119 protein-coding genes, 1 other RNA gene, 1 pseudogene and 3 other annotated features (2 of these 124 running past the window's edge) are annotated in these 113,829 nt (G+C 48.7%); of the genes and pseudogenes, 16 read left to right on the forward strand and 105 right to left on the reverse strand.

What is annotated here, in order from left to right:
* Both NST70_RS09605 and NST70_RS09610 read right to left on the reverse strand, forming a co-directional pair.
* Positions 1 to 526 carry the 5' portion of a ComE operon protein 2 gene (locus tag NST70_RS09605; protein WP_342474907.1) on the reverse strand. Its footprint begins 77 nt before the window's first position, so the window shows 526 of its 603 coding nt (coding positions 1-526); the start codon lies at positions 524 to 526; the stop codon falls past the left edge of the window.
* A gap of 26 nt (positions 527 to 552) precedes the next feature.
* Positions 553 to 1,269 carry a helix-hairpin-helix domain-containing protein gene (locus NST70_RS09610; protein ID WP_014097958.1) on the reverse strand — a complete coding sequence of 239 codons (717 nt, stop codon included), beginning with the start codon at positions 1,267 to 1,269 and terminating at the stop codon, positions 553 to 555.
* Between the two features lie 111 nt (positions 1,270 to 1,380).
* Between NST70_RS09610 and comER the strand changes: the two genes are divergently transcribed.
* Positions 1,381 to 2,202: a late competence protein ComER gene (gene comER / locus NST70_RS09615; protein ID WP_341289089.1), complete on the forward strand. Its 822-nt coding sequence runs from the start codon at positions 1,381 to 1,383 to the stop codon at positions 2,200 to 2,202.
* Positions 2,203 to 2,282: 80 nt separating this feature from the next.
* Here comER and NST70_RS09620 read toward each other — a convergent pair whose 3' ends face one another.
* From NST70_RS09620 to glcD, 10 genes are all read right to left on the reverse strand, one after another.
* Positions 2,283 to 3,029 carry a class I SAM-dependent methyltransferase gene (locus tag NST70_RS09620; RefSeq protein ID WP_014097956.1) on the reverse strand — a complete coding sequence of 249 codons (747 nt, stop codon included), beginning with the start codon at positions 3,027 to 3,029 and terminating at the stop codon, positions 2,283 to 2,285.
* Positions 3,026 to 3,379 (reverse strand): ribosome silencing factor, encoded by a 354-nt coding sequence (rsfS, locus tag NST70_RS09625; protein WP_014097955.1) that lies wholly within the window; start codon positions 3,377 to 3,379, stop codon positions 3,026 to 3,028. The genes NST70_RS09620 and rsfS overlap by 4 nt, the downstream gene beginning before the upstream one ends.
* Positions 3,380 to 3,949, reverse strand: a complete 570-nt coding sequence (gene yqeK, locus NST70_RS09630; RefSeq protein WP_035187915.1) for a bis(5'-nucleosyl)-tetraphosphatase (symmetrical) YqeK — start codon at positions 3,947 to 3,949, stop codon at positions 3,380 to 3,382.
* A complete protein-coding gene (locus tag NST70_RS09635) occupies positions 3,939 to 4,508 on the reverse strand; it encodes a nicotinate-nucleotide adenylyltransferase (protein WP_017550570.1) in 570 nt (189 codons plus the stop codon). Before NST70_RS09635 ends, yqeK begins: the two co-directional genes overlap by 11 nt.
* A gap of 11 nt (positions 4,509 to 4,519) precedes the next feature.
* Positions 4,520 to 4,810 (reverse strand): ribosome assembly RNA-binding protein YhbY, encoded by a 291-nt coding sequence (gene yhbY, locus NST70_RS09640; protein WP_017550571.1) that lies wholly within the window; start codon positions 4,808 to 4,810, stop codon positions 4,520 to 4,522.
* Positions 4,804 to 5,646 (reverse strand): shikimate dehydrogenase, encoded by an 843-nt coding sequence (aroE, locus tag NST70_RS09645; RefSeq protein ID WP_017550572.1) that lies wholly within the window; start codon positions 5,644 to 5,646, stop codon positions 4,804 to 4,806. The genes yhbY and aroE overlap by 7 nt, the downstream gene beginning before the upstream one ends.
* 33 nt (positions 5,647 to 5,679) lie before the next feature.
* Complete coding sequence (gene yqeH, locus NST70_RS09650) at positions 5,680 to 6,786, reverse strand: ribosome biogenesis GTPase YqeH (protein WP_342474911.1); 1,107 nt, start codon at positions 6,784 to 6,786, stop codon at positions 5,680 to 5,682.
* Between the two features lie 2 nt (positions 6,787 to 6,788).
* Positions 6,789 to 7,307 (reverse strand): YqeG family HAD IIIA-type phosphatase, encoded by a 519-nt coding sequence (locus tag NST70_RS09655; protein ID WP_017550574.1) that lies wholly within the window; start codon positions 7,305 to 7,307, stop codon positions 6,789 to 6,791.
* A 287-nt stretch (positions 7,308 to 7,594) separates the two neighbouring features.
* Positions 7,595 to 8,935, reverse strand: a complete 1,341-nt coding sequence (locus NST70_RS09660; RefSeq protein ID WP_342474912.1) for a (Fe-S)-binding protein — start codon at positions 8,933 to 8,935, stop codon at positions 7,595 to 7,597.
* Entirely contained in the window at positions 8,932 to 10,341 is a 1,410-nt protein-coding gene (gene glcD / locus NST70_RS09665; protein WP_035184558.1) for a glycolate oxidase subunit GlcD, read from the reverse strand. The genes NST70_RS09660 and glcD overlap by 4 nt, the downstream gene beginning before the upstream one ends.
* Before the next feature lie 162 nt (positions 10,342 to 10,503).
* Between glcD and NST70_RS09670 the strand changes: the two genes are divergently transcribed.
* Positions 10,504 to 11,613, forward strand: coding sequence for a sugar diacid recognition domain-containing protein (locus NST70_RS09670; protein WP_035187909.1), 1,110 nt, complete (start codon positions 10,504 to 10,506; stop codon positions 11,611 to 11,613).
* A 267-nt stretch (positions 11,614 to 11,880) separates the two neighbouring features.
* Here NST70_RS09670 and NST70_RS09675 read toward each other — a convergent pair whose 3' ends face one another.
* Positions 11,881 to 13,305 carry a multicopper oxidase domain-containing protein gene (locus tag NST70_RS09675; protein WP_342474913.1) on the reverse strand — a complete coding sequence of 475 codons (1,425 nt, stop codon included), beginning with the start codon at positions 13,303 to 13,305 and terminating at the stop codon, positions 11,881 to 11,883.
* Between the two features lie 168 nt (positions 13,306 to 13,473).
* Between NST70_RS09675 and NST70_RS09680 the strand changes: the two genes are divergently transcribed.
* Positions 13,474 to 13,911 carry an Hsp20/alpha crystallin family protein gene (locus NST70_RS09680; RefSeq protein ID WP_168986051.1) on the forward strand — a complete coding sequence of 146 codons (438 nt, stop codon included), beginning with the start codon at positions 13,474 to 13,476 and terminating at the stop codon, positions 13,909 to 13,911.
* 65 nt (positions 13,912 to 13,976) lie between these two features.
* Here NST70_RS09680 and NST70_RS09685 read toward each other — a convergent pair whose 3' ends face one another.
* The 7 genes from NST70_RS09685 to NST70_RS09715 all read right to left on the reverse strand — a co-directional run bounded on the left by NST70_RS09685 (position 13,977) and on the right by NST70_RS09715 (position 18,383).
* Positions 13,977 to 14,213: an SHOCT domain-containing protein gene (locus NST70_RS09685; RefSeq protein ID WP_211161978.1), complete on the reverse strand. Its 237-nt coding sequence runs from the start codon at positions 14,211 to 14,213 to the stop codon at positions 13,977 to 13,979.
* 70 nt (positions 14,214 to 14,283) lie between these two features.
* The gene (locus NST70_RS09690) at positions 14,284 to 14,883 is read right to left on the reverse strand and encodes a TlpA disulfide reductase family protein (protein WP_342474915.1); all 600 of its coding nucleotides are present in this window, start codon (positions 14,881 to 14,883) and stop codon (positions 14,284 to 14,286) included.
* A gap of 418 nt (positions 14,884 to 15,301) precedes the next feature.
* Complete coding sequence (locus tag NST70_RS09695; RefSeq protein ID WP_168986053.1) at positions 15,302 to 16,084, reverse strand: TPM domain-containing protein; 783 nt, start codon at positions 16,082 to 16,084, stop codon at positions 15,302 to 15,304.
* A complete protein-coding gene (locus NST70_RS09700; protein WP_168986054.1) occupies positions 16,084 to 16,662 on the reverse strand; it encodes a LemA family protein in 579 nt (192 codons plus the stop codon). Before NST70_RS09700 ends, NST70_RS09695 begins: the two co-directional genes overlap by 1 nt.
* A gap of 138 nt (positions 16,663 to 16,800) precedes the next feature.
* Positions 16,801 to 17,166: a fluoride efflux transporter CrcB gene (gene crcB, locus NST70_RS09705; protein WP_328228081.1), complete on the reverse strand. Its 366-nt coding sequence runs from the start codon at positions 17,164 to 17,166 to the stop codon at positions 16,801 to 16,803.
* 17 nt (positions 17,167 to 17,183) lie between these two features.
* Positions 17,184 to 17,594 (reverse strand): fluoride efflux transporter CrcB, encoded by a 411-nt coding sequence (gene crcB / locus NST70_RS09710; RefSeq protein WP_328228082.1) that lies wholly within the window; start codon positions 17,592 to 17,594, stop codon positions 17,184 to 17,186.
* A gap of 90 nt (positions 17,595 to 17,684) precedes the next feature.
* Positions 17,685 to 18,383: a VIT1/CCC1 transporter family protein gene (locus NST70_RS09715; RefSeq protein ID WP_014097934.1), complete on the reverse strand. Its 699-nt coding sequence runs from the start codon at positions 18,381 to 18,383 to the stop codon at positions 17,685 to 17,687.
* A gap of 202 nt (positions 18,384 to 18,585) precedes the next feature.
* Here NST70_RS09715 and NST70_RS09720 point away from each other — a divergent pair, with 202 nt between their 5' ends.
* The 3 genes from NST70_RS09720 to pssA all read left to right on the forward strand — a co-directional run bounded on the left by NST70_RS09720 (position 18,586) and on the right by pssA (position 20,709).
* Entirely contained in the window at positions 18,586 to 19,497 is a 912-nt protein-coding gene (locus NST70_RS09720) for a cation diffusion facilitator family transporter (protein ID WP_035187893.1), read from the forward strand.
* A 438-nt stretch (positions 19,498 to 19,935) separates the two neighbouring features.
* Entirely contained in the window at positions 19,936 to 20,076 is a 141-nt protein-coding gene (locus NST70_RS09725) for a sporulation histidine kinase inhibitor Sda (RefSeq protein ID WP_013859738.1), read from the forward strand.
* A gap of 93 nt (positions 20,077 to 20,169) precedes the next feature.
* Positions 20,170 to 20,709, forward strand: coding sequence for a CDP-diacylglycerol--serine O-phosphatidyltransferase (gene pssA, locus NST70_RS09730; protein ID WP_035187891.1), 540 nt, complete (start codon positions 20,170 to 20,172; stop codon positions 20,707 to 20,709).
* Between the two features lie 38 nt (positions 20,710 to 20,747).
* Here pssA and sigK read toward each other — a convergent pair whose 3' ends face one another.
* Complete coding sequence (gene sigK / locus NST70_RS09735; RefSeq protein ID WP_013859739.1) at positions 20,748 to 21,473, reverse strand: RNA polymerase sporulation sigma factor SigK; 726 nt, start codon at positions 21,471 to 21,473, stop codon at positions 20,748 to 20,750.
* A gap of 62 nt (positions 21,474 to 21,535) precedes the next feature.
* On the opposite strand from sigK, the gene NST70_RS09740 reads away from it, so the two are divergent.
* Positions 21,536 to 21,736, forward strand: a complete 201-nt coding sequence (locus tag NST70_RS09740; protein ID WP_035188180.1) for a hypothetical protein — start codon at positions 21,536 to 21,538, stop codon at positions 21,734 to 21,736.
* A 58-nt stretch (positions 21,737 to 21,794) separates the two neighbouring features.
* Here NST70_RS09740 and ahpF read toward each other — a convergent pair whose 3' ends face one another.
* From ahpF to mtnN, 5 genes are all read right to left on the reverse strand, one after another.
* Positions 21,795 to 23,351 (reverse strand): alkyl hydroperoxide reductase subunit F, encoded by a 1,557-nt coding sequence (ahpF, locus tag NST70_RS09745; RefSeq protein WP_026683582.1) that lies wholly within the window; start codon positions 23,349 to 23,351, stop codon positions 21,795 to 21,797.
* 14 nt (positions 23,352 to 23,365) lie between these two features.
* Positions 23,366 to 23,929: an alkyl hydroperoxide reductase subunit C gene (ahpC, locus tag NST70_RS09750; RefSeq protein ID WP_014097930.1), complete on the reverse strand. Its 564-nt coding sequence runs from the start codon at positions 23,927 to 23,929 to the stop codon at positions 23,366 to 23,368.
* Between the two features lie 526 nt (positions 23,930 to 24,455).
* The gene (locus NST70_RS09755; RefSeq protein ID WP_014097929.1) at positions 24,456 to 24,599 is read right to left on the reverse strand and encodes a YrzI family small protein; all 144 of its coding nucleotides are present in this window, start codon (positions 24,597 to 24,599) and stop codon (positions 24,456 to 24,458) included.
* Between the two features lie 374 nt (positions 24,600 to 24,973).
* Positions 24,974 to 25,243, reverse strand: a complete 270-nt coding sequence (locus NST70_RS09760) for a YrhC family protein (RefSeq protein ID WP_017550585.1) — start codon at positions 25,241 to 25,243, stop codon at positions 24,974 to 24,976.
* 97 nt (positions 25,244 to 25,340) lie between these two features.
* On the reverse strand, positions 25,341 to 26,033 hold the full coding sequence (mtnN, locus tag NST70_RS09765; protein WP_014097927.1) for a 5'-methylthioadenosine/S-adenosylhomocysteine nucleosidase: 693 nt from the start codon (positions 26,031 to 26,033) through the stop codon (positions 25,341 to 25,343).
* A 116-nt stretch (positions 26,034 to 26,149) separates the two neighbouring features.
* Between mtnN and NST70_RS09770 the strand changes: the two genes are divergently transcribed.
* On the forward strand, positions 26,150 to 26,356 hold the full coding sequence (locus tag NST70_RS09770; protein WP_014097926.1) for a YrzA family protein: 207 nt from the start codon (positions 26,150 to 26,152) through the stop codon (positions 26,354 to 26,356).
* Between the two features lie 17 nt (positions 26,357 to 26,373).
* Here the strand turns inward: NST70_RS09770 and NST70_RS09775 are convergent, their stop codons facing one another.
* The 12 genes from NST70_RS09775 to NST70_RS09830 all read right to left on the reverse strand — a co-directional run bounded on the left by NST70_RS09775 (position 26,374) and on the right by NST70_RS09830 (position 36,383).
* Positions 26,374 to 26,988 carry a DUF1510 family protein gene (locus NST70_RS09775; RefSeq protein WP_014097925.1) on the reverse strand — a complete coding sequence of 205 codons (615 nt, stop codon included), beginning with the start codon at positions 26,986 to 26,988 and terminating at the stop codon, positions 26,374 to 26,376.
* A 171-nt stretch (positions 26,989 to 27,159) separates the two neighbouring features.
* On the reverse strand, positions 27,160 to 27,630 hold the full coding sequence (gene greA / locus NST70_RS09780; protein WP_013859748.1) for a transcription elongation factor GreA: 471 nt from the start codon (positions 27,628 to 27,630) through the stop codon (positions 27,160 to 27,162).
* A gap of 153 nt (positions 27,631 to 27,783) precedes the next feature.
* Positions 27,784 to 28,419, reverse strand: coding sequence for a uridine kinase (gene udk, locus NST70_RS09785; RefSeq protein WP_013859749.1), 636 nt, complete (start codon positions 28,417 to 28,419; stop codon positions 27,784 to 27,786).
* A gap of 5 nt (positions 28,420 to 28,424) precedes the next feature.
* Entirely contained in the window at positions 28,425 to 29,066 is a 642-nt protein-coding gene (locus NST70_RS09790; RefSeq protein WP_014097924.1) for an O-methyltransferase, read from the reverse strand.
* A 101-nt stretch (positions 29,067 to 29,167) separates the two neighbouring features.
* Entirely contained in the window at positions 29,168 to 30,268 is a 1,101-nt protein-coding gene (gene mltG / locus NST70_RS09795) for an endolytic transglycosylase MltG (RefSeq protein ID WP_342474922.1), read from the reverse strand.
* A 189-nt stretch (positions 30,269 to 30,457) separates the two neighbouring features.
* On the reverse strand, positions 30,458 to 30,763 hold the full coding sequence (locus NST70_RS09800) for a DUF1292 domain-containing protein (RefSeq protein WP_013859752.1): 306 nt from the start codon (positions 30,761 to 30,763) through the stop codon (positions 30,458 to 30,460).
* A gap of 12 nt (positions 30,764 to 30,775) precedes the next feature.
* Positions 30,776 to 31,192 carry a Holliday junction resolvase RuvX gene (ruvX, locus tag NST70_RS09805; RefSeq protein ID WP_014097922.1) on the reverse strand — a complete coding sequence of 139 codons (417 nt, stop codon included), beginning with the start codon at positions 31,190 to 31,192 and terminating at the stop codon, positions 30,776 to 30,778.
* Complete coding sequence (locus NST70_RS09810) at positions 31,189 to 31,461, reverse strand: IreB family regulatory phosphoprotein (protein ID WP_013859754.1); 273 nt, start codon at positions 31,459 to 31,461, stop codon at positions 31,189 to 31,191. Before NST70_RS09810 ends, ruvX begins: the two co-directional genes overlap by 4 nt.
* Before the next feature lie 144 nt (positions 31,462 to 31,605).
* Entirely contained in the window at positions 31,606 to 34,251 is a 2,646-nt protein-coding gene (gene alaS, locus NST70_RS09815) for an alanine--tRNA ligase (RefSeq protein WP_342474924.1), read from the reverse strand.
* Between the two features lie 417 nt (positions 34,252 to 34,668).
* Positions 34,669 to 35,760, reverse strand: a complete 1,092-nt coding sequence (locus NST70_RS09820) for an AI-2E family transporter (protein WP_014097920.1) — start codon at positions 35,758 to 35,760, stop codon at positions 34,669 to 34,671.
* Between the two features lie 261 nt (positions 35,761 to 36,021).
* Positions 36,022 to 36,153: a DUF3918 family protein gene (locus tag NST70_RS09825; RefSeq protein WP_014097919.1), complete on the reverse strand. Its 132-nt coding sequence runs from the start codon at positions 36,151 to 36,153 to the stop codon at positions 36,022 to 36,024.
* 17 nt (positions 36,154 to 36,170) lie between these two features.
* Positions 36,171 to 36,383, reverse strand: coding sequence for a hypothetical protein (locus NST70_RS09830; RefSeq protein WP_026104525.1), 213 nt, complete (start codon positions 36,381 to 36,383; stop codon positions 36,171 to 36,173).
* Between the two features lie 158 nt (positions 36,384 to 36,541).
* On the opposite strand from NST70_RS09830, the gene NST70_RS09835 reads away from it, so the two are divergent.
* A complete protein-coding gene (locus NST70_RS09835) occupies positions 36,542 to 36,982 on the forward strand; it encodes a YndM family protein (RefSeq protein ID WP_026104526.1) in 441 nt (146 codons plus the stop codon).
* 38 nt (positions 36,983 to 37,020) lie between these two features.
* On the opposite strand, the gene NST70_RS09840 is transcribed toward NST70_RS09835, so the two are convergent.
* Together NST70_RS09840 and NST70_RS09845 are read right to left on the reverse strand one after the other, a co-directional pair.
* Positions 37,021 to 37,371, reverse strand: coding sequence for an Lrp/AsnC family transcriptional regulator (locus NST70_RS09840; protein ID WP_017550592.1), 351 nt, complete (start codon positions 37,369 to 37,371; stop codon positions 37,021 to 37,023).
* Between the two features lie 6 nt (positions 37,372 to 37,377).
* Positions 37,378 to 37,482, reverse strand: coding sequence for an AsnC family transcriptional regulator (locus NST70_RS09845; RefSeq protein ID WP_014097915.1), 105 nt, complete (start codon positions 37,480 to 37,482; stop codon positions 37,378 to 37,380).
* 331 nt (positions 37,483 to 37,813) lie between these two features.
* Here NST70_RS09845 and NST70_RS09850 point away from each other — a divergent pair.
* Positions 37,814 to 38,158, forward strand: a pseudogene (locus NST70_RS09850) (Glu/Leu/Phe/Val dehydrogenase dimerization domain-containing protein); the annotation flags it as partial.
* Between the two features lie 166 nt (positions 38,159 to 38,324).
* On the opposite strand, the gene NST70_RS09855 reads toward NST70_RS09850, so the two are convergent.
* The 7 genes from NST70_RS09855 to NST70_RS09885 form a co-directional block, all read right to left on the reverse strand.
* Positions 38,325 to 40,748, reverse strand: coding sequence for an ATP-dependent RecD-like DNA helicase (locus tag NST70_RS09855; protein WP_342474927.1), 2,424 nt, complete (start codon positions 40,746 to 40,748; stop codon positions 38,325 to 38,327).
* 10 nt (positions 40,749 to 40,758) lie between these two features.
* A complete protein-coding gene (locus NST70_RS09860) occupies positions 40,759 to 41,427 on the reverse strand; it encodes a tetratricopeptide repeat protein (RefSeq protein WP_342474928.1) in 669 nt (222 codons plus the stop codon).
* 384 nt (positions 41,428 to 41,811) lie between these two features.
* The gene (mnmA, locus tag NST70_RS09865; RefSeq protein ID WP_061086590.1) at positions 41,812 to 42,927 is read right to left on the reverse strand and encodes a tRNA 2-thiouridine(34) synthase MnmA; all 1,116 of its coding nucleotides are present in this window, start codon (positions 42,925 to 42,927) and stop codon (positions 41,812 to 41,814) included.
* 15 nt (positions 42,928 to 42,942) lie between these two features.
* Positions 42,943 to 44,088, reverse strand: a complete 1,146-nt coding sequence (locus NST70_RS09870; RefSeq protein ID WP_035184531.1) for a cysteine desulfurase family protein — start codon at positions 44,086 to 44,088, stop codon at positions 42,943 to 42,945.
* A 20-nt stretch (positions 44,089 to 44,108) separates the two neighbouring features.
* A complete protein-coding gene (locus NST70_RS09875) occupies positions 44,109 to 44,528 on the reverse strand; it encodes an Rrf2 family transcriptional regulator (protein WP_014097908.1) in 420 nt (139 codons plus the stop codon).
* Positions 44,529 to 44,840: 312 nt separating this feature from the next.
* A complete protein-coding gene (locus NST70_RS09880; protein WP_342474930.1) occupies positions 44,841 to 45,509 on the reverse strand; it encodes a cell surface protein in 669 nt (222 codons plus the stop codon).
* Between the two features lie 293 nt (positions 45,510 to 45,802).
* Positions 45,803 to 46,546 carry an SDR family oxidoreductase gene (locus NST70_RS09885; RefSeq protein WP_014097906.1) on the reverse strand — a complete coding sequence of 248 codons (744 nt, stop codon included), beginning with the start codon at positions 46,544 to 46,546 and terminating at the stop codon, positions 45,803 to 45,805.
* 307 nt (positions 46,547 to 46,853) lie between these two features.
* Between NST70_RS09885 and NST70_RS09890 the strand changes: the two genes are divergently transcribed.
* Both NST70_RS09890 and NST70_RS09895 read left to right on the forward strand, forming a co-directional pair.
* On the forward strand, positions 46,854 to 48,263 hold the full coding sequence (locus NST70_RS09890) for an ISLre2 family transposase (protein ID WP_342474934.1): 1,410 nt from the start codon (positions 46,854 to 46,856) through the stop codon (positions 48,261 to 48,263).
* A gap of 224 nt (positions 48,264 to 48,487) precedes the next feature.
* Positions 48,488 to 49,765 (forward strand): replication-associated recombination protein A, encoded by a 1,278-nt coding sequence (locus NST70_RS09895; protein ID WP_061565556.1) that lies wholly within the window; start codon positions 48,488 to 48,490, stop codon positions 49,763 to 49,765.
* A 32-nt stretch (positions 49,766 to 49,797) separates the two neighbouring features.
* On the opposite strand, the gene NST70_RS09900 is transcribed toward NST70_RS09895, so the two are convergent.
* The 6 genes from NST70_RS09900 to NST70_RS09925 form a co-directional block, all read right to left on the reverse strand.
* Positions 49,798 to 50,565 carry a tRNA threonylcarbamoyladenosine dehydratase gene (locus NST70_RS09900; protein ID WP_014097904.1) on the reverse strand — a complete coding sequence of 256 codons (768 nt, stop codon included), beginning with the start codon at positions 50,563 to 50,565 and terminating at the stop codon, positions 49,798 to 49,800.
* 73 nt (positions 50,566 to 50,638) lie between these two features.
* The gene (locus tag NST70_RS09905; protein WP_043052560.1) at positions 50,639 to 51,574 is read right to left on the reverse strand and encodes a bile acid:sodium symporter family protein; all 936 of its coding nucleotides are present in this window, start codon (positions 51,572 to 51,574) and stop codon (positions 50,639 to 50,641) included.
* Positions 51,575 to 51,680: 106 nt separating this feature from the next.
* A non-coding RNA gene (gene ssrS, locus NST70_RS09910) (6S RNA) lies at positions 51,681 to 51,865 on the reverse strand.
* A gap of 164 nt (positions 51,866 to 52,029) precedes the next feature.
* On the reverse strand, positions 52,030 to 53,802 hold the full coding sequence (aspS, locus tag NST70_RS09915) for an aspartate--tRNA ligase (RefSeq protein WP_342474936.1): 1,773 nt from the start codon (positions 53,800 to 53,802) through the stop codon (positions 52,030 to 52,032).
* Positions 53,799 to 55,082: a histidine--tRNA ligase gene (gene hisS / locus NST70_RS09920; RefSeq protein WP_342474938.1), complete on the reverse strand. Its 1,284-nt coding sequence runs from the start codon at positions 55,080 to 55,082 to the stop codon at positions 53,799 to 53,801. Before hisS ends, aspS begins: the two co-directional genes overlap by 4 nt.
* A gap of 144 nt (positions 55,083 to 55,226) precedes the next feature.
* Positions 55,227 to 55,449: a binding site (T-box leader), on the reverse strand.
* Positions 55,450 to 55,576: 127 nt separating this feature from the next.
* A complete protein-coding gene (locus tag NST70_RS09925) occupies positions 55,577 to 55,753 on the reverse strand; it encodes a hypothetical protein (protein WP_014097899.1) in 177 nt (58 codons plus the stop codon).
* Between the two features lie 137 nt (positions 55,754 to 55,890).
* Between NST70_RS09925 and NST70_RS09930 the strand changes: the two genes are divergently transcribed.
* Positions 55,891 to 57,354: an N-acetylmuramoyl-L-alanine amidase gene (locus tag NST70_RS09930; RefSeq protein WP_342474940.1), complete on the forward strand. Its 1,464-nt coding sequence runs from the start codon at positions 55,891 to 55,893 to the stop codon at positions 57,352 to 57,354.
* A 29-nt stretch (positions 57,355 to 57,383) separates the two neighbouring features.
* Here NST70_RS09930 and NST70_RS09935 read toward each other — a convergent pair whose 3' ends face one another.
* The 9 genes from NST70_RS09935 to NST70_RS09975 all read right to left on the reverse strand — a co-directional run bounded on the left by NST70_RS09935 (position 57,384) and on the right by NST70_RS09975 (position 69,060).
* Positions 57,384 to 59,210 (reverse strand): DHA2 family efflux MFS transporter permease subunit, encoded by a 1,827-nt coding sequence (locus tag NST70_RS09935; RefSeq protein WP_026683587.1) that lies wholly within the window; start codon positions 59,208 to 59,210, stop codon positions 57,384 to 57,386.
* A gap of 9 nt (positions 59,211 to 59,219) precedes the next feature.
* Positions 59,220 to 59,870 carry an HlyD family efflux transporter periplasmic adaptor subunit gene (locus NST70_RS09940; protein ID WP_014097896.1) on the reverse strand — a complete coding sequence of 217 codons (651 nt, stop codon included), beginning with the start codon at positions 59,868 to 59,870 and terminating at the stop codon, positions 59,220 to 59,222.
* 7 nt (positions 59,871 to 59,877) lie between these two features.
* Positions 59,878 to 60,318 (reverse strand): MarR family transcriptional regulator, encoded by a 441-nt coding sequence (locus NST70_RS09945; protein WP_035188223.1) that lies wholly within the window; start codon positions 60,316 to 60,318, stop codon positions 59,878 to 59,880.
* 182 nt (positions 60,319 to 60,500) lie between these two features.
* Entirely contained in the window at positions 60,501 to 60,941 is a 441-nt protein-coding gene (gene dtd / locus NST70_RS09950) for a D-aminoacyl-tRNA deacylase (RefSeq protein WP_035188226.1), read from the reverse strand.
* A gap of 13 nt (positions 60,942 to 60,954) precedes the next feature.
* Positions 60,955 to 63,144, reverse strand: coding sequence for a bifunctional (p)ppGpp synthetase/guanosine-3',5'-bis(diphosphate) 3'-pyrophosphohydrolase (locus NST70_RS09955; protein ID WP_341289131.1), 2,190 nt, complete (start codon positions 63,142 to 63,144; stop codon positions 60,955 to 60,957).
* Positions 63,145 to 63,365: 221 nt separating this feature from the next.
* A complete protein-coding gene (locus NST70_RS09960) occupies positions 63,366 to 63,887 on the reverse strand; it encodes an adenine phosphoribosyltransferase (protein ID WP_014097892.1) in 522 nt (173 codons plus the stop codon).
* Positions 63,878 to 66,241 carry a single-stranded-DNA-specific exonuclease RecJ gene (gene recJ, locus NST70_RS09965; protein ID WP_035188232.1) on the reverse strand — a complete coding sequence of 788 codons (2,364 nt, stop codon included), beginning with the start codon at positions 66,239 to 66,241 and terminating at the stop codon, positions 63,878 to 63,880. The genes NST70_RS09960 and recJ overlap by 10 nt, the downstream gene beginning before the upstream one ends.
* Positions 66,242 to 66,329: 88 nt before the next feature.
* A complete protein-coding gene (gene secDF, locus NST70_RS09970; protein ID WP_035188234.1) occupies positions 66,330 to 68,594 on the reverse strand; it encodes a protein translocase subunit SecDF in 2,265 nt (754 codons plus the stop codon).
* Between the two features lie 145 nt (positions 68,595 to 68,739).
* The gene (locus NST70_RS09975; RefSeq protein WP_017551048.1) at positions 68,740 to 69,060 is read right to left on the reverse strand and encodes a post-transcriptional regulator; all 321 of its coding nucleotides are present in this window, start codon (positions 69,058 to 69,060) and stop codon (positions 68,740 to 68,742) included.
* Between the two features lie 103 nt (positions 69,061 to 69,163).
* Here NST70_RS09975 and spoVB point away from each other — a divergent pair, with 103 nt between their 5' ends.
* Positions 69,164 to 70,708, forward strand: coding sequence for a stage V sporulation protein B (gene spoVB / locus NST70_RS09980; protein WP_017551049.1), 1,545 nt, complete (start codon positions 69,164 to 69,166; stop codon positions 70,706 to 70,708).
* A 33-nt stretch (positions 70,709 to 70,741) separates the two neighbouring features.
* Here the strand turns inward: spoVB and NST70_RS09985 are convergent, their stop codons facing one another.
* Complete coding sequence (locus NST70_RS09985; RefSeq protein ID WP_014097886.1) at positions 70,742 to 71,395, reverse strand: DUF421 domain-containing protein; 654 nt, start codon at positions 71,393 to 71,395, stop codon at positions 70,742 to 70,744.
* Between the two features lie 146 nt (positions 71,396 to 71,541).
* Between NST70_RS09985 and NST70_RS09990 the strand changes: the two genes are divergently transcribed.
* Positions 71,542 to 71,937 carry a TIGR04086 family membrane protein gene (locus tag NST70_RS09990; RefSeq protein WP_014097885.1) on the forward strand — a complete coding sequence of 132 codons (396 nt, stop codon included), beginning with the start codon at positions 71,542 to 71,544 and terminating at the stop codon, positions 71,935 to 71,937.
* 30 nt (positions 71,938 to 71,967) lie between these two features.
* Here NST70_RS09990 and yajC read toward each other — a convergent pair whose 3' ends face one another.
* The 9 genes from yajC to safA form a co-directional block, all read right to left on the reverse strand.
* Positions 71,968 to 72,303: a preprotein translocase subunit YajC gene (yajC, locus tag NST70_RS09995; RefSeq protein ID WP_342474947.1), complete on the reverse strand. Its 336-nt coding sequence runs from the start codon at positions 72,301 to 72,303 to the stop codon at positions 71,968 to 71,970.
* A gap of 29 nt (positions 72,304 to 72,332) precedes the next feature.
* Positions 72,333 to 73,472 (reverse strand): tRNA guanosine(34) transglycosylase Tgt, encoded by a 1,140-nt coding sequence (gene tgt / locus NST70_RS10000; protein WP_013859788.1) that lies wholly within the window; start codon positions 73,470 to 73,472, stop codon positions 72,333 to 72,335.
* A 17-nt stretch (positions 73,473 to 73,489) separates the two neighbouring features.
* On the reverse strand, positions 73,490 to 74,518 hold the full coding sequence (queA, locus tag NST70_RS10005) for a tRNA preQ1(34) S-adenosylmethionine ribosyltransferase-isomerase QueA (protein ID WP_342474949.1): 1,029 nt from the start codon (positions 74,516 to 74,518) through the stop codon (positions 73,490 to 73,492).
* A gap of 35 nt (positions 74,519 to 74,553) precedes the next feature.
* Positions 74,554 to 74,760 (reverse strand): DUF2905 domain-containing protein, encoded by a 207-nt coding sequence (locus NST70_RS10010; RefSeq protein WP_013859790.1) that lies wholly within the window; start codon positions 74,758 to 74,760, stop codon positions 74,554 to 74,556.
* Positions 74,757 to 75,755, reverse strand: coding sequence for a Holliday junction branch migration DNA helicase RuvB (gene ruvB, locus NST70_RS10015; RefSeq protein WP_017552653.1), 999 nt, complete (start codon positions 75,753 to 75,755; stop codon positions 74,757 to 74,759). The genes NST70_RS10010 and ruvB overlap by 4 nt, the downstream gene beginning before the upstream one ends.
* Before the next feature lie 16 nt (positions 75,756 to 75,771).
* On the reverse strand, positions 75,772 to 76,374 hold the full coding sequence (gene ruvA / locus NST70_RS10020) for a Holliday junction branch migration protein RuvA (RefSeq protein ID WP_342474952.1): 603 nt from the start codon (positions 76,372 to 76,374) through the stop codon (positions 75,772 to 75,774).
* Positions 76,375 to 76,774: 400 nt separating this feature from the next.
* Complete coding sequence (locus NST70_RS10025; RefSeq protein ID WP_342474953.1) at positions 76,775 to 77,497, reverse strand: YebC/PmpR family DNA-binding transcriptional regulator; 723 nt, start codon at positions 77,495 to 77,497, stop codon at positions 76,775 to 76,777.
* A gap of 111 nt (positions 77,498 to 77,608) precedes the next feature.
* Entirely contained in the window at positions 77,609 to 78,577 is a 969-nt protein-coding gene (locus tag NST70_RS10030; protein ID WP_342474955.1) for an aminoglycoside phosphotransferase family protein, read from the reverse strand.
* Complete coding sequence (safA, locus tag NST70_RS10035; RefSeq protein ID WP_342474957.1) at positions 78,577 to 79,809, reverse strand: SafA/ExsA family spore coat assembly protein; 1,233 nt, start codon at positions 79,807 to 79,809, stop codon at positions 78,577 to 78,579. Before safA ends, NST70_RS10030 begins: the two co-directional genes overlap by 1 nt.
* A 156-nt stretch (positions 79,810 to 79,965) precedes the next feature.
* Between safA and NST70_RS10040 the strand changes: the two genes are divergently transcribed.
* Positions 79,966 to 80,553, forward strand: coding sequence for a transcription repressor NadR (locus NST70_RS10040; RefSeq protein WP_235801670.1), 588 nt, complete (start codon positions 79,966 to 79,968; stop codon positions 80,551 to 80,553).
* A 126-nt stretch (positions 80,554 to 80,679) separates the two neighbouring features.
* Here NST70_RS10040 and pheA read toward each other — a convergent pair whose 3' ends face one another.
* The 33 genes from pheA to NST70_RS10205 all read right to left on the reverse strand — a co-directional run bounded on the left by pheA (position 80,680) and on the right by NST70_RS10205 (position 113,633).
* A complete protein-coding gene (pheA, locus tag NST70_RS10045) occupies positions 80,680 to 81,525 on the reverse strand; it encodes a prephenate dehydratase (RefSeq protein ID WP_014097874.1) in 846 nt (281 codons plus the stop codon).
* Positions 81,526 to 81,550: 25 nt separating this feature from the next.
* On the reverse strand, positions 81,551 to 82,003 hold the full coding sequence (locus NST70_RS10050; RefSeq protein ID WP_014097873.1) for an ACT domain-containing protein: 453 nt from the start codon (positions 82,001 to 82,003) through the stop codon (positions 81,551 to 81,553).
* Between the two features lie 48 nt (positions 82,004 to 82,051).
* A complete protein-coding gene (gene obgE / locus NST70_RS10055; protein ID WP_104851465.1) occupies positions 82,052 to 83,344 on the reverse strand; it encodes a GTPase ObgE in 1,293 nt (430 codons plus the stop codon).
* Positions 83,345 to 83,378: 34 nt separating this feature from the next.
* Complete coding sequence (locus tag NST70_RS10060) at positions 83,379 to 83,915, reverse strand: Spo0B C-terminal domain-containing protein (RefSeq protein WP_179234480.1); 537 nt, start codon at positions 83,913 to 83,915, stop codon at positions 83,379 to 83,381.
* 205 nt (positions 83,916 to 84,120) lie between these two features.
* Positions 84,121 to 84,411 carry a 50S ribosomal protein L27 gene (gene rpmA / locus NST70_RS10065; protein ID WP_013859801.1) on the reverse strand — a complete coding sequence of 97 codons (291 nt, stop codon included), beginning with the start codon at positions 84,409 to 84,411 and terminating at the stop codon, positions 84,121 to 84,123.
* Positions 84,412 to 84,423: 12 nt separating this feature from the next.
* A complete protein-coding gene (locus NST70_RS10070; protein WP_035188245.1) occupies positions 84,424 to 84,753 on the reverse strand; it encodes a ribosomal-processing cysteine protease Prp in 330 nt (109 codons plus the stop codon).
* A 12-nt stretch (positions 84,754 to 84,765) separates the two neighbouring features.
* Positions 84,766 to 85,074 carry a 50S ribosomal protein L21 gene (rplU, locus tag NST70_RS10075; protein ID WP_013859803.1) on the reverse strand — a complete coding sequence of 103 codons (309 nt, stop codon included), beginning with the start codon at positions 85,072 to 85,074 and terminating at the stop codon, positions 84,766 to 84,768.
* Positions 85,075 to 85,085: 11 nt separating this feature from the next.
* Positions 85,086 to 85,169: a sequence feature (ribosomal protein L21 leader region), on the reverse strand.
* Between the two features lie 47 nt (positions 85,170 to 85,216).
* Positions 85,217 to 86,695, reverse strand: coding sequence for an Rne/Rng family ribonuclease (locus NST70_RS10080; protein ID WP_017551056.1), 1,479 nt, complete (start codon positions 86,693 to 86,695; stop codon positions 85,217 to 85,219).
* A gap of 51 nt (positions 86,696 to 86,746) precedes the next feature.
* A complete protein-coding gene (locus tag NST70_RS10085) occupies positions 86,747 to 87,613 on the reverse strand; it encodes a M50 family metallopeptidase (RefSeq protein ID WP_014097868.1) in 867 nt (288 codons plus the stop codon).
* Positions 87,606 to 88,358 (reverse strand): M23 family metallopeptidase, encoded by a 753-nt coding sequence (locus NST70_RS10090; protein ID WP_017551058.1) that lies wholly within the window; start codon positions 88,356 to 88,358, stop codon positions 87,606 to 87,608. Before NST70_RS10090 ends, NST70_RS10085 begins: the two co-directional genes overlap by 8 nt.
* 126 nt (positions 88,359 to 88,484) lie before the next feature.
* Entirely contained in the window at positions 88,485 to 89,294 is an 810-nt protein-coding gene (minD, locus tag NST70_RS10095; RefSeq protein WP_013859807.1) for a septum site-determining protein MinD, read from the reverse strand.
* The gene (gene minC / locus NST70_RS10100; RefSeq protein WP_035184496.1) at positions 89,287 to 89,979 is read right to left on the reverse strand and encodes a septum site-determining protein MinC; all 693 of its coding nucleotides are present in this window, start codon (positions 89,977 to 89,979) and stop codon (positions 89,287 to 89,289) included. The genes minD and minC overlap by 8 nt, the downstream gene beginning before the upstream one ends.
* A gap of 224 nt (positions 89,980 to 90,203) precedes the next feature.
* Complete coding sequence (gene mreD, locus NST70_RS10105; RefSeq protein ID WP_017551061.1) at positions 90,204 to 90,722, reverse strand: rod shape-determining protein MreD; 519 nt, start codon at positions 90,720 to 90,722, stop codon at positions 90,204 to 90,206.
* Positions 90,722 to 91,588, reverse strand: a complete 867-nt coding sequence (gene mreC / locus NST70_RS10110; protein ID WP_017551062.1) for a rod shape-determining protein MreC — start codon at positions 91,586 to 91,588, stop codon at positions 90,722 to 90,724. The genes mreD and mreC overlap by 1 nt, the downstream gene beginning before the upstream one ends.
* Positions 91,589 to 91,694: 106 nt before the next feature.
* The gene (locus tag NST70_RS10115) at positions 91,695 to 92,711 is read right to left on the reverse strand and encodes a rod shape-determining protein (protein ID WP_017551063.1); all 1,017 of its coding nucleotides are present in this window, start codon (positions 92,709 to 92,711) and stop codon (positions 91,695 to 91,697) included.
* A 173-nt stretch (positions 92,712 to 92,884) separates the two neighbouring features.
* Complete coding sequence (gene radC / locus NST70_RS10120; protein WP_017551064.1) at positions 92,885 to 93,568, reverse strand: DNA repair protein RadC; 684 nt, start codon at positions 93,566 to 93,568, stop codon at positions 92,885 to 92,887.
* A gap of 199 nt (positions 93,569 to 93,767) precedes the next feature.
* A complete protein-coding gene (locus NST70_RS10125; RefSeq protein WP_235601106.1) occupies positions 93,768 to 94,760 on the reverse strand; it encodes a hypothetical protein in 993 nt (330 codons plus the stop codon).
* Between the two features lie 109 nt (positions 94,761 to 94,869).
* Positions 94,870 to 95,631 carry an A24 family peptidase gene (locus NST70_RS10130; protein ID WP_014097862.1) on the reverse strand — a complete coding sequence of 254 codons (762 nt, stop codon included), beginning with the start codon at positions 95,629 to 95,631 and terminating at the stop codon, positions 94,870 to 94,872.
* A gap of 107 nt (positions 95,632 to 95,738) precedes the next feature.
* On the reverse strand, positions 95,739 to 96,443 hold the full coding sequence (gene pilO, locus NST70_RS10135; RefSeq protein WP_342474966.1) for a type 4a pilus biogenesis protein PilO: 705 nt from the start codon (positions 96,441 to 96,443) through the stop codon (positions 95,739 to 95,741).
* Positions 96,440 to 97,315: a PilN domain-containing protein gene (locus tag NST70_RS10140; protein ID WP_260831991.1), complete on the reverse strand. Its 876-nt coding sequence runs from the start codon at positions 97,313 to 97,315 to the stop codon at positions 96,440 to 96,442. Before NST70_RS10140 ends, pilO begins: the two co-directional genes overlap by 4 nt.
* The gene (pilM, locus tag NST70_RS10145) at positions 97,316 to 98,314 is read right to left on the reverse strand and encodes a pilus assembly protein PilM (protein WP_061565544.1); all 999 of its coding nucleotides are present in this window, start codon (positions 98,312 to 98,314) and stop codon (positions 97,316 to 97,318) included.
* 100 nt (positions 98,315 to 98,414) lie between these two features.
* The gene (locus tag NST70_RS10150) at positions 98,415 to 98,846 is read right to left on the reverse strand and encodes a prepilin-type N-terminal cleavage/methylation domain-containing protein (RefSeq protein WP_061565543.1); all 432 of its coding nucleotides are present in this window, start codon (positions 98,844 to 98,846) and stop codon (positions 98,415 to 98,417) included.
* A gap of 81 nt (positions 98,847 to 98,927) precedes the next feature.
* The gene (locus tag NST70_RS10155) at positions 98,928 to 100,133 is read right to left on the reverse strand and encodes a type II secretion system F family protein (protein WP_061565542.1); all 1,206 of its coding nucleotides are present in this window, start codon (positions 100,131 to 100,133) and stop codon (positions 98,928 to 98,930) included.
* Positions 100,120 to 101,172, reverse strand: coding sequence for a type IV pilus twitching motility protein PilT (locus NST70_RS10160; RefSeq protein ID WP_026683605.1), 1,053 nt, complete (start codon positions 101,170 to 101,172; stop codon positions 100,120 to 100,122). Before NST70_RS10160 ends, NST70_RS10155 begins: the two co-directional genes overlap by 14 nt.
* A gap of 9 nt (positions 101,173 to 101,181) precedes the next feature.
* Positions 101,182 to 102,843 (reverse strand): ATPase, T2SS/T4P/T4SS family, encoded by a 1,662-nt coding sequence (locus NST70_RS10165; RefSeq protein WP_014097855.1) that lies wholly within the window; start codon positions 102,841 to 102,843, stop codon positions 101,182 to 101,184.
* A gap of 45 nt (positions 102,844 to 102,888) precedes the next feature.
* The gene (locus NST70_RS10170; RefSeq protein ID WP_118497808.1) at positions 102,889 to 104,343 is read right to left on the reverse strand and encodes a VanW family protein; all 1,455 of its coding nucleotides are present in this window, start codon (positions 104,341 to 104,343) and stop codon (positions 102,889 to 102,891) included.
* Positions 104,344 to 104,359: 16 nt separating this feature from the next.
* A complete protein-coding gene (locus NST70_RS10175) occupies positions 104,360 to 105,088 on the reverse strand; it encodes a PRC-barrel domain-containing protein (RefSeq protein ID WP_013859823.1) in 729 nt (242 codons plus the stop codon).
* 26 nt (positions 105,089 to 105,114) lie between these two features.
* Complete coding sequence (locus NST70_RS10180) at positions 105,115 to 106,818, reverse strand: hypothetical protein (RefSeq protein WP_260831992.1); 1,704 nt, start codon at positions 106,816 to 106,818, stop codon at positions 105,115 to 105,117.
* 127 nt (positions 106,819 to 106,945) lie between these two features.
* A complete protein-coding gene (locus NST70_RS10185; protein ID WP_260831993.1) occupies positions 106,946 to 108,562 on the reverse strand; it encodes a hypothetical protein in 1,617 nt (538 codons plus the stop codon).
* Positions 108,559 to 109,068: a prepilin-type N-terminal cleavage/methylation domain-containing protein gene (locus tag NST70_RS10190; RefSeq protein WP_013859826.1), complete on the reverse strand. Its 510-nt coding sequence runs from the start codon at positions 109,066 to 109,068 to the stop codon at positions 108,559 to 108,561. Before NST70_RS10190 ends, NST70_RS10185 begins: the two co-directional genes overlap by 4 nt.
* On the reverse strand, positions 109,065 to 109,484 hold the full coding sequence (locus NST70_RS10195; protein ID WP_013859827.1) for a prepilin-type N-terminal cleavage/methylation domain-containing protein: 420 nt from the start codon (positions 109,482 to 109,484) through the stop codon (positions 109,065 to 109,067). Before NST70_RS10195 ends, NST70_RS10190 begins: the two co-directional genes overlap by 4 nt.
* 118 nt (positions 109,485 to 109,602) lie before the next feature.
* Entirely contained in the window at positions 109,603 to 110,925 is a 1,323-nt protein-coding gene (locus NST70_RS10200) for a folylpolyglutamate synthase/dihydrofolate synthase family protein (protein ID WP_342474971.1), read from the reverse strand.
* Between the two features lie 62 nt (positions 110,926 to 110,987).
* Positions 110,988 to 113,633 carry a valine--tRNA ligase gene (locus NST70_RS10205; RefSeq protein ID WP_341289139.1) on the reverse strand — a complete coding sequence of 882 codons (2,646 nt, stop codon included), beginning with the start codon at positions 113,631 to 113,633 and terminating at the stop codon, positions 110,988 to 110,990.
* Positions 113,634 to 113,688: 55 nt separating this feature from the next.
* Positions 113,689 to 113,829 (reverse strand) — a binding site (T-box leader); it runs 88 nt beyond the window's last position.

Consider the following 113,829-nt stretch of genomic DNA (forward strand, 5'->3'; position numbering starts at 1 on the left):
CCTCCAGTTCTGCCGCTTCCGCCCCGTGGTCCTTTGCAATCATGAATAATTTCTCCACCAGTTTGGCTTTTTCGTTCGCCCGGATATCGAGCGTTTCCGGATGGAACGGGACATGTTCGACATGCACCCCCGCTTTTTCAAAAAGCTCCTTTGCATACGGATGTACCCGGTAATCTTGGGCATAGTACACGTTTTGAATCCCTGCCTGAATAATTGCTTTCGTACAGTGCAGGCACGGGTAATGAGTCACATAAAGATCCGCGCCGTTTGTTGCCACCCCGAATTTTGCACATTGCAAAATCGCATTCATTTCAGCATGGATGGTCCGCACGCAATGTCCATCAATCACGTAGCAGCCTTTGTCAATACAGTGTTCGTCCCCCGCGATCGATCCGTTGTAGCCGCCTGCGATAATTCTTTTATCCCTGACGATTGTCGCCCCAACCGCAAGCCTTGAACAAGTGCTCCGCCAGGATAATAAATGGCTTTGCGCCAAAAAATACTGGTTCCAGGAAATCCGGTCCATTTTTCTCTTCCTTTCTGCTCATGTGATTACTGTAAAGTGATGGAATTTTCGATTTTCGCAAAAGTCTGGTCCCCAATCCCCGACACATTTTTCAAATCTTCCGGTTTTTGAAAAGGGCCGTTTTTCTCCCGGTATTCGATAATGGCCGCAGCTTTTGACGGCCCGATGCCCGGAAGCGTTTCAAGCTGGGTCTGGTCGGCCGTATTGATATTGACCTGTGCGGCCGCTTCACCGCTTGCCGCCGTCCCGGAAGAAGAGGAAGCGGGCGCAGAAATTCCGGCAGCCGCCGTGGCAGTTTGGGCAGAAGCCGCTTTTTCGCCTTTTTTCGGCACCTCAATCACCATTTCATCTTTTACTTTCTGCGCGAGATTGACCTGATTCCGGTCGGCGTTTTCATTAAAGCCCCCTGCTTCCTGAATGAGGTCATAGACCCGGTCATCCGCTTCTGCTTTGTAGATGCCGGGATGCTTCACCGCGCCTTTTACATCCACGTAAACTTCGGCAGCGTTCTGCGTTTGGGCCGGGGCTTGCGTTTGTGCGGTATTTTGGGTCCCGTTTTGATTTTGCACATCTGTCCCGCCCTCCGCAGGCTGTCCGGACTGCACGGCCGTTTCGGGTTGCTGGTAAGCCCCGGAAGCAGTGTCCATACCTCCATTTTGGCTAAAATAGTAAAAGATTGCAATCGTAATGGCTGCCACAGCCGCAGCTGCATGCCAGCGGTATTTGAGAAACAACGTTTTCAAAGACCTTCACCTCTTTTTTTCCATTTTGTTTTTGGATACATAATCGCCTGAATTTGTACATATATTGTACCGGGCGCTGAAAGATCGGCGGCTTGAGGAGGGGAAGCCAGCATGAACATTGGCGTGATCGGAACGGGAAATATGGGTAGCATGTTAATTGAAGCTTTGATAGAAACAAAAGCCGTTACGCCTGCACAATTCCGGATCACAAATCGCACACCTGAAAAAGCCGCAAAACTTGCAAACAAGTATCCCGGGATGCAGGTTAAAAATATAGAAAATACTATTTTGGAGAGCGACTTAATTTTGCTGTGTGTAAAACCGCTTGAGATTCACGGCATTCTAGAGAAGGCTGGGGGCGCCTTCCGGAATGATCAGTGCCTTGTCAGCATTACAAGCCCGGTTACAGTCGGGCAGCTCGCCACAATGGTTCCCTGCTCGTGCGCAAGAGCCATCCCGAGCATTACAAACAGGGCAGCTGCCGGTGCGGTGTTGCTGACATTTGGCAGCCAGTGCACAAGCGAGTGGCAGGGAAAATTAAAAACATTGTTCTCCAAAATATCCACCCCGGTTGAAGTTGACCAGCAAATCACGAGAGTGGCATCGGATTTGGTCAGCTGCGGTCCTGCTTTTTTCAGTTTTTTGGCACAAAAAATGATAGAAGGAGCCGTCAACAAAACAAAGATTGACAGCGACACCGCTTGCATATTAACGGCTGAGATGTTGATCGGCCTGGGGGAACTGCTGAAGCAGCAAATTTATACGCTACCTGCCCTGCAGGAAAAAGTGACGGTAAAAGGCGGTATCACCGGCGAAGGATTAAAGGTGCTTGAAAAAGGGACGGATGGCTTATTCGAAAAACTGTTTGAAGCGACGCATGAGAAATTTAAGGAGGATACGGACGCGGTGGCCGGGCAATTCGGCACACCATGATATTTCGACATCTTTCTGTTTATTCCTGCTTCTTTTTTAAATTTTTTTCAAAAAAAGCATTCTGCGTAGGCAGAATGCTTTTATCGTTTGATGCACGTAAAAAATATCCTTTCACTTTTTGGGCCGGGCGCTTCTTCTGTAAAATCAGCAGCGGGCGGCATAACATGGAAGCCCGATTCCGTAAGCCAGTTTTCATAATCAGCAACCGGAAACGTCCGCTGTTTATGTAATTCATCAAAACGTTCATACAAGCCGGATTTCTCATCATATACGAAAAAACTGAGATCATGTTCAACGGCATGCGGGCGCTCACCCGGAAAGCAGTTCCAGATATAGGAAACCTCATCCCCGTTATCGGCAAAAGTGTGATGAGGGAATAACACATCTGTTTTATAAACGGAATGCACGTCAAACAAAAACATTCCCCCGGCCTTCAGGGCTGCATGCACATGCCGGAACGTTTCTTTGACCTCTGTTTCCGTTTCCAAATAGTTCAGAGAATCACAAAAAATCGTGACCATATCAAAATCATGCAGGCCGCAAAGCGCGCGCATATCCTGCTGCAGGAAAGTGAGGTGTGCCCCTTCAGCCAGTGCTTTTCCGCTCGCGACTGTAAGCATGTCTTCCGATAAATCAACGCCCGTTACTTCAAAACCTTCCCGTGCAAGCAGCAGTGACAGTTCACCGGTACCGCAGGCAAGATCGAGCATGCGCCTTCCTTTGACACCATGCCGCTCCCTTTGCTGCTTCACCCACTGCAGCCATTGCGGATAGGGGGCATCTTCCATCAACGCATCATATACGTAGGCGAAATTTTCGTAGCTCATTGCAAGACGCTCTCCGCACTAACAGTCGGTGCGTCTCCCCAAAGCCTTTCCAAATTATAGTAATTCCGTTCATCACGGTTAAAAATATGGGCGACAATATCCCCAAGGTCAATCAGCACCCATTTTCCCTCTTCAAACCCTTCCATGCGCCTGACCGCAGTTCCTGCTTCTTCCGCTTTTTCTTTCACTTCACGGGCGATCGCCTGAATTTGTTTATCGGAATTCCCATTGCAGATCAGGAAATAATCCGCAATCAATGAAATCCCGCGCATATCGAGGACCACGATGTCTTCCGCACGTTTATCATCGCAAGCTTTTACGACTGTTTTTAATAACGTCTGATTGTCCATTTACTCCCCTTCTTTCTTCATCACTAAATCATTGTATAACGCAATCGTATCCGGAAAAACGGGCTGATTCCGGCCAATTAAAAATGTAATGGTATGCCCGGCTGCATACAATACTGCTTCATCGAGATCTTTGGCCGCAAGCCGCCTTGCTTCTTCGACACCCGGAAAATTCCGGCCGGGTTCAATATAATCAGCCAGATATACAATTTTTTCAAGCAACGCCATTCCAGCCCTGCCTGATGTATGGTACTTGATGGCATCGAGCACTTCCCGGTCCGTGACGCCGGCTTCTTTTTCCACCAAATAAGCGCCAACAGGGGCATGCCATAATTCATGATGAAAAGAAAGCAGCCGTTCGTCCATTTTCTGGTCGAGGATGATTTGTTTCATTTCCTCTTTCGGGCGGAATTTTGCATAATCATGAAAAATCGCCGCAAGTTCGGCTTTTTTCTGATCAGCATGATATTTTTTCGCCAGCCGGACGGCGCTTTCAGCAACACCGAGCGTATGGATGTAACGGCGCTCCGTCAGCTGTGCTTTGACAAGTTCCAATGCTTTCTCACGTTCCATATAAATGATGCTCCTTTATATATTCCCACACTGCATCCGGAATTAAATATTTTACCGACCGATTTTTTTGCAGACGTTCACGGATCAGTGACGAGGAAATATGAATTTCCGGAATTTCAACAAATTGGACAGGATACTTGGTCTGGTGCGAATATGCCGGCCGGTTGACGCCGACAAAGCGGACGAGCCGAACGAGTTGGTCGATATTCCGCCATTTCGGCAAGTATTCGATCATATCCGCGCCAATGATAAAATAAAAGTCCGTATCAGGTTCCCGCTTTTTAAGCAGCACCATTGTGTCATAGGTGTAGGAGCGGCCGGGCCTCTCCATCTCTATTCCCTCAATCGAAAATGCCGGCTGCCCCGAAATGGCAAGCGTGAGCATTTTGATTCGGTCATGGCCAGTGATGCCGGCCGTTTTTTCTTTATGGGGCGGGTCCTGGTTTGGCATAAAACGGACTTCGTCAAGTTTCAGATCCTGCAAAATTTCGTTCGCGATAATCAAATGACCAATATGCGGAGGGTCGAACGTCCCCCCTAAAATACCCACTCTTTTCATGCCGCCCACCCTTAAGGCAAAACAATCTCTTTATGGTTTTTCGATTCTTTATAAAGGACAATCGTATTGCCGATGATTTGCACGAGTTCCGCACGCGCCCCTTCTGCAAGCGCTGCGGCAACAGTATCTTTATCTTCATCGCAGTTTTGCAGGACACTGATTTTGATCAGTTCCCGCGCTTCAAGCGCCTCCTGCACCTGTTTGACCATATTTTCATTGACCCCGCCTTTTCCGACCTGAAAAATCGGGCTCAAATGGTGGGCTTTTGCCCTCAAAAAACGTTTTTGTTTACCTGTTAACATGAGTTTCCTCCTAGAATGCTTTCAACGACGTTTTTCATTTTCCTGGTATCCGGCTTCACACCGGTCCATTTTTCAAACGCAATAGCCCCCTGGTAAATAAACATGCCGAGGCCGTTTTGCACCCGGGCGCCGCGTTTTTTTGCTTCGTTTAAAAATTTCGTTTCAAACGGATTGTATATAATATCAGATACAAACGCATCTGGATTTAAATTGCGGACGGAAAGCGGCTGTGCGTCTGTATTTGGATGCATGCCGATCGATGTCGTCTGCACAATCAGCGTATATTCTCCCAGCTGTTCTTCCGCTTCTTTAAGCGTAAGCACCTTTGACGGGCACGGAAAAGGGCTTTCGTCCCGCATTTCTTCCGCTTTTTTTACCGTGCGGTTGCACAGATCAACGGTTACTGCCCCTTCCCGGCATAGCGTATAATAAATCGCTCTTGCCGCACCGCCCGCGCCGATGACAAGCACTTTTTCCCCGGAAATCACCCGACCGCTTTCTTCTTTCAGCGCCTGCATAAACCCCGGGCCGTCTGTATTATACCCGGCCCATCCGTGTGGAGTGCGGACAACGGTATTCACCGCACCGATCGTTTCCGCAAGCAAGTCAATCTCATCCAAATAGGGCATGATCGCCTGCTTATGCGGAATGGTCACATTAAATCCGGCCACGCCGATTGCTTTCATGCCGTTTACGGCGGCTTCCAGATTTTCCGGCGTGACATGGAAAGCATGATAGTCTGCATCAATCCCGAGTGCCCGGAATGCTTCATTGTGCATCGCAGGCGACAGCGAATGGGCAATCGGGTCACCGATCACCCCATATAAATCGCGCACATTTCTCACTCCCCGTTAAAAACAGAACCTTTTTCAGATCAACGACTGGCGCAGCATGACCTGAACACCCTTTGGCACATAGGCCGCGACAACGGCGCCCGGTTCGTTGACCGTCACCCAGCCAAGCCCGGAAAAAACAATATCCGTCTTTCCTTCTTTAATGGAAAATTCATGGCGAACGAGCGCCGGGAAATCCGCGGCTTCCGCTTTTCCCGGCGGCTGGAGCAGTTCCCCGAGCTGGCGCGCATACAAATCATCCGCATTTTCAAGTTTTGTACGGTGAATCTTTAAAGCATTTGAAACATAGCAGACAAATGAACGTCTGCCGCCCTTTATATAATCAAGCCGTGCAAGACCGCCGAAAAACAGCGTCTGCTGCTCGTTCAGCTGGAATACGGTCGGCTTGATTTCTTTTTTCGGCGTAATCACCTTTAATTCGTTTTTCCCGACGAAATGCGCCATCTGGTGGTGGTTGATGATCCCCGGCGTGTCATAAAGAGAGGTCCCGTCATCAAGCGGGATGCCGATCATATCCAGCGTCGTCCCCGGAAAATAAGATGTAGTGATGACATCTTTTTCCCCTGTTGCCTGCCGTATAATGCGATTGATAAAAGTGGATTTCCCAACATTCGTACAGCCGGCAACATACACATCTTTCCCGTTCCGGTACTGTTCGATGGCAGCCATCGCTTCATCCATGCCGTGCCCCTTTGCTGCGCTCACAAGCAGCACATCAACCGGACGGAGCCCGAGTTCTTTCGCCTGCTGCTTCATCCAGTTGGCCATTTTCGCTCTTTTCACCGATTTTGGCAGGAGATCCTCTTTATTGCCGATTAAAAGAACCGGGTTTTTGCCCGCGAAACGGTGAAATCCCGGCAGCCAGGACCCGTTGAAATCAAAAATATCGACAATTTTTACAACAAGCGCATCCACTTGCCCGAGCCGGTTTAAAATTTTTAAAAAATCATCGTCTGTAAGCGGCACGTCCTGCACTTCATTGTAATGTTTCAATCTGAAACAGCGCTGGCAAATGACCTGCTCTTTTTCCAGCGCAGATTTTGGCGCGTAACCTGCCTCATCCGGATCTTCCGTCTGGATGAGTGCCCCGCAGCCGATACAATGGACAGCTTGTTTTTCCAAATTCAATCCTCCCAAGTCAAATAACCTTTTTTCCTGAACCAACCCATAATCCGGCGTTCAATCATCCGGTTGAGTTTTGTCGCAAAGCCGTCTGATTGCGCAACCGGAACGACGAGAATCGTATAAAAACCGCTTCTATTGCCACCGAGCACATCGGTCAAAAGCTGGTCGCCGATCACGACGGTTTCTTCCTTTTTCACGTTCATGATGGCAAGCGCCTTACGAAACGCTTTGCCAAGCGGTTTTCTCGCTCTGAAAAGAAACGGGATGCCAAGCGGGTCCGCGAATGTTTTGACCCGCATTTCATTATTATTGGAAACAATCGTGATTTTGATATGATGTTCCTGCATATCTTGGAACCATTGGACCAGTTTTGGCGGCGCACTCGGCCTGTCCCATTCGACCAATGTATTGTCCAAATCGGTGATGATGGCTCTAATGCCATGCTTTTTTAATTCTTCCGGCCTGATTGACAACACCGATTTCACTTGCCGATCCGGCAAAAAATTTTTCAAGATCAATCCGTGACACTCCATTCATTTTACCGTTCTGTCCACAAGATGCAAGCTTATCCGCCCGTTTATGCGTATATTGTCCCGAATATGCTTCATTCAAGTTTCTTTTATCATAACAATTTTTGCAAAAGATTCAACTGATAGCAATACCCAGTTCCCCGAAAGCCGGAAAAACAGGAAAAACCGCCGGGCAGGGTACGCTCAGCGGTTTTGATTGCTTTCTAACAGTTCGGTTCGACTCCATGGGTAAATCGCAAGGTCGCTATGCCCGGTCCGCTAAAAAACTTTGCGCTTTATACCGGCACTTTTTCCCCAATCGCTTCGATCAGCAAGTCGGCGATATGGACAGCGCGGACTTTTCCGCTTAAACCAGCCCGTTCGATCCCGAGTTTCATTTGCAGCAGGCAGCCCGGATTGGCGGTCACAATGGTTGTGGCATGTGTTGCTTTTGCGTTTTCCATTTTATGATCCAAAATTTGCATGGACATCTCCGACTCGACAATATTGTAAATGCCGGCCGACCCGCAGCAATGGTCCGCTTCCTTCATTTCCCGGAATTCCACATTTTCGATCGCGTCAAGGAGCAGGCGCGGGGCAGAAAAGGTCTTCATCACATTGCGCAAATGGCATGAATCCTGGTACGTCACCACTTGTTCCGGGAGGCTGAGTTTCCGTTTATGGAAGCCCAGTTCTACGAGGATAGCAGAGATATCTTTTATTTTGCTTGAAAATGCCGCGGCCCGTTCCGCCCATTCCGGATCGTCTTTTAACAAATGGCCATAATCGATTAAATAGGCGCCGCAACCACCGGCATTCGTAATAATATAATCGGCGTGCAAATCTTCAAAAGCCTTGATATTGCGGCGGGCAAGGTCTTTTGCCATCTCTTTTTCGCCGCCGTGGCCGTGCAGCGCCCCGCAGCATACCTGGTCCTGCGGAATGACAACCTCACAGCCGGCAAGCTGCAATAGTTTCATTGTCGCATCATTGGTCTCCATGAACATCGTATCCATCAGGCAGCCGGTAAAAAAGGCAACGCGTTTTTTTACTTCTGCTTTTGGCATCAGATGTTCCGGGCGCTGTTTCATTTCCTTCCATTTTGGGATGTTTGGCAGCACTTTTTCCATAGACGATAGATTTTTTGGCAAAAGTTTTAAAGCGCCTGTCGCATGCGCCGCTTTTTGCAAGCCGCTTCGCTGGTAAAAGCCGATCAGGCCTGTTAAAGCACGCATCCGGTTCTGGTGCGGAAACAATTCTTCAAAGACCGCTTTTCGGATCACTTTTACCGGCAGAGACTGCTTCTTTTTCTTCGATTGCTGGATAATATCGCGCGCTTCTTCCAAAAGATGCCCGTATTGGACGCCGGGCGGGCATACCGCTTCGCAAGCCCGGCAACCGAGGCACAGGTCCAAAGAGCGCTCCACATCTTCATCCGGTTCGATAACGCCGTCCACAACGGCTTTCATCAATGCAATCCGGCCGCGCGGCGAGTGCGATTCTTTGAACCCCGATTCAATATAGGTCGGGCAAGACGGTAAGCAAAAGCCGCAGCGCATGCAGTTTAAAAGCTGGTCTTCGTCCATTCTATCCCTGAATTTCTGCTGGATTTCTTTTTGCTGTTCTTGTGTTATCATTTTTCCATCACCACTCGATCCGTTTCTTTGGCAAAGACTTTGCCGGGATTTAAAATATGGTTCGGGTCCAGCGCATTTTTGATCGCATTCATGACGCTAATGCCCGGTTTCCCGAGTTTCCATTCAAGGTACGGCGCTTTAGCCATCCCGACGCCATGTTCGCCGGTAATCGTGCCGCCCAGTTCAATCGCTTTTTGAAAAATTTCCGCAAACGCTTTTTCAACCCGCTCCATTTCGTCCTGATCGCGGATATCAGCAAGACAGGTCGGGTGCAGATTCCCGTCCCCCGCATGGCCGAATGTTCCGATATGAAGCCCGTATTTTTCAGCGATTTCATTGATCGCCACTACCATCTTTGCGACTTCAGAACGCGGCACGGTCGCATCTTCCAAAATTGTTGTCGGCTTCAGACGGGCGAGTGCGCTTAATGCGCTCCGTCTTGCCGTCATGAGCGCTTCCGCATGCTCCGGGGAAGCTGCCACCTTTACATCGACTGCATGCTGCTTGCGGCAAATGTCCGCAATCTTTTCAATGTCGCGTTCCACCACTTCCTGCGGGCCGTCCTGCTCGATCAAAAGCACTGCCTTGACATTAGTCGGCAGCCCGATATGCGCAAAAGCTTCGACTGCCTGCAGTGTCGGCTGGTCCAAAAATTCAAGCGTTGCCGGGATGATCCGGTTCGCAATAATATCGGAGACCGTTTGTGCGCACGCTTCAATATCCTGGTAAAGCGCAAGCATCGTCTTTTTCGCTTCCGGCATCGGCACAAGTTTCAATGTCGCTTCCGTAATGACAGCGAGCGTCCCTTCCGAACCGACCAAAAGCCGCGTCAAATCGTAGCCGGCTACATCTTTTGCCAGTTTTCCGCCGGTGCGGATGACCTCGCCATTTGCAAGCACGGCTTCAAGCGCCAGCACATAATCGCGGGTCACCCCGTATTTCAATCCGCGCAACCCACCGGAATTTTCGTTGATATTGCCACCAATGGTCGAAATCTTCATCGAACTCGGGTCCGGCGGGTAAAACAGCCCCTTTGCTTCCACCGCTTTGATCATATCGAGCGTGATCACACCGGGCTCAACCGTCACCGTCAGATTCTCTTCGTCAATCTCGAGGATGCGGTTCATATGCTTGAAAAGGAGCACAATCCCCCCTTCCACCGGGCATGTGCCGGCGCAAAGGTTGGAGCCGGATCCGCGCGGGACGACCGGAATCCGGTATTCATTGCAAAGCTTCACAACCGCCTGCACTTCTGCTTTATTGCGCGGCGCGACAACCGCATCCGGCATCACCTGGAATTGCGGGCTGGCGTCATATGAATATACAAGCCGGCCCGCCTGCGTGTCGTCGTAATTTTCCCGGCCGACGACTTGAATCAGTTTTTCTTTGGCCCCGGTTTCGATCATGAAACATTCCCCCGTTCTTTTTGATCATTGATACCGTCAATAGATTGTTTTCTGTTTCTTTTTATGATAAATCTAAATCATGGAGAATGATATAGAGAAAGATACAAAGTTTACCGGTTTCTTTTGCTTGTTTTTTAGATTTTTATACAAAGGTGGGTCAAAATGCTTTTATACCCAAAACTTGCTGAAAATATCGTAAACGAAGTGCAGTCGGTCATGGATGAGGATATCATCGTTGTAGATGAAAGCGGGGTGATCATTGCCTCGACGCAAAAAGAACGGATCGGGCATGTCCATAGGGGGGCGCGCAAAGTTTTTCAAACGAGCCGGAAGCTGTACATTGATGAAAAAATGGTGGCGCAGATGAAAGGCGTGCGGACGGGGATCAACATGCCGATCCGGTTTGAAGGCCGGACCATCGGAGTGATCGGGGTGACGGGAAACCCGGAAAAAGTCGAACATTATGCGGAATTGATCCGGCGACTGACGGAACTTATCATCCAGGAAACCGTCCGGACAGAACAAATTCAGTCGAAAACAAGGGGGCTTGAGGCTTACTTTTACGAATGGGTGAATCTTGAAGCCTATGACCAGCATTTTGCCGAACGCGGAATGATGCTCGGGATTCCAGTGCAGAATCCGCATATTTGCTGCTTATTAAAAGCGGAAATCCCGCAAGCGGTGGAAACAGATGCTTTTCGCTTGCTCCAGTCCGAATTTGAAAACAACCGGGATGTGATTGTCCGCTGGGGACCCGGGCTTTTTCTGCTGCTGATTAGTGCAGAAACACCGTTTAGCGGCTGCGGTCTCCGGAGCCGTTTCGAAGCCGTCCAGCATGAATTTGTGCGGAAATACGGCACCCCGTGTGCGGTTGGTGCCGGGAAAACAGCCGGCACGTCAGTCATCCGCCAATCATTTAAAGAAGCGCAAAAAGCCTTGGCATCCGCTGAGAAAACGGGCAGCATCGTCTTTTACGAAGACTTGCTGCTTGATCTTTTGGTCCAGGAAGTGCAGGACGATACACGGAATGCGTTTGTACAAAGAACGATCGGAAAACTGTATAGCCATGCTTGCCTGCTTGAAACATTGCAGGCCTTTCTCGCTCATGACCTGTCCCTGAAAAAAACGGCCGCTGCCCTGCATGTGCATATCAATACGCTCCATTACAGGCTGAAACAGATCCGCGATGTAACCGGCATTGACCCGAAAAAAGCGGACGGCATTGCATTGTTTTCCCTCGCCCTTCACTTGGCAGGACAGGAAAACGAGTAACCTGTTCGAGCGAGATGGGGAGATGTAAAAGGCAGGAATGCTGTTTTCAATAAAAATCAAACCCGCACAGAAAGCATCCACGGGTTTCCCCACTGTACAGGCGCTCCAGCATATATGTTTCTTGCAGAGATGCGGATTCCTAATCAAATAATCGAATATCGCTTGTCCGCCTTTCTTTCTTACGTTTTTCCAACCTGTTTGTGCAGTTTTCCTGCGTCTTCTCATCATATCAAAAAAGAGAGGGACACATTTCCCGCCCTTTTTCGGTTATTTCACTTCATACTGCCCCATCATGCCCAAGTCTTCATGTTCGAGGATATGGCAGTGGTACATGTAAATCCCTTTAAACGGAAACCGCATGATGACTTTCACGGTATCGCCCGGATTGACAAGCACGGTATCTTTCCAGCCCTGTTCATTGGCAGGCGGCGTTTTGCCGTTGATGCTCAAAATTTGAAACTGGACACCGTGAATATGGAACGGATGCACCATTTTTTTCGTGCCCATGGAAGTCGATTGATTCTGGATCTCCCATATTTCAACCGTGTTTAAGTGAACGGTCTCATCGATCCGGTCCATTTTCATTTGCTTGCCGTTAATGCGGACGTTTGGGCCCATTCCGGACATGACAAATTTCCGCGTTTTCACCGCTTCCTGCACCGGTATTTTTTCAATCACAGCCAGGTTTTGCGGAACTTTGTACGTCTTTTTAGCCTTTCCTTTTGCTTTAAAATACATGAGCGTTTCTTTCCCGTTTTGGAGCCGGAGCGTACTGCCGTTTTTCATCTTTGAAAAATCAACCAGAATTTCCGCACGTTCCCCGGGGGAAAGCGTTAGTTTTTTCATTTGCACAGGCGTCTTGAGGAATCCCCCGTCGGATGCAATTTGCGCAAATGTCTTGTTGCCGCTCAGATGAAGATTGTACGTCCTGCCGTTTGCCCCGTTTAAAATCCGGAAACGGACGAGGCCGCGCCTGACCGTTAACTGCGGCTTAACCGCGCCGTTTACCAGTTCGGTTGTGCCCTGGAAGCCGTACATTTCATCAGTCATATTTAATTTGTACACGAGCTGGCCGTTTTTGTTAAAGCGGCGGTCCTGCAGCACAAGTGGAAAATCATTTTTGCCGTAGTCTTTCGGAATATCGAGGCTTTCCGCATGTTTGTCATCGACATAAATGAGACCGGCCAGACCTTTGTATACCTGTTCGCCCGTTTTTCCCATCGGATGGGGATGGTACCAGAGCGTGGCAGCCTCTTGGCTCACCGTAAACTTTGCTTTCCATGTTTTGCCCGGCTGGATGGCAGCATGCGGGCCGCCGTCAGCCGAACCGGGGACAAGGAGGCCGTGCCAATGGACCGTCGTTGCTTCCGGCAATGTATTTTTTACGGTGATATTTACTTTTTCGCCCGTTTTCAACCGGATGACCGGCCCCAAATAGTTGCCGTTATACCCGTACGTTGCCGTTGTTTTCCCGGAAATAAACGCCTTTTTCCCCTGCTGTGCGGTTAAAGTAAAATCTGCCGCGTTGGGATCCGGGTTCGTATCTTTTAAAACGGCCGGAATGGGTAGATCCGGATGCTGTGCCGCTTTATGATTTGTGCTTTTTTTCACATAACCATTATAAAAGAAAACACCGCCAATCCCTATAATGGCCACGATTAAAATCAAAGCCCATAACTTTGTCTTGTTCATCTTACCCCTACTTTTTCTTTTTATGTTCAGTACCATTGTAATGTTTTTTAACACCGGAAATCCATTGTTATGGATTGACGATTTTGTGAACATCTTTTGTGCATTGGCATCTTTGTTTTCATCTTTTTCGCAGTGGGGTATAATAATAGTGTAAAGGAGGGATTGAATATGTTTGATTTAATGCCGTTTAGAAGAAACGACGATGTTTTCGAACGTATGATGAAGACCTTCAACGAGATGTTTGATGCGAATGCGTTGGCGCCTTTTGCGAACGCAAACTCGTTCCGTACTGACATTACGGAAAAAGAAGATGCTTATCTTGTGGAGGCCGAACTGCCGGGCTTCTCAAAAGAGGACATTACCATTGATGTCCACAATAATGAGCTGACCATCCGTGCAAAACGCGACCAAACGGAAGAAAGCAAAGATGAAAAACACAAATTTATCCGGCAGGAACGCCGCTATGGCGAATTCGTCCGGAAGTTTTATGTAGATAATATTAAAGAAGACGAAATCAGTGCCACCCTTGATAACGGCGTCCTGAAAATTCATATCCCGAAGAAAACAAAAGAAGGTCCGTCCGGAAAACGGATTCAAATCCAGTAATATAAAACGGAGGCTTGGAATACAAGCCCCCGCTTTTTTGTATAAAAAAGAAGCCGGATACTCCCTTAATCCATTAAATCTTTCTTCATTTTTTTAAATTCTTCTTCTGTGATTTCCCCTTTTGCATACCGTTCCCGCAATATGTCGAGGCTTCTGTCCTCCCTTTGATGCGGCTGGAATTCACTTACTTTTTTGATGCCCGCTACAATCAAAAAAATCACGAGCACAAAGATGACGAGCTGGGCAATCATGCCAATTAAGCCGAATACGCTCATCATGCCATAGCCACCGTACATCATCATAGTCAGCACCTTTCCTTTTTACATTCCCTTACTTGTAACTGTACCACTTTTTTCTTAAAAAATCTTTGCTCTATTCCGGCTTCCTTTTTCCCCCTTTTTGCACCTCTGCCACAAATCCGGCCATCGTTTTCTCATCCATCGGGCCAATGAATTTACGGGTGATGGTCCCTTCTGCATTAATGAAGTAAGTCGTCGGAATGGTAACCGTTCTGTAAAGGGTGCCGACGGAGCCGTCCATGTCAAACAGAATTTGAAAGGTGAGGCCGTTTTTCTTCACAAAGTCAAGCGGCGCATTCTCGTTCGTTTCTGTATTCGTTAAATTCACAGCAAGCACCGCGACATTCGGGTTTTTTTCATAAAAACGCTGCATATCCGGCATCTCCGCTTTACACGGCGGGCACCAGGAAGCCCAAAAATTCAAGATTACCGTTCTCCCTTTAAAATCAGACAGTTTGATCGTTTTCCCCGATAGATTTGTCAGTGCAAAATCCGGCGCATTTTCCCCTTCTTTTGCTTCTGCGCTGCCGGATAGCGGTTGTGCTTTCACGGCGGTTTGCCGATCCTCCCCTGTTGTTTTATTTTTATCGGGATCGTCCGGTTTTTTTAAGGCCGTAAGCAAAATGGCTGCGGCCAGAAGCACGGTGGCAGCCAGGAACACGATTTTCTTCACCCACTTCAGCTCCTTTTCGGGTATTAAAGTGCTTTTCTATCATTTCTATTCTTTTTTTCGATGAAATAGAAGCAAACGCTAGAACACCATTAATTGAAAAGAGGACAGAAGACGTTTTATAAAACGAGGTGGAACCCGGCCGGTATTGCAAATGCAAAGAACCGTTGCCGCAAACCAGTATGTGACTGATATCGGCAGAGCATACTGATAAGCTGTGCAGCCTGTTCGATTGCGGCCGGAACAAACTGGACATCCCGAAATTTCAACAGCCATGCAAAGAAAGCAGCAGGGTGCTTTATCCTGCTGCTTTTACCGTTTTTATTTTTACAAGGGCTGGGCGGGGCTTTTGCCAATGCGGGGAGCAGTTTAAAGCGGGCATCCCGGCCATTAAAAAGGGGACCTTGCACCGTGTTTGGCGTTACCATCCCCGGCTTGCGCCGCCGCCTCCGGAAGAACCGCCGCCGCCTTTGCTGCCGCCCCCACCGCTTCCGCCGCCACCGCCGCCGCGAAAGAACATCATCAGGATATTCAGCAGAAAATACGTCATGGTTCCGCCGAGAAACTTGAAATCAATGAAAATCAGGATAAGGATCCCAAGCCCGATTAAAATCTGTTTCCAGAACGATAAGGGGGAAGCCTGGCTGGAAGAGGGCTGCTCATACGCCTTTGGATGGGCCTGAAGATTCACATTGTACTCTTTCGCCGTTTCGGTGGCAAGTGCCTTATACGTATTGGTCACCGCCGCATCGGGCTTGTTTTCTTTCAAATACGGTATGGCATACTGATCAAGGATCCGCCCTACTTTTCCGTCCGGAAGCGCTCCCTCCAGGCCGTACCCGACTTCAATTCTGATTTTCCTGTCTTTTACTGCCAGTACGAGCAATACCCCGTTGTTCATGGATTTATTGCCGAGCCCGTACTGGCGGAAAGCTTTATTGGCGTACGCTTCAATGGTTGTGTCTTTCCCGATCGTGTTCACAGTTAAAACCGCGACTTGCGCTTTTGTTTGCTCATTCAGCTGCTTGCCGAGTGAAACGAGCTCCTGTTTCTGGCTGTCTGTCAGCACACCGGCAAAATCCTGCACATAGATGTCCCCAACCGGTTCCGGAATGTCCGTCGCAGCGCGCACACCAGAAACGGCCGAGCACACGGCAAAAAGAAAGGTGAGAAAAACGGCTGTAATAAGCGCGGCCTTTTTCATCACTGATCACTGCTGTTCCCAAAATCAACTTTCGGGGTTTTCTTTGCACTTTCATCCGCTTTAAAATATTCCTTTTCCTCAAAACCGAACAGGCCGGCAATCAGTGCGCCAGGCATTCTTTTTATCTTTTTGTTATACGTGGCAACGGCGCTATTGTAATCCTGGCGCGCTACAGCAAGGCGGTTTTCCGTGCCGGCAAGTTCATCCATCAGCTGCGTGTAATGTTGGTTTGCTTTTAAATCCGGATATTTTTCAACCACCACCAACAGCCGGCTCAACGCGCTGTCCAGACGGTCGTTTGCCGCTGCCTGGTCTCCGGGTGTTTTCGCCCCGGCCAATTGTGCGCGGGCTTTCGAGACGTCATCTATCACCGCTTTTTCGTGGGAAGCATAGCCCTTGACGGTGTTCACAAGGTTCGGGATCAGATCCGTCCGCCTTTGCAGCTGGTTTTGAATTTGCGAATAAGATTGATTTACATTTTCTTCCGCATTCACCAAGCTGTTATAACTTGTAAAAACGCTGACGATCAGAACCACCAATATAGCGGCCACAATCAGCCACGGCATCCACTTCTTCATATACAATCCTCCTCATTTATGCTTATAAATCCAATACCCTGTCAAGAGCATTGAAATACCAGGCTCGGCAAAAAAAAGAAAACATGTACCGGCCGTCTATCATTAAGATACGGAGTGCCTGCCCAAAAGTTTCATGCTTCATGTAAAATATTTCCCGAGCAGGATGCCTGAAAATGCCAGGGCAATGCCGAACAGATAGCTTAACACAAGGTACGGGACAAGAATATGATATTTTTTGTCTGCCTGCAGCTGAATATTCTCAAGTTTAAAAGTGGAGAAAGTTGTAAAGGCACCCAAAAAGCCGGTCCCAAGAAGCAGGCGCCACGAACTCCCGGCACGGGCGCCAAACAGAAGGCCGAGCATAAATGAGCCGGAAAGATTAATGAAAAATGTGGCCAGCGGAAATTTTGCCGGAAAGAGCCGGTTAATCCACTGCGAAAGAGAAAACCGGGAAACCGCCCCAAAAAAGGCGCCGATTGCGATAAAGATGCCATTTAAAACCATGAATCCCTCTCCTCTACTTACGCTGTATCTGAACCGACGCTGCCTTTAGTCCGCGAATGCAGCATCCCGCCAAGTTTAAAGCCGGCCCATGACATGAACAAGCCGCCAAATAAACTGCAGAAAACATACAACATCGCGGCAAACGCATGCGATTGCCGGATCAGCTGCACCGTTTCCACACTGAAAGTCGAAAATGTGGTGAAGGAACCGATAAACCCGGTGCCAAGTGCGGTTGCAACATACGGATGAATCTTTTTAGACTGAAATATATGCATCGTAAACCAGCCAAGCAGAAAACAGCCGGCCAGATTGATCGCAAGTGTCGGGTATGGAAAAACGGCATGCGTGTACATGCCGATCCATATGCCGAAATAATAGCGTACCAAGGCACCGAAAATACCGGCAACCCCGACCCAAATATATAACATACAGCTCCCTCCAGTCCATTGCGGCATGGGCTCCTTCCCCCGCACTGTTTTTTCGTAAAAAGAGTTCCCGTGCCGTTCTTAAAGTGCGTTTTATTTTGTCAAAAGCCTTGCCAGCCCAAACGCAGCGGCAGCGGCCAAACCACCAATCACAACAGTTTCAAGCCCGCTCTTCCATACATTGGAACCGGTAAACCGTCCTTTCACTGCCCCGAAAATAAACAGAACAACGAGCGTCACCAGGACGGAAACAAGCAAGGCCTGTGATGCCCGGGTGACAAAAAAGTAAGGGGAAAGCGGGATCAGCCCGCCCACAATATAAGACAAGGCAATCGTTAACGCACTTTTTAAGCTCCGCCCTTTTTCCGGCTTCTCAAGCCCCAGCTCGAATTTCATCATAAAATCCACCCATTTATCAGGGTTTTCCGCCATTTTATCGACGATTGCTTCGATTTGTTCCGGTTTCAGCTCATATGCCTTAAATACATCCCGGACTTCGTCTTTTTCCCGTTCCGGTACCTCTTCTACTTCCCGGTATTCCCTTTTTAATTCGCTATAATAATGCTCGGCATCCGATTTTGCTGCCAGATATCCGCCAAGCCCCATGGCAATGGAACCGGCCGCAATTTCCGCCGCGCCGGCCGCGAGAACGAGCACCGGCGAATCCACTGCACCGGATAATCCTGCTGCGAGTGCAAACGGCACAGTCAGCCCGTCCGACATGCCAATCACAATATCACGGACGGTGTCAGATGCCTGGAAATGTTCCTCAACATGTTCATATTCCGGCATTCCTTCTCTTCCTTTCTGTCTTTATAGGTCTTATTGTAGCATTTCAAGCCGGAAATGGGCGAAAATGAACATAAAGTTTACTTTCTTGTAAAAGTTTCTTTGCAAACTTTAGAGATACGCATATAATGAACTTAACAACTGACGTCCGTCCAAAAGCCTGTTTCCCGGCTTTTGGACAGCATGTGTAAAAGGAGCCAATAAAATGTCACACGGCCATGGACACCAACACCATCACCATGAACCGGCACAATACGGAAAAGCTTTCGCCGCCGGCATCGGGCTGAATATTCTTTTTGTTGCGGTTGAAGCCATTTACGGTTTCTTTTCCGATTCCCTTTCGCTGTTGGCGGATGCAGGCCATAATCTGAGCGATGTGCTCGGGCTCATCATTGCCTGGGCCGCTGTCTGGCTCGGCAAAAAATTGCCAACAAAAAAGCGCACATACGGCTATAAAAAATCATCCGTGATGGCTGCGCTTTTAAATGCGATTATTTTGCTGATTGCGATCGGCGCGATTTTTCTCGGGGCAATCCAGCGTTTTGCCCATCCGGAACCTGTCGCAGGCAAAACGGTCATGATCGTTGCCGTGATCGGAATCGTTATTAATACCATCACCGCTTTACTGTTTATGTCAGGAAGAAAAACGGACCTCAACATCCGCGGCGCTTTTCTGCATATGGCTGCCGATGCGCTTGTCTCTCTCGGCGTTGTCATCGCAGGTGCGATTATCCTGTTTACAGGTTGGGAGTGGGTCGACCCGGTTACAAGCATCATTATTGCGGTTGTGATTTTTGCGGGGACATGGGGCCTGTTGCGGGAAGCAGCTGACCTTTCGCTTGATGCGGTGCCTGCAGGCGTTGATGCTGATGCGATTAAAACCTATTTAGAACAAATTCCGACCGTGCTCAACGTCCATGATTTGCATATCTGGGGAATGAGCACGACAGAAACGATATTGACGGTCCATATTGTCCGCTCGCAAATTGAAGACAACGACCAGCTACTGGAAAAACTGGAAAAAGAACTGCATGACAAATTCGGGATCGAACACGCTACCATCCAAATTGAGAAAGGGACATATGTTTGCGGCCTGGCGCCGGACAACAAAGTTTAAACCGGATAAACAAAACTTACGGCAATTCAATAAGCATGCCCGGCACATGAAGCCGGATCCAGCATGCAAAACCCCGATGGAAACAAGCGGTTTACCTCATAGATACGTCTTTTGCCCGGATTTTCCTTTTGTACCGGCAAAAGAAAAAAGGCTGCCACTGCGCAGTCTTTTTTTTGCCCCTTTAAAAGCACAAAACTTTTCGACAGATTTCTACATTTCTCCGTCGTTGTGGATATTCTTATACACATTTTGCACAAAGTAACACCAGGCCTTCCCGCGTTTATAAACAATTTACCCACAAGATATAAACATTTTACTGTGGATAAAAGAACGCTTGTTCCGCAAGGCTAAATTTGGTAAAGTAAGAATACAAATACTCTCTCTTTATGATACGCGGGCTACTTAAAAAAAAGAACAACATTTTCGGAGGTGGTACAAATGTATAAGTTATCTGATGAACTATTGATCGAGTCCTATTATAAAGCAAAAGAGCTGAAATTAAGTGCCGAGTTTGTGAAGCTGATTGAAAAAGAGATTGAACGCCGGTCCCTGACCCATAAAATCAAAGCAACGTCCTAGCCACTTTTGCTTGATATGTGGCTTTTTTTGTGTGATCAATCCTTTTTTCTTGAATATATATATAAATAAATGGCAGTTGGGAGGTTTGCGGGGGTGGACTTTGATCATTGGTATGATGCTTTCTTGAATTTTATCAAATCGCAAGCCGCCAATGGATTGACAATGGCAAACGGATGCTGCGGTGCTGCAGCGCTTTTTTATTGCGGCAATCATCAGCCGGCGGTTTCCGCAGCCTTGATCTTTGCCGCTGTATTGTTCGACCGCTATGACGGGAAACTGGCCAGGAAGTTAAAAACGGAATCCGCACTTGGCAAGCAGCTTGATTCCCTTTGCGATTTGCTTTCGTTTGGCGCCGCGCCTGCCATGCTGATCCATACAGCGCTGTTTTGCCTGTACGGGGTTCCGGGTATGTTGGCCGCCATTTTTTATATGCTTTGCGGGATGATCCGGCTCGCCCGGTTTAATATCAGCAAGCAAGAGGGCTTTTTTTACGGGCTTCCGATCCCCGTGGCAGGCTTATGTGTAACGGCCGGTTTTTTTGCCGTTCCTTATGTCACCCACTTCTGGTTGTTTGTGTGGATGGTGCTGTTGTCGGTCCTGATGGTGGCGCCGTTTAAGTTAAAAAAAATATGAAAAAGGCGCACTGCAAATTTTGCAATGTGCCTTTTTCATTATTCGCCGTTTTGTTCCTTTCTTTTTTCTTTCTCAAGCCGGTAAAATTCGTGGAACATTTTCATGAGGGCCCGCTTTTCAATGCGGGATACGTAGCTTCTTGAAATGCCGAGCTCCTTCGCAATTTCGCGCTGTGTTTTTTCCTTTTTTAAATTCAGGCCGAATCTGCCGATGATCACCTGTTTTTCGCGTTCATCCAATATGTCAAAGAATTGTTTCACTTTTTCCAGCTCCATATTCAGCTGGATCGTGTCAAATACGTCTTCCGCTTCAGACTGGAGAACATCGATTAACGAAATTTCATTTCCTTCCTTATCCTGGCCGATCGGGTCATGCAGCGAAACATCTTTTTTTGTTTTCTTTAAAGCTCTTAAATGCATGAGGATTTCGTTTTCTATACACCTTGCTGCATAAGTGGCAAGTTTTGTCCCCTTCCCTTCCGAATAGCTCTCGATTGCTTTGATGAGGCCAATTGTTCCGATCGAGATAAGGTCTTCTGTATCTTCACCGGTATTTTCAAATTTTTTGACGATGTGCGCTACAAGCCGCAGGTTATGTTCGATTAAAATATTCCGGGCATCCGCGTCGCCTTCCGCCATCCGCTTCAAATATTTCCGTTCTTCGCTTGCCGAAAGAGGTTGTGGAAAAGCATTGTTTTTCACATAGGAAACCAAAAAAACAAGCTCTTTCATCATATAGCTTACCGCTGTTAAGATCCCCGACATCCTTCCACCTCCATTAGGCTTGAGCCTATATAGTTCAAACATATGAACAAGGAGGCGGAATTGTGTCTGTCCCGAAGAAAAGACGGCTGGTAAATATTGCACGACACTTAAAAAACAAAAAAAGTTGTCTCAAAATCGCAAAACGGCTGATGGGAGCTTTTATTTTTGCAAGGGATGATAAAGTTGGCTGTTTGATCGCGGCATTCAGCCACTATTCTCGGGAAGCGTTTCGTAAAATACGCGGCCTTCCGCCCAAGGGGTGACATACATGTAAAAACCGCATTACAGCGCGCTGTAATGCGGTTGGGTTGAACAGATTCCTTAACTGTGTACAGCTTCATCCGTTTTTGTTTCCCGGATGATGTAATCAAAAGCACCGAGCGCAGCTGTCGCGCCGGCCCCCATCGAAATAATGATTTGCTTATAAGCGCTATCGGTGCAGTCTCCTGCGGCAAACACGCCCGGAACACTGGTCGCGCCGCGCTTATCCACCACAATTTCACCCCGCGGTGTGCGTTCCACTGTATCACCAAGCCATTCGGTATTCGGGACAAGGCCGATTTGGACAAACACACCCTCGAGTTCAATATGGTGTTCTTCCCCGGTTGCACGGTCAATATATGTGATGCCGTTCACTTTATCCGTGCCGGTAATCTCTTTTGTTTGCGCATTTTTTACAACCGTCACATTTGGAAGGCTGTAAACGCGCTCAAGCAGCACACGGTCCGCCTTTAATTCAGGCATAAATTCAATGACGGTTACATGTTTGACTACACCGGCAAGGTCAATGGCCGCTTCAATGCCGGAATTGCCCCCGCCGATTACGGCGACATGTTTACCGGCAAACAACGGCCCGTCACAGTGCGGGCAATAGGCCACACCTTTGTTTTTGAATTCTGCTTCGCCCGGCACGTTGATGTTGCGCCAGCGTGCACCGGTGGAAATGATCACGGTTTTGCTCTTTAATACAGCCCCGTTTTCCAATTCCACCTCAACGAGATCTTTCTTTTCGACCCGTTTTGCACGTTGCAGATTCATAATATCAACATTATACTGTTTGACATGTTCTTCAAGGTTTGCAGCAAGTTGCGGGCCTTCCGTATACTTCGTGCCGATTAAGTTTTCAATGCCGACTGTATCGAGAACCTGCCCGCCAAAACGTTCAGCGACAATCCCTGTCCGGATGCCTTTGCGCGCCGCATAAATGGCTGCACTTGCGCCGGACGGGCCCCCGCCGATAACGAGCACATCAAACGGGTCTTTCTTTTCAAACTCGGACGGATCCGCTGTGCTGCCGAGTTTGGCAAGAATTTCTTCCACTTCCATCCGTCCGCTTTCAAAGAATTCGCCGTTCAGGTAAATGGAAGGGACGGCCATAATGCCTTTTCCTTCCGCTTCCTCTCTAAATGCAGCCCCGTCAATCATCGTGTGCGTAATATTCGGATTGAGCACACTCATGATGTTTAAAGCTTGTACCGCAACAGGACAGTTCTGGCAAGTCAGGCTGACATAGGTTTCGAAATGGTATTCGCCTTTTATGCTTTGAATCTGGTCAATAACCTTCTGATCCACTTTAGGAGGGCGGCCGCTGACCTGCAGCAGGGCCAAAACGAGCGATGTAAACTCATGCCCGAGCGGTACGCCTGCGAATACAATCCCGGTATCTTCTCCCGGTCGGTTTACACTGAAACTCGGGGTTCTGTCGAGTTTTGTGTTTTCCACTTTTATCCGGGGCGACATGGCAGCCAATTGGTCAACCAGTTCGAGCATGTTCCGTGATGTTTCATCGGATCCCGCGCTCACTTTCAGCAGAACGTCGCCCTCCATCATTTGCAGATACTGGGCCAGTTGCGCTTTAATCTCTTCATCCAGTATCATATCGGTTCAGCTCCTCAGATTTTGCCTACAAGATCAAGGCTTGGTTTCAGTGTTTCACCCGTTTCTTTCCATTTTGCCGGGCATACTTCACCTGGATGCTGGCGTACATATTGTGCGGCTTTGACTTTGTCGATCCATATGCTTGCGTCACGGCCGATGCCGTCAGCGTTGATTTCAACCCCTTGGATGACGCCGTCCGGATCGATCAGGAAAGTGCCCCTGTCAGCAACGCCTTCTTCTTCGCGCAATACATCAAACATACGGGTAAGTTTTTGTGTCGGGTCGCCGATCATGGTGTATTCGATTTTGCTGATCGCTTCAGAATGGTCATGCCATGCTTTGTGAACAAAATGAGAGTCTGTTGAAACCGAATAGACTTCCACGCCGAGTTCTTTTAAAGCGGCATAATTTTCCTGAAGATCTTCCAGTTCAGTAGGGCAGACAAATGTAAAATCAGCAGGATAGAAGCAGACAATGCTCCAGTTTCCATTGAAATTTTCATCCGTCACTTCGACAAATTCACCGTTGCGGTATGCTTGTGCTTTGAATGGTTCAATTTTTTTGCCAATAAGGGACATCGTGCAATTCCTCCTTAAAATCATTTGTGGTAAATGATCATGGTTCACTGACCAGGCCAGCAAACAATAATCATTTTAATTCAATACCAATTATTATATGGAATTAATTTCGTGTCAAGCAATTACACCCGGTTTTCTATTTTATCGTTTCCTGATTTTATATGATATAGTCATAAAACCATGATATTTATGTTTTTTATGCTGTTTCCGCCTCTTTTTTTCACCTCTGTAATTGAAAATCAGGGCAGATAATTGAAATTTTTTACGCCCAGAGACCGCCGCTCTCCCATTTCAGTATTGAGAATGCTTTTCAATAGATAGATGTCAAAAAAGCCGGTGGCCGGAGCCATCAGCTTTTTCTTTTCCGCCTGTGGAAAACAGCGGTAAAAATCAAAATATGCAAAAACATAGCGCCATCCCCTGATCCGGTTTTGCTAGGTGGAATCTGTCTCCATAAAGATAAAGTCCAAACGTTTCTGATAACGGGCCATCGTCAACCGCTCCTTTCTTCAGGTGTTTTTTCAGCTTAAAAATGCCTTGCTTGGAATGCCTCACGCTTTGCATTCATTTCATCGTACAGCCTGAAAACTTCTTCATCACGCTGCCTTTGTTCTGCCGTCTTTTTCAGCCGTTTAATCGTGACGGTAATAAAGATTAAATTGAGTGTCATATTTTTCCACCTCCTTAAGGGCGCAAAAAAACCGCAGGACAGGCATGATCCCGCGGCTTTCCGGAAAAAAACCGCACGGATCAGGCAAATGCATCCTGCGGCTTGTGCGTCAAGTTAAAAAATCAGCGCAAATTCAAACCGATACGGAGCGGATGCAGAACATGTTCAGTTGCAACTGCAGAAAATAGGATTGTGTATGCCATGTTCTTCAACCTCCTTTGAATTTGCTTACATAGGAAAGTATATCCAATTCCGGCGGGTTTGTAAACCGCAAATTGGCAAAAAAATAAAAAAAGGCCGAAAACCTTGTATGCCGGACAACCGTGTGCTTCGTTACTGCACCGCCCGCGTTACAAAGGCCCCTGCCTTTTCGCTTATGATTTGCGATTATTCCGCTGTAAAAGCTGTGCGCCTTCTTCGCTTTTTAAAAGCTGTTTATGGTAAGCACGTGAAATCGAGAAAAACAAAACAGATACGGCAACAAACCCGCTTGAAGCAACGAGTAAAATTTTTGTCCCCAGTTCGGATTTCCCTTCGATCGGCATCACCGCACCCAAATATAAAAAGCCCGTCACAGCAAGCAGCACGATGCCGTACATTTTAAAATCCACCATTTTCACATACATCGATTTCGCTTTCTTCAACCGCCTCACCCTTTCTATCAATCTGCTAAACCTACTCTATCACAGATGAAACATAAAAAAGACAAGTAATTACAGGAAAGGAAGGAAAAAAATGGGTCTACAGATTTTCAACAATACCCGTGACAAGATGGGCAGAGTTCACGGCCGCCGTTTCAAGATATTCATCAAAAGAGATCCCGGACTCCTGCCCTGCAATATCGGAAAGGGAGCGGATGATCACAAACGGGATGCCAAATTGCCATGCCACTTGTGCGACGGCAACGGCTTCCATTTCCACCGCCTGCACTTCCGGGAAGTGCTCCTTTACAGCCGCCGTTTTCGCAGGATCATCCATAAACGAGTCCCCGGTAGCAATCAGTCCTTTCACAACCTGAATGCCAGGCAGTTTCCCTGCGCAGCTTTCCGCAATCCGGACAAGTTTCTCATCCGCCAAAAAAGCGGGCGGCATTTGCGGCACTTGCCCGTATTCATAGCCGAATACTGTCGCGTCCACATCATGGTGGCGTACTTCCGTTGAAATGACGACATCGCCGACGTGAAGGGCGGGGTTTGCGCCGCCTGCTGAACCGGTATTGATTAAGCAATCCGGCGCGTATGTTTGCAGCAAAAGGCCGGTAGAAAGCGCAGCATTCACTTTCCCGATGCCGGATCGAAGCAAGATGACATCTTTCCCTTTCATTTTTCCCGCCGTATATTCATAACCGGCAATCGTTTTAACTTGCGGGTGCTCGATCTGCCCGCGCAAAATCGACACCTCTTCTTCCATTGCGCCGATGATTCCAATTCTCATATGACTCCCTCTTTCGTCCAAAAGTTCCAATCCCCATTATATAGCAAAAAAGCAGAAGTGGATACGGCTTGCCAAAAAAACAACGTCTGATACGATGAACATGGAGGTGTACGAAAATGGCATTTGAGCTTGACAGGATAGAGGATAAGATTGAATTTTTCGAAGCGGACCGGCTTGAGGCGCTCGAGAAAAAAATCAATGATCAAATCGAAGCCAATAAAACCTTGCTGCTCCGGGTGGCGTCCGTTTCCCACCAAATGCAGTTTGACGCGGACGGCAGACCCCATTATTCCGCCGTCGTCCATTTTACGGCACAAAAATAAGCGGCACAGACGGCCGCTTATTTTTTATCGTTCTCGATCAATTCATACATCTTTGTGGGTTTCCACCCTTTTCCGTCCACCCATGTCAAATAAACACGGTAGGTCGTATCGGCATTTTTCGCGGAAACCGTCCCGATCGCCTCATCGGTCGTTGCCCCGTGTTCCAAAAACCAGACCGTCATATTGTCTTCCGGTATGCCTGTTGCATACGACAATGCCTTCAGCTTTTCCTTCCAGTCAAGGGAAGTGGACGAGGCGGAATAGACATGTCCGCCTGTTTGTTCGGTTCCGACCGGTTTCCAGCTGGAATCGGTAATGACTTCTTTCACATTCGGTTCATTGCTTTTTTCCACTTTACGGGTTGATTTTTTGCTGTCTTTGTCCGCCGTTTTTTTGGATGTATGAGATGATGTCGTTTCATGGCCGGATGAAGCAGTCTTTGTTACGGCCGCTTTCTTTTCTTTCGGTGCCGGTTTTGAGTTGTCGTTCCCGGCGAAAAAAATGGAGTAAGCCACAATACAAATAAGCGCGATGACAATCACAATCAGTGTATTTAAAATGATGTTTGTTTTCCGCCGTTTTGACTGCTGCATGGCCTGTTTCCGTTCTTCACGGCTGTAAAATTCAGGCAAGGTCATCCCTCCACTTCATGGCCTTATCATACCACGGTTTTACCGAATCGAAAAGGCGCACAAAGAAAATTCGGCGGGCATGGCCCACCGCAATCCGGATGTGATAAGCGTTTGCAGCAGGCCGTATCCTTTACAACTTGCACCTTGGAACACCTGCGCACCCGCTCCGGATTATTGAATCGAGATGATTTTGACTCTCATATCCCCGCCCGGCGTCTGAACCGTGACTTCCTCTCCGACGCTTTTCCCGAGCAGGCTTTTTGCAATCGGGGAATCGTTTGAAATTTTTCCTTCAAACGGATCGGCTTCAGCGCTTCCGACAATCGTGTACGTTTCTTCTTCCCCGTCCGGTAGTTCCACAAAAGTAACGGATTTTCCGAGCGATACCGTATCTGTCCCGTCATCTTCAATGATTTTCGCGTTGCGGATCATGTTTTCAATCGTCGTAATGCGGCCTTCCACAAAAGCTTGTTCTTCTTTCGCGGAGTCGTACTCGGAATTTTCGGAAAGGTCCCCGAAACTTCTGGCAATTTTTATCCGTTCGACGACTTCTTTCCGTTTGACCGTTTTTAAATATTCCAGTTCCTGTTCCAATTTTTCTTTCCCGTCCTGGGTCATCGGGTAAACTTTTTCCTGAGCCAAATCCCTTCACTCCTATATCTCTTAGTTATCAAATGTGTATGCGTTTCAACATACAAGATGACGCTTTCTGCAAGCGGCTGTGTTTTTTCCACCATGTTGTTTAGCGCGCCGAAAAGATTCCGGCGCGCTCACCATGTATTCTAAATAATCGTATTACAAAAAAGACTTTTGTTCAAGGATGGATTGCAATTTTGTCACGACCAAATCAATCGCCACCCGGTTTTGCCCGCCTTCCGGGATAATGACGTCCGCATATCTTTTTGTCGGCTCGATGAACTGGTTGTGCATCGGCCTGACCACCGTAATATACTGCTCGATGACCGACTGGAGCGTCCTGCCGCGCTCTTCGATGTCCCGTTCAAGCCGCCGGATGATCCGCAAATCGGCATCGGTATCGACATACAGCTTAATATCCATTAAGTTGCGCAATCTCTCATCTTCCAATACTAAAATGCCTTCCAAAATAATGACATCTTTCGGTTCCACATGGATGGTGCGGCTAGCGCGCGTATGTTTGGAAAAATCGTAAACCGGTTTTTCAATTGCCTCATAAGAAAGCAGTTTATGCAAATGCTCAATTAACAGGTCATTATCAAATGCAAACGGGTGGTCATAATTGGTTTTCAGCCTTTCTTCAAACGGGAGATGGCTTTGATCTTTGTAGTAAAAGTCCTGTTCAAGTACCAGAATGGAGTGTCCCTTCAAGCTTTCGTAAATCGCCCGGGTAACGCTTGTCTTCCCGGACCCGGAGCCCCCGGCCACGCCAATCACAGCCGGCTTTCGTTCCATTTTCTTCACCTCTTCATACTGACTGCCAATCCATCTCCGACTGGGAAAATCGCGGTGATAAATTGCTCATGTTGCATTAACCATTCGTTGTAGCTTCTGATTTTCCGCACCAGATTGCTGACTTGTTTCTTTGCGATGAAGTCTTGTACCACAAGGCCTTTAAATAGCACGTTATCCGTGTATACACATCCCTTTTCCCGCAGCAACGGCGTAAACGAATCAAAAAATTTCCGGTACTGCCCCTTTGCCGCATCAATAAAGATCGCATCGTACGGGCCAAGTTCCCGGGCCTTTTGGATGACGTCAGAAGAAAGTGCATCCCCTTTCAGCAGGCGGATCCGCCGGGATAAAGGAGTGCGGGCAAAATACGCATTTGCCTGGGCAACCCTTTCTTCTTCGCGTTCAATGGTGACGATTTTTACATCTGGAAGCGCATCTGCCATTTTCAGGGCCGAATACCCGATCGCCGTCCCGATTTCAAGCACGCTTTCCGGCTTTTGAATCCTTAACAACTGGCAGAGTGTTTCCACTCCGATCGGATCCATAATCGGAATATGCTCTGATTTTGCAAATGACGCCATTTCTTCAAAAAGCGGATCTTTCTTTTGCATCAACTGTTCTATATACGCTTCGACAGGGCCGTTCATCGCTGGGCCCTCCGGCATAAACACATTTCCATAACTTCTCCCTGCTTCTCAAAAAAATTCCGCTTATTATCGTAGCACATTTCAAACGGGAAAGCGAATGTTTACCGTTTCGCCTTCGCAATGTACTTTTCCTTTAAAGCATTATGTTCCTTCAATGTCTTGGCAAAATAGACTTTTCCTGTATCCACATTTGCAAGAAAATAGAGATAATCGGTTTTTTCGGGCTTGAGCGCAGCCTTGATCGATTGTTCTCCGGGACTTGCAATCGGGCCCGGCGGCAGGCCTTTATGTTTGTACGTGTTATAAGGGGAATTCACCCGCAAATCTTTATACGTCACTTTTTCTTTATGCCGGTTTAAAGCATACAGTACGGTCGGGTCCGTCTGCAGCGGCATATTCTTCTTTAATCTGTTGTAAAAGACGCTTGAAATTTTTGCCCTGTCCGCTTTTTCAGTTGCTTCTTCCTCGATAAGTGAAGCCATCGTAAGCAGTTTGTGCGGCGTTAAACGGGCCTGTGTGCTTTTCCCAGCGTAAGCGGAAAAAACCGCATTTGTTTTAGCCACCATCGTTTCCAGTACGGCATCAAGCGGCACATGCTGATCATAAAACGAATAGGTCGCCGGAAAAAAGTAGCCCTCGAGCGGATGCCGGATCTGCTGATTGAAAACTTCTTTTGTCACAAGGCGCGGATATTTTTTCATCAAATGTTGTACAAAAGCAGGGTCATCTGCCCGCTTGAGCACCTCTTCTTTCCGGAAGGAGCTGTGTTTTTCGATGATCTCCGCAATTTCCTCAAGGCCGGCCCCTTCCGGCACGGTAAAGCGGATCATGGCAATGCCGCCTTTTTGCATGCTGCTGACGATCTCGCTCGTATCCATGGACGGCGACATTTGATAGGTGCCGGCCTTTAAACCCGACTGGTGGTGGGATTTCGCATAAATTGCAAAAGCCCAGGCATTTTGGATGATCCCGTTTTTTTGCAAAATATGCCCGATCTCTTTTACCCCGGAGCCGGGCGGAATCGTGACGAGTTTTGTCTTATGGCTTCCAGGCTCCACCGGTTTCAGCGCCGACACGTAAAAAAGGGCAGCCCCTCCAAAAACAACAACAGCCAGCATGATGATGCATGCGGCTATCCATAATTTCGGTTTCTGCTTCATTTTTTGAAGCAACAGTTGAAACGGATTTTTCTTTCCGGCCAAAACAGAATCTTCCTCTCAATAAGAAAAATCTTAAAACAAGTACAGAAAGCCATTTTCGACTTTTTTCCTGTCCATTATACTACAAATTTCGCCAAGTTTTATTTCATTTTCTTTTCAAAAGGGAAAGTCTTCCATTCCGGCAGACGGAAAAAGCACACGGTTTGTCCCGTGTGCATGTTCAAGATGCGTTTATGCTTCTTCTTCATCGAGAAACGTATTCAGCATTTCCTCGATCATTTCCCACTCTTCATCTGTTTCAATCGGCTGGAGATCCCCTTCTGTGCCGTCTTCATTTTCTACATAGGCGGAAGCATGGATTTCGATGCTTTCATCCTCGTCTTCTTCCGCACCAATCGGATAATACAGGACGTACGATTTTCCGAAATCTTCGGATTCAAACGTAAAAAGCACTTCATACAATTGTTCGTTTCCGTCTTCGTCCACTACGGTAATATGCTGGTGGTCTTCGTGGTCATGTTCATGGTTATGTGTCATTTCTTCACCCCGTTAAGTTTGGCTGTCAAGGAATCCTTGCAAAATTACACTTGCCGCCATTTTATCAATTACTTTTTTCCTTTTTTTACGGCTGACATCGGCTTCCAGTAATATTCTTTCCGCTTGTGCCGTGCTTAAACGTTCGTCCCATAAAATAACGGGCAGATTGAGCCGTTTTTTTAATTCTTCGGCATAAACCTTTGAGGCCTCTGCCCGTGGGCCGATCGTGTTGTTCATATTTTTCGGGAATCCGACGACAATTTTTTCGACGCCGTGGATTTGCGCGAGTTCAGCGACCCTGTCGAAACCGAATTTGCCCTTTGCTTCATTGATGGCAATCGTTTCGATGCCTTGGGCAGTCCAGCCCAGGGCATCGCTGACCGCCACACCGACGGTTTTCGAACCGACATCAAGGCCCATAATTTTCAATTTGATCCCCCGCGATGTTGTTTCAAATACGATTTGACCAGTTCTTCGATAATTTCATCCCGTTCCAGTTTGCGAATCATATTCCGGGCATCCTGATGGCGAGGGATATAAGCCGGGTCGCCCGAGAGGAGGTATCCGACAATCTGGTTAATCGGGTTATAGCCCTTTTCCTCGAGCGCGCTGTATACATGGAGCAAAACTTCCTTGACCTCGTGTTCCGTCGGTTCTTCCGGAAAATTAAACCTCATCGTTTCATCGAATGAGCTCATTATCGCAGCACCTCTCTACTAAAGCTTGGCTTTTTAGATGTTCCGGTTTACACAAATTTTGAAGGTGCATTTTCCGCTTTCTGCCTGAAAACGATCCGTGTAAACAACCAGCTTTGTTTCATTGTACACTACTTTTTGCTTGAATCAAACGGATTTTACCCATTCTTCTACAATTTGTAATGCGGCATCAATTTGTTCAGGCTGTTTGCCACCGGCCTGCGCCATGTCCGGACGGCCGCCGCCACCGCCGCCGCAGCGCGATGCCACTTCTTTTACTAGCTTCCCGGCATGGTACCCTTTTTCGACAAGGTCTTTGGTGACGCCAGCAATGAAGCTGGCTTTTCCGTCTGTCGCCGCAGCGAGGACAATAATGCCGCTTCCGAGTTTTTGTTTTAAATCGTCCGCCATATTGCGCAATTGGTTCATGTCGCCGGCTTCGACTTTCGCCGCGAGCACATTTATGCCGTCTACTACTTTTACGCGGTCCACAAGCGATCCGGCTTCGATATTGGCGAGTTTTGCGGCCAGGGATGCATTTTCACGCTGCGCTTCTTTCAATTCCTGCTGGAGGGCGTCGATACGGTCCGGCAATTCTGTTGGTTTTACTTTTAATTTGGCGCTTGCCTCTTTTAAAAGGTGGAGCTGTTCCTGCATCAATCCGTAAGCATATTTTCCCGTCACCGCTTCAATCCGCCTTGTCCCTGCACCGATTCCGGATTCGGAAACAATTTTGAACAGGCCGATCTGGGCTGTGTTCGAAACATGGCAGCCGCCGCACAGTTCCAGGCTGTAGTCGCCCATTTGAACGACGCGGACGATCTCCCCGTATTTTTCGCCAAACAACGCCATCGCGCCCATCGCTTTCGCTTCGTCCAGTTTTTTCAAATCCGTTGTAACCGGCAGGCTTGCCCAAATTTTTTCATTGACGATCGTTTCAATTTTTTCGAGTTCTTCTTCTGTCACCTGCCCGAAATGCGAGAAGTCAAAACGGAGGCGTCCAGGTTCGACAAGCGATCCCGCCTGGTTGACATGAACGCCGAGCACATCCTTCAATGCCTGGTGTAACAGATGGGTAGCAGAGTGGTTCTTTTCCGTGTCACGGCGTTTTGCTCCGTCCACCTGTGCAAATACTTCCTGGCCGGTTTTGATGGTGCCTGATACGACAACGCCCTGATGCAAATTTTGGCCGTTCGGCGCTTTCTGCACATTTGTGACCTCCACTTTCAGCCCTTCTGCTGTCAAGGTGCCATGATCGGCAATCTGGCCGCCGCTTTCCGCGTAAAAAGGGGTTTGATCTAAAATGAACCGGATTTCCTCTCCGCTGGCAGCCGACTCCGTGATGTCACCGTCTTTTAAAAGGACAGCGACATGTGCCGTCCCCTCCAGGTGGTCATAACCGATAAATTCGCTTTTCACTGTAATATTGCCGAGCACGCCGCCTTGGACGGACATCGATTCTGCCTGCTGGCGGGCGTTGCGTGCGCGTTCACGCTGCCGCTCCATTTCTTTTTCAAAGCCTTCATGATCGGCACGGAGCCCCTGGTCGTGCGCATACTCTTCTGTCAGTTCAACAGGGAAGCCGTACGTATCGTAAAGCATGAAAATATCTTCACCCGGCAGCTGTTCTAAGCCGTTTTTCTTTGCCGCCCTGATCCGTTCTTCCAAAATGGAAAGCCCTTCGTTCAGCGTTTCCTGGAAACGTTCTTCTTCGGAACGAACCACTTTTTGCACAAAATCGGCATTTTTTTCCACTTCCGGATAATAGGAATTCATAATCCGGCCGACCGTCGGCACAAGCTTGTACATAAAAGCGCCGTGAATATCGAGCTGAATGGCGTATCGAACCGCCCGGCGCAAAAGCCTGCGTAAAACATAGCCGCGGCCTTCGTTTGACGGCAGTGCCCCGTCCGCAACCGCAAAGGCAACGGTGCGGATATGGTCGGCAATTACTTTAAATGCCGTATCTGCCTCTTTGTTTCCGGCACGGTATTTTTTACCGGAGATTTTTTCGACCTCTTGAATAATCGGCATGAACAAGTCGCTGTCATAGTTGGTATCGACCCCTTGCAGCACGCATGCCATCCGTTCGAGGCCCATTCCGGTATCAATGTTTTTCTTCGGCAGCTCCGGATACTCGCTGCGCGGAACCCCTGGTATCGCATTAAACTGGGATAACACGATATTCCAGATTTCAATATAGCGGTCGTTTTCCATATCTTCCTGAAGGAGCCGGATTCCTAACCGTTCCGGGTCGTATTTTTCCCCGCGGTCGAAGAAAATTTCCGTATCCGGCCCGGATGGCCCTTCGCCGATTTCCCAGAAATTGCCCTCGAGCGGGATAATATGATCCGGGGACACCCCGATTTTTTTCCAGCATGCAATCGAATCCAGGTCATCGGGATAAACGGTGACATACAGTTTTTCTTTTGGCATGCCGAACCATTTGTCGGAAGTCAGCAGCTCCCATGCCCAGGCAATCGCTTCTTCACGGAAATAATCCCCAATCGAAAAGTTGCCGAGCATTTCAAAAAATGTATGGTGGCGCGCTGTTTTTCCGACATTTTCAATATCGTTTGTCCGGATTGCTTTTTGCGCGTTGACAATGCGCGGGTTTTCCGGAATGACCGTGCCGTCAAAATATTTTTTTAAAGTGGCCACACCGCTGTTAATCCAAAGTAGCGACGGGTCATTGACCGGGATCAGTGAAGCGCTCGGCTCGACTTTATGCCCTTTTTCCTTAAAAAAGTCCAAAAACATGCTGCGGATTTCCGCACTTGATCTTTTCTTCATGAGAAAACCTCCTCTGTTTATTTATGAAAACCGGAACCCCCCGGACGCAAAAAAGCCCCCATCCCGGACAGGGACGAGAGGCTTGCTCGCGGTACCACCCTGATTAAAGGCAAAAAACGCCCTTCTCTTTGGGTGCCTGTAACGGGGCAAAACGGCAGGGTTTGGCTGCACTCCGGATTAGCGTTCTGTTATCCTTCATTTTGGAATTTCTTTCAGCCGCGGAAATTCCTCTCTGGGCCGTACATCACGGTTTAAAATGGGCGATAACATACTCGATCTTTCTTCGTTTTTTGATATGCAGTTCTATCAATAGGAACGGCCTGTGCTGTGCAATTACTAAGCCCGGACAAAAATCCCTGTCCGGAAGCCTATTTTGCCCACAGGACACGTATGTTCATGGGTAAATTATAAAAAAGTTTACTCCGGTTTGTCAACTTGATTCGTGCGGCCTGAAAAGCGCAAAGTTTTGCGAGCATGGATGATGGCCACTTTCAGCACGGCAAGCGCCGGCACAGCGAGAATCAGTCCTGCGATCCCCGCGATTTCCTCTCCCGCGATCAAGGCGATGATGATAAACAGCGGGTGAAGATGCAAAGATTTCCCGACAATAAAAGGGGAAAGGATATTGCTTTCAATAAATTGCAGGACGAACACAATGATGACCACATAAAGGACAAATTTTAATGAAATGGTCGCCGCAATAACCGAAACGGGAATGGCGCCCAAAACAGGGCCGAAATACGGAATGACATTGGTGACCCCGATGATGATGCCGAGTAAAATCGGGTATTTCATGCCAAGGATGGCAAATGCGACAAAAGAAAGAAAGCCGATCAACAGGCAGTCCAAAAGCTGGCCGCGGAGATAGCCACCGATCGACCGGTCGACATCGCGAATAAATGCTGCAGCGGACGGCCGCCATTTTTCCGGCGTCAATGCCAGTGCCGCTTTTTTGACATGTTCAAAATCTTTCAGAAGGTAAAATGAAATAAACGGAATGACGGCAAGCGCAATGGCGTAATTGACAAGTTGCATCAGCATATTGATTGAATTTGAAACATTTGCAGAGAGCCATAATTCAAAGCGTTCAATGCGCTCGTCAATCTGGTCCTGAAGCCCGTCCGGCCAGTGCTTCATCGATGTTTGCAAGTAAACAACGCCGTCCCTGTACTGGTCTGCAAACTGCGGCAGATGTTCCGACAGATCGTTCATTTGGGCGATCACAAGCGGCAGCCCTCTGTAAACGCCGTAAGCGGTGCCGCCAAAAAACAAAATATAGATAATCAGGATGGCAAGCCCTCTCGGCAGCCCGTTTTTATAAAGAAATTCAACAAGTGGGTGGAGGATGTAAGCGATAAAACCGCCGATTAAAAGCGGCAGGCATACCGCCAGTACGACGCGCAATACGGGCGCCCAAAAAGGCTTGAGTAAAAGCAGCACATATAAAATAATCAGAATAAATAACAACCAAAACAATTTATACAGCCATGTACCGCGAAACCGTTGCATAAAAAAACCTCCCTCCTTCAAGTGTTTGCGAAAGAGGGAAGTTTATGAGGATTTTTATCACCGGTCCAATGCAGCAACCTTTGGGACAACTGAAATACGGAGGACGCAAAACCTTATAAACGAGAACACCGGGCTTCGTGAAAAGGGATGCAGCGGGACAGGGATATCCGCCCATTTGGCAAGATGCATCCGTGCGTTTCCTTTCGTCCGTTGGCGTCCGGCCAGGGAAACGAGACCGGGGTTTTTATCGGATAGGCGGTTTTAACGGAATGCCTTGCGCACCCGCTTTGCCATTTTCCGCATCTGCCGCCTGTCCGCGAAGCCATTCTTCGCCATCTGGGCAGCGGCCATTCCCGCACCAAAACCGACTGCAGCCATCATCATTTTGTTCATTTCCCCATTCCCTCCATTCAGCTGAGTTTGCGTGCTTCTTCCTCAAACAAATCATCCAAAGAGCTCAATGTGCCGTCTTCTTCCACCTGATGCGTATGGATTGTATTTTTTGCAACCGATAGTTCAATAAAACAGTTCCAGCAGTAATACTGGTTCACGCCGATTTTTCCGATGTCCTTGCTTCGGCAATTCGGGCATTGCATGGTAAGCACCTCGCTTTCAAGCGCCATTTTGCTTACCAATATGCCCAATTTTTCCAAAAAGCATACGTCAAACCGGCATATATAGTTTGCCGGAGCGGACTGACAGCATGCAAGGAAACGGTTCCCAGCGTATGATCGTCCATTCCGGAAAAAATATAGGAAACCAACAGCAGGAAGTGACATGTATGCAAAACATTAAACCGCTTTTGATTAAAATCGCCGGGCATTTTATTTTTTTGTATTTGGTGCTCGGCTTCATTTACGGCATGTCTTTTTTCGGTGTGCTGTTTACAGCGCTCTTGCTTAGTGTGATTTCTTATTTTTTGGCTGATCTCGGCCTTCTTCCGCGCACAGCGGACTGGTTTGTACTGATCTTAGACTTTGGACTTGCATTTTCTGTCATCTGGGGGATGACCCGGTTTTTCTCCCACAACCATTTGCCGGGGCTTCAGGTTTCGATCGGTACTGCCGTCGTCATCAGCGTGTTCGAACATTTTTATCACCAATATTTAACCGACTATGTGCTCCAAAAAGGGGTCCCGCGGCGGAGCAAAGCACAAACCCTTCGGTACGGCACGGAAACCGCAGAGGAAATCCGTCCGGAAACGGGAAAGAAACAGCAATAAGGGCTTGCCGGGATGTTTAAACCGGGGTTTCGCAAGCCCTAATTTTTTTGTTTTTCTTCAAAAGGAACCGGCGTTATACAGCGAAAAGCGACCGGTGATGACAGTACGATCGATGTGTTGATGTTTCCATAAGGGGTGAGCCGGTCAATCAGCTTGCTCAGATGGTCCATAGAGGTAACGGCAGCTTTCAGCAAATAGCTGACAGCGCCTGTCAAGCGATGGCATTCAACAATTTCGGGAACCTGCACAATCCATTTCTCAAATTCTGTATAAGTGGACATCTTGATCTCACTTACCTGCATGTAAGCAACCACTTCCCTGCCCACAGCTTTCGGGGATACCCTTGCGCTGAATCCTTCGATAATCCCCTTCTCCTGCAGCCGTTTCAACCGTTCCTAAATGCTCGGGCGGCTGAGGGACAATTTCTTCGATAAATCACTTAAAGTCATGCGCCCATCCTTTTGCAGCATTTCAAGAAGACGAATGTCCAACTGATCCATGAAAAAGCCCCCTTTGCAAAATGCAGTTTGCAATACGAAAACTTATTCAAAATAGAAAGGTTTACACCCGAAATTGATACAGTTTGTTATTTCGTTTCTTTTTGCCATCGTTTATGATGGATTCAGACACAAAATCTTATAAATTTTTAGATTTCACATGATGTTACCGCTTTTATTCTAGCGCATCGTTTCTGGTGCAATAAAGTATTCAATTGCAATGATTTTTAGGCGGCGGTCCGGTGAAATATAAACGCTGTCAAAATAAGTGCAGAAAACCTTTTCTTTTACACTTTTATCACTATATCCACAGTACAAATAGAGGTAATCTGAAATGAATGTGATCAAACCGTATATGCAAACAACGGAAACATTGCTCGATAAAATGCAGGAACATGAACAAATTGTTTTTTGTAATGATCCTGCAACAGGTTTGAAAGCCATTATCGCAATCCATAATACGACACTCGGGCCGGCATTGGGGGGCTGCCGCATGCAGCCGTACCGGACGCTGGATGAAGCGTTGGAAGATGTGTTGCAGTTATCGAAAGGGATGACCTATAAATGTGCAGCGGCGGATGTCGATTTTGGCGGAGGAAAAGCAGTGTTGATCGGCAACCCGTCAAAGGATAAAACCCCCGCCATGTTCAGAGCTTTTGGTCAGTTTGTTGACTCCTTATGATTGCCTGTGTCATCGTTTTAGCCCTATTAACGGCCATATCCATCTTTAAGTTTAAAAACGCCGGGGATAAAAGTGTCCAAATCAGCCAGGTCCAACCTGCCAGAAAACTTGATCCTTGAGCCAAACCAAAAAGCAGCGGGGCCGGCCGCTGCTTTTTGGTTGCTTAATCCGGTTGGGACGCAGTCTGTCCTTCTTCCGCGTACGTGTACGGGGTAATGCCCTCCATGCCAATCATCGGGTCGACCCGGTCCCAATTTTCTTCTGTTAAGGACAGGACTGTCTCCGTCCCTGCCTCTTTTTGTTCCGTTTTTAATGCTTCAGCCAGTTTTTCACACAGTGTCGTCTTCCGTTTTTGGTCATCTTCCCTTTCCACACCCATCCGGAAAGCCGGTTCTTCGCCAAGCAGAATTAAAATTTTTTTGCTTCTTGTGATCGCAGTATACAGCAAGTTTCGGCGCAGCATCCGGTAATAGCTGCGGACAACCGGCAAAATCACTACCGGGAACTCGCTTCCTTGCGATTTATGGATCGAACAGCAATACGCAAGCGTAATCTGGTTGAAATCAGGCTTCGTATACGTCACTTCAATCCCGTCAAAAGAAACGATGAGCATATCTTGTTTTTCCGTATTTTCTTTTGCGGTAAAAAGGGAGACAATCTCGCCGATATCGCCGTTATACACTCCGTGTTCCGGCTGGTTGACAAGCTGCAGCACCTTATCGCCGATCCGGTAAACCGCGTCCCCGTGCTTCAGCTCTTTGCGGGCGCCGTTCTCATTCGGATTAAAAATATTTTGCAAAAGGCTGTTCAGGCGGTCAATGCCGGCCGGCCCCCTGTACATCGGCGCCAGCACCTGGATGTCTTTTGCCGTATAGCCTTTCCGTTTCGCGCTTTTCACCACTTTTTCCACCGCTTCTGCCACCTGCCCGGAAGAACAGCGGATAAACGAACGGTCCGCCTGCATTTGAAAAATATTTTCCGGAATACGCCCATTTTTGACATGGTGGGCCAGTTCAATAATCGAAGAACCATCTTTCTGCCTGTATATGTCTGTCAGCCTGACAACCGGGATGGCACCCGATTTCAATAAATCTTTCAGCACCTGGCCCGGACCGACGGACGGCAGCTGGTCTTCATCCCCGACCATAATGACCTGGATTTCATCCGGCAGCGCCTTTAACAGCTGGTTTGCAAGCCATGTATCGACCATCGACATTTCATCAATAATGACGAGCTTGCCTTCTACCTGCCGTTCCTCTGAATCGTCTAGGTCCTCCATGCCGGTCATGCCGAGCAGGCGGTGGATTGTCATTGCCGGCAGACCGGTTGACTCCGCCATTCTTTTCGCGGCCCTTCCTGTCGGCGCCGCGAGGACAATCGGAAATGCCTCATCTTTTTTATAGGTTTGCGGGTCAAGCGAAACGCCGTGCAATTCGCCGTACAGTTCCACAATCCCTTTAATGACCGTTGTTTTCCCTGTGCCGGGCCCGCCCGTTAAAATCATCATCGGGCTCATCAGCGCTTTTTGGATGGCTTCCTTTTGCGACGGGGCATACTCGACGCCGAGCCGTTCTTCAAGGCTGCCCAGGGCAAGCAGGAATTCCGACTCCGGGAACTGTTCCGCATACTCGGTTTGCGACATTATCCGCTCAATATTGGAAACGATTCCTTTTTCCGAAAAATAGAGGGACGGAAGATAGACTTTGTCTTCTTCCATGATCACTTTGCTCTCTTCCTGCAGTTTTACCAGCTCATTTTCAATCAGGCCGACCGGGATTTCAACATTCTGGTACTCTTCCAAAAGGGCTTTGATATCCTGCGCAAGTTCTTCTTTCAGGACGTACACATGGCCGTGCTGCATGCTTTCCATTTCCAGCATGTAACAGCAGCCGGCCTGGATGCGGTGCGGATGCGTCCCGCTGATGCCGAGCTGCCGGCCGAGTTCATCGGCCCGCCCGAAACCGATGCCTTTGATATCATCGACGAGCCGGTACGGATTTTGTGCGATCATTTCGAGCGCCTCATCCTCGTAAACCTGGTAAATGCGCATCGCAATCTGCGGCCCGAAACCGTATTGCGCAAGCCCGATCATGACACGTTCAAGCCCCTGGTGTTCAACCAACGTATCATGGATCAGCTGTGCTTTTTCCGGCGCCAGTTTTGGTACTTCGTCAAGGGCGGCGGGATTTTCCAATATTTTGCTGATCGCATTTTCACCGAGCACGCCAACGATCCGCTCCGCCGTTTTTTTGCCGATGCCGTTGAATAAATCACTGGAAAGATACTCAACAACACCCTGCTTTGTATTGGGGATGTCTTTTTGGAAGCGGTTTGCCTGGAACTGGGGGCCGAATTTCGGGTGTTCCTGCATTTTTCCAAAAAAGGTGTACGTTTCCTGTTCATGGATGCGCGGAAAATAGCCGGTAATCACCGTTTCCTTATCTTCCAGCCCGATATTGGTCTCTTCCACCCGCACACGGATGACGGAATACAAATTTTGCTCGTTATGGAAGATGGTCGCGAGATGCTTTCCTTTTATAAAATTTTCCTCGTCCTGGAATAAATCCATCGCATGCTGTTTTTCCAATTTCATCACCTTACAGCGTTTCAATGTCTTTCAGTTTTTCAACCATTTTCAAGCCGTATCCCGAAAGCAGATGGCCCGGCTGAATCTCCACCGCTTTTTTGAAATAGCCGGCCGCTTTTTCCAGGTCGCCAAGGAACTGCATATAAATCGCGCCTGTATTGTATAAAGCATCCGTATGTTTTGGGTCCTGTTCCAGCACTTTTTGAAATTGTTTCAGCGCTTCGTCCGCGAAATTGGATTTGATAAGGGAAAGCGCGTACTGAAATCTCGCTTCCGTATCCCCTTCATCCAGTTCAACGCTCCTTTGCAAATACGGCATGGCAAAGCGCGGATTGCCGAGCATCATAAAACACATGCCGAGCATAAAATACGTATCTTTGTCCTTGAGCCCGAGCCGGATGGCTTTTTCAAAACAGCCGGCAGCCGCTTCATAATGCCCCTCTTCGTATTGGATTGTGCCGAGGCTGTAAAAAGGAGCGGGAAGTTCTTTCAATGCCAGCGCTTTCCGGTAAAAATTCTGCGCCTTTTCCCGCTCGCCTGCAGCAAGCAGCACATCGCCGAAATGGATATAGCCGACCGGATCGTCCGGATTGTCTTCGATCGCTTCATTAAACCATTTCAGCGCTTCATCATATTTTTTATCCTGCAAGGCTTTCATACCGCGTTCATGCTTGTTCATTTCGTACACTCCTGATTGATGATACGAGTATTATAACATAAAATGAATCCCTTCACTTTTTTAACGAACCCCGGCATTTTGTGAGAGCATGCTTTTGCACTTTCCCCACCCGGTCCAGAACATGGTCTTCACTGGCTGTGTGAAGGATGAGGCGATTTTTACAGCTGTGCGCAATGCGGTCGGTCCGGGTGATGGTTTTTTCGAGCTGTGTGAAGGAGCACCGCCCTTTTCCTGTTTCATGTATAAACCTGTACTGCGATCATGGCGAGCTCCCCGTTTCCTTGTTTCCGGCAATCACATTCCCCTGTCCAACGGTTTAGAGCAGTGACCTGTTTGCCCATAAATAAAGCCATGCACACAATTGTGTGCATGGCTCCTGTAAGATCAGCCGACGTACATGAGCTGTTCTTCGTTTTTATAAATTTTATCGATCGTGGCGCCGCCGAGGCATTCTTCACCGTTGTAAAAAACAACAGCCTGGCCGGGGGTGACGGCGCGAACCGGTTCGTCGTAAATGACTTTGACTTCATCATCACCAAGCAGCTGGACCGTTACTTTCTGGTCCGGCTGGCGGTAGCGGAACTTCGCGGTGCACCGGAATACTTCAGGCGGCTTTTTGCCCGATACCCAGTTTGCTTTCACGCCGGTCATATAATCGGAGTAGAGGGCCGGATGGTGGAATCCCTGTTCCACATAAAGAACATTTTCTTTCAGGTCTTTGCCGACAGCAAACCATGGCTCGCCGGAACCGCCGATCCCGAGGCCGTGGCGCTGGCCGATCGTATAGTACATCAAGCCTTCGTGTTCGCCCATCACTTTTCCGTCGAGCGTTTTCATCAGCCCTTTTTGCGCAGGCAGATAATGGCTTAAAAATTCTTTGAAATTGCGTTCGCCGATAAAGCAGATGCCGGTCGAGTCTTTTTTATTTGCCGTGGCAAGCCCGGCTTCTTTCGCAATTTCGCGGACGCGCGGTTTTTCCAGATCCCCGATCGGGAACATCACGCGCGAAAGCTGGTGCTGCCCGAGCTGGTTGAGAAAATACGTCTGGTCTTTATTTCCATCAACGCCCCGCAGCATTTTATATTCGCCGTCCTGGTGAGTCACGCGTGCGTAATGGCCGGTCGCAAGATAATCGGCACCGAGGTTTAAAGCATGTTCAAGAAAAGCCTTAAACTTGATTTCCTTGTTGCACATTACATCCGGGTTCGGCGTCCTTCCCGCGCGGTACTCATCCAGAAAATAGGTGAACACTTTATCCCAATATTGTTTTTCAAAATTAACGGCATAGTACGGAATGCCGATCTGGTTGCAGACGCGGATGACATCATTGTAGTCTTCCGTTGCCGTACAGACGCCGTTTTCATCGGTATCATCCCAGTTTTTCATAAAAATGCCGATCACATCATAGCCCTGCTGTTTAAGCAAATAGGCGGCAACAGAAGAATCAACGCCGCCCGACATGCCAACAACCACTCTTGTATCTTTTGGTGCTTTTTGCATAATGCCTCCTCTTTTCTATTGTTGCTGGAACTTGCGGACGATTTCTGCCGTTTTACGGGCGGCTGCTTCCACTTGCTCCATCGTATTGGCAATCCCGAAACTGAAACGGATGGAGGTACGGAGCCGTTCCGAATCGCGCCCGAACATGGCAACAAGGACATGGGAAGGCTCAATCGACCCGGCTGTGCAGGCAGAACCGCTCGAGGCCGCAATCCCGGCAAGATCCAGATTGACAAGCATCGATTCCACATCCGTTTTCGGAAAACTTAAGTTGAGCACATGCGGAAGGGCCGCCTCCGCGTTGCCGTTCAGCTGAAATTCCACCTTTTCCTGCTTTAAAATTTCCATAAATCTTTGTTTAAAAGCGCTGTATTGCTTTGGTTTATCAACAAGCGCCTGCTGCGCCCATTTGACGGCCTCGGCAAAACCGGCAATGGACGCCGTATTTTCCGTCCCGGGGCGGCGTTTTAATTCCTGGGCGCCGCCGAAGTTGCGGTTTTTCAATTTTGTTCCGTTCCGAACGTATAAAAATCCGATCCCTTTTGGCCCGCCGATTTTATGGGCCGAAACGGAAAGCATGTCCACGTTCAGGGCATTTACGTCGATCTTCTCATTTCCGTAAGCCTGGACGGCGTCCGTATGAAAAACGGCCGGATGGTTTTTCAGCAGCTCACCGATTTCGGCGATTGGCTGGATCGTTCCGACTTCATTATTTCCATACATCACGCTGACAAGAATGGTATCATCTCGGAGCGCTTTTTGCACGTCTTCCGCCTTAATCAGCCCTGTTTCATCCGGCTGCAAATACGTGACGTCATACCCTTTTGTTTCCAGGTATTCCAGCGGATGCAAAACGGCATGATGTTCGATTGCCGTGGAAATAATATGTTTTCCCTTTTCAGCGGCTGCTTCTGCCGTACCGAGAATCGCGTAATTATCCGCTTCGGTTCCGCCGCTTGTAAAAATGATTTCATTAAACTGTGCGCCGATGCTGTCTGCAATCACCTGGCGCGCTTCGTCCAAAATGCGGCGCGCTTCCCTGCCGAATGCATGAATGCTCGACGGATTCCCGAAATGGCCGGTAAGCACTTGCATCATTTTTTCTGCAACTTGCGGAAGGACAGGGGAAGTGGCCGCATGGTCCAAATAAATTTTTTCCACTTTTCGCACCCCATATCAATTTAGATATAATACATGTAGGCATCCGGTTCTGTATCTTCCCGGTATTTGGCCAGATCTTCAATGGTTGTGCTGTCAAGAACGTCCTTGACCGCGTCCCGGATTCGGATCCAGAGCTGGCGTTTCACCGGTTCTTCGTCTTCAATGCCCTCTACCGGTGTAATCGGTCCCTCCAGCACACGGATCACATCACCGGCCGTGATTTGCGAAGGTTTTCGCGTTAAAACATAGCCGCCGTAAGCGCCGCGGATGCTTTTGACAAACCCGGCATTACGGAGCGGAGAAATCAGCTGCTCCAGATAATGTTCGGACAAATTCTGGCTCTGGGCAATGGATTTCAGGGAAGTCGGCCCCATGCCGTACCGCTTTGCCAGTTCAATCATAATGGTCAGCCCGTAGCGGCCCTTCGTTGAGATTTTCATTTCATTCCACCTCTTTCCGATTATTCCCGAAAAAAAATTGTTAAGCCAAAAACGGCAGATGAGCGCGTAAAAAAATAAGCCCATTCATATAAATGAACGAACAGACTGGTCCCAAACTTAACATATTATAGCATATTTATCGGCATAATGCGAAACAAGAGCGGCTTGTGAATGCTACTTTAACTTGAAAAACATCATTGAAAACAGCAAAAAGCCCCCTGTCATTCATGGAGGCTATAGAGGGTATTTTGTTATGTTTGATTAAGGCTAATTTTTGCATTTTTTTCGCAAGTTTCATAATAAAATCATCTTTTAATCTTTGGTTTTGTCATATTTGGAAACACTTCGTTTTCTATCTGACTTTATTTGGTGCTTCAATGCATTTTTATACGTTTTCATGACGGAAGAATGATTAACAGAAGAGGATTCGATTGTGTCACTTGTGTCCGTATCGTCAATTCCTGAAACCTCTGTATTTGAGTTGGGGCCTGAAACAAGTAAAGAACCATCATCTTGTGCATATGCTAAAAATACATAAGATTGGCCAACTTCAGGAAGCACATCATCATCAAATGTTACGATTGAACTCCCATCTTTCGAAATGCCGCCAGCTTTTTGAAGAGGAATCGGTTTGTCAGTCTCTAGTTCACCTTTCATATTTTCCAATACTGTTATTTTGTAATTGGTATAGGGTGTGGAAATTTCCTTCGTACCCTCTTCTGTTTCAATTTGTGTTGTATTTTTATATGCCGTACCTGTTTTCTCCTCAACGCGTGCTAAAAATACATAATCGGCGTCCCCGACAGTTTCTTCAGGATGATCCCTATTAATTGAAAAAGTACCGTCCATCTGCACTTTTTTAGGATGTTTGCTCGTTTTATTGGTTGCAGAATGATGAGAGCAAGCCCCTATCGCCATTGCAGCAATCAATACCAGAACGACCACCAATGGAAGCAATGTTTTTTTCTGTGAAAAACTCATTCTAAATCCCTCCTTTGATTTTAGGTTCTTTTAGCCGACAAGGTTTGAATGCGTTTTCATTAGCGTTTAATGTTATTCTGATGGTTTCGTATTTATACATCATGTCACTGCTCGTATGATGTTTCAAGCCTAAAGCATGTCCAAGTTCATGGGTCCCGACATTTTGCCTTTCTGATAAATGCCATCAGGCGACAATCATTATGGATTAAGACAATTTGAAGGGGGGCCTGGTTCTTTCAAAAAACCAACTTCATCCGAAAAAACACCATCCGGTTTTCCCCGGATGGTGTTTTTTATTGTGCCGTATAACCCCCGTCCACATGGAGATCCGTGCCGGTAATAAACGATGCGTCATCGCTTACAAGGAACAAAACGGCTTTCGCCACTTCTTCCGGCTTGCCAAGTCTTTTCATCGGATTGTGGTCAATGGTTTCCTGAATTTGTTCTTTTGTGAAATATTTCAGTGCCGGCGATTCTGTTGTACCCGGAGAAACGCTGTTGACGCGGATGCCCTGTTTGGCATACGTAACAGCTTCCGCCCGCGTCAAATTCACAACCGCAGCTTTGGCGGCGGAATAGGCCGCACTGTTGGTAATCCCGACGTGGGCCATAAAAGAGCCCATGTTGACAATCGCGCCTTTTCCGTTTTTCAGCATGTACGGGATCGCATATTTATTGGAAAGCATGACACCGGTTAAGTTAATGTCCAATACTTTTTGCCAGTAGTCCTGGTCGAGTTCATGAACAGGCCCGTGCTTTTCCGGAATCCCGGCACACGCAACCAGAATGTCAAGCTTCCCGTAAGTATCCGTCGCCTTCTCCATTAAATGCCTGACACTGTAATAATCGGAAACATCACAATGAACAAAAAGCGCTTCCCCACCGGTTTCTTTGATTTTGTCGGCAATTTCCATCTTGGATTCCGCCACATCCCCGATGACGACTTTCGCACCCTCGTTCGCAAAAAGCCAGGCCGTCGCTTCCCCGATTCCGGAAGCGCCGCCTGTAATGACCGCAACTTTATTTTTCAGTCTCACCGCGTTCACCTTCCTATGTCAAATCATACAAAAACCACGCACGGCCGGATTTCATTTTTTTCCGCAGCCGTTTATGGCGCCCATTTTCCTAGCCTACAATCATTATATCAAAAAAGCAACAATGTACAGCCGGGAAAACTGAAAAATACAAAAAGCCCCCATCAATGCTATTCCTTTTAAGCCTACGCCCGAAAAACCGTATGTGTAAAATTTTACTCGAAGGGCAGATGAGTGGAAAAAAATGGGAAGACGCTCTATCATTTAAATGTACGCTTGTGGGCGAATACATTTAGAAAGAGGTCTTCCTATGGATATTATATCAATAATTGCTAGATTATTAAAGGATACAAAAAGTCTTATTGAATTTGAAGAACAAGTTAAAATTCTGATCCAGAATGCCTTTACGCAATGGGTTGGGGAAATATTTGAGACGTTAGATAAAACAATTAAGCAGAAAAAGCTGGAGGATGGCTGGGAGTACTGCCGGAGTGATAACAGAAGCATTCAGTTTTTATTTGGAAATGTGACCTTTAAACGTTCACTAATGCATGACCAGAAAGGGAATTCACATTATCCTCTGGATGAATGGTTAGGGCTTTTACCATACCAACGATACAGCCCGTTAGTGGAGTTAAAGGTGGCAGAGTTGGCAAGTGAGAACACCTATCGGGAGGTAGCTGATATTTTAAAAGAATGGACAGCAATAAGTCTGAGTCACACAACTGTAGGGAACATGGTGAAACACGTAGGGAAAACGCAAGCTGAAGCCGACAAGGCACTTGTAGAAGAGCTAGAAATAGCTGATTCACTACCTGAGGGAAAGAAGGTAGATTACCTGTTTTCCGAAGCTGATGGTATATTCGTCCGGGGACTAGAAAAGAAACAGGGTTTGGAAGTCCACCACGCCATTCTCTATGAAGGATGGGAAACCAATGGCAAAAGAGTCTCTCTACACCATCCCGTTGTTATCATGACGACGAAATCCATCCAGACATTTTGGGATGAAGTCCAAGCTGTAGCAGCCAACACCTATTCCCTAGAAAAAGCTCGTGTCATTACAAATAGTGATGGAGGTGCGGGGTACACAGCTGAACGGTTTCAAACAGCATTCTCACAGTCGGAATATCCGGTGCTCAACCAGCTGGATACCTACCACGTTGCACAAGCCATTGTAAGGACATTTGGGGGCGGAAAAAGCGAGATTAAAGAGCAAACTAGAAAAGCAATTAAAACGCGTGACTGTGACCGATTCACGTTATATTTGGATACGTATGAGAGCACATTGACTGATGAAAAGAGCCTTAAGAAAATCAAGGAATTCCGTTCGTATATCTTGAAAAATTGGGAACGCATTTTTGACTGGAGAGACAAGGTTGAAAACGTGCCAGAAGGTGCAAGAGGCCTAGGGGCGATGGAATCAAACCAAAGGCATATCTCATTCAGAATGAAGAAAAGGGGCATGCATTGGAGCAAAAAAGGCGCAGAAGCCATGGTGAAAATTAAACAAGGGATTCTTAACCAGACATTGAGGGAAGCTTATTTGAAACACCGTACAAGAAGTGGGAAAAAACAAAGGGAATTAAAACAAGCAATAAGGTTATCAGAGCTAATTAAACAGCCAGTACGTCCGTCAATCGGGGTGAAACATGGATCTGTCGCTTTATATACAAGCCATTCATCTGCAATGGGGCATTTAAGCAAAATTCTTGGGTATTAATTTCAGCCTAGATAAGTGGCATTAATTTGGAAAATTATTGCCACTTATCCAGGAGAGCAAGCGAAGCGCGGTAGCCGAAAAGTGTACAAAAAAGAGTGTCTTGAAAACCCGATATTTAAATACTATCGAGAAAAACTTGACACATACGAAAAACCTGATTGCTTCCCGCATGCCCGTGAAATCTGTTAAGATAAGGATACGAAAACAGGTTTGGAGCGATTAAAATGAAAGACGAACCGCTTGCCTACCGGATGCGGCCGCGCACGATTGATGAAGTGATCGGACAGGAGCATCTCGTCGGCAAAAATAAAATCATATACCGGATGGTCAAAGCACGCCAGCTTTCTTCCATGATTTTGTACGGGCCGCCGGGCGTTGGGAAAACGTCGATTGCCAGCGCGATTGCGGGAAGCACCAAATATGCATTCCGTACGTTAAATGCCGTGACGAACAATAAAAAGGATATGGAGATTGTCGCCGCCGAAGCAAAAATGAGCGGAAAAGTCATTTTGCTTCTCGATGAAGTCCACCGGCTCGACAAAGCAAAACAGGATTTTTTGCTGCCGTATCTTGAGTCCGGCATGATCGTCCTGATCGGGGCCACAACGAGCAACCCGTACCATGCCATTAACCCGGCGATCCGGAGCCGCTGCCAGATTTTTGAGCTTTTCCCATTATCGCTTGATGAGATCAAGACGGCGCTTACCCGTGCCCTTGATGATGCGGACAGGGGCCTTGGCAAATACAAAGTGAAAATAGAGGAAGCGGCTTTCAACCATTTTGCGCAAGGATCGAACGGCGATGTGCGTAGCGCGTTAAATGCGCTGGAGCTGGCCGTGATTTCAAGCGAACCTGATGATGACGGCGTGATCCACATTACGCTTGCCATTGCCGAAGAATGCCTACAGAAAAAAAGCCTTGCCCATGATAAGGACGGCGACGCGCACTACGATGTGCTGAGCGCTTTTCAAAAATCGATCCGCGGCAGCGATGCCAATGCCGCCCTTCATTATTTGGGCCGGCTGATCGAAGCCGGGGACCTGCCGAGCATTGCGCGCAGGCTCCTTGTGATTGCTTACGAAGACATCGGCCTTGCAAGCCCGCAGGCCGGCGCGCGCACCCTTGCCGCCATCGAAGCGGCAGAACGGCTCGGGTTTCCGGAAGCGCGCATCCCGCTTGCAGCTGCGGTCATCGAATTATGCCTGTCGCCGAAATCAAATTCCGCGATCATGGCGATTGATGCCGCCCTTTCCGATATCCGTGCCGGAAAAAGCGGCGAGGTGCCCGCTCATCTGAAAGACGCCCATTATAAAAGCGCAAAACAGCTGGGACGGGGCATCGGTTACAAATACCCGCATGACTTTAAAAACGGCTGGGTCAAACAGCAATATCTTCCGGACACCCTCAAATATGCCCGTTATTATGACCCGAAAAAAACGGGCAAATTTGAACGGGCGCTTGCCCAAGTGTATGAAAAAATGGAGCAGAACCATAAGCCGTAAAAAAAGAAAGCATCCGTGATGCTTTCTTTTTTTCAATGTTCATCTTTTACCCTTTTTACCGGGATATCTTTCAAAATGTCACGGACAACGAAACTCGCCATAAACAGCCCTGCGGTTGACGGAACAAACGCATTGGATGAAGGTGGCATTTGTGCTTTACGGATTTCGGCTTCATCATTTCCGACCACTTTGCGGACATCTTCGCGGATGACGATCGGGCTTTCGTCGGAAAACACGACCGGAATGCCTTTTTTGATGCCTTCTTTTCGCAGCTTCAGGCGCACAACGCGGGCAATCGGATCGGTGTGCGTTTCGGAAATGTCTGCGATGCGGAGGCGTGTCGGGTCCATTTTATTGGCCGCCCCCATGCTGGATATCATTTTGATCTTCCGTTTCAGGCATTCTTTCATTACATGCACTTTGTAAATAATCGTATCACTTGCATCCACCACATAGTCCGGCTTATAAGAGAAAAACTGTTCAGCCGTTTCTTCCGTATAGAACATTTTTAAAGAAATCACGTCACAATCCGGATTGATATCGGCAATCCGTTTTTTCATCAAATCGGCTTTCGCCTGCCCAACGGTGGAAAGCAGCGCCGGAATCTGGCGGTTAATATTTGTAATGTCAACATCATCTTTGTCAACAAGGATTAACCTTCCGATTGCCGACCGAGCCAAAGCTTCAACCGCAAACGAACCCACGCCGCCGACACCGAGAATAGCAACGGTGCTGTTTTTCAGCTTTTGCAGCCCTTCCTGCCCGATTGCCAATTCATTCCGTGAAAACTGATGCAGCAATTTTCTCATCTCCAAACATACTCATTTCTTTCCTAGATTATCCAAAAACGGCCCGGAAAGCAAACCTTTATGTTCAGCTGCTTGCCGCCGGCTTTTCCGTTTTTTTATCCCTGTATACGCTTGAAAGCAATGTTCCGAAAAAAGAGGCCAGCACCTGCTGAAAAAGCATGCCGGAGATGACCGGCAGCACAACCTGGGCCGGGAAAAAGGTGACTGCGATGACAGATCCGGCACTGATATTGCGCATGCCGCCGCTGTATGTTAAGGTCACGATCATGCCGCGGTCAAGATGGAACAAAGCGCCGATCAGCCAGCTTAATAAATAGCCGCAAGCCGAAATGAACAGCACAGTCAGGATAATAAACAGCACATGGGCATCCATTCCCCTGAGGTACGGCGATACGACCCCGCCGTTGATCATGACGACAAGAAACATGCCGATTTTGGAAAACGGAGAAAGCACTGAAGCAGCCTTCCGCTGGGTTTCGAGCTGTGTAAACTGGCTGAACAGGATGCCGAGCAAAGACGGGATGACGATCATCGTAAAAAGATCTTGCATGAGCGGCCAAACCTCAATATGTACATTCTTACCGACAAACAAGAGCAAAGTAAGCGGCACAACAACCGGCGAAAGCAGGGTATCTATCAAAATGACCGTTAAAACAAGCGGGATATTCCCTTTTTGCATCATGACCCATACAAAGCTTGTCACACCTGTCGGAATGGCGGCCGAAAGCAAAAACCCGGTTGTTGTCAGCGGGTGCCCGGGAAAGAGTAAATGCCCCGTTCCGTACGCAAACAAGGGCATAAAAAGGTGCAACACCCCTAGAGCAAGCAAAACCGGGAACGGATGGCGGACAACCGCACCGAGCTGCTTAAAGGTTGAGCCGATGCTCCCTGTAAAAGTCATAAAAGCAAACAGCCACGGCACTAAAAATAAAAGGCCCGTCAACCGGTGCCCGAGTACCATCCCGATGATCAAGCTTCCCGGGATAAAAACCGGCATCATTTTGCCAAGGAAACGGTTTGCGCGATCAAAAAACGAAAAACACACAAAAATTCCTTCTTTTCCAAAAAATAAAAACCCTCTTTTTCTAAAGAGGGAAAGGAGTGGAATGAGCCCCGGACGTGCCGTTCTTGCAATCCTCTGTTTTGATCCCGCTCTCGAGCAGGTGGGTGCCCTGCACCAGGCTTTATGCGTCCCCGCAAAGGGCATGCACGCCGTCTGGTGACTCCGGGCCCCCGATAATGAAGTGTTCGGTCAAAACGATAGGAACATATACGAACACCCCAGGACTCATTCAACTTGTTTATATCATAGCATTTTTTTCACCCGTTTTCAAACGAAAAAAGGCTCGCAGGCGGTCCGCATTTTTCCCGTTCTTACGGGATAGCGGCAGCGGACGCGTTTCTTCGCGAAGCGGCTGGAAAAATTTTACGCCGCCCCTTTTCCGGATTTTGATCTCATTTTTTTGCTTTTAATTTCAATTGCAGCTCATCCAGCTGCGCCTCGCTGACCGCGCCCGGTGCATTCGTCAGCAGGCAGCTGGCGCTGGCTGTCTTCGGAAATGCAATCGTGTCGCGCAAGTTGCTGCGGCCGGCAAGGAGCATGACAATCCGGTCAAGGCCGAGTGCGATGCCCCCGTGCGGCGGCGTGCCGTAATCAAACGCATCAAGCAAAAAGCCGAACTGGGACTGTGCCTGCTCTTTTGAAAAGCCGAGCGCCTTGAACATTTTTTCCTGGACATCTCGTTTATAAATCCGGAGCGATCCGCCGCCGAGTTCATACCCGTTCAATACAATATCATAGGCCTGTGCCTTTACGCTTGCCGGGTCGGTTTCCAGCTTCTCAATATCTTCTTCAAACGGCATCGTGAACGGATGGTGTGCTGCCGTATAACGCCCTGCTTCTTCGTCATATTCCAAAAGCGGCCAGTCCGTTACCCACAGGAAGTTGAATTTCGACTCGTCAATCAGGCCGAGTTCTTTGCCGAGCTTGTTTCTTAGCGCCCCGAGCGCATCGGCAACGACTGATTTTTTATCCGCCACAAACAGCAGCAAATCGCCCGTTTCTGCATTTGTAGCGGCCGCTAATTGCGATTGTTCCGCTTCTGTAAAAAATTTTGCGATCGGGCCCTTTAACCCTTCGTTTTCCGCTTTTAGCCAGGCAAGGCCTTTCGCGCCGTAACGTGCGGCAAATTCGCCGAGCGCGTCGATGTCTTTTCTTGAATATTTGCTTGCCGCCCCTTTTGCATTGATCGCTTTTACTTGCCCGCCCGAGGTAACGGCAGACGCGAACACTTTAAAACCGGCGTTTTGGACGATTTCGGAGACGTCAACCAGTTCCATGCCGAAACGGGTGTCCGGTTTATCCGATCCGTACCGGTTCATGGCTTCCTCGTAGGTCAGCCTTGGCAGCGGCGTTTCAATATCGATGTTTTTCACTTCTTTCATCAGCCGTTTGATCATTTTTTCTGTCATGGTCAAAATGTCTTCCTGGCTCATGAAACTCGTTTCAATATCAATTTGCGTAAATTCCGGCTGCCTGTCTGCACGCAAGTCTTCATCACGGAAACAGCGGGCAATCTGGTAATAGCGGTCAAAACCGGAGATCATCAAAAGCTGCTTAAACAATTGCGGCGACTGCGGCAAAGCGTAAAATTCGCCAGGGTGCACCCGGCTCGGCACGAGATAATCGCGGGCGCCTTCCGGGGTGCTTTTTGTCAACACCGGGGTTTCAACATCGATAAACCCTTCTTCATCGAGAAAGCCTCTAATCGATTTTGTAATCGCATGGCGCATTTTCATCGTTTCAAACATGACCGGGCGCCGCAAGTCGAGATAACGGTATTTCAGGCGCACATCTTCCGCCACGCCCGTCTCGTTTTCAATCATAAACGGCGGGGTTTTTGCGTTGTTGATGATCGCAAGGCGGTCAGCCTGAATTTCAATTTTGCCCGTTTTTAAGTTCGGATTTACCGTATTTTCGGAACGGGCGATGACTTTCCCCTCTACTTCGAGCACATACTCGTTCCGGACTTTTTCCGCAAGTTTAAAAGCTTCTTCAGAGACCGCCGTATTAAATACAATTTGGACAATGCCGGCGCGGTCGCGCAAATCGATAAAAATGAGGCCGCCCAAGTCGCGCCTTCTCTGCACCCATCCTTTCAGTACCACTTTTTCGCCAATCTGTTGTTCCGTCACATCACCGCAATAGTAAGAACGTCCTTCCATCATGCTTCCCCCCTGTTTGCCATATCTTTAAAAGCTGTAATAAACCCTTCAAGCGGCAGTTCTTTTTGTTCGCCTGTCGCCATATTTCTGACGCTTGCTTTCCCGGCCCGCAGCTCCTCTTCGCCGATGACCGCAACAAATGCGGCTTTCACCCGGTCCGCCGCTTTAAACTGTGCTTTCACTTTGCGCCCCAAATAATCCTGGTCAGCTGAGAATCCGGCACTTCTTAATGCCTGGAGCAATTTAAAAGCAGCCGGTTTCGTCTCCTCACCGATCGCGACCACATAGCAGTCCGTCCTGTGGCCAACAGGAAGTTCGATGCCTTCCGCGTCCAGTGCAGCAAGCAGCCGTTCAATGCTTAAGGCAAACCCGATCCCCGGCGTTTCCGGCCCGCCCATTTCCTCAACAAGGCCGTTGTAACGCCCGCCGCCGCAAAGGGTGGTGATCGCGCCGAATCCCTCCGCATTGCTCATAATTTCAAAACAAGTATGCACATAGTAATCAAGGCCGCGCACAAGCCCGGGGTCGATTTCATATGGGATGCCGAGCGTGCCAAGAAACTGCAAAACTTTATCAAAATAAGCTTTTGATGCATCATTTAAATAATCCAAAATGGATGGCGCTGTTTTCATGAGCGGATGGTCATGATCTTTTTTGCAGTCAAGAATACGCAGCGGATTTTGTTCAAGGCGTTTTTGGCAGTCCGCGCAAAACTCCCCGATATGCGGTTTGAAATGATCAATAAGCGCTTCCCGGTGCCTGAGCCGGCTTTCTTTATCGCCGAGGCTGTTGATCACAAGTTTGACATTTTTTAAACCAAGCTGTTTGTAAATATCCATTGCGAGCGCAATGACTTCGGCATCGATGGCCGGGGCTTCGCTTCCGAGCGCTTCAACGCCGAACTGGACAAACTGACGGAAGCGCCCTGCTTGCGGCCGTTCATAACGGAACATCGGGCCATTATAATACAGTTTGACCGGCTGAACCGCGTTTCCGAACATTTTATGCCCGATAAAGGAACGGACGACCGGCGCTGTTCCCTCCGGCCGCAGTGTCAGGCTGCGCCCGCCCCTGTCATCGAATGTGTACATCTCTTTTTGGACAATATCCGTCGTGTCCCCGACCCCTTTTTGGAAAAGCTCGGTATATTCGAAAATCGGTGTCCGGATTTCCCGGTACTGATAGTTTTCACATATTTTTTTTGCGGTGTTCTCAATATAATTCCATTTTTCCACCTCGCCGGGCAGGATGTCCTGCGTGCCGCGCGGAATTTGAACGGTCATGGCGTACTCCTCCTTCTATTGCTGAAAAATGATGGGTTTTCATTTTCATCCTGCATGCCTAAAAATGTTGATATGAAGACGAGTATCCTCCTTCTCAATCAATGTTTATGTAAAATAAAAAACCCCCGGTCCCTTGTCTTATAAACAAGGGACGAGAGTTGAATTCCCGTGGTGCCACCCTAATTGAAGCGTCTGCTTCCACTTTTACAGTTAACGCCTGTAACGCCCGTCCCTACTGGATTTCCGTTCAGGACAGAACCTACAAAGTGTTCGTTCATTAAGCCGTTGTGCAGAAATGTTTTCAGCCCGGGACATTTCCTCTCTTTTCACACGGATCTTAATTACTCTTCTTTGTCATCGGTTTTGCCAATTTTACCATCTATTTTTATTATGTTACGCGTGGCACCGGCTGTTGTCAAGGCTGCCGGCAAAGTTTTTCCCCGATCTGCGTTCAGCGCCTGAAAAAGTTCGTTTTCCGCGGATCGGGTCTTTCATTATGAGCGCCCCAGTTTCTTTTTCAAAAGTTTCAGGTCCCCTTTTGAAAGACCAGTTTCAATCGCTGATTCAGCGTTGAACGCTTCCTGCCCGGCACTTCCCGGATCCTGGAAATTAACGCCGTAAATTTGATTCAATGCATTACCGGCTGTCCTATTTTTATCCGCTGCTCTCAATGCCGTTCACTCCTTCTCGTTCCATCCTTTCTATTTTTCCCTTTTTTATTTTTTCTTACCCGCAAAAAGGAGTTTTTTTACGGAGCGCGAATAACAAATAGTGGACAATTTTCCGGACAGGGATGAGGGGTGGAGATGTGAAAAAACTTTTTTTCCGGCTGTTTTTCCTGGTGCTCTTTTTTCTGATTGCACCCGGCGTGATCCATGCGGGGGCGGAAGAGGCCGGGACGGTAACGGTGACGCATGCGGCTGTCTACATCCGCAGCGGGCCCGGGGTGTCCTACCCGATCGCAGGCAAAGCAGCCAAAAACGACACGTACACGGTTCTTCAAAAAGACGGGGATTGGTTTCAAATCCGCCTCCCGCAAGGACATACAGGCTGGATTGCGGGCTGGCTTGTGGAAACAGGCACCCCTTCCGCAAAACAATCAAAACAAGGAAAAATCACCGCTGACCGCCTGCGCATCAGAAAAGCGCCGGACCAGTCTGCCGCAATCGTTGGCACGCTTGAAAAAAATGCCGTAGTCACGGTTACCAGGGCAGAAGGCGGCTGGGTTTATATTGAAAGCGGCAATGTTTCAGGCTGGGCAGACAGCCAGTATGTACAGACGGAAAAAAACAAAAACGCCGGGAAAATGGCGGAAAACAACGTAAGCGCCGCAATTGTTGCCGCCACAAGCCTAAATATCCGCCGGTCTCCTTCGCTTCAAAGCGGAACGGTAGCGACAGTAACGTACGGGACGAGACTTGAAATTACCGGAACCGACCACGGCTGGTATGAAGTTGAACTGGAAGACGGCACGCACGGATGGGTCGCAGGCTTCTATGTGACGCGCGAAAGCCAGGCAAAGCGCAGCAGTGAAGCAGAAGTGACCCTCCATTCCGGCACAAACCTTTACAAAAGGCCACAATCCGGCTCGGACACGGTGGGAACCGCCAAGGCCGGAGACCGTTTTCCCGTCGTTTCAGAAATGGACGGCTGGTATAAAATCAGGCTGGAAAGCGGCACTTCAGCCTATATTTCGGCAAAAGCCGCCCAAAAAAGTGATACGGCTGTAAAAAAAGGAATCAAGGGAAAGACGATTGTGCTTGACCCCGGTCACGGCGGAACGGATAATGGCACAACCGGCGCTTACGGCACGCTCGAAAAATTGGTAACGCTGAAAACGGCGAATGCCCTGTACGAAAAGCTGAAAAAAGCGGGCGCCCGGGTCATTTTAACCCGGAACAGCGATACGTACGTATCTTTGTCGGAAAGAACCGCCATCAGCAATACAAATCATGCCGATGCTTTTGTCAGCATTCATTTTGACAGCGCTGAAGATTCCCATACGCGCGGGCATACGACGTATTATTATCATGCGCAGGACTATGATTTCGCAAGGCTTGTCAATAACCAGATCACAAGCCGGCTCGGCACCGTTGACAGGGGCGTAAAATTCGGGGATTTCCATGTTATCCGTGAAAATACCCAGCCTGCCATTTTGCTTGAACTCGGTTATTTGAGCAGTCCGGCTGAAGAAAAGCATATCGTGGAGAAGTCTTTTCAAACGAAGGCAGTGGCCGGCATTTATAACGGGTTAAAAGCTTATTTTCAGTAAAAAAATGCCGGGGCATCCCCGGCATTTTTTTATTTCTTAATATTTGGCTGCGGCATTGCGCGTTTGATAAAGAACGACAAAATTAACGCAAACGCTGCGATCCCGGTCGCGACGAAAAAGGCATCGTTTATGCCGCTGATCGTCGCATTCACAACCGATTTTTGATACACAATAGAGGAGCCGAGCACTTGCCCGTACTGAGAAGGCAGCCCGGAAGCATGGGCCAGGCCCTGCCCGATGGCCGCGATTTTAGCAGACACATACGGGTTGATATTTGCAAAGGCATTGACGTAGTTTGCCGTATGGAAATCGGCACGGGTGGACATGACGGTTACGAGAAATGCCGTTCCGAGACTTCCGGCAACCGTACGGGCGGTGTTGGCCGCAGCCGTCCCGTGGCTGGTCATATGAATCGGCAGCTGGTTCATCCCTTCGGTCATGATCGTCATCATAATGAAAGACATCCCGAAGCTGCGCAAAACATACAAGAATAACAAGTGGCCGTAGGAGGTCGTCATCGACAGCTTCGTAAATTCGTAAGTTGTCCAGACGGTGATAATCAAGCCGAAGACAGCGAGCGGTCTTGCCCCCAACTTGTCAAACAGCCAGCCGGATATCGGCGACATAATCCCCATGACGATCGCCCCCGGCAGCATCAGCAAACCGGAATCAAGCGCAGTAAACCCGCGGATGTTTTGCAAATAAATCGGCAGCAAAATCATCCCGGCAAACATCGCCATATTCACCACCATGCTGACAATCGTCGTTAAAGCAAAGATATCATATTTGAATACACGCAAATCAAGCATCGGTTTTTCCGTCGTTAATTCCCGCCATACGAACAAAACAAGCGAGATAACGGCAATGATCAGGGAAATGACAACCTGTTTGCTGCTCCAGCCGTCATTCCCGGCTTCACTGAATCCGTACAGCAAAAAGCCGAAACCGAGCGTGGAGAAGATAATACCCGGAATATCGATTTTCGGGTTTGTCGTTTTCATGACATCTTTCATCCATGCCAAAGTGACAAAAATATCAATCACGCCGAACGGAATGACAATCCAGAACAGAATATGCCAGTCGTAATGGCCGACCAGCCACCCTGACAATGTCGGGCCGATCGCAGGGGCGAAAATCATGGCAACCCCCATCATCCCCATCGCGCTGCCGCGTTTTTCAGGCGGGAAGATGGTTAAGAACACCGTCATCATCAACGGCATGATGATCCCGGCACCGGAAGCCTGGACAATGCGCCCGAGCATCAGAATCGAGAAGTTTGTCGAAATGGCACACAAAACCGATCCGGCCGTAAAGAGGGAAACGGCTGTAATCAGCATTTTCCGCGTGCCCCATTTACTGATCATAAATGCCGTAACCGGAACAAGAATCCCGTTTACAAGCATATATCCGGTTGACAGCCATTGCACCGTATTCGCCGTCACATTCAAGTCGTTCATAATATGCGGAATGGCGACATTCAAAAGTGTTTGGTTCAAAATCGCCACAAATGCCCCGAGCATCATCGCAAAAACAATTTTCCCCCTGCCGTGTTCTTCCTCCACTTCCGGGGGAACGGCAGCTCGCCCGGGTGCTTCAGCCGGACGTTTTTCGTCGTCCGTACGAGCGCGGCGCGTTTCCATTTTTTCAGGCTCTGCCGCCAATCCTTCATCTGTTTTTGCCGGCACCTGCGTTTCCGCTTTTTCAGGCGGCGCAGGCATTGTTTCCATTTCCGGCGCCCGCTTGTCAAGAAGCGGGCTTTCCATCTTTTTCTTTCTTCCCCTGTTCCTTAATATGAGATTCAGGATAAGAAGGACAATGACCGATAAAAGAACATAACCTGCGATAAATTTTCCCATCGGATTCACCTACTTATGAATGCGCACAGTCACGTTCATGCCCGGAACCAGGTCCAGCCCGCCATAGCTGTCAAGTTTGACTTTAACAGGAATGACCTGTGTTTCTTTCGTATAATTGCCTGAGCTTCTGTCTGTCGGCATAAGGGAGAACGTGCTGGCAGCCGCTTTTCCGATTGAATCGACGGTTCCTGTCAGTTTGGTGTTCGGATAGGCATCCACGTACACGTCAACGTCCTGGCCGGTTTTCACGTCATTAAGATCTGTTTCTTTTACTTCAGCAGTGACATACAAGTCGTCCAAATCATAGCTTTGTGCAAGTGTTGTACCGGCTGCCACATACGTATTCGCAACCGCGGAATTTTTCACGATCGTGCCGTCTGCCGGCGCTTTAATATCCATTTTCACCGTATTGGCGCCGTTTTGTACTTCAACGGTACCGACTTTATCCCCTTTGGTAAATGCCTTGCCTTCCTTACCGTCCCATGAAACGAGTTTGCCGGTTGCAGGAGAAGCGATGGTGACCGACTGGCCGTCAATATAGGCGTTATCGGTTGTGACATAGCTGACCGAGCGGTTGTAAAAATAATATCCGGTAAAACCGCCGCCAACGAGAATAACAAGAATAATAATATTGATCAAAATCATCCGTCTTGCGCTCATAAAAAGTTTACTCCTCCTCAGATGTTAAAATTTCCAGCATTTCGTTGTGGAGCCTTAACAGATTTTCCAACTCCGCTCCGTAACGTTCTGTAATCAGGTACATTTTTTGTTTCAGTACTGTATTGCCGCCCATAAACGCTTTGAGCCTGCTTTTCCCCTTTTCGGTCAGACAGAGGACAACGGCTCTCCGGTCATCCTTGGATGATACCCTGTTGACAAATTCCTGCTGGACAAGCCGGTCAACAATGCCGCTGACTGTGCTGTTCGTTAAATAGAGGCTTTCCGCCAGCTCATTTAATCGCATATTGGGATGAAGCGCGATGGCTTTTAGCGCAAACATTTGCATCGCGGTCAAGCCATGCTGTTCCGCCTCTTTTTCGGCCAAACGTAAAATGGCTTTATTCAGCCTGAAAAGCGATTTTAACAATTCATATGAACCGTTCTCCATGTATCCCCCTTCCTTTAACCCTTAAATGATTCTTTACGAAATAATTCGCATCCGAATTATTAACGCTATCTATCTTTGCATATCCAAAGTACAATTGTCAACTATATTACACTAAAACTTTTTTGGAAACGTTTTTATTTTGTGAAAAGAAAAAACCCCGGTTTTTTCGGGGTTTTGGCTGTTTATTTGCTTTCCAAAATGAGCGTAACCGGCCCGTCATTTGTCAGCCGGACATCCATCATCTCCCCGAATCTGCCGGTTTCGACATGGACACCCTTTTCTTCCAGCTTCTGATTAAACAGATGGTAAAGCTGTTCTGCCTGTCCGGGCTTTGCCGCCGCCATAAAATTCGGGCGCCGCCCTTTCCGGCAATCGCCGTACAAAGTAAACTGGGAAACCGACAAGATTTCCCCTCCGGTATCCAAAAGCGACAAATTCATTTTTCCCTGTTCATCTTCAAACACACGGAGATGGACGATTTTTTCGGCGAGATAGACTACATCTTTTTCGGTATCTTCGTGCGTTACGCCGACGAGGAGGACAAAGCCTTTTGTAATGCTTCCTGCCACTTCCCCGCCAACAGTGACGCACGCTTCCTTACTGCGCTGCAAAACAACCCGCATTTTTCTGACTCCTTTAACTCATGATCCTTCTGACTGAATAAATATCCGGAATATGTTTAATTCTTTCCACGACTCGGTGCAAATGGCTAATGTTCTGAATGGAAATTGACATGATAATCGTGGCCATTTTGTTGCGGTCACTGCGCCCGCTGACGGCCGAAATATTCGTTTTCGTTTCATTGACCACCTGCAGAACTTCATTGAGCAGGCCGCGGCGGTCGTATCCGGTAATCTCAATGTCGACATTATACTCTTTCCGGTCGGCCGCATCCGTCTCCCATTCGACCGGAATGAGCCGGCTTTGCGCCTCTTCGTTCTGCACGTTTGGACAGTCAGCGCGGTGGACGGAAACGCCTCTGCCTTTTGTGATAAAACCGACAATTTCATCACCCGGCACTGGATTGCAACATTTCGAAAGGCGGATCAGCAAATTGTCGACGCCCTTCACGGTTACGCCTGCATCCTTTTTCCGGTGCTTTGCGGCCGGTTTCTGCTCGGAGACAATCTCCTTAATCGCTTCTTCGGAGTCCCGCTGCTTCCGCCATTTTTCTGTCAGCCGGTTGGCGATTTGGCTTGCGGTAATCCCGTTGTACCCGACAGCAGCGTACATGTCGTCTTCATTGGCAAAATTAAATTTTTCGGCAACTCGTTTGATATTGTCGGCGGTCATCACTTCTTTTACGCCGAATTCCATCGCCCGGATTTCTTTTTCCACCATTTCGCGGCCTTTTTCAATATTTTCTTCTTTCCGCTGGCGTTTGAAAAACTGGCGGATTTTGTTTTTCGCCTGAGATGTCTGGGCAAGGTTCACCCAGTCGAGGCTCGGCCCGTATGAGTGTTTTGAAGTGAGAATTTCGACAATATCGCCAGTTTTTAACTGGTAATCGAGCGTCACCATTTTGCCGTTGACTTTCGCGCCGATTGTCTTGTTGCCGATTTCCGAGTGGATCCGGTAGGCAAAATCAATCGGGACGGACCCGGACGGCAGTTCAATGACGTCCCCCTTTGGCGTAAAGACAAACACCATATCGGAAAACAGGTCGATTTTCAGTGATTCCATGAATTCTTCCGCATTATTGGTGTCATTTTGAAATTCGAGAATTTCGCGGAACCATGACAATTTTTTCTCAAAAGACGTTTTCTCATTGACCGTTTTGCCTTCTTTATATGCCCAGTGTGCAGCAACCCCGTATTCGGCAATGCGGTGCATTTCAAACGTCCGGATCTGCACTTCAAGCGGTTCGCCTTTTGGCCCGATCACCGTCGTATGGAGCGACTGGTACATGTTCGGCTTTGGCATCGCAATATAGTCTTTAAACCGGCCCGGCATCGGTTTCCAGCATGTATGGATGACACCGAGCACGGCATAGCAGTCTTTGATGCTTTTGACAATAATCCTTACGGCAAGCAAGTCATAAATTTCGTTAAATTGCTTATGCTGCTGGACCATTTTCCGGTAAATCGAGTAAATATGCTTCGGTCTGCCAGAAATTTCCGATTTGATATGGATATCCGCAAGCCGTTCCTTCACTTCTTCAATGACATTTTGCAGGTACTGTTCACGCTCGGCGCGCTTCCGCTTCATCAAATTCACAATCCGGTAATATTGCTGGGGATTTAAATAACGGAGCGAGGTGTCCTCAAGCTCCCATTTGATGGCGGAAATGCCGAGGCGGTGGGCGAGCGGCGCAAAAATTTCGAGCGTTTCATTCGCGATCCGCCGCTGCTTTTCGGGGGGAAGATGTTTCAATGTACGCATATTGTGCAGCCGGTCCGCGAGTTTGATCAAAATGACGCGGATATCCTGCGCCATCGCGACAAACATTTTCCGGTGGTTTTCCGCCTGCTGCTCTTCATGCGATTTATACTTAATTTTCCCGAGTTTCGTCACCCCGTCAACAAGCATCGCCACTTCATCGTTAAATTCTTCACGAAGCTCGTCAAGTGTCACATCTGTATCTTCCACAACGTCATGCAGAAAACCTGCTGCAACCGTTGAAGGATCCATCTCCAAATCCGCCAGTATCCCGGCAACCTGAATCGGGTGAATGATATACGGCTCCCCCGATTTGCGCTTCTGGCCTTCATGCGCTTTACTGGCGAACGCACAGGCATGCCGCACCATTTCAACATGTTCGTCGTTTAAATATTGTTTTGTCCTCTCAATGACGTCCTCGGCGGTCATTATTCGGTCATTCGCCATAAAAAAATCACCTTTAAACTGGAATATATGAATTGATGATTGCAATATCATATTGACATTATTATCATGAAAAAAAAGAAGATTGTAAAGTAAATGACACAGAATGGAAGAAATTTGGCGAAAACAGCCGGTTTTTCCCAGTACGGACAAAACCGGCCCGTCATTTCATCCGGATGAAGGATAAATAAAGAAACCGACAATTTTGCCGATTTCCTTACAATTTATTCATTCTCGTATTCCATCAGGGTGAGGATATCATAGCCCTTCAGTTTATCGCGGCCGTGCAAATAATTCAATTCAATTAAAAAAGCAAGGCCGGCTACAACCCCGCCCAGTTCTTCAACGAGCCGGACGGTTGCTTCCATCGTGCCGCCTGTTGCCAAAAGATCGTCCGTAACCAAAACGCGCTGGCCCGGCCTGATCGCATCTTTATGGATCGTGAGCACCGCTTTTCCGTATTCGAGATCATATTCCGCACGGATCGTTTCCCGCGGCAGTTTGCCTTCTTTGCGGACCGGGGCAAAGCCGACGCCAAGTTCGTATGCGACCGGGCAGCCGATAATAAAGCCGCGCGCCTCAGGGCCGACCACGAGATCAATCTGTTTGTCTTTCGCATACTGGACGATCTGGTCCGTCGCATATTTAAACGCATCCCCGTTATTCATCAAAGGCGTCACATCCTTAAACATCACGCCTTTTTTAGGCCAGTCCGGGACGAGTGCAATATATTGTTTTAAATCCATTTTGCTGTTTCCTCCTCATACTGTACAGCAGGCTTGATCATTTGGTCAAACCACATCTTCAGCTCCTGGAAAGATGAGTACAGCAGGTCCTTTTCCATTTGATATTGTGCCAGTTTTTTTTGATACGTAAGAGATTCCTTTAAATCGCGTTTTTGTTTGGCTGCTTTCAGGGAAATAAATCCATCCTTTATTGTAACAAAATCAAGTTCAAAAAACACCTGCGAAATAAAATCGATGGTATTTCTCGACCAGCCGCGATAAGCCGCCAGCTCATCCCCGTGCTGCTTTAGGTTGAACGTTTTCCTTTTTGCAAGAAAAGCGTAAAACCATTTAAAATGTTCGCGTGTCGGGAACGTGCTGAAAAAGTGGTTCCCGGCATGGTAAAAATACGCATAAATCCTGGCCGGCGAACCGCCCTCAAGCAGTGCCGCCATCATCCGCGGGCCTTTCGGAAGATCCAGAAACACAATGTTTTTATTTGAAGGATCAAATGCCCTTGCCTCTTCCATTGTCGCAACCGACACAAGGCGGACGGAAAAATCCGGCAGCGGCAGGTTCCGCAATGTTTCTTTTTGGAAGACAACAAAAGCCTGGTCTTCTTCCGGGACGTACCGTGCCCATTGCTTTAAAGGCCTGTTGCCCCTGAAATCAAACAATTGCCAGTTTGTGATTTTGATATCCTTCACCATCATTTGCGGCTTACGGATATTGTTCCATTCGTTGATGGACAGCTCCCCGACAACCGATATGCAGGCAGAAGGGGAAATATGCGGGGCAAGATGCCCGAGCCCGAAGCCGATCCCATCGAGCGTTGTGCCGTTTTTAGAAAGCGTCAATTTCAAATGTTTCCCGTCTGCGCCGATCGCCCGGATTTGCGGGCATTCGGCCCCGTCCAGCAACAGAAGCGGCTTCGGATTCGCCGTGCCAAACGGCGAGAGCAATGCCATTTCGCGGATCGCTTCCATCCCCGCTTCTTCTATGGAAATTTCAGCGCTGATGTTCGTAACCGGCACAAACATCTCGTCCGGCAATGCCGCGGCCTGTTCGTTCAGCCGGCGCCGCAGTTCCTCCACATCGGATAAAGAAAGCGTCATCCCCGCCGCCATCGGATGCCCGCCAAAATGCGGCAAAATATCCCTGCATTTCGATAATTCGTTAAACATATGGAAGCCGTCAATGCTGCGCGCCGATCCTTTTGCCAGCCCTGTTTCCGGGTCAAAGCTGAGCACAATCGCAGGCCGGTAAAAGCGTTCTGTAAGGCGCGAGGCGGCAATGCCGATTACGCCGGCATTCCAGCCTTCTTTCCCGACAACAAGGACACGCGCCCCCTTTTCCACTTCTTCTTCCACCAGTTCGATTGCTTCATTTGTCATGTCGTTTACGATTTTTTGCCGTTCTTTATTGAGCCCGTCAATCGTTTCAGCGAGCATCCCGGCTTCTTCTGTGTCTTCGGTCATTAGCAGTTCCGCTGCCGGTGCCGCATGCTGCAGGCGCCCGGCTGCATTTAAGCGGGGGGCGAGCACAAAGCCGATGGTTTCTTCATTGATCTCTTCCTGGCGGATATCCGCACACCGGCACAGCGCCACAAGCCCCGCCCGCTTTGTCGTTCTCAACCGTTTGATGCCGTTTATGGCAATCAGCCGGTTTTCGTCCAGAAGCGGCACAAGATCCGCGACCGTCCCGATAGCGGCCAAATCTTCAAGCTGTTCCGGCACTTTGCCGTACAGCGCATGGGCGACTTTAAAAGCGACGCCTGCGCCCGACAGTTCCCGGAACGGGTATGTACTTTCCGGATGCTTCGGATGGACGATGGCAAAGGCTTCCGGCAATACCGGCCCAGGTTCGTGATGGTCCGTAATAATGAGCGTGATCCCGAGTTCGCGGGCCACTTCCGCTTCGTGGACAGCGGCAATACCGGTATCAACGGTAATGATTAGCTGAAAACCCTCTTCAGCCGCCCGGCGGAAAGCCGCTTCATTTGGCCCATACCCTTCTTTAAACCGGTCCGGGATATAAAATTCAGCATGGGCGCCAAGATCGTTTAAAGCGGCCATCATGATGGCAGTACTCGTTACGCCGTCCGCATCGTAATCGCCGAAGACGAGAACCGGTTCTTCTTTTTTAATCGCTTCGCGGATGCGGGCCGCTGCTTTTTCCATATCATGCAGCAAAAACGGATCATAATACGCTAGCCCTTCATGGAATAAAAAAGACCGCGCTTCTTCAACATCCGTTATGCCGCGGTTTACAAGCAATTTTGAAACAAGTGGCGAAACGTTCAATTGTTGCGAGATCGTTGCGGCTGCTTTTGGTTCCATTTCCGGCACCCGCCATCTTGTTCTTGACTGCAGCATATCTCCACCTCTTTCACAATACTTTATTATAACGTTTCGGCGGAAAACTGTCATTACAAAAAATGCAGGCATTTCGCCTGCATTTTTCTTATACTTGCGGTTCATCCGCGCGGGTACGCCGCGCTTTTTGAATGACGATGGCGCCATGTTTTTTCAGCTGCCGTTTTTTCAGTACAAACCAGATTTGTGCGGCAATGAAAATAGACGAGTATGTTCCGGTAATCAACCCGACAATCAGCGCGATCGAGAAATTGCGGATCGATTCACTGCCGAAAATGGCCAGGGCCACGGACGTCATCAGCACGGTCAAAACGGTATTGACCGACCGGGCCAGTGTCTGGCGGATCCCGGCGTTGACAATATCATGAATTTCCTTCGCGGTTTTAATTTTCCGCCGCCGGTTTAAATTGTCGCGGATCCGGTCGAATGTGACAATCGAGTCGTTGATGGAATAACCGACAATCGTCAGGACCGCCGCAATGAATGTGACATCGACCTCAAGCCTTGTGATGCTGAAAAAGGCGATCATGAAAAAGGCGTCATGGAAGAGTGCGACGATGGAGGCAACCCCCATTCTCCATTCAAACCGGAAGGCCACGTAAATAATGATGCAGACTGCCGCCAACAGCAAAGAATACACGGCGCTTAAGGCCAACTCTTTCCCGACTGTCGGCGAAACGGAGCTGATGCTCGGGCTCTTCCCGTATTTTTCTGTAAAATACTGGTTGATTTGCGTGCTCTTCTCTTTATCGCTGAACGAGCCTTTCACCCGGATCACGGCATGATGCCGGTTGGTCCCCTGCATCACAATATCTTCTGATTTCAAATGCAGATGGTCAAGGTCGCGCTGAATCTCCTGCTGGCTGAGTGCTTGATTTGAACTGACTTCAATGCGCGTCCCGCTCGAAAAATCAATGCTCAGATTCAATTTGAAAATAGACAGGAGAATAAACCCGCCAATGATCAGCACAGCTGAAATCGTAAAGAAAATGTTGCGGTGCTTGACAAAGTCGTACCAGTCAAATTTCGTTTTCAAATCATGCGTATCAATGTTTTCAGCAATATTGTGGATCGCCGATTTTTTCACGCCGAACCAGTGCGGCCGCTTTTTCAGGAAATTGCTGTTCACCCAGAGGCCGAGCAGCCATCTCGAGCCGTAAACCGCCGTCAGGAAGCTGAGCAGAATACTGATAATCAAAGTTGTTGCAAAGCCTCTGATCGAGCTTGTCCCGAAATAAAAGAGGATGACCGCCGCAAGAATCGTCGTTAAGTTGGAATCAAAAATGGCCACGAACGATGACTTGTTCCCTGCCCGGAATGCGGATTTCACGCTTTTTCCGACGCGCAGTTCCTCTTTAATCCGCTCGTAGGTAATAATATTGGCATCGACCGCCATCCCGACCCCGAGAACAAGCGCAGCAATCCCGGGAAGCGTCAGAACCGCGCCCATTAAACGGTAAATGAGCAAAATCAGGAAAATATAAACGGACAGCGTAATACATGCGATAAAACCAGGAAAACGGTAGTAGCCGATCATAAAGAGAAAAATGGCTGCAACGCCGATTATCCCGGCAAGAATCGTGTCATGCAGCGCTTCCTGCCCGAAAGATGCGCCGACAGAGGTCGAATAGATTTCGTGCAGCTTCACCGGAAGCGCTCCTGCATTCAAGAGGTCTGCAAGATTGGACGCTTCTTTTACCGTAAAGTTCCCGGTAATTTCAACCTGGTCTGTGTTTAAAACAGAATTCACACTCGGATTGGACAAAAATTTTGGATTCTTCTTCGCCACTTCTTTTTTATAGGAATCGCCTTTTTGAAAGTCCATCCAGATGACAAGCTGGTTATTCGGTGCCATCGCCAGAATTTTTTTCGTGACGTCGGCAAACTTTTTCCGGCTCTTTAACTGCAGGACAACATCCGGTTTGCCGTTCTGGTCAAATGACTGTTTCGCTTTTCCCTGCACAAGGTCTGTCCCGTCCATCATCACTTTGTCATTGACGTCACGGAATGTCAGATTGGCAGTTGTCGAAAGCATCTTTCTCGCTTCGTTCTGGTCTTTCACGCCGGCAAGCTGGACGCGGATCCGGTTATTGCCTTCGACCGAGATCTGCGGTTCGCTGACGCCAAGCGCATTGATCCGCCGGTCCAATGCGGCAGCCGTATCCGCAAGCGCGGCTTTATCGATCTTCTGCCCTTTTTTGGCCGGTTCCACTTTGTAAAGCACTTCAAACCCGCCCCGTAAATCAAGGCCAAGGTTAATTTTTTTGACAATTTTATCCGTCGTTCCCCCTATTAATCCCGCAAACAGCAGGACAATGAGAAAGAAGGCAACGATGCGGCTCCTTTTCACCATTATGTACAGCCTCCTAGCGAATCAAAACATATCACATGCCAAAAAATGCATGCGCCCGTGAATCATTTCTATTATGATGCAGGGCAAAAAGCGTGTCAATTTTTCTTATTATTCCGTATGCAGCCGGTTTTGCTTATTTGCCCGCTTATTCTTCCGTCTTGTCCCCGTTAAAAAGCGCATCCAGCTCCTTTTCGTCCAGCTCTGCAAACCAGTTTGGCGAACGGTAAGCTTCCACGGTTTTAAAACTCATCAAATCGCCGGGCTTAACCGATAAAACGTCGGAAACAAGCGCATACATACGGACATGCGCCGGATCCGGATTTTTCCACACTTTCCGGATTAAATATTCCCAGACATCCCTCGCTTCAATCGCGCCGTAGCCAAAGACGGCCAGTTCTTCCGCCTTGCTTTTTACGGCAGGTTCAAGTTTTTTATAGTATTTTTCATAAGGATGGCGGTCCTTCACACGCTCTGCCCCTTTCCTTAGGCATTGATGTATTCTTGTCCATTACCGTGCATATACATCATTGTATAGGAAAATTGCGGATTTGAGAAGGCAGGTTAACAGAATGTCCAAGTTTTTAAGGGGAACGATTATATTGCTCGCCGCAGGCTTTGTAACAAGGGTGCTTGGTTTTATCAACCGGATTGTCATTGCCCGGTCGCTCGGGGAAACGGGTGTCGGGCTCCATCAGATGGCTTTTCCGACCTTAATGCTCGTCATTACGGTAACCCAGCTCGGACTGCCGGTCGCGATCTCGAAATGTATTGCCGAAGCAGACGCCGTCGGGGACAGGGCGAAAATTAAAAAAATTCTTGTCATCTCCCTAACGGTTACCATTTCGCTATCGGCCATTTTTACGCCCGGGCTGATTTTACTCGCGCCGTATCTGGCTGATCATTTATTCACAGATCCGCGCGTCTATTACCCGCTTGCCGCCATCACGCCGATTATCCCGATTGTGGCGGTTTCCGCTGTATTGCGCGGCTATTTCCAGGGGAAGCAAAACATGAAGCCTTATGCCGTCTCGCAGGTCATCGAGCAAAGTGTGCGGATTATGCTGATCGCATTTTTTGCCAATTTGCTTCTGCCGTACGGGATTGAATATGCGGCAGCAGGGGTGATGTTTGCATCGATATTGGGAGAACTGTCATCCCTTCTTTATATGTTTACGATGTTTAAACTGAAAAAGCAGATTCGCGTCCGCAAACATTTTTTCAAAGCCGTAAAATCGGGGAAAGACACGTTTTACGAACTGATGCGCGTGGCGGTTCCGACCGTCTGGAGCCGGCTGATCGGCAATCTCTCCTGGTTCCTCGAGCCGATTGTCGTCTCCCACTGCCTTGCTCTTGCCGGTGTCGCTTCACATCTTGCGACAAAACAGTACGGTTCTTTAACCGGCTTTGCGATGCCGTTGTTGATGCTCCCGTCTTTTGTCACGGTTTCCTTGTCAACCGCCCTTGTGCCCGCGATCAGCGAAGCAAATTCCCGGAAAAATGCCAGACTTGTTGAACACAGGCTCCAGCAGGCATTGCGTTTTTCCCTTTTAACTGGCGGCATCTCGGTTGTCATCCTGTATGTCTTTGCAGAACCGCTCATGCAGGCGATGTACGGGACGGCAAACGGGTCACAGTTTATCAAAATCATGGCGCCGTTTTTTATTTTCCAGGCATGCCAGGCGCCGCTCCAGGCTGCACTGCAGGCAATGGATCTGGCAAAAGCGGCGATGATCAACAGCATCATCGGGGCTGTCGTGAAACTGGGCACCATTTTTGTCCTTGCTTCCCGCCCGGAGTTCGGGATCAACGGCGCCGCGATCGGCATCATGGCGGGAATGGTGCTTGTAACATTTCTTCATTTTGCAACCGTTTTGAAAAAAATCCAGTTTACCCTGTATGTCCATGACTGGGCCAAGCTTCTGGCCGTTTCGGTCGTTTCCGGCGCGGTCGGGCACTGGTGGTTCACCGGTATGATGGCACAAGACGCATCTTTCCTGCGGCTTTTAGCGGGCATTTGTTTGACCGTGGCCGTCTATACGCTGCTGCTTATAATGACAAAATTGATCCGCCGGTCCGATCTCATGTATATTCCGATCCTCAAAAAATGGTTATAAAAAAGCAATAGGCCCTGCATGTTCCGGCCGGGCTTATTGCACATCATCCAGATCAATATAAAACGCGCCATCCTGATAACTGCAAAACGAAATCCGGGCGATATCCCCGTACCCTCTTTTTTGCAGCTCGCTGCGCAGCCACGCTTCGGTTTTGTTGCTTTTCTTTAAATTGCTTTGCTGGATCTTCCCTCCGACAATGAGCGGTTCCGTATAGGATGCCGGTTTGTTTTTATTTTTGTTTTTTTTCACCACCGACAGCTGCCCGGAAGTTTCCAAAATCGCAAATTCCACATCCGCAATATTATCAATATCTTTTGAACGGAGCTGCATTAAAAGGTCGTCAAAATTGTAACGCTGCCTGCGCATTTCCTTTTCATCGATTTTTCCTTTATTGATGAGAATGCTCGGCTTGCCGTCAATCAGTTTGCGGATCCGGCTGCTGCGGAGCGAGAAAAGTGCCAGCGCGATTTGGATGCCGAGCAGGACAACCATTGGCAAAAGGGTATTTACAACGGGCTCACTGTGATTTTCAATGGCGACGACCGCCATTTCCCCGATCATGATGAACACAACAAGATCCAAAACGTTTAGTTCGCCAATCTCCCTTTTTCCCATTAACCGGAAAATAACAAGAATGGCAACATACATGAGCAGTGTCCGAAAAAAAATAATCAATAAATTTTCCAACGCCAATCCCCCCGTTCGGTCAAGGTCAAAATCATGTTTAGTATGCTCAGCCTGCGAAAAAACTTTCTAAAAATCTTTTGCCCGGTTCTTTTTGCTGTTTCCAGGCATATGCTTGTACTGAGGAAAAAGCTTGTCAAAGGGGGAGAATGAAAATCGGAGCGCAAAAATACAGTATCGGCCTTGTTTACGGGCTGGGCGTCATTTTTGTCCTGCTTGCCATATCAAGCCTCGTGATTTCACTGATTCTGCGGTTTTCGGATATGACGGAGCATGCTTTGCATACGGCGGTCACGATGATTTCTTTTTTCAGTTTATTTCTCGGGGGGCTCGTCGGCGGCGGAAAAGGAAAAAAGAAAGGGTGGCTCCTCGGCAGTTTGACGGGGATCCTCTACACAGCGATTGTTTTTCTCGTCCAGTACCTTGGTTATGATGAACTCTTTACGGTGAAACAAGCCATTTACCATGCTTGCTATATTGTTGTCGCCGCAATGGGGGGCATTTTAGGGGTCAACCTCTTCTCAGGAAGGTCACGGGAATCCTGAAAAAAAGCGCCGCATTACACGGCGCTTTTTTTATTTCGTTTCTCCGGCATTTTTTTCTGCCACTGTTTTGTCTGCTTTCTGGCTTTCGACTTTTGCTTTTTTCGCTGCAACGGATTCCGTTACTTCACGGATCGCCGAGCGGTCAAACGTCAGCCGCGTGCCATCGCCGCATCTTAAGACGACTTTATTTTCATCAATCGAATCCACAGTTGCATGCAAGCCGCCGATAGTGACAATTTTGTCCCCTTTCGCCAGATTGCTCTGCATCTGCTGGATGTTTTTCTGCCTTTTTTGCTGTGGCCTGATGAGCAGGAAATAAAACAGCACAAGCAGAATCACCAAAGGCAGTAACTGGGCCCACGCCATCTGAATCCTCCCTTCTTAAGTTGCTTGTATTAGAAATTTTTTGCATCCGGACGGTTAAATCCGTATTGCTCAAAAAATTCTTCCTTGAAATCAAGCAGCCGGTCTTCGCGGATCGCCTGCCTTACATTTTCCATTAATTTTAACAAAAAATATAAATTATGGTAAGTGGTCAGACGAATTCCGAAAGTTTCGCCACATTTAATCAAATGCCGGATGTAAGCGCGTGAGTAGTGCCGGCATGTATAACAGTCGCAATGCTCATCAAGCGGGCGGAAATCGCGGGCGTACTGTGCGTTTTTGACAACAAGACGGCCGGTTGATGTCATCACCGTGCCGTTCCTTGCAATCCGGGTTGGCAGCACGCAGTCGAACATGTCAATGCCGCGGATGGCGCCGTCAATCAAAGAATCGGGCGAACCGACCCCCATTAAATAACGCGGCTTGTCCGACGGAAGCAGCGGTGTTGTAAATGCGAGCATCCGGTTCATCACGTCCTTCGGCTCGCCGACGGACAGGCCGCCGATCGCATAGCCCGGGAAGCCGAGCGACACAAGGGCATTTGCGCTTTCAAGCCGCAAATCTTCATACGCGCCACCCTGTACGATCCCGAACAAGCCCTGCACACCGGGGCGCGCATGCGCACGGAGACAGCGTTCCGCCCAGCGCGCTGTCCTTTCCACCGACTGTTTCATATATTCATAAGAAGCAGGGTACGGCGGGCACTCATCGAATGCCATCATGATATCGGAACCGAGCGCATTCTGGATTTCCATTGATTTTTCCGGAGACAAAAACAGCTTGTCCCCGTTTAAATGGTTCCGGAAATGGACGCCTTCTTCCGTAATGTCCCGGATCTTGCTCAAGCTGAAGACCTGGAACCCGCCTGAATCGGTCAGGATCGCCTGGTCCCAGTTCATAAATTTGTGCAGCCCGCCTGCCTCTTTAACAATATCATGCCCGGGGCGCAGCCACAAATGATATGTATTGCTCAAAATGGTGCCGGCCCCCATTGTTTTCAATTCTTCCGGCGACATCGTCTTCACCGTGGCGAGCGTTCCGACCGGCATGAACATCGGGGTATCATAGGTGCCATGCGGCGTATGGAGTTTTCCGAGGCGGGCGCCTGTATGTTTTTCCGTTTTGATCAGTTCATAAGTAATGGCAGCCAAGTGATGCGCTCCTTCCACTATTTAATCAGCATCGCATCCCCGAAACTGAAGAAACGGTATTTTTCTTTTACCGCCGTCTCGTAGGCATGCAAAATATTTTCCCTCCCTGCCAATGCGCTTACCATCATAATAAGCGTCGACTTCGGCAGGTGGAAATTGGTGATCAGGGCATCAATTGCTTTATATTGATAACCCGGATAAATAAAAATATCCGTCCATCCGCTTGAGGCGGCAATTTTTCCACCATGGGCGCTTGCCACCGTTTCAAGTGTGCGGGTGGAGGTGGTGCCGACAGAGACCACACGGCCGCCGTTTTCTTTTACTTCCATAATCGTGCGGGCCGCTTCTTCTGATACCTGGTAAAATTCCGCATGCATATCATGGTTTTCAATATTTTCCTCATTGACGGGACGGAAGGTGCCAAGGCCGACATGGAGCGTAATATAGACTATTTTCACGCCCATTGCTTCAATTTTTTTCAATAACGCTTCCGTGAAATGGAGCCCGGCCGTCGGCGCAGCGGCAGAACCCGGTTCTTTTGCATACACGGTCTGGTAGCGGTCCTGGTCCTCGAGCTGTTCTTTAATATAGGGCGGCAGCGGCATTTTTCCGAGTTCATTCAGCACTTCGTAAAAAATCCCTTCGTACCGGAATTTCATTACCCGGCCGCCATGGTCCAGCTCCTCCGCACAAACGGCGGAAAGCTTTCCGTCGCCAAACCGGACAACCGTCCCTGTTTTCACACGTTTTGCCGGTTTGACAAGGGTTTCCCACCGGTCTCCTTCGAGCTGTTTTAAAAGCAGCACCTCAATTTTTGCGCCTGTTTCGTCTTTTATGCCGATCAGCCTTGCCGGCAATACTTTTGTATTGTTCAGGACAAGGCAGTCCCCCGGGCGCAGGTATTGCGTAATGTTTTTAAATACGCTGTGTTCAATTTCCCCTGTTTTTTTATCCAGCACCATCAGCCGGCTGTCCGAACGGTTTTTTAAAGGCGCTTGGGCAATCAGCTCTTCCGGCAGGTTATAATCAAATAAATCGAGTTTCATTGTTGCTTCCCCTTCGTTTTGAATTCCATTTGCGGCTACTTGAACCGTCCAATGATATATAATAACACACTTAAGATCACGCTTAAAAGGATCGATGTTGCGATTGGAAAATAAAAGGTTGTGTTCCCTTTTTTAATGAGGATATCGCCGGGCAGCCGGCCGATTTTCGTAAACTGCAACAACAGGCCGAGAGCAAAAAGAATCACGGCGATGGTCATCAGCACTTTTCCAAATCCGCTCATTCCGGCACCTCCATATGAAAATGCGCATAGCAAAGCGGGGTCGCTACCCTGCCGCGCGGCGTTCGCTGCAAAAAGCCAATTTGCAGCAAATACGGCTCATATACATCTTCAATCGTTTCCCTTTCTTCCCCGATGCTGGCCGCAATCGTGTCGAGCCCGACAGGACCGCCCCGGAAGCGCTCTATGATCGCTTTTAACAGTTTATGATCAATATGGTCAAGCCCGCGTTTGTCAACTTGCAAAAGTTCAAGGGCATAATTGGCGATCTCAAGGGTTACCTTTCCGTCTCCTTTGACCTGGGCAAAGTCGCGCACCCTTCTTAACAACCGGTTCGCAATCCGCGGCGTGCCCCGCGAACGCCTTGCAATTTCCGCCGCCCCCTCAGGCTCAATCGCCGTCTCAAGGATGCCGGCTGTCCGCAGCACAATTTCCGCCAGTTGCGCTTCGTTATAATATTCGAGCCGGCTGATCACCCCGAACCGGTCGCGCAGCGGTGCTGAAACCGAACCAGCCCTTGTCGTCGCCCCGATCAAAGTAAACGGGGGCAAATCAAGGCGGATGGAGCGGGCACCCGATCCTTTGCCGATTACGATATCAAGGCAAAAGTCTTCCATTGCCGGGTACAGCACTTCTTCAATCGCTTTCGGCAGGCGGTGGATTTCGTCAATAAACAGCACTTCCCCCGGTTCAAGCGCGGTTAACACGCTGGCAAGATCGCCCGGCCGCTCGATGGCAGGCCCTGAAGTCGTCCGGATGTTCGCGCCCATTTCGTTTGCGATCACGGCGGCAAGCGTCGTTTTGCCAAGCCCCGGCGGACCGTAAAGTAGCACATGATCGAGTGTTTCGCGCCGTCCTTTTGCCGCTTCAATAAACACGGCTAAATTATGCTTCACTTCATCCTGGCCGATATATTGCGCAAGGGTTTGCGGCCTGAGGCTCATTTCAAAGGAAACTTCCTGTTCGTTTGCCTCGCCGGAAACTACGCGGTCTTCCATTCTCTCCCCTCCTCCATTATTTTACCATTGCTTTTAAAGCGAGTTTAATATATTCATCCGCAGAAAGCACTTCTTCCGGAAGTTCAGGCACCACTTTCGCGATTTCTTTTTCCGAGTAGCCGAGCGCCGCCAAAGCGAGCATCGCTTCTTCGAGGTTTTGGTTGGTGGATGCAGGCACCGCTTTTTCCCCGCCTGCCTCGTCCGGCATCTCCGGCACGAGGCCTTGCAGCTTTCCTTTCAGATCAAGAATCATCTGCCTTGCCGTTTTTTTGCCGACACCGGGGAATTTGACAAGGAAAGATTCATTTTCATTCTCAATGGCGTCAACAACCTGCTGCGGCTGCCCGTACGCAAGAATGGCAAGCGCCCCTTTTGGCCCGATGCCGGAAACATTGAGCAGCTTTTGAAACAGCGCCCGTTCTTCCGCCGTTTCAAAACCGTAAAGCGCGATCAGATCTTCGCGCACATGCTGGTATGTAAAAATTTTTCGTTCTTGTCCGATGCTTTTTGAAAAAATATACGGGTTCGGCGCCAGCAGCCGGTAGCCGATCCCCCCGTTTTCCACGACAATGTAATCCGGGCTCACGGAATCAATGATGCCTTTAATATATTCGTACAACCTTCCCACACGCTCCTCAAAAACTTGCTATCCCATATTGTACCACAGAATGCAACCGTTTTGGGAACGAATGTCCGGTCTTTCCCTTTTTTTCCGGCCGGATGGTTCCTAAAGATGAGGCGCTTTTCCTGTTTCCATGGCGGAAGGAAACCGGCATCCGGAGACAGATGAGTGTCCGTCCGGCATACCGGGCCGCCGCTGCCTCCGGATGGGCTTCCCCGGATTTTCAGCTGGAACAATCGCCCGGGTTTAAATGGCACGATTAGCCGCAGTGCATCGGTTTAAAACAGCACGGGCCACACTCCACAGTGTAGCCGGTTTGATACAGGCCTAACCGGCTTTGCCGCAAAAAAGCACTTTCTGCACCCGGCCGGGCCGGGTGCAGAAAGTGCCTGGGACATTATAATTCGGCGTTATGGTAAATTTCCTGGACATCGTCATCGTCTTCCAGCCTGTCCAGCAATCGCTCCATCTTTTCTTTTTGCGCTTCATCCAAAGCAATTGTGTTTTGCGGCACCATGGTGATTTCTGCCCGGGCAAATGTAAAGCCTTTTTCCTCCAGATTCTTCTTCACATCCATGAATTGCTCCGTGTCTGTATAAATTTCAAACACTTCATCGCTCGTTTCCATTTCCTCGGCGCCTGCTTCAATCACGGCAAGCAGCATTCCGTCTTCATCTATCTCGAGCCCTTCTCGCTCGATGACAAGATACCCTTTCCGGTCAAACAGGAAAGACACGCATCCGTTTTCGCCGAGATTTCCGCCGTTGCGCGAAAAATCAACACGGACATTCGAAGCGGTCCGGTTTTTATTATCGGTTAAAGCCGTGACCATGACGGCAACGCCGCCCGGCCCGTACCCTTCATATGTTATTTCCTCGTAATGTTCGGCGTTTTGGCTGCCGTTTGCTTTCTCGATGGCGCGTTTAATATTGTCATTCGGCATATTGGCGGCCTTTGCCTTTTCAATGACCAGGCGGAGGCTTGAATTTGCTTCCGGGTCAGGCCCGTTTTTCGCCGCTACATAAATTTCCTTTGCCAGTTTTTGAAAGATTTTTCCGCGCTTTGCATCCTGCGCATTTTTTCTGCCCTGAATATTTTTCCATTTGGAATGGCCGGACATGGCCATCACTCCTTTCTGACAGCGCTGATACAGTCCCCTATTACTATACCATACTCGCCCGAAAGGAGGATGAAAATCGTTATGCCGGCGGGGAGCGCCCCTGGTTTTCCGTTATGCTTGCAAACGCCTTTTTACTTCTTTTTGAAACCGGGCGCGTTCCCCGAACTGCCCAATTGAAAGCAGGGAAAGATGCGGCCAGTACTGCTCTTTTTCTTTTTTGCCGCTTCCAGCAAAACGGTTCCACTCCCTTAAAACATCCGTCGGGTAAAGAAGCGCCTCCAGAAAAGTTTCCCGGTCCGGCGCGCCATCCAGCATTCCCCAGTTTTCAAGGGCGGCAAGCGACCATGAAGCAGCGGGCAAAACCCGGTTGCAAAACTGGAGATCATCAGTCCAGGCCGGGGCAAGGCGGGCAAGGTCAAAATCAATCAAATACAGTTTCCCGTTTTTCGCACGCAAAAAATTATGGTGGGCAACATCGCCGTGCGTGATGCAGTACGGCGGGCGGTGAAGCCAATGCTGTTTTTTTTCGAGCCGGTTTAACGCCTCGCCTGCCCATCTTTCGTACGCGGTGAAATACGTTTCCGGCAAATATCGGACAATCTGTTCTTTGTTTTCCAGAAATGCACGGTACCGCGCCTGCCATTTTCTCAGCTGAAAAAAGCGTGGAAATTCCATTTTTACGGCTTGCGGAAAATGTGCGGTCTTTTCGTGATACTGTTTTAACAGGCGGAAAGCGGCGCGGATGTCTTTTTCCGTCCCGAAGGTGAAACCGGCCGGGTCTTCTTCAATGTATGCCATAAAGCCAAAAGTTTTGCCTTGAAAGGGGCTGCCGCTTTCATCTTCCAGAAAACGGCAAGTTTGAGTGAAACCGCTTTTCTGCAGTTCCGATGTAAGCAGCATTTGCCGTTTAAGGCGCGCATCGGAACCATATTGCTTCATAATCACTTTTTTTGTCTTTGTCCCGACAAGCCACACCCGGTCGCGCAACCTGCGCCAGTGAACAATGGGTTCCTGCAGCCTGTTTTCCGCATAAAGAAGGAGACGTTTGGTTTCGTCTCCCTCTTGTCTTCCGCCGCCCATTATTTTTCTTCTTCGCCGGAAGGATCCCGGGTTTCCTGCGGCTGGTCCGTTTTTTCGCCCCGGTCATAGCCGAACGGGGCCTGCATCCCGTACGGTTCCTGCACGCCGTATGGCGGTTGTGGCATCCCGTATGGCGGTTGCGGCATGCCGCCAAATGGTTCCTGCATGCCGTACGGTTGCTTTTGGCACCCGCATGGCTGCGGCTGGTGCGGCGGATACGGGGCGTACTGCGGCATGGTTTGCGGCGGCATGTACTGCGGCATATAAGCGGGGCTTTCTGAAGCAGCGCCGTATAAAGGAGCCTGCTGCGCTCCCCATTGCGGCACGGCGGCAGGATGTTGCGCAGAAACCCCTGCCTGCATACCGGGGCCATACGGGTAAGGAGAAGATGAAGAAGATTCTTCTTCCCATTCGTAACCCGGCATCACTTGCTGCCCCTCCTGCCATGCCGGCTGCTGCTGCGGCATAAACCCTGCCGGCGCGGCCATCGCCGGTATTTGCGTGAACCCTGTTGGCGCGGTCATCACCGGCATTTGCGGATAGGCCATTGGGTACGGCATCGGATATGGGACTTGCGGATATGGCATGCTGTAAGGAGGCGGGAAAAATCCGGCGTGCATGTCCCCTCCCCCGCAGCCGCAATCGTATACCGGCATCACGGGCGGACACGGATTATACGGTACATACATTTCCGGGCACTCTTCCTTTACCGGCATGGTGTAGTGCACGCTTTCCGACGATTCGCTTTCATGGTGCTTCGGCGGCGGTGCAGCTGTATGGGTTTCGATTTCAGCCATATTGGTCACATAGTAATTATGGATGTCAATTTCAGGAATGACCGGTTGCGGCATCACCGGCTTATAAATCGTTTCTTTTTTTTCAACCACTTTTTCTTTCACCTGTGTTTCTTTCGGTGCTGGCGCTTTTGGCACCTCTTTTGGTACCGGCATTTCTTTTGCGACGGGCATCTTGGCCTCGGGCATTTGCTCGTACGGATGGGTCACGAGCGGCATTTCTTTTGCACCCGCGTGGCCCGTATAACCTGCATGGCCTGTATGTGTCTCTTTTTTTACCATGCCGCCCGTTGTCGGAACTTTAATTTTCATGCCGGGCATAATCATTTCCGGATTGGATAATTGCGCATTCAATTTTTTCAATTCGTCAAAATCGGCGCCGTATTTTTTGGCGATTTTCCAGAGCGTATCGCCTTTTTGCACGATATGGATTTTCACACATTTCCCCTCCTCAAGGCTTAAGTCCATACATTCTATGTGGTGCCGGGCAAAATGCGATTGATTTTACATAAAAACTTATGAACGTCCCGCGTCCTTTATGCCCTTTAAAGGGTTGATTCTTTCATCCCGGCGCCTTCGTATGATAAAATCCGAATGAGGCCGAATGAATGGGGGGAAACGCTGTTGGCAGAGAAGAAAAAAATTCTTGGGGATGAAAGGCGGCATTTGATCCTCGAATGGCTGCAGAATAGCCGGGAGCCGATTACGGGCGGGGAACTGGCAAAAAGGACAAATGTAAGCCGGCAGATTATAGTAAATGATATTACGCTCCTGAAAGCGAAAAACGAACCGATCCTGGCAACGAGCCAGGGATATTTGTACATACACCCCGCCGGTGCGGAAAACAAAGTGGAGAAAACGCTTGTTTGCATGCATAGTCGCGAACAGGTCGCACATGAGCTGAATTTGCTCGTGGACCACGGGGTGACCGTAAAAGATGTCAAGGTGGAGCATCCGGTATACGGCGATCTGACCGCCTCGATCATGGTCTCCACCCGCGCAGAAGTGGCCCGGTTTATCCGCCGCATTGAAGAAACAAATGCCAGCTACTTATCCGAATTAACAGGCGGCATCCACTTGCATACGGTGGAAGCCGCAAGCGGGCGGCAGGTTGAAGAAGCGGAACAGGCGCTGAAAGAAGCTGGCATTTTATTTGCAGAAAATGAAAAAGAGCTGCCCTAAACATAAAGGACAGCTCTTTTTCATCACCCATCCGGCCTAAAAACCTGGGTTTAAAGCTTGTTTTGCAAAAAATAATAAGCCCGGGTTCCAGCCGGGCTTATCCTAACATTCTTGAAGAAGCGATCATCATTTATCCGCCATATACCTATAATAGGTCCCGAGTTCTTTCACGGTGCAGCCGAGCGCGTGGATTTCCTCAAGCGAAAAGCGGACAAGCTTTTCTTCTAAGGAGTGGTTCAGGTCAATCATAAAAAAGTAGTTTCCAAGCCCCGTCTTTAACGGCCGCGATTCAAGCTTGCTCAAGTTAATCTTTCGCCAGGCAAAGGCAGACAACACCTGGTGTAGCGATCCTGCCTTGTCCGTCGGCAGTGTGACCATGATCGTCGATTTCAGGAAATCAGGCGTTTTTTCGATATGAAGCTCCTCATTTGAAAGGACAATGAATCTCGTATGGTTAAACGGATAATCATGGATTGCACGCCTGACGATTTCAAGGCCGTACAATTCCGCTGCCATTTCATTGGCGATCGCCCCCCATTTCAGTTCCGGGTGTTCGCTTACATATTTCGCAGCAGCGGCCGTAGAGCCCATTGCTTCCACTTCCGCATGCCGGAATTCCCGGCGCAGAAACTGGTGGCACTGCGCAAGCGCATGGGAATGGGAAATGATTTTTTCCGTTTCCCGCCAGGCGCCGGCATTTGCAGGATGAACCATAAAATGCTGCTCGATCGGCACGATGATTTCCGCGCGGATCGGCGGCAGTTCTTCATGATACAAGTAATCGACCGTTAAATTTACCGAACCTTCCAGGGCGTTTTCAAGCGGAACAACCGCCATATCCACCTGTTTTGTCTTCACGGCTTCCAGACATTCCGGAATCGTCCGATACGCAACCCGGCTGGCCTCCGGGAACACTGACTGGACCGCGATATCGGTAAACGTCGCTTCCGGCCCGAAAAAAGCTGCTTTCATTTCCTCTCCCCCGCCGGCCGGAGTTCTAGGCTCCGGACCCTAATATTTCTACTTTATTGACAAACTCAAATGCCTGCAGTTCTTCCAGCAGATCATTTAAACTCCTGTTGATCCCGGACACATTCAGCGAAACGGTGACATTTGCCCGCCCCTGTATCGGAATCGTCTGGTGAATCGTTAAAATATTGCATGAGTAAGATGCAATAATCCTTAAAATTTCGGATAATGTCCCGGACCGGTCTTCCAAATAAAAAAACAAGGTCACAATTTTTTCTTTTACAACCGAATGGAACGGAAAAACGGTATCGCGGTATTTATAAAAAGCGCTGCGGCTTAAGCCCGCTTTTTTCGCCGCGTCCCCGACCGATACCGCTTGTCCCCTTTCCAGCAGTTCTTTCGCCTGAAGTGTTTTGATCATCGCTTCCGGCAAAACATCCTCACGCACCAAGATAAACTTATGCTCTGCTTTCTTTTCCAAAGTGCCCTTTCCTCCACTCGGGAGCCGGGATTCCCCGGCCCAGCACGGTTAATCTACAAATTCAAACTCAAAATCCAAAAGGCGGACGGTATCGCCGTTTTTCGCGCCGCGTGCACGGAGCGCGTCATCAATGCCCATTCCGCGCAGCTGGCGGGCAAATCTCCGGACAGACTCGTCATGGCTGAAATTTGTCATTTTAAACAGCTTCTCGACTTTTTCCCCGTGGATGACGAAGCTGCCGTCCGGATCGCGTGTAATGGTAAAATCGGCCTTTTCTTTTTCATGCTTGTACAATACACGGGACGGTTCCGCATCCGGTTCTTCGCCAGCATGAAGCGGGAAGGCAGGTGTTTCATCGAGCAGATCGGCAATCGCAAACAAAACATCCCTTAATCCTTTGCGCGTCACCGCGGAAATCGGGAAGACGCGTGCGACATCGCCCAGCTTCTCTTTAAACGCCGCCAGATTTTCTTCCGCGCCCGGAAGGTCCATTTTATTGGCAATAATGAGCTGCGGGCGCTCAGAAAGGCGTTCATGATAAGCTTTCAGTTCTTTGTTGATCGTCAAATAATCTTCATACGGGTCGCGCCCTTCCACCGCCGCCATGTCAATGACGTGGACGATCAACCGCGTCCGTTCGATATGGCGCAAAAACTGGTGGCCGAGCCCGACGCCTTCGTGCGCGCCTTCGATCAGCCCCGGCAGATCGGCCATGACAAAACTTCTGCCGTCCTCCGTTTCGACTACACCGAGATTCGGCACAAGCGTCGTAAAATGATATTCCGCAATTTTCGGGCGTGCCGAAGAGACAACGGAAAGCAAGGTTGATTTCCCGACGCTCGGAAAACCAACAAGGCCGACATCAGCAAGCAGTTTTAATTCAAGAACAATATAACGTTCCTGGCCCGGTTCGCCGTTTTCGGCAATTTCCGGAGCGGGATTGGCCGGTGTCGCAAAGCGGATATTGCCCCTGCCGCCGCGCCCGCCTTTGGCAATCACTGCCCGTTCCCCGTGGCGCGTTAAATCGGCAATCGTTTGTTTTGTATCATCATCAATGACGACCGTTCCCGGCGGCACCTTGACAATCATGTCTTTCGCCCCGCGGCCGTGTTTTCCTTTGCTCATGCCGTTTTCGCCATGGTCCGCTTTAAAATGGCGCTTGTAGCGGAAATCCATGAGCGTCCGCAACCCTTCATCGACTTCAAAAATGACATCGCCGCCGCGGCCGCCATCCCCGCCGGCAGGGCCGCCCATCGGCACATATTTCTCGCGGCGGAATGCGACCATCCCGTTGCCGCCGTCCCCGCCTTTCACATAAATTTTCACCTGGTCCACAAACATAAAAGATAAAACCACCTTTGCAATTGCTGTATCGTTAGGCTTTCGGAAAGATTATTTCAACCGGGAAAGCGGATTGCGGGTACGCGTGGATCACGTTCATCCCCGGACAATCGTTTTCCAGAAATCCGGCAAGCAGTCCGTACTTTTTTATTGTACCGCTAAACTCGAAAAAGAAACGGGCGCCGGATGGCAAAGTGCTGACCGACAAAGATAACCGATTGTCTCCGTTTGGATCGACTGCTTCTTCAACGATAGCGAAAAAATTCTTCATCCAGCCGGTCAGCTCCCTATCGTCCGGTAGCACATTCCGGTCCACATCCAATATTTCGTATGCAATCCGCACCGTGTGCCCTTCCCAGTTATATGTAAGCAAAAGCTCGGCAAATTCCGGCAGATGCAAATTTGATAATTTTGACTCCTGCTGCGCTTCCCGGATAATGTCTTCCACAATATTTTTGACCTTTTCCATTTTGTTCAAGCTGGCGTATCCTTTGATCAGCTGCACCTTGTTCAGCCAGTCATGCCTGGCGTGGCGAAGCACGTCAACCGTCGTCCATTCCCGCATTTTCATAGCTCCCGTTCTCCGAAATAGGTTATGTTTAAGTATAGCAAAAATTGCCTCATGTTGCACGGGACGCGAATGATAGCGGCATGTGCCCGGCACTCGCCAGAAGAACGCGGCAACCCGTTTTTTGTACGTTTTTCAGAACGGGAGTGGTTTATTGGAAAATGCAAAAGCCCCGGGCCGCGAATATCGCAGCCCGGGGCTTTATGGGTTAGGCTTCTTGTGCCACCGGATATACGCTCACTTTTTTCTTGTCGCGGCCGAGTCGTTCAAAACGCACAACGCCGTCAACTTTCGCAAACAAAGTGTCGTCGCCCCCGCGGCCGACGTTTTCGCCCGGAAAAACTTTCGTCCCGCGCTGGCGGTAAAGGATCGAGCCGCCTGTTACGAACTGGCCGTCCGCACGTTTTGCGCCGAGGCGTTTTGCAATCGAGTCACGACCGTTTTTCGTGGAGCCGACCCCTTTTTTGGAAGCGAAAAACTGAAGATCTAATTTCAACATGATGCTCACCTCCTATTCAAAGGTTATATGGATAAATTCGCCGTATTCCCGTTCTATCGTCTCGAGGGATACAACCATGCCTTCAAGCAGAATCTGCACTTTTGTCGCCTGTTCTTCCGAAAGATGCGAAGGGATTTTGCATTCCAAAAGGCCGCTTTCGGACTGGCGGATTTCGGGTTCAACCCCCGCCACTTCCATAATGGCGTTCACCGTCCCGAAAGAAACAGCGGAAGCGCCGGCACAGACAATGTCCTGGCCGTATTCGGCAAATTCGGCATGGCCACTCATTTGAAAAGATGAGATGTTCCCATTCTTTTTGCGTTTGATGCGGACCCGGATCATGCCGCGTGCACCTTACGCATTGATTTTTTCAATGACCACTTTTGTGTACGGCTGACGGTGGCCTTGTTTTTTGTGGTAATTTTTCTTCGCTTTATATTTGAATACAACGATTTTTTTCGCACGGCCGTGTTTTTCCACTTTACCCGTAACCGTAGCGCCTTCAACAACAGGGCTGCCGACTTTTACCGATTCGCCGCCGACAAAAAGAACGCGGTCAAATGTAACCGATTCGCCTTCTGCTGCATCCAATTTTTCAATATATACAGCTTGGCCTTCTTCTACTTTGATTTGTTTCCCGCCGGTTTCAATAATTGCGTACATCACTGCACCTCCTTAAGACTCAGACTCGCCAAAGACAGGCGTTTTACGAAATGTAAAAACTTGCAAAGCCTGTTCCTGAGCGGTTGTAGCACAGGGCGCTACAAACATAACATACTGATGATAACACACACTTTTTCCTTTGTCAATTGGGATCTTTGCCTTTTGCGGCAAGGCCGGCTGCCGTCCCGAACTGCCGGATGGCATAAAATGGATGCGGATCGCGAGTGATGTGAAAAATGAGTTTCATGCCGAGCAGGTTTTCCAGCCGCTTTAAGTGTACGTCCGTTTCCCCGCAAAAACAGTCCTTCACATCTTGCGTGCATTCAATCAAGACGGCTTCGTAATCCGCGTACGGCGCTTCCCACAGCTCGCGTTCGAGGCGGAAAGCAAGCGTCTCGGGGCTTTCGATTTTGCCGCTGCCCCCGCAGACCGGGCAAACGGAAAGCAGTGCCTCGGGAAGCGATTTGCGCGTTTTCTTGCGCGTCATTTGTAAAATGCCAAGCTCCGTAAAACCGGTGATGCGGGTTTGTTTCTCGTCATTTTCCAGTTCTTTTTCAAGCACCGCCCTCACTTGTACGCGCTGTTCATCGCGCTGCATATCGATAAAATCGACGAGAATGATGCCGCCGTAATCGCGCAGTTTCAGCTGGCGGCCGATTTCTTTCGCCGCAAGCAGATTCGTTTTCAGCACCGTTTCGGCCTGGTCCGTTGTGCCCGTATATTTTCCGGTATTCACATCAATAATGGTGAGCGCTTCTGTTTCGTCGATGACAAGATAGGCGCCGTTTTCAAGCCAGACCACTCTTTTCAAGGCATCCTCAAGCGTCCGGTCGATACGGTAGCGGGTAAAAATATTCTGTTTTCCGCTGTAGAGCTCAAACGACCAGTCCAGTTCCGGCCGGCCCGCAAGCAATGCTTTCAGGCGGGCAAGTGCCTCCGCATCATCCACGATCACCGTGCCGCTTTTTAAGCGGACAAGTTCGCGGAAAATTTCCGCTTCCACCGTGCTTTTTTCGTGCAGAACAGCCGGTGCTTTCAGTTGTGCCGCCTTTTCGAGCAGGCATTTGTACCGAAGCCTGAGGCATTTTAGTTCATCGCGCCACCCGTCCCCGCCGGCATGGATGGCTGCGGTCCGGACAATGATTCCTTCCTGCGGTTCAAGCGCTTTGCGGACCCTGTTCCGCCACTTGTTCCGGTCTGCATCATCCGCTTTTTTGGAAACAGCCGTGTACTTTCCTTCCGGCAGATACACAATCTGTTCCCCCGAAAGCTCAATGATGCCGGTTAAAAGCGGACCTTTTTGCCCTGTTTCATCTTTTTTCACCTGGACCATAACCGTCTGCCCGGGCGAAAGATAAGCTGAAATCGTTGGATTCGAATTTTTGCTGTTCACAAAAGCAGGGAGCCGGCTGATATGCAAGTAACCGTGCCGGATGCCGCCGATATCAATAAACGCGGCATTGATTCCGGGTTTGACGTCTGCCACCTTGCCGAGATAAATATTCCCGACTTTTGCCGCATCGCCCGGCTGCCGGATGCGGATGGCAGATACTTTGCCGTTTTCGATGACCGCATATCGTTTTTCCCTTGTTTTCACGTTGATGATGATTGATCTGTCCAAAAAATTCCACCACACTGTCTTCGCTTTCAGCCGCTTCTATTGCGGCTTCCATCAATAACTATACAGGATATCGCTTACTTTCGCATTGGTTTGCTTCTCGGAAAAAAAGGCATGAAGGAGTTCATTTTCATCAAGCTTCCCGACTTCCACCCCGTTTTTAAGGACAATGAGCGGATGTTTGCGTCCCCGTTTAAAGCTTTCGAGCACTTCATACAAGTATGCGCCCGCATCCACCTCGATCGTTTCCAGATGACGGAGCGGATCCCTTTTTCCATAATACCGTTCAAGCAGGAAACGGATAAAAACAAAGTAAAGCTGTTTCCATTCTTTCCAAAGGGCGGCATATAAATAAACGGCGATCGCCCAGACGTTCAAATTTGCCGGCGCATTCAGCAGGGCGGCCGCATGAAAAAGGAGCAGCACGATAAACGAACAGCAAATCGTCATCCGGAATGCGCGCAAAAAAGGATAAACCGTGGAAAACGCCATATTCAGCAATTTCCCGCCGTCAAGCGGCCAAATCGGGAGCAAATTAAAAAAAAGAATGGCCCGGTTCCACTCCCCGATTTGCGTATACATCTGTCCAGGCAAGACATCGAAGCGGAACAACAAATACGCGAAAACGGCGATCCAAACATGCTGGAGGGGGCCTGAGAGTGTCACGATCAGTTCTTCTTTCAGCGGGCGGTTTCCGTGTTCCTCTGTTTCAGCGACGCCGCCAAACGGCAAAATGGCGATTTTTTTAACCCGCCATGAAAAATATTGCGCCGCAACCGCGTGCCCCATTTCGTGAATGAAAATGATCGCAAACAGCAGGATGAGATCTTGGAAACGGGCGGTAACAGCAGCAATGGCAGCCACGAGCCAGAAAAGGGGATGGATTTTGATTTTTTTCAGAAGCCAAAACCGCTCACTCAAATTTAATCACCTGGATCGGATCGATAAAACCGCCGTCTTTTTTAAGCGCAAAATAAAATTCCCCTTTTTCCCCGCTGCTTCGCGCCGTGCCGACCTTTTCGCCCATCTTGAGGCTGTCATACTGGCCCACATCGATTTTGCTGAGGTTTGCGTACCATGTTTCCGTTGAATCGGCATGCTGGATAATAACGGTATTGCCGAGTTTTGGCTTTTTCCCGGCAAAAATGACCGTCCCGCCGCTCATCGCTTTCACGCTTGCGCCCGGCTTTGTTTCAATCGTAACCCCTCTTCCATCAGCAGAAAAACGGGTCAGAATTTTTCCCGATACCGGCATGGCATATTGCGAATCTTCATTGGAAGCAGCGGTTTCCGTTTTTGACGATTTTTCCGGGAAGAGCGCAACCGGCTTGCCAAACTTTTTTTCATACCAGGCGGCTGCTTTTGCAAATTGAAATTCGGACGCCATTACCTGTTTGACGGCGGCTTTCGGTTTGTCAAATTCCGGACGTTCCGATTTAAACAGAATCGCCACAACGAGGACAAGACAGGCAGAAGCCAGAATTTTAAACAGCATCGTTTCTTTTTTAAAAAGCGGATGCGGCGTTTTGCCCGGCGGTTCATATACATGTGTGCCCTCATCTTTGATCAGGCTCGCATAGACCGTTTCTTTGCCGTTATAAGCCTGCTTGATCGTTTTTCTCCGCTTCGCCATTTGTCTCCGGATTTCATCGGCGCGGTTTCCCAATCGATTCACCCCTTCTGTACAGGCATTCGTTTATTACCAATGTATGACCTGTCCAAAGCGGTTAGAACCGGGAACAAAACAAGCCGCCCTGATCGTTTGGAAAAACGTTCAGAAACGGCTCTGCTATTAAGAAGATTTCGAACTGAATAATTTTTTAAAGCGCGCAAACATGCCGGGTTTCTGGTCTTCAAGCGGCATTAAAGGCACCGTTTCCCCCAAAATCCGGCGGGCAATATTCCGGTAGGCAAGGGAGGCGCGGTTCGTCGGATGGAGCGCAATCGGTTCACCCTGGTTCGAAGCGCGGATCACTTCTTCATCATCGGCTACAATCCCGATCAAATCGATTGATAAATGGCTTGTCACTTCATCGATGTCCAGCATGTCCCCGCTTTTCATCATATGGCTCCGGATCCGGTTGATGATCAGTTTCGGCGGCTCGATATGTTCTTCCTTTTCCAAAAGCCCGATGATCCGGTCGGCATCCCTTACCGCCGAGATTTCCGGTGTTGTCACAACAATCGCCTGGTCAGCGCCCGCCACTGCATTTTTATATCCCTGTTCAATGCCGGCCGGGCAGTCAATCAGAATATAATCGTAATCCTGTTTTAACCCGTGGATCAATTGTTTCATCTGTTCCGGCGTGACGGCGGATTTGTCGCTTGTCTGGGCAGCCGGCAGCAAAAAGAGCTTGTCATCGAAACGCTTGTCCTTTACGATTGCCTGGTGGATTTTACAGCGGCCTTCTACGACATCGACTAGATCGTAGATAATCCGGTTTTCAAGCCCCAACAGGACGTCAAGATTGCGGAGCCCGATGTCTGTATCGACAAGACAGACTTTCTTTCCGAGAAGCGCGAGCGCAGTCCCGAGGTTTGCCGATGTCGTCGTTTTGCCGACGCCGCCTTTTCCGGATGTAATGACAATCGCTTCACCCATATGAGAACCCTCCTTTTAATCTTGTCATATTCGGCCGCAAAGTTTTCAACACTTGCAATTTATCAATGATAATATGGTCCGATTCATCTATGTAAGCACATTCCATCTCATGCCGGTCTTCTTTCCCGTAATCATCAGGCGCCCGGTTCAGACAATCGGCAATCCGGATTTGGGACGGAACCATATTGGAAGCGACAACAACGGCGTCCCTTCTCCCGCTGTAACCGGCGTGCGCAATGCCGCGGAGGTTTCCCATGATAAAAATATTGCCGTTTGCAATCACGGTTCCGCCCGGATTGACATTGCCGACAAGCAAAAGATCGCCTTCCGCCTTTAACACCTGACCGGACCGGACGATGGTGGTAACAGGCACAATTTCATTTTCCACTTTTTCGCGCGCAGCCGCTTCTTTTGTAATGACATTGCTGATGATTTTATCGACAACAAGGTTCCGCCGGGCACGCACAAGGCTTTTGATCTCTTCTTCCTGCGCTGGCGTCAAATAGCGGTTGCCAAGCTGAATTTTGACGGCAAGGATCGGGCTGTTTTCCTCCTCATCGACAGACTGGGCCAGTAATTTTTGTTCTAATTCCGCCTTTAAAGCTTGATAGGAGCATTGGTCGTTTAAATGCAGCACAATTCCGTCTTTCGTGCCTTTTATGGTTACATTTTGCGTTTTCTTCATTTCAAACTGCTCACCTCAACGGCTCAATAAATAACGACACATCCGAAATGGCTTTCAGACGGCGTTTTGCGGCCCGGCACGCAGGAATAAGCCTCCGTGCGTGCGGTTCCGGCTGGTTTCGGCCCGCAAACCCTTTTGCTTTTTCCATTCCCCCTTGTCCGGATCATTCGACAAAAAGGCGGAAAATCCTTCTTTCCCATTTTAACAGATTTTCTCCCCGCCGGTTATTCCTTTTCTTCTTCCCTTGCACGCCGCTTTAAAAAATTCCCCATCGGATACCATGCCAAAATAAAAAAAGCGGCATTTAAAATCAAAGTCGGCCAAAGCCTGAGCAAGAGAAAATCGTCAAATCCCATCACCTGCGGATTAATTAAAGCATTGATGCCATAGACCAAAAATTCGACAATCGCCATGTTCAAGACTGCCACAAGCGTGCCGGTGAAAATATTGGACTGGAGGATCCTGTCCATTTTTTCTGTCAGGTAAACCGCAAGCGGATAGAAAAACAGATAAACGCCCAGAATGCCCGTGTAAAAAGCATCAAACAGCATGCCGAATACAAAGGCATAAATGATGGAGAGCCTTTTTCGGTAATGCATCCCCATTAAAATCAGCATAACGAGCAGAAAATGGGGAACAATGGTAAATTTTCCGCCAAAAGAACGGGCGGCAAAAAATTGGGCAAATAAACTTTCAGCAATATAGCACAGGCTTAAAATCAGAGGGAGCACGATCCGTTTCATCACTGCTCTCCTCCTGCGCTGCCTAGGTTCACTGCTTTCCGGTTGATGATGAGCACTTCGCGGACATCATAAAAATTGGCTGCCGGCTTCACATAAGCGGTTTGCGTCAGCCCGTTTTCATCCGGGGTTACTTTTTCAATGTCACCAATCAGAAGCCCGCTCGGAAACATGCCGCTTAAACCGGATGTCACGACATGATCGCCTTTTTTGACTTTGATATTAAAATCAAGCTGTTTCAAAAGCAGCATTTTTGCTTTTTTGTCGTATCCTTCGATTAAACCGTAAGCGTCTTTTTTGGCATTTTGCACTTTGGCGGATACGCGGTTCGTTTCATCGGGCGAGCTCAAAAGTTCGACGGTTGAATAAAATTTGTCGACCTGCGTCACTTTTCCGAGGAAACCACCTGAAGTGACGACAGCCATGTTTTTGGTAACGCCGTTGACTTCGCCCTTATCTATCACCACTTGCTCGTACCAATTATCCGGGTTGCGTGCAATGACCTGGGCCTGAATGGACTCTGAATCTCCAAGACTGTTTTTTTCCTTTATAATAGATCTCAAATTTTCATTTTCTTTTTTCAGTTCATGATTTTGCGCTTCCAGGCTTGTCAGCTGTTCCAAATGGGATTTCAGTTTTTTGTTTTCAGTATATGTATTTTTTAAGTCCTCGATATTGTCAAAAAAACCGGCAAGGGCATTGGCGGGTTTGGCAATGACGGACTGGCCGAGCCCGACGATATCGCGCACAAACTGTTCCGGTTTTGAAATCCGGTCGCGTTCCCTAATGGAAAATCCGATCATGGCGACAAGCAGAATGACACTGATTAAAAGGACGATCAATCGTTTATTCAAAAAAAACTGTGGCATAAAATCCACTCCTATAACACTTTGTTCCGGCCATTCCCGGATTGAAAACCATTCTCCCGCCAGAAAAAACCGGCAGGAGAATGCGTTAACAGGACACTAGCATGTCCTATTTAGAATTTTTTGCTTTGTTTTTAAACAGTTCGATATTTTCGAGCGCGCTGCCTGTTCCGATTGCTACGCAGTCGAGCGGGTTTTCAGCAATCAGCACCGGCATTTCGGTTTCTTTGCTGATGACATGGTCGAGGTTGCGCAACAGGGCGCCCCCACCTGTCAGGACGATGCCGCGATCCATAATATCAGCTGCCAGTTCAGGCGGTGTCTGCTCAAGCGTGTATTTGACCGCATCGACAATGGCATACACCGTATCGTGGAGCGCATCGGCCACCTCATCCGCGGTAATCGTGATCGTCTTCGGCAAACCGGTCAGCAAATCCCGGCCCCTGATATCCATCGGTTCGATCCCCTCCGGCTCACCTGCTGAACCAATTTCCATTTTAATTTGTTCTGCGGTTCGGTCCCCTATTAAAAGATTATAATTTTTGCGGATATAACTGATGATCGCTTCGTCCATTTCATCCCCGGCCACCCGGATCGACTGGCTTGTCACAATTCCGCCCAGCGAAATAATCGCCACTTCCGTTGTGCCGCCGCCGATATCAACAACCATGCTTCCGGTCGGCTCCCAGACAGGCAGCCCGGCACCGATCGCAGCCGCAAAAGGCTCTTCAATCGTAAAAGCATCCCGTGCCCCGGCCTGGCGGGTTGCATCAATCACCGCGCGCTCTTCCACCGCCGTAATGCCGGAAGGGACGCAGACCATGACATACGGATTTTTTGAAAAAAAGCCTTTTTTATTTGTGGCCTGCTGAATATAATATTTCATCATCGCCGCCGTCGTTTCATAATCCGCAATCACGCCGTCTTTCATCGGCCGCGTCGCCACAATGTTTCCCGGCGTCCTGCCGATCATTTTTTTTGCGGCATCCCCGACTGCGACAATCTGTTTCGTATCCGTCTGGATGGCCACAACGGAAGGTTCCCGCACCACAATTCCTTTCCCTTTTATAAAAACCAATGTATTGGCTGTCCCAAGATCAATCCCCAGGTCTTTACTTCCGAACATGGATGTATCTCCCTTTCTACACGATAAATTTTCATCACCAGTTGGTGCCATACTTTTGCTTATTTATGGATGTCACTTTAAATCTACATCCGGAATTCAGGTATTTCCGGCGCAGTGCCGGCCGTAAAAATCATACGATTTATTATATCGTAACCATAAAAAAATTCAAAGCCTTACAAATACCCTTTTTGTCTCAGACTTACAAATTTTTTCTCACCGATGATCAAATGGTCAAGAATCTCAATCCCCATTATTTTACCACATTCGGCAAGCCGTTTGGTAACTTCAATATCTTCTTTGGAAGGAGAAGGGTCTCCGGATGGATGGTTATGGAAACAAATAATGGAAGCAGCTGAACGCCTGAGCGCTTCTTTGAACACTTCGCGGGGATGGACGATCGAGGCATTTAAGCTTCCGATGAAAATCGTCTGCCGGTGGATCACCTGGTTTTTAATATTTAAATACAGGCAGACAAAATGCTCCTGGGATAAAAAGCGCATATCATTCATGACATAATTGGCCCCGTCTTGCGGCGTGCGGATTACATAACGTGTATCGTGCTGCAAATTGGCAATCCTTCTGCCGAGTTCGCTCGCGGCCAGAATCTGGACCGCTTTTGCTGTGCCGATGCCTTTGATGGACGTCATTTCCTCAAGGGAAGCATCTTTTAAAAACCGCAAGCCTTCAAAATGGCGGATCAGTCTGTTGGCAAGCTCGAGCACCGATTCTTCTTTCGTGCCGGTACGGAGTAAAATGGCAAGCAGTTCCTGATTGGAGAGGCTCTCCGCTCCTGTGCGGATCAACCGTTCACGCGGGCGGTCTTCTGCAGGAAAATCTTTGATCAGCATTTTTTCCAAATGAATTCCTCCTTTTCTGGTGCAGGAGGCGGGGGAATCGAACCAATGGGCTTTGGTATGGGAGATACAATTGTATCGTACCAAAAAACGGGCCGTGAAACAACTGCAAATTCAACCTTTTCAGACAAAAAATAATGCTATGCGGGCGCATGCCTTTATCTGGCACCACAGCCTTTCAGCCGGAAGCCCGCATTTGATTTCAATGCCCGCTGTAGACCTTTACGTAGTCCAGCAGGTTTTGTTCGGCATCCGTTAAATCCTGCCGGTTGCCGCTTTTTTGATAAGCAACGAGCGATTCATACGCGGCCGTTTCGTATTTTTTCAACCGGCCGAGCGTTTCCTGCCTGACTTTTGCCAGCTTTTTGACGTTGCCGGCTGCTGTTTCGGCTGTCTTCATGCCGTCCGGTGAAACCTCTCCGTTCTGGACAGCGGCGGCCGTTTCTTTTGCCAGTTTTTGAAAAAGCGGAACCGTTTCCCGGGCAAAAATTTGCTCATCCTTTGTCGTCGTTTGGACCTTTTTGCTGGAAAAACTGATTTCTTTTGCATACAGTTCGACGCCTTTGTCTTTCCAGGCACTTTCCATTTTTTTGGCCGTGCCAGGGCTGTCGGCCACACCTGCAAAAATATAGCGCTGCCCGTCCATCGAAAGCTGCATCGACGGGACCTTTTTTGAGGCGAGTTCGCGCGACACTTTAGAGGCGGCGCCTTCCGTGCTGAACACCCCTGCCTGGATGATGCCGATGCTTAGCGCCGGAAGCCTGGCCTCTTGCTGCGCTGTGCCCGCTGCAGCGCCTTCAGCCTGCTGTTTCGGGAGTTTTGTTTGATGATCGCCGTACGCAATGAATTTTAATACAACAAACCCGAGCAGCGCCCCGAACACCAACGCGGACACGACAGAAAACAAAATCGCCGGCGCAGCCCTTTTCGCAACCGCTTTTTTCGGGAATATGCTTTTCTTTTTGGGCGCGGGTGTGTAATGGATCGGCCGGAATTCTTCAATCTGATCCGCATCAAGTTCGGGCAGCACCCATTCAAATGACTCCTCTTCTTTTACACTGTCTTCCTGTGCGGCAGCCGTTTCTTCGGCCGCTTTCCAGTCATGGACTTTCACGCTTTCTTCCGGCTGCACCTTTTTTCCGCCCACTTTGACTGTAATTTTCGCCTTTTTTTTCGCCTTGTCCAATGTTTTCACCTCTCCTGCCCGATTTGCTTCATGCTACCATAACCGGCAAAAAAAAGAACAAGACTTTTGTCGTCTTGTCCGAAAACCATTCGCCGATTTCCGGCATTTTATGCAAATTTTATCCGAGCCCGGAGATGCGCAAATACATCCCGATAAGGCTGTTTCCGAAAAAATAGGCGGCAAGCGCACCGATGGCGATAAACGGCCCGAACGGCACCGGTTTTCGTTTTTTAAATTTGCCGGCAGCCATCAAACCAACGCCGTAAAGCGCGCCAAAAAAGCAGGCTAGAAAAAAGGCCAGAAAGGTTTTCTCTATGCCGAGCACAAGCCCGATGACAAAAAACAATTTAATGTCCCCGCCACCCATCGCGCCTTTTGTGAAAAAGGCAATGAGGTAGAGGAGGCAAAAGCCGAAAACCGCCCCGAGCCAGGCGGACCACCACGGTGACGCCGGATGAAAAAGCCGGACGGCGGCAATGGCGGCTGCAAAAGGAAACAGCACTTTATCGGGAATGAGCATATACGCCAAATCGGAAACGGTAATGATGACAAGCAGTGAAATAAACAAAACGGCAAGCAAAAATTCGGGACTCCACCCGAACCGGTAAAAAGAATAGGCAAACAAGCCCCCGGTCAGCGCCTCAAATACCGGATAGACCGGGGAGATCGGCGCGCGGCAGCTTCTGCATCTGCCCCGTAAAGCAAGAAAAGACAACACCGGTATATTTTCATACCAGCTTAACGAGTGCCCACACTTCGGGCAATGCGACCCGGGACGGATAATCGATTCATGATTCGGCACGCGTAGCCCGATGACATTATAAAACGAGCCGAACACCATTCCCAGTGCCGCAAAATAAGCAGTCCACAATCCATGCATGTTTGATCCCTCTGATCTTTCAGCATAAGGTATTTTCTTGGTTCGCTACCGGCAAGCAACGGGCGATATTAAGCATATGTAATGGCAAGGACTAACATGCCGAAAACTTATTGCGCCGTTGTTGCGACCGGGTCACTTTTACGGCCCGCTGCCGGCACGTCGATTTCCGGCAAATAGTCCGAATACCGGCTTAACGCCGGGTAATAAAAAGTGGAGACCGTAACGGTGTACTGCAATCCACTCGATCCAGGCGCTCCTTCCCCCGGACTGAAATTGAGGCTTTCGATCACCGTAATGCGCGGCAAGTTTTCAATCGTCTGTAAAAATGTTTTCATGCTCTTGTAGCTGTCTGACTCCACTTTTAAAGTATACGACAGTTTTTTGACACCGGCAGGCAGCACGTCTGTTTTTTGCTGTGTGCCGGATGAGGTGCCGCTCGTTGTGCTTTGTGTAGCCTCCTCGCTCCCGGACGTACCGGCGGAGTCCTGCTGGGCGTCTGTTTCCGTAATCCGGCTGCCGGAAAGGGCCTCTGCCATCCTGAACTGAAGCAGCACTTGTTCCGCAAGCGGTTTTGCCGGGATTTTCCGCATCAGGCTGACGACATTGCCAAGCTGCAGTTCCGGGCTTTGCTGTTTTTTTGACTGCAGGCTGGATAGCACCTGCTGTTCCGATTTCAACGCGGCTTTTTGCCCGGCCAGCCCGGACTTGGCCGGCGCCAGCACAAACCAGTACAAACCGGCTGCACCGGCAAGGCAAACGGCAAAGAGGGCAAGCATGATAAAAAGCTGTTTCCGGTTTAAACGGAGGTTCATTGCTGTTCCTCCTTTTTGCTAGCGGCATTGAGTGCAGTTTGATTGAGCTGGATCGTATATGTCGCTTCATAGACCGTTACACCCTCTGCTTCACCGGTTGCTGCAGTATCCGCGCCGGCTGTGCCACCCGTTGGCGCCGGGGAGGAAGAGGAACCGCCCTCGCCGTTACCACCGGATGTTTTGGATGCAGCAGATGTGGAAGAGGAACCGGTTTTAGACGTGCCCGAAGAAGAACCGCCGCCCGTTTTGGACGCATCTGATCTGGAAGATGTGCTGCTTGCCGTTTTGGAAGAGCCGAATCCGGAAGAGGAACCGGCGGATGTGCTGGATGTGCCCGTTCCCGAAGATGAACCAGTTGCAGCGTCGGATGTGTCGCTTGGAGAAGCACTAACCGTTTCCGTATTCATTTTGATGCTGTTTAAGACGGCGCCGCTAAAATACGGGCTGTCATTCAGCCGTTTTAAAAAGTAAACCGCTTCATCGGACGCATCAAACTGGACGGTCACATTCGCGCCCGTGCTACTGCAGGAAAAGTCCGTGATATAGCCGTATTCCGGCAAAAGTTTAGTAAGCTTGTCCAATACCGGCACCGTCTTGACCGGCGTATCGCTTGCCCATTTAACGGCGGACGAGAGCTTTTTAAAATCCTGTATGTCCGCATTGCTTTTTTGTGCTGCCTGTTCAGCGGCCTGGAGCGCTTCCGTCTGTTTGATTTGCTGATTAACGGCAGCAAGATCCTGTTTTGTCTGATGGAGCGCGATAAAGAAGATGATGACAAAAATGGCGGCTGCACCGGCCAGTATCCCGCCCCAAAAGAGCAGCGCGATATTTTTCGGTTCTTTTTTCGGCAGCAGGTTAATCTCGACAAGCATTTATTTCACCTCTTTCAGTGCAAGGCCCAAAACAGGCGCAAAGCGGGCGGGAAATGGCTGCCCGGTTATGGTAGATACTTTTTCCGTTTCGATCATCTTAACCGACAGGCCAAACTGCTCCGCAAGATTGTCCGCAACCTCGGGCAAATACGGATAATCGCCGTTCAGCAAAATTTGATTGACCGCATCCTGCCCTTTCCGGATCGAAAACTGATAATAATTCACGATTCTGTCCAGCTCTTTATAAATATATTCCATCTGGTAGCGGAGCAGCGGGTCGTCTTCCGGCCAGCGGTACTTTTTTTCGCCAAAAGCATTGGTCTCCGTCTCCCATTTGGAAAGCGGAATATCGACTTCAAGCTCCCTGACAAGCAGCGGGAAACGCCGGTGGAAAATGGTCGCAGTGACCATCAATAAATCAAACTGGAGAAGGAGCAGATGGTCCATCGCATTCAACGTATTCAAATGATAAAAAGACCGGTAGGCGCACAGCGGGGAAATATCAGCAGCAACCGGGCTCAGGCGGATATCGTTAAAAAAACCGGCATAATCTTCGACGACATCCCGGGGCGCAGCAAATAACAACACCTGCTTTTCCTGATTCGACTCACCAAGGAGCGCAAAGTCAAATACAGGATCATCAAACGGCAAATGAATGGTAGAACCGAGCTCAAGGGTAATATAACCTTCCATTTCATCCATGGCGATCTCATCCGGAACAGCAATTTGGCGCACGACAACAAAATTGTCGGGCACAGCAAAACGGACCGGGTGTTTCCCCTTAAGCCCCCAATCATCAAGACATTCTTCAGCGATCATCGCAAGCGTCTCAGCATCAGCAATTTTCCCGCCACGGATCAGTCCTTCCGGCAAATACCGCTCACCCATTTTCGAAACAACAGGCGGGTCAGTCTGCCTCAATTCGAGAAAACGAATGACATGGTCTTTGAAAATGAAATTTCCGGTTTTTTTCGATGATGGAAAAAATGAGCGTGGCATCATGATGGCTCCTTAAATCTTTGTAATTTATAACCTAAGGCTTCTCCATTATTTAAAAGAAACCTTAGGTTAAAAGACTTAAAAAATCACGTGTGTTAAATCATTGGCTTACTGTAGTGTCATATTTAGTTGATTTAGCGTTTATCCCACCAATGGTTGCATTTGTAAATGTTACTGTTACCCCATCATCTTCGCCAGTACCATTTAATTTATAAACCATTTTCCCATCACTTTCACTTACTGTTACTGTGTATGATGAAAGATTCACTTCATCATCTAAGTATTTGTCTATGTCCGTTTTTTGTATTATTCCTTTGTCGGGAACACTGTTCGAAGATACATAGAGCTTCGCAGCATTGATTACTTGGACAGCATCCGATTTAATGGCACTGATTTTTGAGTGCTTGATGATGGTGTTAATCGCCGGGATCGCGATCGCTGCAATAATAGCCAAAATGACAATAACCGCCAGCAGTTCAATCAACGTAAAGCCCTTTTGATTTTTCAATAACTTTCTTTTCTTGTGTAACATCGTTTCTCCTCCTATTGTCCTAGACCTTTTTACCTATATTATACATGGTCCTGTTGCATAATCCTACCTTTTTTGTGCAATTTATTGAACATTATTATAAATTTCGAACATCGGGATCATAATCGCGGCAATGATCGTGCCGACAACAGCTGCCAGGACGACGATCATAAACGGCTCAATCAGCGCTTTGATCTGGTCGGTGGCGGCTTCGACTTCGGCTTCGTAAAAGTCAGCGACTTTGCCAAGCATGGCGTCCAGCGCACCGGTTTCCTCGCCGATCGCAATCATCTGCGTAACAAGCGGCGGAAAGACCCAGTGGCGCCGCATCGGTTCTGTCATCGACTGCCCTTTTTCCAGCGCATCGCGGGCCTGGCGGAGCACTTTTGTCATCACTTCGTTTTCGACGATTGCCTCCACGATCGACAATGCCTGTAAAATCGGCACGGAACTGGAAAACAACGAGCTCAATGTCCGCGTCATCCGGGCAATGATCGATTTTTGGACGAGTTTGCCGAAAATCGGGAATTTGAGCATCGCATAGTCCAAATAAAATTTACTCGTTTTGTTTTTGCGCAAAACGACCAGCAGCACGTACACCCCGATCAAAATCAGCACGACGAGCCACCAGTAGTGCTGCATAAACCCGCTTGCCGACAAAACAAGGCGCGTAACCGCAGGCAGGCTGGCTTTATAGTTTTTGAGCATCGATACAAAGGTCGGGACGATTTTTACAAGCATAAAAATGACGACAACAATCGCCATCACCCCGACAAAAGCCGGATACGTCAGCGCCGACCTTACCTTTTGCCTTGTGCGGTGCTGCTTTTCGTAGTAGGTTGCGAGCCTTTCCAATGTACCGTCAAGATTGCCGCCCGCTTCACCGGCATAAACCATATTAATGAACATCGGGGTAAACACTTTTTTATGTTTTGCGGCCGCCTGGGAAAGCGGAATCCCGCCACGCAAATCTTCCTCGACGGCCAAAAGCGTTTTCTTTAATGTTTTGCTGCTCGTCTGGCTGGCAAGTATGTTTGTAGAATCGACGACGGTTACGCCGGCTTTCAGCAGTGTTGAAAACTGGCGGAGGAAAATGACAAAATCCTGCAGTTTCACCCTGCCGCCGAGACTGATTTCCATCGTCATTAACGTTTCCGGCAGCTCATTGATTTGGAGCACGCGGACGCCCTGACTGCGCAGCTTGACCAGCGCCTCCCGTTTCGATTCGGCCGTGACGACGCCGTTTTTCTTCCCGGCTTTTGTCCTTCCCTCGTACTTAAATCGTGGCATTTTGGACAATCTCCTGTAAATAAGGTTCCGCCGCTTCTTTGGAAATCGCGCCCGCTGCAAGCAATTCCTTCACATCGGTTTCAAGCGTGTGCATCCCGAGTGCGCGGCTCGTCTGCAGGACATTCACGATCTGGTGAACTTTCTCATTGCGGATCAGATTGGCAATGGCCGCGTTGTTGACGAGCACTTCCGTGGCCGCCCTCCGCCCTTTGTTGTCGGCTGTCGGAAAGAGGCGCTGCGAAATAATTCCAACTAAAACATTTGCCAGCTGGATGCGGATTTGCGCCTGCTGGGACGGCGGAAAAACGTCAATGATTCGGTCAATCGTCGACGGCGCGCCCGATGTGTGCAGCGTACCGAGGACAAGGTGCCCGGTTTCCGCTGCCGTAATCGCTGTATGGATCGTTTCGAGATCGCGCATTTCCCCGACTAAAATCACGTCCGGGTCCTGCCTGAGTGCCGCGCGCAGGCCGTTCGCAAAGTTTTGCGTGTCAAACCCGACTTCACGCTGGTCAATGATGCATTTTTGATGTTTATGTAAATACTCAATCGGGTCTTCAAGCGTAATAATATGTTTGTGCAGCGTTTTGTTCATATGGTCGATCATGGCGGCGAGCGTCGTCGACTTTCCGCTTCCGGTCGGCCCTGTTACCAGCACTAAGCCATGCGGTTTTTCCGTGAATGCATACAATACAGGCGGCAAATGCAGTTCTTCAACTGTCGGGATCGTAGTCGGGACAACACGGATCGCCAGCGACACGCAGTTGCGCTGCCGGTACACATTGATCCGGAAACGGGATACGCCCGGGATGCCGTAAGAAAAATCAAGCTCCCCGCGTTCCTGGAAAACCGGCCACATGGTATCGGAAATGATCGCTTTTGCCATTCCTTCCGTCAATTGCGGCGTCATCACTTCTTTTCCGTAACGTTTCAGTTGGCCGTTTAAACGCAGAATCGGCGGCACGCCAACGGATAAGTGAAGATCCGATGCTTTCAGTTCAAATGCTGAGCGAAGCAAGTATTCAATTTTTTCCTTCATTCCTTTCACCTACTCCGGTAGGGCGACGCGCAACACTTCTTCGGTCGTTGTCAGCCCCTGCTTTACCTTTAGTAATCCGTCATCGAGCAGAAAAATCGTTTTATTTTGGATCGCATATTCCCTTAATTTGGATAAAGGTTCCCCGTTCATAATCCCACGCCGGATGTTTTCATTGATCATCAGCAGTTCCTGGATCGCCATCCGTCCTTTGTATCCGGTCATGTTGCAGTTTCCGCATCCTCGGCCGCGAATGATTTTCTCAATTTTGATGCCGCGTTTTTTAAAAATTTCTATTTCCCGTTTTGTCGGCACCTGTTCTTCTGCGCAGTCGCGGCACACTTTGCGAACGAGCCGCTGCGACACGACGCCACTGAGTGAGGTGGCAACGAGAAACGGCTCAACGCCCATGTCTATTAATCTTGTAATTGTGCCGAGCGCATCATTGGTATGCAGCGTACTTAAGACAAGATGGCCGGTGAGGGAAGCGCGGATAGCAATTTCAGCCGTTTCCTTGTCGCGGATTTCCCCGACCATGATAATATTCGGATCCTGCCGCAAAATCGCGCGCAGCCCTTTGCCGAACGTCATCCCGACCGCCGGATTGACCTGAATTTGGTTGACGCCTTCAATCTGGAACTCCACCGGGTCTTCCACCGTAATGATATTCACCTGTTCATCATTGAGATGGTTTAGGGCCGCATATAAAGTTGATGACTTCCCGGAACCGGTCGGCCCTGTGATCAAAATGATGCCATTCGGGCGGTGGATCAACTGCGTAAAACGCTTGAGATTCAGTTTGTTGAAATCGAGCTGGCGGATATCGTGGATGGCTGTTGAAAGATCCAAAATCCGGAGCACGATTTTTTCCCCGAATACGGTTGGCAGCGTCGATACCCGGATATCAACGGGATGGAAATCGACGTCAATTTTAATACGCCCGTCCTGCGGGATGCGGTGTTCGGTAATATCTAGATTTGCCATAATTTTAATGCGCGCCACAAGCACGCTTTGCATCGATTTCGGCAGCACCCGTTCCGTCCGCAAAATTCCGTCCACCCGGTAACGGACGATGTATTTTGTTTCCTGCGGGTCCAGATGGATATCGCTTGCCCGCATTTGGACGGCATTTTGCAAAAGCTGGTTGACGAGCTGGACAACAGGCGAATCTTCTTCCCCGGGTGCGGTTTCGGTTGCCTCTTCCTTTTCAGCAATGCCGTCCAGCAGTTCTTCCATATTGTCATCCAGGTCGTAATACTTATGGATTGCCCGCAAAATATCGTCTTTGGAGGCAATCGCCGGTTCAATCCGGAAGCCGGTCGATAGCCGCAAGTCATCGATCGCATTAAAATCCATCGGGTCCGCCATTGCGACAAACAGTTTATCCCCGTCTTTTTTGAGCGGAATGAGAAGATTTCGTTTCGCCATTTCTTTCGGCACAAGATTCATGATGCTCTGGTCAAAAGGATAGCGGAAAAGGCTGATGTGCGGGATGCCGAGCTGGAATTCGAGCGCTTCAATGAGCTGCTGCTCGGTAATCAGCCCACGCTGAAGAAGCGCATCGCCCAGTTTTTGGCCCGCCCCCTTTTCCTTCAGCACCTGTTCCAGCTGTTCTGCTGTAATTAATCCTGCATCCACCAATAAATCGCCAAGCCTTTTTCGCACTTGCTTCATCCGAATTCCCCCGCTTTATCTGTCATGTCCCGGGTCTTTATTATGTCAGCTTTTGCTGTCTGCCCCGTTATCCTTGCCGTCATGCGTGCCGGTGCTGTCTTTGCTGTCATTTGAAGTCTCAGCTTTTGTGCTGGTAGAGTTTTCGCGATCCTTTGAAGTCTCAGCTTTTGTACTGGTACTTTTTTCGCTCTTTTTTGAAGCCTCTGTACCGGCACTTTTTTTGCTTTTTGAAGTCTCTTTGCCGGCACTTTTTTCGCTGCCTTTTGAACTGCTGCCACTTGTTGACGTGTCCGTTTCATGACCAGAACCGTTATCTGTTTCCGATGAGTCCTCCGTATTTTCCACTTGTGCCGGATTGCCTTTTGCAACGATTTGTGCCACTGGCGGATAAAAATCTTCCGCCAACAGCACGGATTTCAGCAGGCCGTGATTCTGGCTGTAAATATTGCGGAATACCTTGGCATAATAACCCGCTTTTCCGGCTTGCAAGACAACAGACTGATCCGCTTTTAAAGCAGGATGATATTGCACGGTTGTTTCGGGGCCAATCGTTTTTTGATCTTTCAGCACCATTTTATAGTTTTCGAGAAAAGGCCGGCCTGCCACAGATACGGAAAAAGCGCCGTTTCGAACCGTGAATTTCAACTGATAAGCGGTTGGGTTCGGGTTGACAAAAGAGAAATCCAGCTTGCCTTTCACCACTTTTGCTTCTTTTCCAAGCGTTGCATAGTACGGCAGTTCGTTTCCCGTATTGCGTTCAATGATTTCGAAATTGGTCGGCAGCACCGCCCCGTATATGGCGGTTGCAATCATGCTGAGTGCTTCATTTGAAAACGAAGCGCCTGTTTTTTCCGCTGTTTTGAATAAGGAAAACATCCCGTGCGCAGGAATGTTGACTTGCGGAAACTGCTTTGCCCAATTTTCGAGTTCTGTTGCTTCCGCAAGCGAAACATTTGCTACTGAACCTTTTGATACTGTCGTTTCTTTTTCGTTCCCATCCAGGGCATAACCGGACAAATCAAAGGAAAGATTGGCGGTCTCAAGCCGGGCGGCGGCGTGGCATATGGCCATGTCGAGCCGGGCAATATCCACGTCATCCGGGCTGACGTCGGGAAAAGACTTTGAGACCAGGTCCCGAAGCCCGTTATGGTCAAGCGTGACAACAAGCGATGAGGCCTCCCCGTTTTTTACCCGAAGCATGCTTTCTGTGACTGAAAAATGCAGCTGTTCAGCCGGAAGCTTCACCGTTTTTGCCAAATAGACGATTTCTACCGGATTGGACGCCTTCCATTTCTGAACGGCAGCTGATAATTTTTGCTGTGCCTGCTCTTCCGTCAGCCCCGACAGCTGTATTCCTCCGGCTGCAGTGCCCTGCGCATATTTTTCTTTATGGCCGAATCCGTTCGCAATGGTCAAAGCCCCAAAATGTGAGAAACTGAATATAAATGCTGTGCTGATCAATAAGATGGTAAAAACTTTTAAAAACCGCTTGTTTCCCACACTTCAGCGCCGCCTTTCATTCATCAACATGCATGGACAATTCGACAAAAACACCCGGACCGGCCTCCTGTGCCCGCTTAATGTCTTCTTCAGACAAAACCGTTCCTGCCGCGATAACCTGTTCCCCGTTTCCCGCGTAAATGTCTTTTACCGCTTTCTTTCCTTTTAAAAGTTCCACTTGTTTTGCCCGGAGCGCCTCCATTCCCTCTTCGCCCGGTTGTTCAAGCTCTTCCTCTACTTCTTTTGTCAGCAGTTTTTCAGGATCGTCAAGAAAATGGCCGGGTGCCTCCTCTTTCACAACAACAATATCTCTCCCGTACGTCATAATAAAATCAGCAGAAAGGATCGTTTCCGACTCGCCTGTTTGCAAAACAATCCCTAAAATTTTGCCCGTATTTTCATCTGCGTAAAATTCTTTTATTTCGCCAACCAGCTCCCCTTTCCGCGTCATCACTTTAGCCCCGACAATGCGGATTTTTTTGTTGACGAGCTGGTCTGCGATCGGAATTTCATTTAAATCGATGACAGCCCTGTCACTTTCCACGGTGACCGCATACTCGCCGATTCCGACTACTTTTTTGAACGGAATTGCTTTTACAGTTACTTGCCAGTCTTCGTGTTCGATCGTTAAAAAATCGACGGATCCTTTGTCCGGGTTAATGACAAAAGATTTTACTTTTCCAATTTCAGCGCCTTCAGAAATGCTGATGATCGGCTGGCCCAAAATTTGCGTGCTTTTTTTCATCTACCTCACACCTGTTTCTTCATGGATTATTGACCGTATTTTGTCCTTAAAAAATCGATTTCTTCGCGGATGACTGGGTATTCCGCATAGGTTTCCGCCAAGTCTTTCAGCAGGGCTTGCAGCTTGCCAAATTGTTGTTCAGCTATGTAATGTTCGATCAGAAGGCTTGCAAAGGTGAAATAATCTTCCGGTGCAAGCTGCGGGTGCAAATGCGCCTTCACTAGCTGTTCGTACGCGTCAGCCGGCTGCGTAAGGCGGTAAAGGTTCAGTTGTTCCACTAGCACCCCAAGCAATTGCTTTTGAATAGGCGTCGTCCCGGTTGGCACGGATGCTAAAGTGTCCGATGCTTCCTCAACGGCAGGGTTGCCTGCCAATTCCGCTTCGTTTGCGGCAACGGTTTCGCCCGTACTTGCGCCGTTTTCATCTTGTTGTTCCCGTCCCTGGCCCGCTTCCGAATAGAACTTTTCGGGCTCTGCCGCCTGGCCGGTTTCCTTGTCAGGCATCACGTCGATTTCTTCTAGTTCGTCTCTGTCCTCACCTTTCGCGCCGCCAACTGTTTCATTTTCCGCATGCAGTTTTTCAAGTTGCCCGGCATCATGGAAAGGAATCACATCAATTTCTTCCCCCTTAGACCCGCCGGCTGCTTTATCCTCTGCATCCAGATCCAAATTTACGACTTGTTCAGTTGGGTTAGTTTCTTGGACAGGCGCCAAACTGATTTCTTCCAGCTCGTCTCTGTCTTCACCTTTCAGACCGCGAACTGTTTCATTTTCCGTCTCTGATGGCAGCTTTTCGCGTTGCCCGGCATTGTCGGTTTCGCGGAAAGGAATCACATCGATTTCTTCCAGTTCGTCCATGGCAGGCATGTCTGTCCCGGAAAGTTCAACAGGTGCTTCTGTTTTCTTTTCAAAAGAAAGGAGCGGGATCTCTTCTTGTTCAACATATTGAACATCTTCAGAACCTGATGACGTTACCGGTCCTTCTTCTGCAATCACTTCGGAATCTTGACCTATGGTTGTCCCGTCCAAAGGTTCGGCATCCGGGCTCTCCGCTTCCGCCACCCATTCTTCAACTTCGTACATTTCCGGCAAATGATCCGCCTTATTTTCTTCATTTGCTTCTTCAAGCAGTTCCAGACGGTTTTCAAGAAAATCAATTTCTTCTTCCCCGGAGCGTTCTGCCGCCTGTTCGTTTGCCGGAAGAGCGGTTTCCGTTTCGTTTCCGGCCGCAGCATCCCCCAGTTCTTCCCATTCGGGTGCATCCTTTTCTTCCCGTTTTGGCAGTGTCCCTTCTATTTCAGGTCCCGGCCCGTTTTGCTCCGGCAAAATCTCTTCCGTTTGAGGAACCGGAGCACTTTTTTCAGCCGGAAGAACAGCGGCATTTACGTCAGGCGAGACCAGTGCTGCCGGCCGATTTCCCCGTGCAACCGCCATCTCTTCCTGCTCATCCCATACTGGAAATTCGTCTGCATCGTTATCCTGTCCAGCGAACAAAAATGCCAACTTTTTTTCGAACAGATAGGCCACACAAATTACGAGCAAAAAAGTAATTAAACCACTCTCCCATAGCGGAACCACACTGCCCGCCAAAATGCCGAAAAGCGCCAGCAAAAAAGCGGTGCCGGCCAGCACAACCACCCCTTTTTTGGAAAAGCCGAAAGAAAAAAAGACAAAAAATGCCATTACGCATAAAAATCCAATTACGGCAAACGCCGCAGTGAGAAGATCCATCATCCCACCTCTGTTTCTATCAGAGTACAAAATTCCCAGAAAAACCAATTATCGAAAATCAACTAAGACTATTTTATTATAAATCTCGGCGAATGGGAAGATTGTACTGCATCTTTTTACCTGTCTCTTACTGGACTGATGTATTGATTTCTTTCAAAGTCACTTTATTCACTGTCGGGATCCCTTTCGGCGGGTTTAAAATCATATCTTTTTTAAAATTAACGGTGAGTCTGGACTTTGCAGGATCCGCAGGCTGGGGATATTGGAATTTCAAAATTAGCCCATTTTCTGTCCAGCCCCTTGATGCACTTAAACCAATCGTATTCCCATAGATACCCCCATTAATTTTCAAATTTGATCCGATGCCATATATAAACAAGTCACGATTTGAGTAGAGATAAGCATCAATCACTTTTGGACGGTCTTCATACAAATTATTGTTGGCCAACTTAATATTTCCATCACAAAGTAAAATAAGCGTGCCACTACTGTTCGAGAAATTTTCGACATCTGCGTCTCCTCGTACATAAATGCTGCCGTTTGTATTGACATCCCCGCTGCTCGTAAGGGACCCATTGACATACATCACCCCGTTTAAATTCAATGCTGAAACCTCACTCAATGTCGCATTCCCGGCAATATAAATATACTGATTTTCGCCTGTCGACAGCACTCCGTTTAAATTAGCGCCACCGCCTACATAAATCTTGCCTTTTACTGTTAAATTCCCTCTTACTATCAAATCATGATTTACATACAGATCCCCATTTACAATCAAGCTTTTGTTTGCCCAAACGGTTAAATCATTGCCGACGTACAAGTTTCCTTTTATTGGTTGACTGCCAACCTGGCTGGGTGTTACATCATAGCCAAAAGCGTTCCCATACTTATCTATATTATAAGAATCGTAAGAATTTATTTTTAAATTTCCCGGCCATCCCAGCGCCTTGGCTGTAATCATATCGCCTACATTTATTTTGTCAACCGTTAACTGACGATTTTTCACAACCGGGGCAACAGAAAAGTAGCGGCTGAAGCTTTCAGGTCCAAATGGCTTCCATGAATCAAATGTTCTTGCCGGATGCTGATCGGCCTCAAAATATCTTCCCTTCACTGTTAACGTCCCATTGATTGCTGGATAGTAAGTTCGTATATATTGCGTGAACCCTAACCAATCAACATATTTCCCGTAGTTTGAAACATACAGATCCCCCCCGATATTCACATCTCCAATAATATAAGGAGACCCGTACAAATACATATTCGACGGCGTCACGGCTGTATATTGAAAAACGTCCGAGACAGTGGAAAGCGTCATCACCTTTGTTAACGTTTTTCCAGACTTTCCGATTGGCACTGTTATGGTGACTTTGCCCAAAACAATTCCGTCTGGTGCTGTCCCGTCTTTCAATGTTTTATATGCGATGCTGCATTTGCCGTTTTTCTGTTGCTGTATGCTCGTTATGGCTGCCTGAAGCATGCTGATCAGCTGGCTTGGCATGACAGTACCGTTCGCAATGGTACTATTGATGCTGTCAACTTGTTTCTCAATTAAAGCAGTCGCTTCATCCGCTACCATTTCCGCATTTAATTTATCCTGTGTGCCCGTTTCAGATACTTTTACTGTTTTAAAAGTACTGACGGATGCGGATACGAGTGAAACGGTGATAATCGCCGCGACTGCGAAAATGAGAAGGACGGTCACAAGCGTATATCCCTTCTCTTCTCTTAAAACATGCATCATGGATTCCCCTCTTCGCCCAGTTTATAAGCGGCATAGATCTTTTTCTCGAAATGATTTTGCGTGTCTTTCATTACAAAATGGCATATCAGGCTACCATTCTCAGCCGTAAAAGTTGTCCCGTCAAGTGAAATTCCATCGCTGTTTACAATCGTGCCCCCTACTGACAAGTTCCCATCTGATACAGCGATTGTCTTGTCAGTTGAACTTTCCTGGTAGGTGCCGTCACTTCCAACATTTATATTGACATCCACTGCTTTGAAACGGGTAAAAGTCCCGTCATCATTTTCGTCATCAGGTTCAATGTCGTCCACATTTTCCATTGCGCTGTTCATGTATTGTAAAATAGCCGTTTGTTCTTTGACAAAATTTTTACGTGCCATGTCGCTTTTGGATTGGGTGATCACCGTATTTAAAACGGCATAAATGACCCCGATGATCATAAATGAAATGGTAACAGCCGCCAGTAATTCTACTAAAGTGAGCCCTTTTTCATTCCGGCATTTCATCTTTTCACATACCCTTTCACTTCAACCGGTTTTAGATGATTTCCACTGTCGACTTTTACTTTGACCAGCAGGAGGCGGTCAGAAAGGGAAGAATCCGCCGGAAGGGAAACGGACACATATGCCTTATAACCGGAAATTTCCGCAGCGCTATCAAGCCCTAAAACCGATTGAATATCAGCTTGTTGTGTGGTGTTCGCCATTTGCTGCACTTCATTAAAGTTTTTTTTCTGGTAAGCTCTTAATATCCCGGTTGCAATTTGCAATGCAGACAGCGAGTCATCCGCTTTCTTTGTCACGCCCGCATTATTGGCCAAAATGGAACCCACTGTGAGCATCACAATCGCTAAAATCGTAATCGAAGCGAGCACTTCGACAAGTGTAAATCCCCGGTTGTTTTTAAAAAGGGGTTTTTTCATAACAACCTCCGCTAAGCATTTTGTCCTGCGTCTTATTTCCTATAAAACTTATTTTATCAAAAAGCGCCGGGAAAGTAATTCAACAAATAGAACAAATAAAAAAAAGGGCAGAACTTTTTCAGCTCTGCCCGTTCCTTTCTGATTGGCCCAAAATGTATTTCCGGACTTTCGAAATAAAGTATAAAGACCCCGTAATGACTAAAACATCTCTTGAGCCTTTCATTTCTTTTATTTTAGCAAGTACGGTTTCTTTCCAATCCTCCGAAAATGATTTATTTTGATGATGGCTTATCTTATACAACATCTCTGCCGGAATCGCTCTTGGAAAATCAAAAGTTGTGAAAATGATTTCGTCTGTTTTGTGGTCGAGTTTCGGAATCATGTGATCCAAGTCTTTGTCGCCAAGTGCGGAAAAAATCATGTGAATGTTTTTCCCGCGCAGATGGGTGTCCATTGTTTCGATCAGGCTGTCAATGCCTTCCGGGTTGTGGGCGCCATCGATGATAACGGGCGGGTCATCCAGCAGTTTTTCAAAACGTCCGATCCATTTGCTGAGAAGAAGGCCTTTTTCCAGTGCATGCTGCGGGATGCGGAAATGGTGGAAATGCTGTAACAGTTCCGCCCCCATAACAGCAAGGGTGGCATTGTAAATCTGATGGCGCCCCATCATCGTGATCGACAAACGGTCATAGGCGCCGTACGGGGAAGCAAAACGGAACTGTTCACCGGTTAGATCCCCGCCAATCTCCGCGAAAGAAAATTCCTTCCCGGCACGGAAAAGCGGTGCCTTTTCTTTTGCCGCTTTTTCTTCAATTACCGCCAGCGCATCAGGCAGCATGGCTGTTGTTGCAACCGGCACCCCGTGTTTGATAATGCCCGCTTTTTCAGAGGCGATTTCTGCAATCGTATGGCCAAGCACATTCATATGGTCATGGCCGATATTGGTAATCAGGCTGGCAAGCGGTGTGATGACGTTTGTGGAATCAAGCCTGCCGCCAAGGCCGACTTCATAGATAACGATATCCACCGGCCGGATCCCGGCAAAATACAAAAGTGACATCGCTGTAATGACTTCAAACTCTGTCGGTGCGCCGAATGCTGTGTGCTCCAGTTCTTCTGCATACGGGCGGATCTCGTTTGTAAGCCGGACGAGGTCTGCATCCGTCACCGGCGTTCCGTTTATGCTGATCCTTTCGTTAAACTGCTCAATATATGGGGAAGTAAAGGTGCCAACCAGTAATCCTGCCTGCTCTAAAATATTGCGCAAAAAGGTGACGGTCGACCCTTTTCCGTTCGTCCCGGCCACGTGAACCGTCCGGATTTTTTGTTCTGGGTGGTGCAATTTTTCCATCAGCCACTGCATCCGTTCAAGCCCCGGTTTCATCCCGAATTTCGAACGGGACCGAATCCAGCCGACCGCTTCTTCATAGGTTTCAAACATTTGCCTTTCCTCCCGTATGCAAGGAAGACGAATCCGTAAAGAATTCGCCTTCCGCCTTTTTGTTACTGGTTTTCAAGTTCTTTGATGCGCGTTTCGACGGCGCTTCGTTTTTCAAGATAGTCTTTTTCTTTTGCCCGTTCTTCGGCAACGACTTTTTCCGGCGCTTTTTTCAGGAACCCTTCATTGGACAGTTTTTTCTGGACGCGTTCAACTTCTTTATTCCATTTTTCCAACTCTTTCCTGAGCCGGGCCAGTTCTTCTTCAAAATTGATCAGCCCTTCAAGCGGCAGGAACAGTTCCACACCGGAAACGACCGCAGTCATGGCTTTGTCCGGCGCCTCGAGGTCTAGCCCCATTTTCAATTCCTCCGGGTTGCAGAAACGGGTAATGTACGCTTCGTTTCGTTTTAAAGCCGCTAAGACTGTCTCGTCTTTCGCTTTCAAATGCAGTTTGATTTTTTTGCTTAACGGCGTGTTCACTTCGGCGCGGATATTGCGGACAGAACGGATGATGTCGACAAGCAGTTTCATTTCTTCGCTGGCCGCGGCATCCGTAAGGCTTTCGTCCGCTTCCGGCCACGCGGCTGTTGTGATCGATTCCCCCTGATGCGGCAGGTTTTGCCAAATTTCCTCGGTAATAAACGGCATGAACGGGTGCAAAAGCCGCATCGTATTGTCGAGCACATACGCAAGGACCGAGCGTGTCGTTTTCTTCGCTGCTTCATCTTCGCTGTAGAGCGGCAGTTTTGCCATTTCGATGTACCAGTCGCAGAAATCGTCCCAGATAAAATTGTAAAGTGCGCGCCCAGCTTCGCCAAATTCGTATTTGTCCGCCAGTTTTGTAACGGTTTCGATCGTTTCGTTCAAACGCGTTAAAATCCATTTGTCAGCGACTGATTTTTCACCGGACAGATCCATTTCTTCGTATTTCAGCCCGTTCATGTTCATGAGTGCAAAACGGGAGGCGTTCCAAATTTTATTGGCGAAATTCCAGACCGCTTCAACTTTTTCGTAACTGAAACGCAAATCCTGGCCCGGTGCGCTACCGGTGGTAAGGAAATAGCGGAGCGAGTCCGCGCCGTATTTGTCGATGACTTCCATCGGGTCGACACCGTTGCCGAGCGATTTGCTCATTTTCCGCCCCTGCTCGTCGCGGACAAGGCCGTGGATCAGAACATCTTTGAACGGGCGCTTGCCGGTAAACGCAAGCCCCTGGAAAATCATCCGCGATACCCAGAAGAAAATGATGTCATAGCCGGTCACAAGCGTATCGGTCGGATAATAACGCTTGTAGTCTTTAGCTTCTTCATCCGGCCAGCCCATTGTCGAAAACGGCCAGAGCGCCGAGCTGAACCACGTATCGAGCACGTCCGGATCCTGTTCCCAGTTTTCAATATCGCGGGGCGGCTCAGTGTCAACATACACTTCGCCGGTTTCTTTATGGTACCAGGCCGGAATCCGGTGGCCCCACCAGAGCTGGCGCGAAATGCACCAGTCGCGGATATTTTCCATCCAGTGCAAGTATGTTTTTTCGAAGCGTACCGGCACAAAATGGACTTTTCCTTCCGACGCCTGCAGTTTTACCGCGGCATCAGCGAGCGGCTGCATTTTCACAAACCATTGCGTCGACAAATACGGTTCGACAACCGCGCCGCTCCGTTCGGAATGGCCGACCGAATGAAGATGGTCTTCCACTTTGACAAGAACGCCAAGTGCTTTCAAGTCCTCCACAATCTGTTTGCGGCATGCAAACCGGTCCATGCCTTTATATTTTCCGGCATTTTCATTCATTGTGCCATCCTCGTTCATCACAAGGATACGTTCGAGGTTGTGGCGGTTCCCGACTTCGAAGTCGTTCGGGTCATGGGCCGGCGTAATTTTTACGGCACCAGAACCAAATGTCATGTCCACATACTCGTCTGCGATAATCGGAATTTCGCGGCCGACGATCGGCAATACAATCGTTTTCCCGATTAATTGTTTGTATCGTTCATCATCCGGATGGACAGCGACCGCCGTATCACCGAGCATCGTTTCCGGGCGCGTTGTCGCGATTTCGATCGTGCCGGAACCGTCGCTTAACGGGTATGCCAGATGGTAAAATGCGCCCTGCACCTCTTTGTAGACGACTTCAATATCGGAAAGTGCCGTTTTCGTTTCCGGATCCCAGTTGATGATATACTCGCCACGGTAAATCAAGCCTTTTTTATAAAGCGAAACAAATACTTCTTTTACAGCTTTTGACAGCCCTTCATCGAGCGTAAAACGTTCGCGCGAATAATCGAGCCCGAGGCCAAGTTTTGCCCATTGTTTGCGGATAAATTGAGCGTATTCCGCTTTCCATTTCCATGCTTCTTCCATAAATTTTTCGCGGCCGAGATCATAGCGGGATTTGCCTTCTTCACGCAGTTTGGCTTCCACCTTTGCCTGTGTTGCAATCCCGGCGTGGTCCATCCCCGGCAGCCAGAGCACATCATAGCCTTGCATCCGTTTCATCCGGGTTAAAATATCCTGTAAAGCCGTATCCCAGGCATGGCCGAGGTGGAGCTTCCCGGTTACGTTCGGCGGCGGAATCACAATCGTGTACGGTTTCTTTTCCGGATCGCCTTTTGCTTCGAAAAATTTGCCGTTCACCCACCATTCATAGCGCCCTTTTTCAACAGCCTGCGGATCATATTTGGTCGGCATGCTGATGTCCTGCTGTTCCATTTGCATCATTCCTTTCTGCGTCTTTTACGGATAAACACAAAAACTCCCTTCGTCATAAAAGGACGAAAGGAGTCTGTTCGCGGTACCACCTTTTTTCACGGGCAAACGGATGCCCGGCACTCTCGGGTCAGTAACGGCACTTCGCCGGCTTTTGCTACTTTCGGTTTCACAAAAGCTACTCCCGGGCGACCTTCCA

The organism is Weizmannia sp. FSL K6-0777 (assembly GCF_038593185.1).
In the GTDB taxonomy this organism is placed as follows: Bacteria; Bacillota; Bacilli; order Bacillales; family Bacillaceae_C; genus Weizmannia; species Weizmannia faecalis.

Excerpts from the sequence above, each read along its gene's own strand:
- obgE (WP_104851465.1), bottom strand. The coding sequence starts at position 83,344 with ATGTTTGTGGACCAGGTGAAAATTTATGTGAAAGGCGGGGACGGCGGC.
- NST70_RS09880 (WP_342474930.1), bottom strand. The coding sequence starts at position 45,509 with ATGAGTTTTTCACAGAAAAAAACATTGCTTCCATTGGTGGTCGTTCTG.
- NST70_RS09755 (WP_014097929.1), bottom strand. The coding sequence starts at position 24,599 with ATGACACTCAATTTAATCTTTATTACCGTCACGATTAAACGGCTGAAA.
- NST70_RS10195 (WP_013859827.1), bottom strand. The coding sequence starts at position 109,484 with ATGAAAAAACCCCTTTTTAAAAACAACCGGGGATTTACACTTGTCGAA.
- NST70_RS10180 (WP_260831992.1), bottom strand. The coding sequence starts at position 106,818 with ATGGATCTTCTCACTGCGGCGTTTGCCGTAATTGGATTTTTATGCGTA.
- NST70_RS10030 (WP_342474955.1), bottom strand. The coding sequence starts at position 78,577 with ATGGGCGGCGGAAGACAAGAGGGAGACGAAACCAAACGTCTCCTTCTT.
- mreD (WP_017551061.1), bottom strand. The coding sequence starts at position 90,722 with ATGAAACGGATCGTGCTCCCTCTGATTTTAAGCCTGTGCTATATTGCT.
- minC (WP_035184496.1), bottom strand. The coding sequence starts at position 89,979 with ATGAAGAAAACGCAAAATGTAACCATAAAAGGCACGAAAGACGGAATT.
- aspS (WP_342474936.1), bottom strand. The coding sequence starts at position 53,802 with ATGATGGAAGGACGTTCTTACTATTGCGGTGATGTGACGGAACAACAG.
- NST70_RS09890 (WP_342474934.1), top strand. The coding sequence starts at position 46,854 with ATGGATATTATATCAATAATTGCTAGATTATTAAAGGATACAAAAAGT.
- sigK (WP_013859739.1), bottom strand. The coding sequence starts at position 21,473 with ATGTCGGGGATCTTAACAGCGGTAAGCTATATGATGAAAGAGCTTGTT.
- NST70_RS09940 (WP_014097896.1), bottom strand. The coding sequence starts at position 59,870 with ATGAGCGCAAGACGGATGATTTTGATCAATATTATTATTCTTGTTATT.
- NST70_RS09945 (WP_035188223.1), bottom strand. The coding sequence starts at position 60,318 with ATGGAGAACGGTTCATATGAATTGTTAAAATCGCTTTTCAGGCTGAAT.
- NST70_RS10190 (WP_013859826.1), bottom strand. The coding sequence starts at position 109,068 with ATGAAATGCCGGAATGAAAAAGGGCTCACTTTAGTAGAATTACTGGCG.
- NST70_RS10185 (WP_260831993.1), bottom strand. The coding sequence starts at position 108,562 with ATGATGCATGTTTTAAGAGAAGAGAAGGGATATACGCTTGTGACCGTC.
- crcB (WP_328228082.1), bottom strand. The coding sequence starts at position 17,594 with ATGTTATATATTTGGGTCGGGGTTGCCGGTATTTTCGGTGCCTTGGTA.
- NST70_RS09860 (WP_342474928.1), bottom strand. The coding sequence starts at position 41,427 with ATGAACAAGCATGAACGCGGTATGAAAGCCTTGCAGGATAAAAAATAT.
- NST70_RS09955 (WP_341289131.1), bottom strand. The coding sequence starts at position 63,144 with ATGGCGAATGACCGAATAATGACCGCCGAGGACGTCATTGAGAGGACA.
- recJ (WP_035188232.1), bottom strand. The coding sequence starts at position 66,241 with ATGCTGCAGTCAAGAACAAGATGGCGGGTGCCGGAAATGGAACCAAAA.
- NST70_RS09670 (WP_035187909.1), top strand. The coding sequence starts at position 10,504 with ATGCTTTTATACCCAAAACTTGCTGAAAATATCGTAAACGAAGTGCAG.
- mnmA (WP_061086590.1), bottom strand. The coding sequence starts at position 42,927 with ATGCAAAAAGCACCAAAAGATACAAGAGTGGTTGTTGGCATGTCGGGC.
- NST70_RS09720 (WP_035187893.1), top strand. The coding sequence starts at position 18,586 with ATGTCACACGGCCATGGACACCAACACCATCACCATGAACCGGCACAA.
- yhbY (WP_017550571.1), bottom strand. The coding sequence starts at position 4,810 with ATGTTAACAGGTAAACAAAAACGTTTTTTGAGGGCAAAAGCCCACCAT.
- NST70_RS09680 (WP_168986051.1), top strand. The coding sequence starts at position 13,474 with ATGTTTGATTTAATGCCGTTTAGAAGAAACGACGATGTTTTCGAACGT.
- NST70_RS09845 (WP_014097915.1), bottom strand. The coding sequence starts at position 37,482 with ATGGATCAGTTGGACATTCGTCTTCTTGAAATGCTGCAAAAGGATGGG.
- pilM (WP_061565544.1), bottom strand. The coding sequence starts at position 98,314 with ATGCCACGCTCATTTTTTCCATCATCGAAAAAAACCGGAAATTTCATT.
- NST70_RS09675 (WP_342474913.1), bottom strand. The coding sequence starts at position 13,305 with ATGAACAAGACAAAGTTATGGGCTTTGATTTTAATCGTGGCCATTATA.
- NST70_RS10025 (WP_342474953.1), bottom strand. The coding sequence starts at position 77,497 with ATGTCCGGCCATTCCAAATGGAAAAATATTCAGGGCAGAAAAAATGCG.
- NST70_RS09620 (WP_014097956.1), bottom strand. The coding sequence starts at position 3,029 with ATGAGCTACGAAAATTTCGCCTACGTATATGATGCGTTGATGGAAGAT.
- glcD (WP_035184558.1), bottom strand. The coding sequence starts at position 10,341 with ATGATCGAAACCGGGGCCAAAGAAAAACTGATTCAAGTCGTCGGCCGG.
- NST70_RS09635 (WP_017550570.1), bottom strand. The coding sequence starts at position 4,508 with ATGAAAAGAGTGGGTATTTTAGGGGGGACGTTCGACCCTCCGCATATT.
- NST70_RS09695 (WP_168986053.1), bottom strand. The coding sequence starts at position 16,084 with ATGAAAAAGGCCGCGCTTATTACAGCCGTTTTTCTCACCTTTCTTTTT.
- NST70_RS09905 (WP_043052560.1), bottom strand. The coding sequence starts at position 51,574 with ATGATGCCGGTTTTTATCCCGGGAAGCTTGATCATCGGGATGGTACTC.
- mtnN (WP_014097927.1), bottom strand. The coding sequence starts at position 26,033 with ATGAGAATTGGAATCATCGGCGCAATGGAAGAAGAGGTGTCGATTTTG.
- ahpC (WP_014097930.1), bottom strand. The coding sequence starts at position 23,929 with ATGTCCCTTATTGGCAAAAAAATTGAACCATTCAAAGCACAAGCATAC.
- ruvB (WP_017552653.1), bottom strand. The coding sequence starts at position 75,755 with ATGGAAGACCGCGTAGTTTCCGGCGAGGCAAACGAACAGGAAGTTTCC.
- NST70_RS10165 (WP_014097855.1), bottom strand. The coding sequence starts at position 102,843 with ATGAAGCAAGTGCGAAAAAGGCTTGGCGATTTATTGGTGGATGCAGGA.
- rsfS (WP_014097955.1), bottom strand. The coding sequence starts at position 3,379 with ATGGACAATCAGACGTTATTAAAAACAGTCGTAAAAGCTTGCGATGAT.
- pheA (WP_014097874.1), bottom strand. The coding sequence starts at position 81,525 with ATGAAAGCAGCTTTTTTCGGGCCGGAAGCGACGTTTACCGATATCGCG.
- crcB (WP_328228081.1), bottom strand. The coding sequence starts at position 17,166 with ATGGTTTTAAATGGCATCTTTATCGCAATCGGCGCCTTTTTTGGGGCG.
- NST70_RS10070 (WP_035188245.1), bottom strand. The coding sequence starts at position 84,753 with ATGATCCGGGTCCGCATCAAACGCAAAAAGAATGGGAACATCTCATCT.
- yajC (WP_342474947.1), bottom strand. The coding sequence starts at position 72,303 with ATGGCGTGGGCCCAGTTACTGCCTTTGGTGATTCTGCTTGTGCTGTTT.
- hisS (WP_342474938.1), bottom strand. The coding sequence starts at position 55,082 with ATGACCGTTCAAATTCCGCGCGGCACGCAGGACATCCTGCCCGGCGAG.
- NST70_RS09790 (WP_014097924.1), bottom strand. The coding sequence starts at position 29,066 with ATGAACGGCCCTGTCGAAGCGTATATAGAACAGTTGATGCAAAAGAAA.
- rplU (WP_013859803.1), bottom strand. The coding sequence starts at position 85,074 with ATGTACGCAATTATTGAAACCGGCGGGAAACAAATCAAAGTAGAAGAA.
- NST70_RS09715 (WP_014097934.1), bottom strand. The coding sequence starts at position 18,383 with ATGCCGGAATATGAACATGTTGAGGAACATTTCCAGGCATCTGACACC.
- NST70_RS10130 (WP_014097862.1), bottom strand. The coding sequence starts at position 95,631 with ATGCATGGATTGTGGACTGCTTATTTTGCGGCACTGGGAATGGTGTTC.
- comER (WP_341289089.1), top strand. The coding sequence starts at position 1,381 with ATGAACATTGGCGTGATCGGAACGGGAAATATGGGTAGCATGTTAATT.
- NST70_RS10060 (WP_179234480.1), bottom strand. The coding sequence starts at position 83,915 with ATGAAAATGCGGGAATGGACGACGGTTGACGTGCTTCGCCACGCCAGG.
- NST70_RS09960 (WP_014097892.1), bottom strand. The coding sequence starts at position 63,887 with ATGGATTTAAAACAATATATTGCACTCGTCCCGGACTGGCCTAAAAAA.
- NST70_RS09895 (WP_061565556.1), top strand. The coding sequence starts at position 48,488 with ATGAAAGACGAACCGCTTGCCTACCGGATGCGGCCGCGCACGATTGAT.
- alaS (WP_342474924.1), bottom strand. The coding sequence starts at position 34,251 with ATGAAGAAAAGATCAAGTGCGGAAATCCGCAGCATGTTTTTGGACTTT.
- minD (WP_013859807.1), bottom strand. The coding sequence starts at position 89,294 with ATGGGTGAAGCGATTGTCATTACATCCGGAAAAGGCGGCGTCGGCAAA.
- NST70_RS10010 (WP_013859790.1), bottom strand. The coding sequence starts at position 74,760 with ATGAGCGGATTTGGAAAAGTGCTGATGACCATCGCCGTGATTCTTTTT.
- NST70_RS09700 (WP_168986054.1), bottom strand. The coding sequence starts at position 16,662 with ATGAAGAAGTGGATGCCGTGGCTGATTGTGGCCGCTATATTGGTGGTT.
- mreC (WP_017551062.1), bottom strand. The coding sequence starts at position 91,588 with ATGCCACAGTTTTTTTTGAATAAACGATTGATCGTCCTTTTAATCAGT.
- NST70_RS09685 (WP_211161978.1), bottom strand. The coding sequence starts at position 14,213 with ATGATGATGTACGGTGGCTATGGCATGATGAGCGTATTCGGCTTAATT.
- NST70_RS09770 (WP_014097926.1), top strand. The coding sequence starts at position 26,150 with ATGGCATTTGAGCTTGACAGGATAGAGGATAAGATTGAATTTTTCGAA.
- queA (WP_342474949.1), bottom strand. The coding sequence starts at position 74,518 with ATGAAACTCGATTTATTTGATTATAACCTGCCGGAAGAGCTGATTGCC.
- pilO (WP_342474966.1), bottom strand. The coding sequence starts at position 96,443 with ATGAACCTCCGTTTAAACCGGAAACAGCTTTTTATCATGCTTGCCCTC.
- secDF (WP_035188234.1), bottom strand. The coding sequence starts at position 68,594 with ATGGTGAAAAGGAGCCGCATCGTTGCCTTCTTTCTCATTGTCCTGCTG.
- NST70_RS09825 (WP_014097919.1), bottom strand. The coding sequence starts at position 36,153 with ATGAACAAAATGATGATGGCTGCAGTCGGTTTTGGTGCGGGAATGGCC.
- NST70_RS10175 (WP_013859823.1), bottom strand. The coding sequence starts at position 105,088 with ATGAAAAAAAGCACGCAAATTTTGGGCCAGCCGATCATCAGCATTTCT.
- spoVB (WP_017551049.1), top strand. The coding sequence starts at position 69,164 with ATGTCCAAGTTTTTAAGGGGAACGATTATATTGCTCGCCGCAGGCTTT.
- NST70_RS10200 (WP_342474971.1), bottom strand. The coding sequence starts at position 110,925 with ATGTTTGAAACCTATGAAGAAGCGGTCGGCTGGATTCGGTCCCGTTCG.
- NST70_RS09725 (WP_013859738.1), top strand. The coding sequence starts at position 19,936 with ATGTATAAGTTATCTGATGAACTATTGATCGAGTCCTATTATAAAGCA.
- NST70_RS09830 (WP_026104525.1), bottom strand. The coding sequence starts at position 36,383 with ATGGCGCTTGAAAGCGAGGTGCTTACCATGCAATGCCCGAATTGCCGA.
- NST70_RS09835 (WP_026104526.1), top strand. The coding sequence starts at position 36,542 with ATGCAAAACATTAAACCGCTTTTGATTAAAATCGCCGGGCATTTTATT.
- NST70_RS10140 (WP_260831991.1), bottom strand. The coding sequence starts at position 97,315 with ATGCTTGTCGAGATTAACCTGCTGCCGAAAAAAGAACCGAAAAATATC.
- NST70_RS09660 (WP_342474912.1), bottom strand. The coding sequence starts at position 8,935 with ATGATAACACAAGAACAGCAAAAAGAAATCCAGCAGAAATTCAGGGAT.
- NST70_RS10205 (WP_341289139.1), bottom strand. The coding sequence starts at position 113,633 with ATGGAACAGCAGGACATCAGCATGCCGACCAAATATGATCCGCAGGCT.
- NST70_RS10040 (WP_235801670.1), top strand. The coding sequence starts at position 79,966 with ATGAGGCCGAATGAATGGGGGGAAACGCTGTTGGCAGAGAAGAAAAAA.
- dtd (WP_035188226.1), bottom strand. The coding sequence starts at position 60,941 with ATGCGGGTTGTTTTGCAGCGCAGTAAGGAAGCGTGCGTCACTGTTGGC.
- NST70_RS10115 (WP_017551063.1), bottom strand. The coding sequence starts at position 92,711 with ATGTTCGGAAGTAAAGACCTGGGGATTGATCTTGGGACAGCCAATACA.
- NST70_RS10160 (WP_026683605.1), bottom strand. The coding sequence starts at position 101,172 with ATGAAGGAAAAAATTGAATACTTGCTTCGCTCAGCATTTGAACTGAAA.
- NST70_RS09810 (WP_013859754.1), bottom strand. The coding sequence starts at position 31,461 with ATGAGCTCATTCGATGAAACGATGAGGTTTAATTTTCCGGAAGAACCG.
- NST70_RS10150 (WP_061565543.1), bottom strand. The coding sequence starts at position 98,846 with ATGTTACACAAGAAAAGAAAGTTATTGAAAAATCAAAAGGGCTTTACG.
- udk (WP_013859749.1), bottom strand. The coding sequence starts at position 28,419 with ATGGAACGAAAGCCGGCTGTGATTGGCGTGGCCGGGGGCTCCGGGTCC.
- NST70_RS09800 (WP_013859752.1), bottom strand. The coding sequence starts at position 30,763 with ATGACACATAACCATGAACATGACCACGAAGACCACCAGCATATTACC.
- NST70_RS09875 (WP_014097908.1), bottom strand. The coding sequence starts at position 44,528 with ATGAAAATCTCAACGAAGGGCCGCTACGGGCTGACCATTATGATTGAA.
- ahpF (WP_026683582.1), bottom strand. The coding sequence starts at position 23,351 with ATGATACTGGATGAAGAGATTAAAGCGCAACTGGCCCAGTATCTGCAA.
- NST70_RS10155 (WP_061565542.1), bottom strand. The coding sequence starts at position 100,133 with ATGCCACGATTTAAGTACGAGGGAAGGACAAAAGCCGGGAAGAAAAAC.
- yqeK (WP_035187915.1), bottom strand. The coding sequence starts at position 3,949 with ATGGAACGTGAGAAAGCATTGGAACTTGTCAAAGCACAGCTGACGGAG.
- NST70_RS09990 (WP_014097885.1), top strand. The coding sequence starts at position 71,542 with ATGAAAATCGGAGCGCAAAAATACAGTATCGGCCTTGTTTACGGGCTG.
- NST70_RS09935 (WP_026683587.1), bottom strand. The coding sequence starts at position 59,210 with ATGGGAAAATTTATCGCAGGTTATGTTCTTTTATCGGTCATTGTCCTT.
- rpmA (WP_013859801.1), bottom strand. The coding sequence starts at position 84,411 with ATGTTGAAATTAGATCTTCAGTTTTTCGCTTCCAAAAAAGGGGTCGGC.
- NST70_RS09820 (WP_014097920.1), bottom strand. The coding sequence starts at position 35,760 with ATGCAACGGTTTCGCGGTACATGGCTGTATAAATTGTTTTGGTTGTTA.